Annotated in this window: 104 protein-coding genes and 1 tRNA gene (2 of these 105 cut by a window edge); 55 read left to right on the top strand and 50 right to left on the bottom strand. The window is 41.8% G+C overall.

Features of this window, described 5'->3' with window-relative positions; translation table 11 throughout:
* Together N480_RS24230 and gloA are read left to right on the top strand one after the other, a co-directional pair.
* A protein-coding gene (locus N480_RS24230; protein WP_063375008.1) for a pre-peptidase C-terminal domain-containing protein crosses the window boundary here: on the top strand, positions 1-776 show its 3' end. It extends 1,174 nt beyond the left edge of the window; only the last 776 of its 1,950 coding nucleotides appear in the window; its start codon lies off the left edge, out of view; the stop codon is at positions 774-776.
* 69 nt (positions 777-845) lie between these two features.
* Positions 846-1,286, top strand: a complete 441-nt coding sequence (gene gloA / locus N480_RS24225) for a lactoylglutathione lyase (protein ID WP_063375007.1) — start codon at positions 846-848, stop codon at positions 1,284-1,286.
* Positions 1,287-1,325: 39 nt separating this feature from the next.
* On the opposite strand, the gene N480_RS24220 is transcribed toward gloA, so the two are convergent.
* From N480_RS24220 to N480_RS24205, 4 genes are all read right to left on the bottom strand, one after another.
* Positions 1,326-2,078, bottom strand: a complete 753-nt coding sequence (locus N480_RS24220; protein ID WP_081231988.1) for a transporter substrate-binding domain-containing protein — start codon at positions 2,076-2,078, stop codon at positions 1,326-1,328.
* An 81-nt stretch (positions 2,079-2,159) separates the two neighbouring features.
* Positions 2,160-4,946 (bottom strand): collagenase, encoded by a 2,787-nt coding sequence (locus N480_RS24215; RefSeq protein ID WP_063375006.1) that lies wholly within the window; start codon positions 4,944-4,946, stop codon positions 2,160-2,162.
* A 326-nt stretch (positions 4,947-5,272) separates the two neighbouring features.
* Positions 5,273-5,581, bottom strand: a complete 309-nt coding sequence (locus tag N480_RS24210; RefSeq protein WP_063375005.1) for a hypothetical protein — start codon at positions 5,579-5,581, stop codon at positions 5,273-5,275.
* Between the two features lie 163 nt (positions 5,582-5,744).
* Positions 5,745-7,238 (bottom strand): hypothetical protein, encoded by a 1,494-nt coding sequence (locus N480_RS24205; RefSeq protein WP_155732956.1) that lies wholly within the window; start codon positions 7,236-7,238, stop codon positions 5,745-5,747.
* A 319-nt stretch (positions 7,239-7,557) separates the two neighbouring features.
* Here N480_RS24205 and N480_RS24200 point away from each other — a divergent pair, with 319 nt between their 5' ends.
* From N480_RS24200 to N480_RS24145, 13 genes are all read left to right on the top strand, one after another.
* The gene (locus N480_RS24200) at positions 7,558-8,280 is read left to right on the top strand and encodes a metal-dependent hydrolase (protein WP_063375003.1); all 723 of its coding nucleotides are present in this window, start codon (positions 7,558-7,560) and stop codon (positions 8,278-8,280) included.
* A 169-nt stretch (positions 8,281-8,449) separates the two neighbouring features.
* Positions 8,450-9,868, top strand: coding sequence for an alanine/glycine:cation symporter family protein (locus tag N480_RS24195; protein ID WP_063375002.1), 1,419 nt, complete (start codon positions 8,450-8,452; stop codon positions 9,866-9,868).
* Positions 9,869-10,120: 252 nt separating this feature from the next.
* The gene (locus N480_RS24190) at positions 10,121-11,122 is read left to right on the top strand and encodes a CobW family GTP-binding protein (RefSeq protein WP_063375001.1); all 1,002 of its coding nucleotides are present in this window, start codon (positions 10,121-10,123) and stop codon (positions 11,120-11,122) included.
* A gap of 152 nt (positions 11,123-11,274) precedes the next feature.
* Positions 11,275-13,731: a M1 family metallopeptidase gene (locus tag N480_RS24185; RefSeq protein WP_063375000.1), complete on the top strand. Its 2,457-nt coding sequence runs from the start codon at positions 11,275-11,277 to the stop codon at positions 13,729-13,731.
* Between the two features lie 11 nt (positions 13,732-13,742).
* Positions 13,743-14,228 (top strand): DUF6702 family protein, encoded by a 486-nt coding sequence (locus N480_RS24180; RefSeq protein WP_419554968.1) that lies wholly within the window; start codon positions 13,743-13,745, stop codon positions 14,226-14,228.
* Between the two features lie 375 nt (positions 14,229-14,603).
* A tRNA-Pro gene (locus tag N480_RS24175) sits at positions 14,604-14,680 on the top strand.
* Between the two features lie 211 nt (positions 14,681-14,891).
* Positions 14,892-15,305 carry a LexA family protein gene (locus tag N480_RS24170; protein WP_063374998.1) on the top strand — a complete coding sequence of 138 codons (414 nt, stop codon included), beginning with the start codon at positions 14,892-14,894 and terminating at the stop codon, positions 15,303-15,305.
* Positions 15,293-16,549, top strand: coding sequence for a Y-family DNA polymerase (locus N480_RS24165; protein WP_063374997.1), 1,257 nt, complete (start codon positions 15,293-15,295; stop codon positions 16,547-16,549). Before N480_RS24170 ends, N480_RS24165 begins: the two co-directional genes overlap by 13 nt.
* Positions 16,550-16,730: 181 nt before the next feature.
* Positions 16,731-16,925 carry a hypothetical protein gene (locus tag N480_RS24160; RefSeq protein ID WP_063374996.1) on the top strand — a complete coding sequence of 65 codons (195 nt, stop codon included), beginning with the start codon at positions 16,731-16,733 and terminating at the stop codon, positions 16,923-16,925.
* 151 nt (positions 16,926-17,076) lie between these two features.
* Positions 17,077-17,703, top strand: coding sequence for a hypothetical protein (locus N480_RS24155; RefSeq protein WP_063374995.1), 627 nt, complete (start codon positions 17,077-17,079; stop codon positions 17,701-17,703).
* A 40-nt stretch (positions 17,704-17,743) separates the two neighbouring features.
* A complete protein-coding gene (locus tag N480_RS24150; RefSeq protein WP_155732955.1) occupies positions 17,744-18,496 on the top strand; it encodes a hypothetical protein in 753 nt (250 codons plus the stop codon).
* A gap of 996 nt (positions 18,497-19,492) precedes the next feature.
* On the top strand, positions 19,493-19,639 hold the full coding sequence (locus tag N480_RS25555) for a hypothetical protein (RefSeq protein WP_155732954.1): 147 nt from the start codon (positions 19,493-19,495) through the stop codon (positions 19,637-19,639).
* A gap of 144 nt (positions 19,640-19,783) precedes the next feature.
* A complete protein-coding gene (locus tag N480_RS24145) occupies positions 19,784-20,167 on the top strand; it encodes a hypothetical protein (protein ID WP_155732953.1) in 384 nt (127 codons plus the stop codon).
* A gap of 329 nt (positions 20,168-20,496) precedes the next feature.
* Here N480_RS24145 and N480_RS24140 read toward each other — a convergent pair whose 3' ends face one another.
* Together N480_RS24140 and N480_RS24135 are read right to left on the bottom strand one after the other, a co-directional pair.
* Positions 20,497-21,381, bottom strand: coding sequence for a DUF2971 domain-containing protein (locus N480_RS24140; protein ID WP_063374992.1), 885 nt, complete (start codon positions 21,379-21,381; stop codon positions 20,497-20,499).
* A gap of 39 nt (positions 21,382-21,420) precedes the next feature.
* The gene (locus N480_RS24135; protein WP_155732952.1) at positions 21,421-21,663 is read right to left on the bottom strand and encodes a hypothetical protein; all 243 of its coding nucleotides are present in this window, start codon (positions 21,661-21,663) and stop codon (positions 21,421-21,423) included.
* Between the two features lie 117 nt (positions 21,664-21,780).
* On the opposite strand from N480_RS24135, the gene N480_RS25960 reads away from it, so the two are divergent.
* From N480_RS25960 to N480_RS24125, 3 genes are all read left to right on the top strand, one after another.
* Positions 21,781-21,909, top strand: coding sequence for a hypothetical protein (locus tag N480_RS25960; RefSeq protein WP_269201076.1), 129 nt, complete (start codon positions 21,781-21,783; stop codon positions 21,907-21,909).
* Positions 21,910-22,214: 305 nt separating this feature from the next.
* Positions 22,215-22,703 (top strand): GNAT family N-acetyltransferase, encoded by a 489-nt coding sequence (locus N480_RS24130; protein WP_063374990.1) that lies wholly within the window; start codon positions 22,215-22,217, stop codon positions 22,701-22,703.
* A gap of 133 nt (positions 22,704-22,836) precedes the next feature.
* Entirely contained in the window at positions 22,837-23,154 is a 318-nt protein-coding gene (locus tag N480_RS24125) for a hypothetical protein (protein ID WP_063374989.1), read from the top strand.
* 182 nt (positions 23,155-23,336) lie between these two features.
* Here N480_RS24125 and N480_RS24120 read toward each other — a convergent pair whose 3' ends face one another.
* The 6 genes from N480_RS24120 to N480_RS24100 form a co-directional block, all read right to left on the bottom strand.
* A complete protein-coding gene (locus N480_RS24120) occupies positions 23,337-24,089 on the bottom strand; it encodes a hypothetical protein (RefSeq protein WP_063374988.1) in 753 nt (250 codons plus the stop codon).
* A 690-nt stretch (positions 24,090-24,779) separates the two neighbouring features.
* Positions 24,780-24,917: a hypothetical protein gene (locus tag N480_RS25550; RefSeq protein WP_155732951.1), complete on the bottom strand. Its 138-nt coding sequence runs from the start codon at positions 24,915-24,917 to the stop codon at positions 24,780-24,782.
* Positions 24,918-25,007: 90 nt separating this feature from the next.
* On the bottom strand, positions 25,008-25,451 hold the full coding sequence (locus N480_RS24115; RefSeq protein ID WP_063374987.1) for a hypothetical protein: 444 nt from the start codon (positions 25,449-25,451) through the stop codon (positions 25,008-25,010).
* A gap of 606 nt (positions 25,452-26,057) precedes the next feature.
* Complete coding sequence (locus tag N480_RS24110) at positions 26,058-26,579, bottom strand: hypothetical protein (RefSeq protein WP_063374986.1); 522 nt, start codon at positions 26,577-26,579, stop codon at positions 26,058-26,060.
* Complete coding sequence (locus N480_RS24105) at positions 26,576-28,036, bottom strand: YHYH protein (RefSeq protein WP_063374985.1); 1,461 nt, start codon at positions 28,034-28,036, stop codon at positions 26,576-26,578. The genes N480_RS24110 and N480_RS24105 overlap by 4 nt, the downstream gene beginning before the upstream one ends.
* A 231-nt stretch (positions 28,037-28,267) precedes the next feature.
* Positions 28,268-28,660: a hypothetical protein gene (locus N480_RS24100; RefSeq protein ID WP_063374984.1), complete on the bottom strand. Its 393-nt coding sequence runs from the start codon at positions 28,658-28,660 to the stop codon at positions 28,268-28,270.
* 317 nt (positions 28,661-28,977) lie between these two features.
* On the opposite strand from N480_RS24100, the gene N480_RS24095 reads away from it, so the two are divergent.
* Positions 28,978-31,182 (top strand): serine protease, encoded by a 2,205-nt coding sequence (locus tag N480_RS24095; RefSeq protein ID WP_063374983.1) that lies wholly within the window; start codon positions 28,978-28,980, stop codon positions 31,180-31,182.
* 87 nt (positions 31,183-31,269) lie between these two features.
* Here N480_RS24095 and N480_RS24090 read toward each other — a convergent pair whose 3' ends face one another.
* From N480_RS24090 to rimK, 5 genes are read right to left on the bottom strand one after another with little or no spacing between them, the layout of a single operon-like run.
* Positions 31,270-31,863 (bottom strand): mechanosensitive ion channel domain-containing protein, encoded by a 594-nt coding sequence (locus tag N480_RS24090; RefSeq protein ID WP_231102314.1) that lies wholly within the window; start codon positions 31,861-31,863, stop codon positions 31,270-31,272.
* Entirely contained in the window at positions 31,860-32,357 is a 498-nt protein-coding gene (locus N480_RS24085) for a DUF1003 domain-containing protein (protein ID WP_063374982.1), read from the bottom strand. Before N480_RS24085 ends, N480_RS24090 begins: the two co-directional genes overlap by 4 nt.
* Positions 32,358-32,360: 3 nt before the next feature.
* Positions 32,361-32,798, bottom strand: a complete 438-nt coding sequence (locus N480_RS24080; protein ID WP_063374981.1) for an ATP-dependent zinc protease — start codon at positions 32,796-32,798, stop codon at positions 32,361-32,363.
* Positions 32,795-33,829 (bottom strand): succinylglutamate desuccinylase/aspartoacylase family protein, encoded by a 1,035-nt coding sequence (locus N480_RS24075; protein WP_063374980.1) that lies wholly within the window; start codon positions 33,827-33,829, stop codon positions 32,795-32,797. Before N480_RS24075 ends, N480_RS24080 begins: the two co-directional genes overlap by 4 nt.
* Positions 33,830-33,863: 34 nt before the next feature.
* Complete coding sequence (rimK, locus tag N480_RS24070) at positions 33,864-34,769, bottom strand: 30S ribosomal protein S6--L-glutamate ligase (protein WP_063374979.1); 906 nt, start codon at positions 34,767-34,769, stop codon at positions 33,864-33,866.
* A gap of 142 nt (positions 34,770-34,911) precedes the next feature.
* Here rimK and N480_RS24065 point away from each other — a divergent pair, with 142 nt between their 5' ends.
* From N480_RS24065 to N480_RS24045, 5 genes are all read left to right on the top strand, one after another.
* Entirely contained in the window at positions 34,912-35,754 is an 843-nt protein-coding gene (locus tag N480_RS24065; protein ID WP_063374978.1) for a LysR family transcriptional regulator, read from the top strand.
* Positions 35,755-36,107: 353 nt separating this feature from the next.
* Entirely contained in the window at positions 36,108-38,174 is a 2,067-nt protein-coding gene (locus N480_RS24060) for an LruC domain-containing protein (RefSeq protein WP_063374977.1), read from the top strand.
* 9 nt (positions 38,175-38,183) lie between these two features.
* On the top strand, positions 38,184-38,696 hold the full coding sequence (locus N480_RS24055; protein WP_063374976.1) for a hypothetical protein: 513 nt from the start codon (positions 38,184-38,186) through the stop codon (positions 38,694-38,696).
* A 296-nt stretch (positions 38,697-38,992) separates the two neighbouring features.
* Complete coding sequence (locus N480_RS24050; protein ID WP_063374975.1) at positions 38,993-40,015, top strand: fibrinogen-like YCDxxxxGGGW domain-containing protein; 1,023 nt, start codon at positions 38,993-38,995, stop codon at positions 40,013-40,015.
* 293 nt (positions 40,016-40,308) lie between these two features.
* On the top strand, positions 40,309-40,494 hold the full coding sequence (locus N480_RS24045; protein WP_155732949.1) for a hypothetical protein: 186 nt from the start codon (positions 40,309-40,311) through the stop codon (positions 40,492-40,494).
* Between the two features lie 58 nt (positions 40,495-40,552).
* Here N480_RS24045 and N480_RS24040 read toward each other — a convergent pair whose 3' ends face one another.
* From N480_RS24040 to N480_RS24020, 5 genes are read right to left on the bottom strand one after another with little or no spacing between them, the layout of a single operon-like run.
* Positions 40,553-41,584, bottom strand: a complete 1,032-nt coding sequence (locus tag N480_RS24040; protein WP_063374973.1) for a sugar phosphate isomerase/epimerase family protein — start codon at positions 41,582-41,584, stop codon at positions 40,553-40,555.
* 22 nt (positions 41,585-41,606) lie between these two features.
* Positions 41,607-42,524, bottom strand: a complete 918-nt coding sequence (gene iolE, locus N480_RS24035) for a myo-inosose-2 dehydratase (RefSeq protein ID WP_063374972.1) — start codon at positions 42,522-42,524, stop codon at positions 41,607-41,609.
* A 52-nt stretch (positions 42,525-42,576) separates the two neighbouring features.
* Positions 42,577-43,092 (bottom strand): hypothetical protein, encoded by a 516-nt coding sequence (locus N480_RS24030; protein ID WP_063374971.1) that lies wholly within the window; start codon positions 43,090-43,092, stop codon positions 42,577-42,579.
* Complete coding sequence (locus N480_RS24025; protein ID WP_063374970.1) at positions 43,092-44,222, bottom strand: ferritin-like domain-containing protein; 1,131 nt, start codon at positions 44,220-44,222, stop codon at positions 43,092-43,094. The genes N480_RS24030 and N480_RS24025 overlap by 1 nt, the downstream gene beginning before the upstream one ends.
* Positions 44,215-46,140: a GMC oxidoreductase gene (locus tag N480_RS24020; RefSeq protein ID WP_081231986.1), complete on the bottom strand. Its 1,926-nt coding sequence runs from the start codon at positions 46,138-46,140 to the stop codon at positions 44,215-44,217. Before N480_RS24020 ends, N480_RS24025 begins: the two co-directional genes overlap by 8 nt.
* A gap of 446 nt (positions 46,141-46,586) precedes the next feature.
* Here N480_RS24020 and N480_RS24015 point away from each other — a divergent pair, with 446 nt between their 5' ends.
* The 3 genes from N480_RS24015 to N480_RS24005 all read left to right on the top strand — a co-directional run bounded on the left by N480_RS24015 (position 46,587) and on the right by N480_RS24005 (position 50,878).
* On the top strand, positions 46,587-48,023 hold the full coding sequence (locus N480_RS24015; protein WP_063374969.1) for a glycoside hydrolase family 15 protein: 1,437 nt from the start codon (positions 46,587-46,589) through the stop codon (positions 48,021-48,023).
* Between the two features lie 337 nt (positions 48,024-48,360).
* A complete protein-coding gene (locus tag N480_RS24010) occupies positions 48,361-49,191 on the top strand; it encodes a hypothetical protein (protein ID WP_063374968.1) in 831 nt (276 codons plus the stop codon).
* Between the two features lie 31 nt (positions 49,192-49,222).
* Complete coding sequence (locus N480_RS24005; protein WP_063374967.1) at positions 49,223-50,878, top strand: alpha-keto acid decarboxylase family protein; 1,656 nt, start codon at positions 49,223-49,225, stop codon at positions 50,876-50,878.
* A 67-nt stretch (positions 50,879-50,945) separates the two neighbouring features.
* Here the strand turns inward: N480_RS24005 and N480_RS24000 are convergent, their stop codons facing one another.
* Positions 50,946-51,929 (bottom strand): hypothetical protein, encoded by a 984-nt coding sequence (locus N480_RS24000; RefSeq protein WP_063374966.1) that lies wholly within the window; start codon positions 51,927-51,929, stop codon positions 50,946-50,948.
* Positions 51,930-52,059: 130 nt separating this feature from the next.
* Between N480_RS24000 and N480_RS25545 the strand changes: the two genes are divergently transcribed.
* The gene (locus tag N480_RS25545) at positions 52,060-52,233 is read left to right on the top strand and encodes a hypothetical protein (protein WP_155732948.1); all 174 of its coding nucleotides are present in this window, start codon (positions 52,060-52,062) and stop codon (positions 52,231-52,233) included.
* On the opposite strand, the gene N480_RS23995 is transcribed toward N480_RS25545, so the two are convergent.
* Both N480_RS23995 and N480_RS23990 read right to left on the bottom strand, forming a co-directional pair.
* Positions 52,219-52,995 carry a hypothetical protein gene (locus N480_RS23995; RefSeq protein WP_063374965.1) on the bottom strand — a complete coding sequence of 259 codons (777 nt, stop codon included), beginning with the start codon at positions 52,993-52,995 and terminating at the stop codon, positions 52,219-52,221. The genes N480_RS25545 and N480_RS23995 overlap by 15 nt on opposite strands.
* A gap of 291 nt (positions 52,996-53,286) precedes the next feature.
* The gene (locus N480_RS23990) at positions 53,287-53,850 is read right to left on the bottom strand and encodes a DUF6817 domain-containing protein (RefSeq protein WP_063374964.1); all 564 of its coding nucleotides are present in this window, start codon (positions 53,848-53,850) and stop codon (positions 53,287-53,289) included.
* Between the two features lie 243 nt (positions 53,851-54,093).
* Here N480_RS23990 and N480_RS23985 point away from each other — a divergent pair, with 243 nt between their 5' ends.
* The gene (locus N480_RS23985) at positions 54,094-54,567 is read left to right on the top strand and encodes a hypothetical protein (RefSeq protein WP_063374963.1); all 474 of its coding nucleotides are present in this window, start codon (positions 54,094-54,096) and stop codon (positions 54,565-54,567) included.
* A gap of 107 nt (positions 54,568-54,674) precedes the next feature.
* On the opposite strand, the gene N480_RS23980 is transcribed toward N480_RS23985, so the two are convergent.
* A complete protein-coding gene (locus N480_RS23980; protein WP_063374962.1) occupies positions 54,675-55,904 on the bottom strand; it encodes a DEAD/DEAH box helicase in 1,230 nt (409 codons plus the stop codon).
* A 149-nt stretch (positions 55,905-56,053) separates the two neighbouring features.
* Between N480_RS23980 and codB the strand changes: the two genes are divergently transcribed.
* The 3 genes from codB to N480_RS23965 all read left to right on the top strand — a co-directional run bounded on the left by codB (position 56,054) and on the right by N480_RS23965 (position 61,140).
* Positions 56,054-57,262, top strand: coding sequence for a cytosine permease (gene codB, locus N480_RS23975; RefSeq protein WP_063374961.1), 1,209 nt, complete (start codon positions 56,054-56,056; stop codon positions 57,260-57,262).
* A 130-nt stretch (positions 57,263-57,392) separates the two neighbouring features.
* The gene (locus N480_RS23970) at positions 57,393-60,020 is read left to right on the top strand and encodes a TonB-dependent receptor domain-containing protein (RefSeq protein WP_063374960.1); all 2,628 of its coding nucleotides are present in this window, start codon (positions 57,393-57,395) and stop codon (positions 60,018-60,020) included.
* A gap of 238 nt (positions 60,021-60,258) precedes the next feature.
* Positions 60,259-61,140 carry a bile acid:sodium symporter family protein gene (locus N480_RS23965; RefSeq protein WP_063375130.1) on the top strand — a complete coding sequence of 294 codons (882 nt, stop codon included), beginning with the start codon at positions 60,259-60,261 and terminating at the stop codon, positions 61,138-61,140.
* A gap of 40 nt (positions 61,141-61,180) precedes the next feature.
* Here the strand turns inward: N480_RS23965 and N480_RS23960 are convergent, their stop codons facing one another.
* From N480_RS23960 to N480_RS23945, 4 genes are all read right to left on the bottom strand, one after another.
* Positions 61,181-64,279 (bottom strand): hypothetical protein, encoded by a 3,099-nt coding sequence (locus tag N480_RS23960; protein ID WP_063374959.1) that lies wholly within the window; start codon positions 64,277-64,279, stop codon positions 61,181-61,183.
* A 490-nt stretch (positions 64,280-64,769) separates the two neighbouring features.
* Positions 64,770-65,375, bottom strand: coding sequence for a porin family protein (locus N480_RS23955; protein WP_063374958.1), 606 nt, complete (start codon positions 65,373-65,375; stop codon positions 64,770-64,772).
* Positions 65,376-65,792: 417 nt separating this feature from the next.
* Positions 65,793-67,124, bottom strand: coding sequence for a dihydroorotase (locus N480_RS23950; protein ID WP_063374957.1), 1,332 nt, complete (start codon positions 67,122-67,124; stop codon positions 65,793-65,795).
* A 68-nt stretch (positions 67,125-67,192) separates the two neighbouring features.
* A complete protein-coding gene (locus N480_RS23945; RefSeq protein ID WP_063374956.1) occupies positions 67,193-67,678 on the bottom strand; it encodes a Fur family transcriptional regulator in 486 nt (161 codons plus the stop codon).
* 168 nt (positions 67,679-67,846) lie between these two features.
* Between N480_RS23945 and N480_RS23940 the strand changes: the two genes are divergently transcribed.
* Entirely contained in the window at positions 67,847-69,220 is a 1,374-nt protein-coding gene (locus N480_RS23940; protein WP_063374955.1) for an alkaline phosphatase PhoX, read from the top strand.
* Between the two features lie 24 nt (positions 69,221-69,244).
* Here N480_RS23940 and N480_RS23935 read toward each other — a convergent pair whose 3' ends face one another.
* From N480_RS23935 to N480_RS23925, 3 genes are all read right to left on the bottom strand, one after another.
* Positions 69,245-69,883 carry a class I SAM-dependent methyltransferase gene (locus N480_RS23935; protein WP_063374954.1) on the bottom strand — a complete coding sequence of 213 codons (639 nt, stop codon included), beginning with the start codon at positions 69,881-69,883 and terminating at the stop codon, positions 69,245-69,247.
* Positions 69,884-70,354: 471 nt separating this feature from the next.
* Entirely contained in the window at positions 70,355-71,359 is a 1,005-nt protein-coding gene (sohB, locus tag N480_RS23930) for a protease SohB (RefSeq protein WP_063374953.1), read from the bottom strand.
* Positions 71,360-71,449: 90 nt separating this feature from the next.
* Positions 71,450-73,903, bottom strand: coding sequence for a VolA/Pla-1 family phospholipase (locus tag N480_RS23925; RefSeq protein ID WP_063374952.1), 2,454 nt, complete (start codon positions 73,901-73,903; stop codon positions 71,450-71,452).
* 250 nt (positions 73,904-74,153) lie between these two features.
* Here N480_RS23925 and N480_RS23920 point away from each other — a divergent pair, with 250 nt between their 5' ends.
* A complete protein-coding gene (locus N480_RS23920; RefSeq protein WP_063374951.1) occupies positions 74,154-74,897 on the top strand; it encodes a YciK family oxidoreductase in 744 nt (247 codons plus the stop codon).
* Positions 74,898-74,957: 60 nt separating this feature from the next.
* On the opposite strand, the gene rluB is transcribed toward N480_RS23920, so the two are convergent.
* The 5 genes from rluB to rnm are packed head-to-tail and all read right to left on the bottom strand — an operon-like array spanning position 74,958 to position 78,729.
* Positions 74,958-75,818: a 23S rRNA pseudouridine(2605) synthase RluB gene (gene rluB / locus N480_RS23915; RefSeq protein ID WP_063374950.1), complete on the bottom strand. Its 861-nt coding sequence runs from the start codon at positions 75,816-75,818 to the stop codon at positions 74,958-74,960.
* A complete protein-coding gene (gene scpB / locus N480_RS23910; protein WP_063374949.1) occupies positions 75,815-76,402 on the bottom strand; it encodes an SMC-Scp complex subunit ScpB in 588 nt (195 codons plus the stop codon). The genes rluB and scpB overlap by 4 nt, the downstream gene beginning before the upstream one ends.
* A 56-nt stretch (positions 76,403-76,458) precedes the next feature.
* Positions 76,459-77,256: a segregation and condensation protein A gene (locus N480_RS23905; RefSeq protein WP_063374948.1), complete on the bottom strand. Its 798-nt coding sequence runs from the start codon at positions 77,254-77,256 to the stop codon at positions 76,459-76,461.
* A gap of 2 nt (positions 77,257-77,258) precedes the next feature.
* Entirely contained in the window at positions 77,259-77,879 is a 621-nt protein-coding gene (locus N480_RS23900; protein ID WP_063374947.1) for an L-threonylcarbamoyladenylate synthase, read from the bottom strand.
* Position 77,880: 1 nt separating this feature from the next.
* Positions 77,881-78,729: an RNase RNM gene (gene rnm / locus N480_RS23895; protein WP_063374946.1), complete on the bottom strand. Its 849-nt coding sequence runs from the start codon at positions 78,727-78,729 to the stop codon at positions 77,881-77,883.
* Positions 78,730-79,238: 509 nt separating this feature from the next.
* Here rnm and N480_RS23885 point away from each other — a divergent pair.
* From N480_RS23885 to trpA, 6 genes are read left to right on the top strand one after another with little or no spacing between them, the layout of a single operon-like run.
* Complete coding sequence (locus N480_RS23885) at positions 79,239-80,819, top strand: anthranilate synthase component 1 (RefSeq protein ID WP_063374944.1); 1,581 nt, start codon at positions 79,239-79,241, stop codon at positions 80,817-80,819.
* Entirely contained in the window at positions 80,809-81,393 is a 585-nt protein-coding gene (locus tag N480_RS23880) for an aminodeoxychorismate/anthranilate synthase component II (RefSeq protein ID WP_063374943.1), read from the top strand. The genes N480_RS23885 and N480_RS23880 overlap by 11 nt, the downstream gene beginning before the upstream one ends.
* 8 nt (positions 81,394-81,401) lie before the next feature.
* Positions 81,402-82,406, top strand: a complete 1,005-nt coding sequence (gene trpD / locus N480_RS23875; protein WP_063374942.1) for an anthranilate phosphoribosyltransferase — start codon at positions 81,402-81,404, stop codon at positions 82,404-82,406.
* Positions 82,399-83,763 carry a bifunctional indole-3-glycerol-phosphate synthase TrpC/phosphoribosylanthranilate isomerase TrpF gene (gene trpCF / locus N480_RS23870; RefSeq protein WP_063374941.1) on the top strand — a complete coding sequence of 455 codons (1,365 nt, stop codon included), beginning with the start codon at positions 82,399-82,401 and terminating at the stop codon, positions 83,761-83,763. The genes trpD and trpCF overlap by 8 nt, the downstream gene beginning before the upstream one ends.
* 7 nt (positions 83,764-83,770) lie before the next feature.
* Positions 83,771-84,955, top strand: coding sequence for a tryptophan synthase subunit beta (trpB, locus tag N480_RS23865; RefSeq protein WP_063358447.1), 1,185 nt, complete (start codon positions 83,771-83,773; stop codon positions 84,953-84,955).
* Positions 84,952-85,758 carry a tryptophan synthase subunit alpha gene (trpA, locus tag N480_RS23860; RefSeq protein WP_063374940.1) on the top strand — a complete coding sequence of 269 codons (807 nt, stop codon included), beginning with the start codon at positions 84,952-84,954 and terminating at the stop codon, positions 85,756-85,758. Before trpB ends, trpA begins: the two co-directional genes overlap by 4 nt.
* A gap of 7 nt (positions 85,759-85,765) precedes the next feature.
* Here the strand turns inward: trpA and N480_RS23855 are convergent, their stop codons facing one another.
* Positions 85,766-86,041, bottom strand: coding sequence for an HU family DNA-binding protein (locus N480_RS23855; protein ID WP_063374939.1), 276 nt, complete (start codon positions 86,039-86,041; stop codon positions 85,766-85,768).
* A gap of 121 nt (positions 86,042-86,162) precedes the next feature.
* On the opposite strand from N480_RS23855, the gene N480_RS23850 reads away from it, so the two are divergent.
* Together N480_RS23850 and N480_RS23845 are read left to right on the top strand one after the other, a co-directional pair.
* The gene (locus tag N480_RS23850; RefSeq protein WP_063374938.1) at positions 86,163-86,768 is read left to right on the top strand and encodes an inner membrane-spanning protein YciB; all 606 of its coding nucleotides are present in this window, start codon (positions 86,163-86,165) and stop codon (positions 86,766-86,768) included.
* A gap of 124 nt (positions 86,769-86,892) precedes the next feature.
* Complete coding sequence (locus tag N480_RS23845) at positions 86,893-87,537, top strand: CPBP family intramembrane glutamic endopeptidase (RefSeq protein ID WP_063374937.1); 645 nt, start codon at positions 86,893-86,895, stop codon at positions 87,535-87,537.
* A gap of 37 nt (positions 87,538-87,574) precedes the next feature.
* Here the strand turns inward: N480_RS23845 and N480_RS23840 are convergent, their stop codons facing one another.
* Positions 87,575-88,999 carry a sodium-dependent transporter gene (locus tag N480_RS23840; protein WP_063374936.1) on the bottom strand — a complete coding sequence of 475 codons (1,425 nt, stop codon included), beginning with the start codon at positions 88,997-88,999 and terminating at the stop codon, positions 87,575-87,577.
* 175 nt (positions 89,000-89,174) lie between these two features.
* Here N480_RS23840 and N480_RS23835 point away from each other — a divergent pair, with 175 nt between their 5' ends.
* The 5 genes from N480_RS23835 (at position 89,175) to N480_RS23815 (ending at position 92,217) form a co-directional block, all read left to right on the top strand.
* A complete protein-coding gene (locus N480_RS23835) occupies positions 89,175-89,474 on the top strand; it encodes a YciI family protein (RefSeq protein WP_063374935.1) in 300 nt (99 codons plus the stop codon).
* 80 nt (positions 89,475-89,554) lie between these two features.
* The gene (locus N480_RS23830; protein WP_063374934.1) at positions 89,555-89,806 is read left to right on the top strand and encodes a PepSY domain-containing protein; all 252 of its coding nucleotides are present in this window, start codon (positions 89,555-89,557) and stop codon (positions 89,804-89,806) included.
* Between the two features lie 2 nt (positions 89,807-89,808).
* Positions 89,809-90,483 carry a response regulator transcription factor gene (locus tag N480_RS23825; RefSeq protein ID WP_063374933.1) on the top strand — a complete coding sequence of 225 codons (675 nt, stop codon included), beginning with the start codon at positions 89,809-89,811 and terminating at the stop codon, positions 90,481-90,483.
* Entirely contained in the window at positions 90,477-91,820 is a 1,344-nt protein-coding gene (locus N480_RS23820; protein ID WP_063374932.1) for an ATP-binding protein, read from the top strand. The genes N480_RS23825 and N480_RS23820 overlap by 7 nt, the downstream gene beginning before the upstream one ends.
* Positions 91,804-92,217, top strand: a complete 414-nt coding sequence (locus tag N480_RS23815; RefSeq protein ID WP_063374931.1) for a hypothetical protein — start codon at positions 91,804-91,806, stop codon at positions 92,215-92,217. Before N480_RS23820 ends, N480_RS23815 begins: the two co-directional genes overlap by 17 nt.
* On the opposite strand, the gene N480_RS23810 is transcribed toward N480_RS23815, so the two are convergent.
* Positions 92,207-93,238, bottom strand: coding sequence for an AI-2E family transporter (locus N480_RS23810; protein ID WP_063374930.1), 1,032 nt, complete (start codon positions 93,236-93,238; stop codon positions 92,207-92,209). The genes N480_RS23815 and N480_RS23810 overlap by 11 nt on opposite strands.
* A 147-nt stretch (positions 93,239-93,385) precedes the next feature.
* Between N480_RS23810 and N480_RS23805 the strand changes: the two genes are divergently transcribed.
* Both N480_RS23805 and N480_RS23800 read left to right on the top strand, forming a co-directional pair.
* Positions 93,386-94,282 (top strand): TIGR01777 family oxidoreductase, encoded by an 897-nt coding sequence (locus N480_RS23805; RefSeq protein WP_063374929.1) that lies wholly within the window; start codon positions 93,386-93,388, stop codon positions 94,280-94,282.
* Positions 94,283-94,489: 207 nt separating this feature from the next.
* The gene (locus N480_RS23800) at positions 94,490-95,710 is read left to right on the top strand and encodes a phosphatidylserine decarboxylase (protein ID WP_063374928.1); all 1,221 of its coding nucleotides are present in this window, start codon (positions 94,490-94,492) and stop codon (positions 95,708-95,710) included.
* Positions 95,711-95,761: 51 nt separating this feature from the next.
* Here N480_RS23800 and N480_RS23795 read toward each other — a convergent pair whose 3' ends face one another.
* Complete coding sequence (locus N480_RS23795; RefSeq protein ID WP_063374927.1) at positions 95,762-96,805, bottom strand: fibrinogen-like YCDxxxxGGGW domain-containing protein; 1,044 nt, start codon at positions 96,803-96,805, stop codon at positions 95,762-95,764.
* A gap of 533 nt (positions 96,806-97,338) precedes the next feature.
* Here N480_RS23795 and N480_RS23785 point away from each other — a divergent pair.
* From N480_RS23785 to N480_RS23775, 3 genes are all read left to right on the top strand, one after another.
* Complete coding sequence (locus N480_RS23785; RefSeq protein WP_063374925.1) at positions 97,339-97,917, top strand: TetR/AcrR family transcriptional regulator; 579 nt, start codon at positions 97,339-97,341, stop codon at positions 97,915-97,917.
* An 89-nt stretch (positions 97,918-98,006) separates the two neighbouring features.
* Positions 98,007-98,609 carry a hypothetical protein gene (locus tag N480_RS23780; protein ID WP_063374924.1) on the top strand — a complete coding sequence of 201 codons (603 nt, stop codon included), beginning with the start codon at positions 98,007-98,009 and terminating at the stop codon, positions 98,607-98,609.
* Between the two features lies 1 nt (position 98,610).
* Positions 98,611-99,513: a sterol desaturase family protein gene (locus tag N480_RS23775; protein WP_063374923.1), complete on the top strand. Its 903-nt coding sequence runs from the start codon at positions 98,611-98,613 to the stop codon at positions 99,511-99,513.
* Positions 99,514-99,657: 144 nt separating this feature from the next.
* On the opposite strand, the gene N480_RS23770 is transcribed toward N480_RS23775, so the two are convergent.
* Complete coding sequence (locus tag N480_RS23770) at positions 99,658-100,806, bottom strand: hypothetical protein (RefSeq protein ID WP_063374922.1); 1,149 nt, start codon at positions 100,804-100,806, stop codon at positions 99,658-99,660.
* 159 nt (positions 100,807-100,965) lie between these two features.
* Here N480_RS23770 and N480_RS23765 point away from each other — a divergent pair, with 159 nt between their 5' ends.
* Positions 100,966-103,005, top strand: coding sequence for an EAL domain-containing protein (locus N480_RS23765; protein WP_063374921.1), 2,040 nt, complete (start codon positions 100,966-100,968; stop codon positions 103,003-103,005).
* Positions 103,006-103,354: 349 nt separating this feature from the next.
* Here the strand turns inward: N480_RS23765 and N480_RS25540 are convergent, their stop codons facing one another.
* Positions 103,355-103,525 (bottom strand): hypothetical protein, encoded by a 171-nt coding sequence (locus tag N480_RS25540; RefSeq protein ID WP_155732947.1) that lies wholly within the window; start codon positions 103,523-103,525, stop codon positions 103,355-103,357.
* Positions 103,526-104,271: 746 nt separating this feature from the next.
* On the opposite strand from N480_RS25540, the gene N480_RS23760 reads away from it, so the two are divergent.
* Positions 104,272-105,099, top strand: coding sequence for a hypothetical protein (locus N480_RS23760; RefSeq protein ID WP_063374920.1), 828 nt, complete (start codon positions 104,272-104,274; stop codon positions 105,097-105,099).
* A 614-nt stretch (positions 105,100-105,713) separates the two neighbouring features.
* Here the strand turns inward: N480_RS23760 and N480_RS23755 are convergent.
* On the bottom strand, positions 105,714-105,935 hold the full coding sequence (locus tag N480_RS23755) for a hypothetical protein (RefSeq protein WP_063374919.1): 222 nt from the start codon (positions 105,933-105,935) through the stop codon (positions 105,714-105,716).
* A gap of 426 nt (positions 105,936-106,361) precedes the next feature.
* On the opposite strand from N480_RS23755, the gene N480_RS23750 reads away from it, so the two are divergent.
* Positions 106,362-106,868: a hypothetical protein gene (locus N480_RS23750; RefSeq protein WP_063374918.1), complete on the top strand. Its 507-nt coding sequence runs from the start codon at positions 106,362-106,364 to the stop codon at positions 106,866-106,868.
* A gap of 113 nt (positions 106,869-106,981) precedes the next feature.
* On the opposite strand, the gene N480_RS23745 is transcribed toward N480_RS23750, so the two are convergent.
* The 5 genes from N480_RS23745 to N480_RS23725 form a co-directional block, all read right to left on the bottom strand.
* Complete coding sequence (locus N480_RS23745) at positions 106,982-108,646, bottom strand: hypothetical protein (RefSeq protein WP_063374917.1); 1,665 nt, start codon at positions 108,644-108,646, stop codon at positions 106,982-106,984.
* A 50-nt stretch (positions 108,647-108,696) separates the two neighbouring features.
* The gene (locus N480_RS23740; RefSeq protein ID WP_063374916.1) at positions 108,697-108,876 is read right to left on the bottom strand and encodes a hypothetical protein; all 180 of its coding nucleotides are present in this window, start codon (positions 108,874-108,876) and stop codon (positions 108,697-108,699) included.
* Positions 108,877-109,290: 414 nt separating this feature from the next.
* On the bottom strand, positions 109,291-112,101 hold the full coding sequence (locus N480_RS23735) for a bifunctional aconitate hydratase 2/2-methylisocitrate dehydratase (RefSeq protein WP_081231984.1): 2,811 nt from the start codon (positions 112,099-112,101) through the stop codon (positions 109,291-109,293).
* A gap of 253 nt (positions 112,102-112,354) precedes the next feature.
* The gene (locus tag N480_RS23730; RefSeq protein WP_063374915.1) at positions 112,355-112,948 is read right to left on the bottom strand and encodes a hypothetical protein; all 594 of its coding nucleotides are present in this window, start codon (positions 112,946-112,948) and stop codon (positions 112,355-112,357) included.
* 15 nt (positions 112,949-112,963) lie between these two features.
* Positions 112,964-115,343: the 3' end of a thrombospondin type 3 repeat-containing protein gene (locus tag N480_RS23725; RefSeq protein WP_063374914.1), read on the bottom strand. The gene runs 5,780 nt beyond the window's last position; 2,380 of the gene's 8,160 nt are visible here — the last part of the coding sequence; its start codon lies off the right edge, out of view; its stop codon occupies positions 112,964-112,966.

Here is a 115,343-nt window from a genome sequence, read left to right as displayed (position 1 = left end):
GTGCAAATACCCTCACGCGTGAACAACGTGCAGCAGACCCACTGGCACTGCCTGGTAACGTGAGTTGGTGGTATGCCAGCGGTTTGGGCGAAGTACTGCCTCTCGTTCGTAATACCAGCGGTCTTTCGGTAATAGAAACACCAATTGGGCCTGAGCCTAATGTACTTGAGAATGACGTACCAGTGACAGGCATCAGCGGTGCTAAAGGCGCAAAGTCTGTCTACACCATGGAAGTACCAGCCAATACGACCAGTCTTAAATTCTCGACCAGTGGCGGAACTGGTGATGTCGATATGTACGTAAAATTTGGCGCAGAGCCAAGCACATCAAACTACGACTGCCGCCCTTACAAAGATGGCAATAATGAGTCTTGTAATATCACACCAATTCAAACAGGCACTTATTATGTCATGCTAAACGGCTATTCAGCGTATAGTGGCGTATCTCTGCTTGGCTCGTACAGCGCCACAACAAACCCTGGCAACAGACAAGAATGGACTGGACTTAGTGCGAATAAGTCTAATTGGAACTTCAAAACTTTTGATGTCCCAGCGGGTACCACTAAATTGACCGTTACTATCAGTGGCGGAACTGGTGACGCTGACTTGTATGTGCGTTTAGGTAGCCAACCAACAACATCGAGCTATGAATGTCGTCCATATGAAAATGGTAACTCCGAAACCTGTACAATTACTAACCCAAGTGCAGGTACTTGGCACTTAGGAGTCAGAGCGTATGAAACATACAGTGGTGTAAAGTTGGTCGCTGAATACTAATTCGCGCCCTGCCCCTTGTGATGTAATAGTTAGCCCATATCTATAGGGCACTATCATGAGGGGCAAAATATGAATTTTCTACATACTATGGTGCGTGTAAAAGACTTAGACGCATCACTTAAATTTTATTGTGATCTGCTAGGACTTGTTGAAGTAAAACGAAAAGAAAGTGAAAAAGGCCGTTTTACCTTAGTATTTTTAGCAGCACCAGGGCAGCTTGAACAGGCCCAAGAGACCTTCTCTCCGACTATTGAATTGACTTACAACTGGGATCCTGAGGAGTACACTGGAGGCAGAAATTTTGGCCACTTGGCTTTCGCTGTAGACGATATTTATGCGCTATGCGAAAAGCTTCAAAAGGCTGGAGTCATCATTAACCGACCACCTCGATGCGGCCACATGGCTTTTGTTAAATCACCGGATGGCATTTCAATCGAGTTATTACAAAAAGATGAGCCAAAGCAACCCCAAGAACCATGGCTGTCTATGCCTAATACGGGCAGCTGGTGATCTAGCGAATAGAGTGAAGCCATGCTTCACTCTACTCAATTATTCAGAAATATGATACGAACTCACTAATTGCTTCATGTGTTTTCTGAACACAATTGAGTTAGTCGTATTAAGCAATGTACCAAGTTTATTTTTTTGCTTTTTTGGAACGAGTATTGCCCGGTAGTACTTTTGATGGGCTTGATGAGAAAGAGATAGGCTTGTCCACCAACCATGTTTTCTAGCATAGTAAAAATAGGTAGGACGGCTGACAACAGCAAAATCAACTTGTTGCTTAAGCACAAGCTCTAAAAGCGCTTTTTCACTGTTTGCATTAACACGTTGCAGCTTTTCCAGTTTCTCAGCGTCATGCAATTTAGGGTAAAAGTAGCCTTGTACACCCCCATAGCGCTTGCCATGTAATGATGTTGGGTTTTTATATTCAAATGGATTTTTAACGCTCGAGACAAACTCGTCAGTATCGTAGAAAAGCGGGTCACTCCACAGGTATTTGATTTGATCATTGTCCCCAAACCAAGCCGGATTCACACCCAAAACTGCGCCCTTGAGCTGCTTTTGTTCTAACTCACTACGAATACGAGTTTTTGGCCTAAAAACCAGCTGATATTGAACATCATCATGAAACTCATTCAATAGTCTCACAATATCAAAATAAAGCCCTGACTTTTCTTTTAAGCTCACAATATAGGGAGGCTTATCATGGTACGTATACAGCTTAATGCGCTCTGCTTGTTCACTCCATGCACACCAAGGTAACAACATCAAAATGCCAACAATTATTAGCTGTACCAACGTAACTCCTAAAAATGACTGAATGGCAATACATTAAATTTATATCTTCGCCATTCAGTCATCAAGTTTTATCCTCGGATGTTACTGACAACTGCCATCATTATATTTGACCAACAGCGTTGCACCTGATGGTGCCCCCGAAACTTTCAAGTAGCCCCAGTACTGACTTTGACCAGATAAATTAATACATTCGTTGTTGCCGTCACGTGCTGAGCGCGCGTCTACATTTGAGTCTGTAGGCCAGCCTTGGTTGCTGTACTCTAGGGTTAAATCGCCAGTGCCATGTGCTGTTTCAATGCTGATATTGCCTTGATCTCGCACATTTTCGAGGCTAAACCACATCGGCTCTTGACTCGCTAAACACACTGCAGTGCCCGCAATCAAGCGCCCATCAGACACGCCACCTTGTGTTTTACAAAGGTCCGGTAGTGTTGTTGGCGGCGCAGTAAAGTCAGCCGACAGCGATACGTTTTCGAATGAATTATACCCTCTTAACATGATAAAGTAGGTACCAGCAGTTGGCGCAGCAATATCGCAACGCTCCGCATTGCCCCCGACATAAGGTCGACAATCGTAACTCGTGAGTGTTGGTGATTGGCCATGTTTTACGTAAAGGTCGGCATCACCGCTTCCACCTGAAGTCACAATAGTCAAATTGGTCGCGCCAGCAGGCACTTGAACCTTAAAGTGCTTCATCTCATCTTGTTGCGCTGCAACAGTCACGGCTTGCCCTTTTTGCAGCTCTGTGATTCCATCATTATCTTGAGTAACGGTCGCAGTCGTAGATACAGTCGCGCGCGCGCCCTGTGGGTCGCTTACGGTCAATGACACGTTGTATTCACCTTTGGCGCTGTAACTATGCCTTGGATTTGCCTCTGTACTTTGATTACCGTCTCCAAACTGCCATAGGTACGTCAGTGCCTGCCCTTCAGGATCTGAGCTGCCTTGGCTGCTGAACATAATATCGTTACCTACGGCTCCGGAATATGGGCCATTAATTGCGGCTGTGGGGGCTTTATTGTCTCCACCACCGGCCAGATCCAGTGTCCACTGAGTGAATTCTTGAGAGTAACGCTGTGCCCAACCATCAATAGTCGCTTTATAACCACTCCAATTACCTTGTCTTGTTTGCGATAACATAACTTTCAGCTCTTCAAAGTGGCGCTCAAACATAAAGCGTACCGCTAGGTATCCCCATCGGTAAATTCGGTCTTGATCAAAACCGGCATAAGTCGTCGCAAAAATTTCGTTCAGTTGGTATGTACTGCCATCTTTTATGGTATCAATGGCGGCTTGGTTGTCATTCAGGTTAGCAACGTATTCTGCAACCCCTTCACTCCACCACACGATGGCTTCAGTCGGTGCATTAAAGTCGCCATATAAATCGAATCGCCCGTCCAAGTAATGCACATATTCATGCTCTAAATTCCAAACAAAGTGATCAGCCTTAGCATAACTTGCCTCGTAAGCGATGAAGTTTGCTTGGTTGCCAACTTTACTTGGGTCGCCCTCTAAATACATACCGCCATTATTGGTATCAATTTTAAAGATTGCTTTGGCATATTTAGCGTAATCGCTACTACTATCAAAAATATTGACTTGTAGCATGGTATTGTTGTCGTCAGCCACAGGCGTATTGTTTGTTTCTAGCATGTCATGAAAACGGGTTTCTTCTAACGCCATGGTTTGGCACGCCGAAAGGTGTTGCGCATTAGTCATGTTTTGCGAGCGAATACGGATGGTTGCACTACATTGATAGGTTTGAGAAAGTGCCTTACCTGTAAGCTCTTGCTCAAAGTTACATATTCCAAAGTCATTACAATCGGCATAATACGTTGCAACGTCTGCTGCTGCCAACCAAATACCATCACCATAACCAAAACTTTCATAGCGACTAAATAAGGCTTTTAGTGCAGTATCCACCGCTGGTTGAATCGCGGCATTTTTGTAGTTCTTCAAACGCGCCAATTCACTTGCTGAGTTGATGATCATATATTCCGCATCAGACCCAATCATCCAGCTTTGTTTGCTAAAATTGTCTAGTAAGCTGACCAATGTGCTGTCTGATTGCACTAGCGTAACAAAATTGTCGTTCCACTGGCCTCTGAATAAAATCGTGAACACCCCATTTACTGCGCTTCGCATATTCCATTTATCAGCGTAGCTTTGATTCCAACGCTGCAACCAAGATTTGACGACCGGTAAATACACGTCCTGCATCTCGGAAGAGTCCATTGTGGTAATAACTTCTTGAAGCACACGCCCATGCGCATCGCTGTTGTCATAAAAATGGCTGTTATTGACAAAACTATCGATTGCCCCTTTCACCACTGGCTTTAGATCTGCACCAAACGTTACAGAGTCATTGTAAAACTCCACGTAATAACCTGCACGAATGAACAAAAACAACGACTCTAGCGCGGCACTACCGTTGCCATCGTAGCTGGACGCCTGTGACCTTGCATATTCAGCGGCTGCTCGCATTTTGGCCGTTGTAAACACGGCAACTTGTGTTGCACTAGGTGCGCTAAATAACTGATTTACACATGTAGTCCCTTGGCTCACTACCAAGTTTGCGATAGTGCCTGCGCTAGCCTGCGCTAACTGATCTAAATTGCAATCCGCCGCTATTTCATTTGACGCCGACAACATAACATTTGCCGTCATCATGTTGGCCGCAACAAATCGCGATTCACTTTGAGCTGAGGGGGCTTTCTCACTGTGTTTAGTATGGTGTTCATCACCATGAGAAAGGTGAACTGGAGAAGATGTTGTCAATGGCTTAAATGCGCGCTCAGCTTGATGCTCATGCGCATGTAAACTGAATGCTAATACCGGCAATGACAAAACAATTGCTTTAAGTTTCATATTATTAACCTTTTAAAATGTGTATCCAAACCCGCTAACCGGGAACATATTTTTAACACAACAGCAATATTGCATACAATATATTTTATATAACTTTACGTAATAAACAGGCCAATAATTCAGCATTTAAATTATTTTTTGTTAACTATTTTATTCTTAAAAGATTGGAAAAGCGATGTATTAGCAGACAGGTTATTTTAAATAACTTAAATTATTACAGATAGTTACGCAGTGAATAAGCGAACTTATAACGAGGTAAGGGATTTGAAATATGACAGATTAATTTTAGAGATCTTTGATTTTTTTATAACACAAAAAGGCAGTGCCTATACGGTTTTATTCAAATATTGAATATGAATAACGCCTTGATTACGCATTGTGACCAGTAATGTTTGCTTTTCTAATCGAAGTGGGTAGTCACCATCAGGTAAATTTCTTTTGGTCAGGTTATTTAATCCTTCAACCAAACCCAATGTTTCAATCTGTTTAGTTTGCGCGCTAACGCGCTGATGACCTTGCTTTACATAATCTATGCCTTGATCAACGCATTTATCCACCACGGCTTTTGCTACGCGCTTGCCAGCTTCACTTTTTAATGTTTTAAAAAATAACGACTTAAAAATAGCGATAATCATGTTTTTACCCTGCTTTAATAATTTGCGACTATTTTGCCACGCGAAATTATTACACACCATTACACGGATAATTTAAGCAGGATAAAGCCCGTCTGTCAGCCTTTTTGGCCTTACAAATGGTTTCTAAATGTGTCTCTGCGCCCACCGACTTGATATCGGTAAGTCAAAGCATGCTCAGCCTTGCGGACTTTATTTTGATATCTCTCAGTCGCGTACCGCTGCACAAAGGGTCGCACCCTAAAATCATAAAATTTGCTTCACTACCAACACCATTGTAATTGCACATATTGATATGCTGAGCGGCTCCATGCGTCACCGCATTCAATGCTTGTACTAAAGTAATACGCTCTGATGGGTCTAGCGTGCGTTGTTCACAGGTATAGTGCGCTGGCATAGCCTCTATATCACGTTCACTTGCTATTTCAGCAAGCCTTAAGGGAGACAGTGGTTCACTAGGAAAGTTACTCTGCAAACATAAATTACAACCGTTACGAAGCACACTTTTGCACGGTACCAATAGTTCATTGAAATGATAGTCATTCACCCACTTAAATCCGCTGGTTGCAAGCCTGCCCATACTTAACCCCACTGAGGTTTGCTGGCTTAATCTGCTCAGCTGCGCAGATTTTAATACTTCACAATGATCTAATCGTGCCAACTCGTCCATATGACACTGATAGGTTTCATAGGTCGAAAATGAGCAGCGCTTCTGTGGCTCAGATGCAACTAAGCTATCGAACAAAAGCGCCACAAACTGGCTTTGTATCGCAGCTTCAAAATGACAAACACCTTGCATCTTCGCGTGCTCTATAATGCCGTTAAACGAGGCACTAAGCTCACTCAATTGCCAAATAAGTTCATGATCATTAAACGCCCAAGGCAAAATTGACATCGCTTCCGCTGTTACAAAACTGTGCTTACTCACCGATTGAATAAAACTTTTAAACGAGGGTGACTTTCCAAGTGCACTTGCTTTCACCCTGTCTATAAGCTGTGTGTTCACATACGCAGCAGAAAAGTCGCTACTTACAATACATACAGGTCTATCAATATTGAGGGCATCTAAAGCCTGTACGCTCAGTGACTCAAGCGGTTTTCCCCAGTTTAAAAGATAAGGCTCTAACCCAAAGCAAAACAAGCAGCTGCCTTTTGATAGGCTACTGTCTAGGTAGGTGAGTGAATTAGACACATAGTCGCAACTATAATCTTGACTGACTCTAGTCGCTGCGCCACTTAATCCATGTAGCCCTAAGTCCGCGTAGTGGCGACATAATGCTGACTCAACAAGATAGCAATGAACACTCATGCAACTGGGCATTATGGCTTCATTGGACTGTAATTGATGGATCCGTACAAAGCCTTCTGTTTGCTTGATCGTTTTGTATACTTCGTGAAAGTGCCCAACGCTAAGCAATCGTCCATTTTGCACTGCGATAGCCTCGGCCGTTTTAACTGTGTCTGAGAACTCTGTGTATATCACGCTACCATGGCGCGCATCAAAAATGTCGACTTGCTGTTCACTTTCGCTTGAACTTTGCGCACCCAGTGAAGGCGTAAAAAGATCTGGTGTATACTTGTCGGCCAATCGATTAAGCCAAGTTTGAATAAATGGACTCTCCATTGGGTGGCTTTGCAGCATTGGATTAAGAAAGTGCATCCCTTGTCACTCCCGAATAACTTAAAAAACTTGAATAGTGTGTTAGGTGCTTAATATATACGGCACAACTTCTTTAATAGGCTAGTAAACAGCACAAATAAAGAACATTACATATCATTACACTAGTCAGTAAACACAGATAATTACCAGAAACACTCCCTATTTTTTGCAAAAGTATGGCAACTAAAAGCATGTTTACGAAAATCACAGCGTATTTGACCAACGTTTTCAATAAACCTTTGCCTTGGAGCGTTTTAATGTACACTAAGCACTTTGTGACAATAATGACTGTTAAACGAATCAAACACTTGGAAGTGATATGGCAAACTTTTCTACCCACTTAAAGGCCTCTACCATTGTCAGTGCAACACTCAGCTCAGTGTTGCTAAGTACGTCTGAAGTGAGTGGGTTTCAAGCGTTAGGCTTATTTATTGTCGGTGCCTTAGCGGGGCTTCTGCCTGATTTAGACTCAGACAAATCAAAATCACTCAATAGCTTGTTTAGTATTTTTGCCATTTTGGCCGCAGGGGTTTTACTGCTCAATTTTAAGTTTAATTCTATTCTTGAAACTTGGATGTTAGGGCTCATTGTCTATTTGCTGTTTATGTTTGTCATAAAACCAATTTTTGAGCAGTTTACGGTACATCGCGCAACGCTACATTCGATCTCGGCTGTGTGCATGTTTGGCGTATTGGCGTTTCATAGCAGCTTACTTCTTGGTGTAACTCTGCACCTGTCTCTACTCTGTAGTCTTTTTGTTTTTATTGGGGCCTTAACACACCTAATTCTGGACGAGTGTTACAGCGTGGATATCGACAATAAAGAACTAAAAGCGTCATTTGGTACTGCGCTCAAACCCATCGATTTACGTTACCCCGTCACGTCTTTAGCACAAGTTGCTATTACCATAGGCTGCGTCTATTTTGCGATGCCCTATTTTTCGAGTATCAGTGACTTGCTATACACTTGGGCAGACAGGCTCCAATCGATCACGTTTTTACCAAACCTTTCAGACTATGAGTGGCCAATCGAGCTATCTTAATGATAGCTTGAACACCTTGCCCCCTAACTGCACCGGCGATACTGACGCAATGCGCCCAAATGACAACTTCATTGTACAGTTGTAATTACCGCAGGAATTTCATGAACCGCCCTATTTATGGTAAGTTACGCTCTCAAAATTTTTCGTTACCTTAATCAAAGGATATCCGATGGCTGAGTTTTTTAACCAAATCAGTGGCCTGTTGTGGGGACATATTCTTATATACCTATTAATAGCAGCCGGTGTTTTCTTTACTGTCAGACTGGGGTTCATTCAATTTGCCCAGTTCCCTCATATGATCAAAGTTATGGCCAATAGCCGCAATGGCGCAGGTGAAGGGATTTCGTCTTTTCAAGCGTTTTGTACATCACTTGCTGCCCGTGTAGGGACAGGTAACATGGCTGGTGTTGCAGTGGCACTTTACCTTGGGGGTGCAGGTGCAATCTTTTGGATGTGGTTAATTGCGCTCATTGGTATGGCAACCAGCTTTGCCGAAAGTGCCCTGGCACAATTGTATAAAGTCAAAGATGAAGAAGGGAATTACCGTGGCGGCCCTGCTTACTACATGCAATATGGGCTAAATAAGCGCTGGATGGGTGTGTTATTTTCACTGTGTTTAATTCTTGCGTTCGGACTTGTATTTAACGCCGTACAATCAAATTCCATTGCAGCAGCATTTGAAGTGGCATTTGATGTACCTAAATACATCATGGGCATCATCCTCGTTATTGGCTCAGCTATCATTATTTTTGGTGGTTTAAAAACTATTGCACGCTTTGCAGAGTTAGTGGTGCCATTTATGGCGCTCGCTTATTTGCTCGTCGCGTTGTATGTTTGTTTTAGCAACTTTTCTCAACTTCCTGCTGTATTTAAACAAATTATCGACAGTGCCTTTGGTCTCGAACAAGCCGCTGGTGGTGCGGTCGGTTACGCTGTCATGCAGGCGATGATCCAAGGTATAAAGCGGGGGTTATTCTCCAACGAAGCGGGAATGGGTAGTGCCGCAAACGCTGCAGCGAGTGCAACACCTAACCCTAACCACCCCGCCTCTCAAGGATATGTACAAATGCTTGGGGTGTTTGTCGATACGATTATTATTTGTAGTGCTACCGCTGCGCTAGTCTTACTTTCAAATCAGTTAGTTGCTGATTCTGGTGTAACTGGCATTGCGCTGACTCAAGCAGCACTGGTTGAACATGTGGGAGATTGGGGTGCCGTATTTATCGCCATTGCAATTCTATTTTTTGCGTTTACCTCAATTGTTGCCAATTACAGCTATGCAGAAACAAACCTGATTTTCTTACAAGAAAATAAAATGGCAATGATGGTATTTCGCGTGTGTGTTTTGGGCATGGTGATGTTTGGTGCTGTAGGTGAACTTGGTCTTATTTGGACACTAGCAGACATCTCGATGGGCTTGATGGCTATCGTTAACGTTGCCGCTCTGTTTATGCTTTCAGGTATCGTGATTTGGTTAGCAAAAGACTACCGTGCTCAGTTAAAAGAAGGTAAAACACCTAAGTTTGACCCAAGTAGCCGACCCGAAATTGCTAAAACACTCCCTGAAGGAATATGGCATAAAAAGTAGTTTTTAAATGCAAAAAGCGGCAGTCAACCTGCCGTTTTTTATTTCCATTGCGTAACAAGCTCTCTCTTTACAGCGCAGTTCTCAGCCAATATTAGTGGTATTTTGATATCGTCCCATTCCTCTTATCAGCCTAATTAATCCAATTCAGCTAAGCTTGTACAATTCGGGAGAATTCAACAATTGTTATATTATAACATTTCAAATATAATCCCTCCGAATCGTCACATCGCTTTGAATACTTTGGAGCAAGCAATGCAAAATACACGTGCGCCAATTTCGGCCATTCCAACTAACATCATTACAGGTTTTTTGGGGGTAGGTAAGACCTCTGCCATTCAACATCTTCTTTCGCAAAAACCCGAAAATGAACGTTGGGCAATTCTGGTCAATGAATTTGGCGAAATTGGCATTGATGGTAACCTATTGAATGGGCAAAAACATGATTCAGTATTCATTCGGGAAGTGCCTGGGGGCTGTATGTGTTGTGCATCAGGGTTGCCCATGCAAATCGCACTAAACCAGTTACTTAGCGAAGCCAAACCAAATAGGCTACTGATAGAACCGACTGGCCTTGGCCACCCGCTAGAAGTATTGCAATTGCTCTCGAATGACTATTATCAAAAGCTATTAAACTTACAACAAGTTATCACTTTGGTAGACGCCCGTAACACTGAGAACAAGCGCTATACCGATCATGCGACTTTCGTTCAACAAATTGCAATATCCGATGTTGTTATTGGCAATAAACAAGATTTATACGCCCCTCATCACAAAGAAACGCTTACCCGTTATTTATCTGAACGAGGCTTTGATGACAAACACCTGTACTTTTGTGAACACGGCCAAGTGAATAGCCAGTGGTTGTTTGGTCCGACTAAAGCAACGATAAAACCGTCTTGTCACCACCATCATCACCATGAAGCGGACCCAGCAAGAGATATAAATACTCAACCTATTCCAAAAAGCGGTTTCCTTGAGGCTCAAAACGAAGGTGAAGGCTTTATCAGTGTTGGCTGGCGTTTTTCTCCAGAACAGATCTTTGACCGCCAAAAGTTACATCAAGTTATCACTATGATTGACGCAGAGCGTCTTAAAGCTGTGTTTATCACTGCGCAGGGAATCTTTGGCTACAACAAAACAGCTGATGGTATCACTGAATTAGAGTTAGACGAATGTATGGAAAGTCGGATAGAGATCATCGCACAAAAACAGGACTCAAAGTGGCGAGAGAGCTTACTAAGCTGCTTGGTTTAGTGCGCTTGCCGACTAATTATAAAGTCTTTATTTAAATTGCCAGATATTGTTACAATGTAACAATATCTACTCTAGGAGGTAAACTACGATTCAATAACCAACGTCCGCTGTAACTCAGCTTTAAACCAAGTGACAACAAGAAAGAATATAAAATGAAAACAAACACATCATTAATCATTGCGCTACTCGCACCGCTGATATTGTTATCTTCAGCACATGCCTCAGCAATAAAACAAACAAAAGGCAACTTCGAAGACAAATTCCGTCAATTAGATGAAGTACTGCCTACCCCAAATGTCTACCGAAACGCGGCTGGCGAGCCTGGCCAACAATACTGGCAACAAAAAGTAGATTACAAAATAAAGGTATCACTCGACGAAGAAAAACGTCGCTTAACTGGCCATGAGAAGATCACTTATCACAATAATTCTCCCTATCGCCTAAAATACCTATGGGTACAACTGGACCAAAACATCTTTAAAGATGATTCAATTGCCAATATGGCAAATAACTTTGGTGGCGTTGGGCGCAGAGGTCCACTTACACAAGCTGGAGATACAAATAAGCCAGCAAAAATCAGCTTAGGTGAACTGAGACGTCAGCAATTTATGGCTGACAATGAACTTGGCTACGAAATCAGTGCCGTGACAGACAATCGTGGTAAAAAGCTGAGCTTTACCATTGTTGGTACACAAATGCGTATTGATTTACCCAAACCTTTAAAGTCAGGTGACTCTGTGAAGTTTGCGATCGACTTTGCGTTCAACATTGTTGAAGAAGATGCTGTGTCTGCGCGCTCTGGTTACGAGCACTTTGCTGATGATGCCAGACCAGGCGGTAATGACATATTCTTGCTCGCACAGTGGTTCCCAAGAATGCACGCCTATACCGATTATGAAGCTTGGACCAACAAAGAGTTTCTTGGTCGCGGTGAATTCACTCTAGAGTTTGGCGACTACGAAGTCGAAATTGAAGTACCCGCTGACCATATTGTTAGTGCAACAGGTGTACTGACCAACCCAAAAGATGTGCTGACTAAAACACAACGTGCACGCTTAAAAGAAGCAAAAACCGCCAAGCGCCCAGTTTTTATTGTGACTGAAGAAGAAGCGCTCGATAATGAAAAAGCAGGCACCAATAAGCGTAAAACTTGGAAGTTTAAAGCGGACAATGTACGCGATTTTGCGTGGGCTTCATCACGTAAATTCATGTGGGATGCACGTGGCTACCAGCAAGGCGGTGACGAGATGCCGCATGTTATGGCGATGTCTTTCTACCCCAAAGAAGGGGGGGAACTTTGGAAAAAGTACTCAACAGAATCTGTGATCCACACAATGGAAGTGTACTCTCGCTTTTCATTTGACTACCCCTACCCAACTGCTCAGTCGGTCAATGGCCCAGTGGGCGGTATGGAATATCCGATGATCACCTTCAACGGTCCGCGTACAGAGCTTCAAGACGATGGCACTCGTACCTACTCTCAAGCTGAAAAGCGTTTCTTGATTGGTGTTGTCATCCATGAAATTGGTCACATCTACTTCCCTATGATTGTGAACTCAGACGAGCGCCAGTGGACGTGGATGGATGAGGGCCTAAACAGCTTCCTTGATGGTGTAGCAGGACGTGAATGGGATCCAAATATTCCATGGGGTGTAGAACCCAGAGACATCGTCGGGTATATGAAATCTGAAAATCAGGTTCCTATTATGACCCAATCTGACAGCGTTTTAAATTTAGGTCCTAATGCCTATACTAAGCCAGCAGCTGCTTTAAATATCTTACGAGAAGTAATTTTAGGCCGTGAACTATTCGACTTTGCGTTTAAAGAGTTTTCTGAGCGCTGGCGTTTTAAACGCCCTACACCTTCTGACTTTTTCCGTACTATGGAAGAAGCCTCTGGTGTTGACCTAGATTGGTTCTGGCGAGGCTGGTTTTACTCGACCGATCACGTTGATATTTCCGTAGACAAAGTGTACCAAATGCGTCTAGATACGCACGACCCAGATATCGACTTTGCCCGCGAGCGCCAGTTTGAACAAAACAAACCTTCATCGCTTTTTGTTGAGCGTAATAAAGCTGAAGGCAAAAAGTTATGGATTGAATTGAACCCAGATATTAGTGACTTTTACGACGAAAATGATCGCTTTACGGTCACGAATAAAGAGCGAAATCAATATAGAGAGTTTATGGAGTCTCTTAAGCCATGGGAACGCAAAACGCTTACCCGCGCATTAGAAGAAGACAAAAACTATTATGTGCTAGAGTTCTCCAATCTTGGTGGATTGGTTATGCCTATCTTACTAGAGCTAAGTTATGAAGATGGCAGTACAGAAAATCAGTATATTCCTGCTGAAATTTGGCGCCGTTCACCAAAGCAAGTTCGTAAGTTAATCGTGACTGACAAAAACAAGGTGCTAAAGCAAGTTGTTGTCGATCCAGGTTGGGAAACGGCCGACGTGAATATTGAGAACAATCACTACCCTCGTCGTATTATTCCTTCTCGCGTTGAAGCGTATAAAAAGGCGAAAAGTAAGGACAAAGTGAAGCGCGATATCATGCAAGACATCAAAACTAAGATCAAAGCTGACAACCCGCAAGAGGATAAGTAATGGCTAAGCACATTCACCTTTTGGCAACCGTGTTAATGTTATTGATGAGTACCACGCTGATGGCTCACCAACAAAAGGCATCTGAAACAACGGCCTTGTTTAACAAAAATACGGGTCAGCTAGAGCTGATGCATCGCTTTTATCTTCATGATACTGAACATGCCGTGCAGTCACTATTTGATAAACATGCTGACATTCTGAGCTCAAAAAAGACGCAGCAACAGTTTGCCGACTATGTGGCCAAACAGTTTCAGCTTAAAACCCTAAACGGTGACGCCATCAAACTCACAGACGTTGGATTTGAAGTAGACGGTAAGTTTTTTTGGGTATACCAAGAAACGAAACTACCTGAAACGGCAGCTGGCATTAAAATGTTTAACGGCGCACTAAGAGACCTTTGGCCTACTCAGGTCAACATGGTCAATGTCGAAGGCAAAGGCAAAGTTCGCACTTTGTATTTTAGCCACGACAAAACTTGGCTAGTAACGCGTTTTTAGGCCTGTAAACGCCTTATAGAAAAGAGGGAGCCTCCTGCTGGGTCGCTCCCTTTTTTATTCTGTCTTTCAAAAACATAAAAGAAGCAAAACAATACTCAATAAAATCATATCATTAAACTAATCATATCAATTTAAAGGCCTAAGTAGTGCTTGTTACAAAAGTGCGCAATTTAGGCGAACAGAGGCAGTAAAATGCATTCAACACATGCCAAAATGTCCGCTAGCCGTGTGCACCAATAGCGATGAAAATCGCACCCGATAATACCTTGATAAAGCACTCAAACACATTAACCTCGCATTATGCGCAATTAATGTCCAAACAAACCAATTAGTTATTGCCTTTTAAAATAAAATCATTATAGTGACAAACCAAGTCGGCATATAGCGCAGCTTGGTAGCGCACTGTCATGGGGTGTCAGGGGTCGCAGGTTCAAATCCTGCTATGCCGACCAGCTTTTCCTATCCCTATTCAATCACTTACGTGAAAACTACTACTCCTTTTCAAAAATCCATTTGTATTATATTTGTATTTCATTTGTATTATTAATTTACAGATGTGCTTTGCTACGCCTGCTTTTCCATAAAATTAGCTAATCTTTTTCCTCGCTTGCGAAACTATATCCACTAGATTTATACTGTATATATAAACAGTATAGGTAACGTATGAAAGTAATACCCATAAAGGCACAAGCTGGGATCACAGGATTTGAGTCTCCCGCAGCCGAATACCGAGAACTAGGACTGTCTTTAGATCAATTATTAGTGCAACACCCAAATGCAACGTTCATTGGCTTGGCGTCCGGTGATTCGATGCAGGGCGTGGGAATATTCGACGGCGATTTACTTGTAGTAGATAGAGCCGTGCAACCGCAACAGAATGACGTGATAGTTGCGAATTTTAATAACGAGTTTGTTTGTAAATTATTAGACGTTGAGAATCGATTGTTGCGCTCTGCTTCGCCGATTTGTTCGTCAGTAAGAATTAGTGATTGCGATAACTTTCAACTTGAAGGTGTCGTCATTGGCTCTGTTCGTATGCATCGCAGCAATTCGGAATTAACTAAATGTATACACTAGTAGATGCCACTGCATTTTATGCATCTGCAGAGAAGGTGTTTGATCCGAGCATAAGAAAAAAGCCAGTTGTGGTCCTATCGAACAATGACGGCTGTATAGTTGCAGCCTCACCAGAAGCAAGGCGCTTAGGCATTCCCAAGTTCGAGCCATATTTCAAATTGAAGGACATTCTGCAAAAGAATGGTGTAGTTATTAAGTCGTCGAACTATGAGCTGTATGCTGATTTGTCAGATAAAATGATGAACGTCATTAATCAGTTTAGCGACAATCACTATATCTACTCTATCGATGAGTCATTTTTGAAATTCGACGGCTACGGCGATGTTGTTAGCTCTTGGTATGACTACGGCCACTTAATACGCCGTTCGGTTTGGCGAAAAACAAAACTACCTGTAGGCGTAGGCTTCGGCCCTACTCCAACATTGGCAAAAGCAGCAAACCATGCTGCCAAAAAGTTCCCTAACGCTACTGGCGTGGCTGTGATCGATAACGAACAAAGTCGCAGGCAAATACTGTCTAAAATGGGTGTTGGTGACGTTTGGGGAGTTGGGAGAAGACTAACTAAAAAGCTGCAACTATTCGGCGTCGAAACAGCGCTCGACTTAGCAAAGCAAAACCCGAGGCTCATGAGGCAACAATTTAGCATTGTGCTCGAGCGCACAATTACTGAATTAAATGGCAAAGAATGCTTGTCGTGGGATGAAGTAAAGCAGAGAAAGAAAGAAGTTTATAGCACAAGAAGCTTTGGTGAGCGGGTTACTGAGCCTTTCTCTCTCAAAGCATCACTCGCTTCGCACTGTTCTATCGTCACTAAAAAGCTAAGAAAGCAAAACTCATTGGCAAAACGCATCGTGATTTTTGCCCACAGTTCGCCACACGAGAATGACTATTTCAAAAAGTCTTTCATTAAAGAGCTTCCAGTTGCCTCAAATGATGCAACTGTGTTCGCTAATGCTGTAGAGAGTTTATTTAGCCAGCTATATAAAGCAGGCGTTAGGTACTATAAAGCTGGCGTAGGAGCTATCGAGTTGGAAGACGATGTGTTTCAACAGTCTGATATGTTCAATCAATCGCAAGATAAGCCAGAGCTCATGAAGTGCTTAGACGAGATAAACAGCAGATATGGCTCTACTGCTGCTTGTATTGGCTCAGAGCTACAAAGTAAAAACTGGGAAATGCGCAGAGAGTTTTTGTCTCCGCGCTATACAACAAGATGGCCGGATATTCCGGTTATAAAGTGCTGATATCTTCCACAGAAAAAGTGGATAAGGTGTAACCCTGTTTTGACAACGCGCAATATTCCAACATTGAAAGGTGTTGATTGGCTTTGATGAAAAAAAATACAAAATGTAGGTAAAATAATTTTACCTACAGTTAATTCCAACAGCAAACAACATTGCATTAAAAATCATCAAGGAGAACACCATGGAAATTCAAACTTACCTAAACGATGTATGCGCTTTCGATGCTACTCAATTCACATCAGAAAAAGAAGTGAAAGCGTATTTCACAGAAGAAAACTTTATTGCCATGTTTGGTGACGCTGAAACCGATTTCGCAATGGACCAGCTTGCAGATTCAGCTATTGGGCTTTGGGAGGACTTCCGCGCGGGAAAGTAGCGCAGTTCTCGGAGATGCTGACGCAAGTCGGGATTTCCCAGAACGAATTTTGCAGACGAGTTGAATACACCAAACAGCAAGTAATAAACTGGAAAAAAACAGGCCAATTCCCTGCGTGGGTTTGGTGGGCCCTTAAAGGAATGGAAGGCAAATGAATTTAGATAACCAATTAACTGAACTAAACGCTGAGTTGCCAAGCGAACATCAATTGCAGTCATTTACAACGGAGGAGCTGAAAAAGTCATTTCAAGCGTCCCTAGGGGTATCTGTTAAGCTATTTGAACATATGGCCAATGTTTGGAGGGAGTTAGACCGTCGCGGCGAAAACATGGACGAGTTTAGAAAAGGAGCCATGCTTTATATCGAGATGATAGCAAATAAGCGCTTAATGGCAGAGCTGGCTTTTAAATATGTTGGGCAAAGGGGCCTCTTAAATGCTCTGGCTAATTTACCGCTAAGGCTTCAGAGTAAACTAGCAAAAGATGACGTTGTTGATGTGGTTACTAACAACAATGGTGAAGCGCAAAGCGAAAAACTCAAGCTTTCTGAAATTCCCGCTCAGCAGCTTTCCAGAGTGTTCAGGGATGGCGCGATCAGAAGCGTATCTGAACAAAAAGAGCTAATAAAGCGATCTGTAAATATTAAAGCTAAGACTAGACCTAGAACTATTAAAAAAGTTGAGGTTCAAGATAATGCCTTGGTAGTGGGCAGGACCAGAATAGATATTGATTCGGCGCTCGCTGCATTAAGTGAGCATTACGGTGTAGATATTAAATAGCTGATCCAAAATGACGCTTGAAGGGAAAAAATTTGGTAAAATGACAGTGATTCAGCATGTTGGCTGCAAGCTCAATAGGAAGCGAGAAAAGCTCTGGCTTATCCGTTGTGATTGTGGGCGAGAGGAGGTGTATCCAAACAACTGGATCCCCTATTGCGAATCTCATGCAAAGTCTCATAGTGCAAAGTATGCTTGCATCCCTTGCATGAAGGGACCTTGCACTGTGTGCGGAGGGCCAATTACTGATCCAAACAAAACCAATATATGCTCACCAGAATGTAAAAAAATCGACGCAAAAAACCGCTCGTTGGCGATTTACCATAAGAAAAAGGCCGATGACCCCAATTTTTCACAAAAAAGGGCTCAGCAGCGGCTTGATTATCTTGAGCGAAACCCTGATGCAAAAAGAAAGAGCAAAGAGTACGCGCGAAAGCTAAGCGCGCAAAGAAGGTTGGATCCTGAGTACAGGGCGAAGCAAAAGCAAAACTGGTTAGATTGGTACGATAGAAATAAAGACCATGTGAAGGCGTACTACAAAGCATGGCATGAAGAAAACCGAGAGTGGGTGAATGAGTATTTGCGAGAATACAAAAGACAAATGCCCGAAGAGCAGAGAAAAAGGTATTACGAAAGAGACCGCGCTAAACTATTACAGAAGTTAAGAGATGATCCAGACTACTACAAAAGAGTTCTGGCTGGGCAAAGAGCAAGTAAGCAAAAAAGCGCTCAAGAGAAAGACATTGCCGAGTTGCTCTCTATGTTTCAAGTTATCGAAGAAAAGCTGAATGAATAATTGCGAAGCCTCACCAGAGGCTTTTAACTTACCTCTGCGCAGCATTCCAATATGACCAGCCGAATCAACACTTCCAGTTGATATTTATTCTTTGTGCTGTGTTGGAATGAAGATTAATTGAAATGGTAATTAGAACCTGATGTTCTGGTGTACTTCAAACGTTAGTATCATTTTGATAATATAAGGATAAGCCTGATTTGGCGGTTAGGATTAAAAATGTTTCTCCGTTGTGCATATTACAGCGGTTAAGTTAGCTGTACTAGCTCATACCTGAGCTTACAGTTTCAATGAATAGGTTTAGATTTCTTCTGACAGACAGCGATGATCGAATAACGGTCGCTGACAAAAGCAACGCCAATAAACATATAACATGACCAAGCCTGCACTTTTGCTGATGAGTATGGCACGTTATGTAAAATTTTATTTGGCTCGATTATCTCAATCCAATTATAAATTGCTAGGTCAAAAAACTACTGTTAATCTACTGAAAGTATTAAATAAGATTACTTATTGGTATGGAAGTTTTAGGTTGTGGATAACTTCCTTAAATCAAAATGCACACTAATAAGCTGTTAGTTGCCTTTACAAGGAGTAGTAAAAATGTCTGAGAATGGATTTGGCCATACTAAATCATCAACGGTGGACGTTGTAAGACATAAGTTATGAGGAGTTCATTCAGGTATGGGATGCTCCATTTAAAACTCCTGGCAGAAAGATTATCCTCACGTATGTTCGTAAAGGTGATGAAATTTCAAATATATCTAAATTTGAGTATCCTGAAAGTGGTGAATTCTCTCGTGTCGTAATCAGTGAGAACCAAGTTGAGAAACAGTATAGAGAATACAAACGTAAGTATCGGATAGAAACTTTACTTCCAAATGGAAACGTTTTAGTTAGTGATGAATTAAAGGGACTTTTCATAAACTCAATGTTTACGGAAAACTTTGATTTCGAAAGCTATCTCATACAGGAAAAAAGCTAGGCGATAAAGCTGTGATGAAAAAGCAAACACAAAATCAAAAATACCTCGTTGCAACATACCAAAGAATTGATGATAAAGAGCCTAAGCTTGTTAAAGTAGAAGAGTACTTGGGAAAAGACATAGTACAAACAAAGCTTATTAATAGCCCAATCGGCAACTAACAAGTTAATTAAACAAGGCGTTAGCGACTAAATATGACCCCTCCAATTAGATTAAAGCCAACTAAATCAACTATTAGGAATTTTATATTATTCTCGTCTATAGGTTGTTATCTATTTATCATTGTTTTTTTTCTATACAATGGAGTGGAAATATCTCAACTAGTTGACCATAAGGGAGTTGTTCTAAGTGTTTTTTTGTTGCCACCGCTACTCGGAGTTATATTCTCAATAGTTATAGTTCTTACTGCGCGTGTTGAAATACATAAAGAAGGCATCTTCCGTAGAGGGCTAAATAAGTATGGATTCAAAGATTTGATACCCTGGGTTAATATATTGGATGCCGAAATTATAAATTTTAATCAGGGACGGTTTTTAAAGTTACGTATTAGGTATAATAGAAATGTTTTATCAAGAAATGGCTCAAAAGCTATTGATACAACAAATATTATGCTTAGTGTTAAATTAGCTCCTTACCCAGATGACGAAATACTTAAACTCATGAAACTAGCAAGGTATGGTCGTCGCTAAGAATTGTATAATGTTTTTGTAAACTTACAGGGACATTTATACGAAAAGTTACCATTGTCTGCTTCTGGCACATATGCGGCTGTCAGATTTGATTGAGTTCTATTATTCGAATTTGACAGTTCATGTTAAAACTTATTCAAGTTAGCGCAGAGAATTGATAACCCTCTGCACCTTTCTTAAACCACACGAGGTGGATCTGGAATGCTACCAGGACCATGTTTTATGCTTAGGCCAAATCCCACCGCCACCACTTGCAGCACTTGCGGATGCTGCAAAAAAACAACATCAAATTTCATGGTTAATCCCTTCGGGTTTCTCCGTAATAAACCTTACTTTAACCGTTCAAGCCTTATAGCGTAATGACCGTATGTTATATGTACTCTAAAAATTTCAGTATGAGGATATTTCTGCTTGATTATCAATTTGATTAACTCAACCTGATCTTCTGGCATTTTCTCCCCAATGAATAACATCCTCAAGGCTTCAGGTGAGTATTTCTTTAAGCCATATTCATTTGTAAGAATTCTACGCTCAACTTCATTTAAAAAGGTTTCGTGCTTACTGCTAAGTGCTTGAAATACTGAATCACGCTCAATGATACTATTATCGGCATCTGATAATTGAAGCTTAGGAGGGCTAACATCATAAGCTACAGAGTTTGACGCAAAATACCCTTCATTCAGCTCTTTAAGACTATGTATTAGCATTCCTTCATCGAAACACATCAAAAAACCTCTGAGACCATCAGCGTAATGAGACCACATTGGTAAATTAGCGACATTCGAATCCTCAATCACAAATTGTTCCATTGGGATGTCCGAAGACATGGAAAGTACACCATTACTTCTTTTCATATCGTCAAGGAGAGTGTTGGCAAAGTCTTTTATAAGTTTCTTCGCCTGCTCCTTGAACCGTTCTTCTCCTAGTGACATATAAGTTCCAATAAATCGGGAATTAATGTCTGGAACAGACCCAGGTTTACGCTCATCAAAAATCTTTGCATACTTCTTTGTTTGCTTTATAAGCTCATTGATATCTGCCGAATCTAAAATAGTATCAATATCAAATGTAGCTTCGAATGGATCGTTTAAATCATCAAATTTTGAAAACCATAATGTAGCATTTGCTAAGCAAGTGATTGAGTTTGTGTTCATTTCCCTGAACTTATATAAATAAGCCTTCATTGGAGCTTCCTTTTCAGTGTCTTTATTCATATCTACCTTATTGGTTTTATAATCTTAACTATTAATTTATTAGCTGGATTTTAATGCGCTTAGCGCGACCTCTACCGCCTTATCTATCGCCTGCCCTTCATTTTTCACATCACTAAAGCAGGCCTTAATCTCTTTTAGCCCATCTTTAGTTGCTGGTTCTACATATGCATCAATGCGCTTCTTTTCTTTTTTCTGTGCTTCATGATGTGCTTTTCTAGCCGCAGCAATTGAGGCTTTTCGCTCATCTTTACTTTGCGCCATTAACTTTAACTCTTTATTCAAACTAACTTAATCCTATATCAATTTACCGTGTAAACAAAATAATAGATAAAAATGTTTACACGGTAAACTTGTTTTGCTAGATTTGTTTCCACGGTAAACATTCGAGGAAATGATTCAATGCTGATAAGTATCAATAGTTATTTTTGTGGTGCGGGGCTATTTGATAGCGGCTTATTAGATGCAGGTATTAATATCAATCAGGCATTTGAGTTAGACCAATCAAAAGGGTCAGAGTCGTTGATTTAGTCCAAACGCGATCAAACCTCGCCTCGACACATCACTAATATCAGTTCTGATGCATATAAACTGGTGTAACGAGCCAAAGAAGTCAGAGTTAATGGCGTCCTCAATTGAATTGCCACTTTCTTATTACAACTGTGATAGAACTTGACGTCTTTCCTTGTGACATTCAAAACATAAACTCAACTACATTGATCCTTTTGATTAATGGCTACTATTCACTTTGAATAGTCTTGCTTAGTTCACGTTTAGCATTTAACTTGAGTTAAAATTCAAACGATATAAAAGTAACGTACAAGGATGCAAAGTACATGAAGATTCAAGAAATAGAAGAAAAAAACTGGCTTGCTATTTTAAGCATTCAAAATGATGCTTACCATCAAGTTGGTCTAGAAGAATTAGATGTACTCAAATCTAAGTATGCCGCTTCACCAGATACTTGTTTTGCCTGTGTTTCAGACCAAAACGATGTATTGGGCTATTTGTTGGCGCACCCATGGAGTGGAACTCAACCACCAAAATTATTTGAGCCACTGCCAGATATTGGCAATAGTGATACCTTATTTCTACATGATATGGCAGTTAGCTCACACTCAAAGGGAGTAGGTATAGGCCGCCAAATGGTTAAAGAGCTTATAAAAGTCGCTTTACAGAAAAAGATTAAGAGAATAACTCTTGTTGCCGTTCAGGGCGCTGATAGCTTTTGGTCATTGCTAGACTTCAGAGAAATATCAAGGGCAACCATATGCCCAAGCTACGGCGAAAGCGCGGTTTTAATGGAAAGAGTATTAATCGCATAGTAAGGCCATTCAACTTAGTATTTAAGACAAATTTGGTAGACTAACCCATTACTCTGCCCCCTTTGATTTTGGTATTTTTACGAGGTATTTAACGTTGTTCAGATTCGCAATATTACTCCTATATGTTGGAATAATGGGTTGTAGCTCATATCAACCGATTGACGGTTCGCCTCATACTGGGGCTCGCGGATATTCTGAGGAAGTTCTAGCCGAAAAGACATTTCTTGTGCGTGTTGATGGTAGCAATAATGAACCGTATAAAAACTTAAGAATAAAATTAGCACGTAGAGCCGCTGAACTCTGCCCAGGTTCATTTGAAATATCAGACTACACTATGAGGCAAGGTTTTGTAATTCATGCAAAAACAACACACTGGCCATATGTAACCGCAAAATTGATTTGTACCAATCTTCCGATAGATAAATCCGTGTTAATTAAAAGCGATGTATAATTAATAAGTCAACAATGACGCCATATACGTGGTTAGCGCTAATACTAGGCGATACTTGCTAAATGCAAAGATATTTAATGAACTTTGAAGCACTGTACAGTGAGTATACTCAGTGACTCGACAGTTCATTGAGTACAAAGGCAATGTTATGCACTCTTCATTGCCTTTGTTATGAAAGTAAATTAGTTACACGGACTGAAAGACGCGCTACGTGAGTAAGATCTTTTCCAAAAACTGTCGTAGTAAGACCATTCTGCCGTGTCATTATTATGAAGCGGCACAAAATCATCTATACGGTCAAAGGAGTTTCCTCCAGTGCTGGATGACGTATTTCGTACCAACTCGGTAACACGCTCAACTGTCCCGCCTGAACGACAATTTGTATACCATGCGTATTCCGTTGTGTAATTGTTTATACGATTTGTATACAGCCAATACACTCTATTTTTAATGGAGATAAACTCTGACATAGAGTCATTTACGCCTAGTGGCCAAGGCTGATATGTCGCATACTGTGTAACACGCGTTCCATCACAATAATACGCACCTTTATTATTAGATACTTCATATTCACATTGATGTTCAACATGGAACCTAACTCTACCACGCGAAGACGTAAAGCAATTTTGACCATTCTGATCGCATACTTCAACTTCTATAGTTTGAGTACCGCTCATCGTATTTGGACCACGCACATCATTCATTGATGTCAGGCCACTACGATATTTATATTTAGGTTGACCGTTTGGCTTATATACATAGAGGTTATAGGTTTGATTTGGGAACCTATTTGGGTAGTATCTAGACCAATCAATCGTAACTGATTCATTTAGGTTTATATTCGATGGTGTCGCTTTGACATAAGAAGCAGATGCATTGGCGCTAACCACTGACAAAGCAAATGCGGCAGTTAAGAACTTCAATTTATTATACATATTTCAAATATTCCTTTTAATTATTGAAACTGCATTTTATACAAAATGTTAAAAATGTAAATATTCCGCTCTTTAAATGTAGTTTATCTTCTCGTTTACAGGGTAACTTTAGCATGTAGCAACATGGCAAAGACCGAATAGATAACAGCTGCACAGTAGCGCACTGCTGAAATAGCAAAAGTAGTAATGACTTGTCGCTTATTATTTCTTTTTCTTATCGCTTTTACGTTATTCCTTTTGTTCGTATTGCTTTTAAAGAGTAATAAACTGTGTGCACCTATGCATTCATTGCTTATAAGCCCTACGCCCTCCACATTCGAGAAATAACATATTGCTCTCATCATATCGGGCATTCAGATAATGGAGTGTAGAGATGTAAAATGACAAAAAGAATAAATTGTAGTTACCCGTCAGAGTTTCATGATCATGAAATAGGCTATAGCGTTTCAAAAGCGCAGCACCTACAAGGACCTTAAATAATCCATTATACAATTAATAAGCTCTGTGCTTATAAACGTTGGTATTACAATACAGTAAGCAATCTTATTGATGGTGAATATTAAATCTGCCTGATGCCAATAGCTCTGAAGTACCGTGCCACAGGTAAAACGAAAAACCTTATTTAAACATTGAAAAGCCACCAGCACGACACTGATAGCTTCCCTCGGCTGCTACGCTGTACTAGCCTCACTAGCTTACCTCACCTCTTGCATCAACGCATCGGCCAGCATTGACGTACTTTTCACTAAAGTGCAGTGCTAACTTAGGTTCGATTAGTTCCACTTCCATTAACTGTGGCCAAACTTGGAGGGTAATAAATCTATGCATGCGATTAATGGGCTATCGGGTAACACATCTAGCACGCTCAGGGCTAATCTCTGCTCGCCAGGTGCAGCACGTCTAGCAACTGCGAGTGTATTAAAATTTATATCCAATATTTAAAATTAATTTCGCTTCCTTTTCTTCTTCAACCACTTCAGAGCTGAAAAGAATAGAGGATTCGTCCGTTTCAAAATAACCAATGCCGGTTCCCAACTCCCAACCCGAATTGTGAAAGCCATTGACATGGTAGTTATAGTTTAACGCGACATAATCTGTATGTTCCCCAAGTACTTGAAACATTCTGCCCGTATTGAAACCTAACGCGTGGTGCATATCTTCTGACAGTACGTATTGCATTCCAGCAGACACACCGAAAAGACCTAAGCCAGCGAAATATTTGCTCTTTTCCTGTTTTATTGCAGCTTGAACCCCAATTAGGCCACCATATTGTGTGCCTATTCCAGACGAAAACTCAAAATTCGTCGCATGTGATGAAAATGACGCGAGTGCAACTGTTAACGGAAAAATGACTTTCAGCATTATTTAGCTCCTTATTAATGCCCATAAATTATCAACTAATTTATTTGACCATAAAAAAGGAACGAACTTTATACTTTTATGACATAAATTCAATCATATAACAAAAAAAATTAATCATTTAATTTAAATAATCAGGGTGGATTTTAAACAAAAACACTGCTAGGTAAACATACTATTGGCTAACACAGCTCAATAGACCGTCTACTTAGCCATAATCTCTCCTTTACTAAATAGCGCTACCTCCTTTCACTTTACACTTAATCAAATTAGGTAAGATGTTATAACAAGTATAAAAAAGATGATTTATGATGAGTAGGCGAGATCTGTTGATTGGAGCCGGCTATAGCCTGAGTATGTTAGGATTATCCTCATACTCAGCAATTCCCAAAGCCACACTAAATAAGCAAAGCCGATACGCGCATTACAAGTTACTCATATCGTCAATGGACAGGGTCACCCACATAGTTGTTGAGCTGCGGCCCTTTAGGCCTCAAGGGTATCGCCTAGAGTCGGAGCCGCTCGGAAATAAAACTCTTGTCCATATTACGAAGAAAAGCTAAGTAATAGCCATGCCATAACTCGCGGCATGACGCAAAGCAACTCAATTTAAAGCTTAAACACAGCTTTTTGGCCGGCTCCAATAACCTGTTGCTTTGGTTGCACTAAACTCACGTACACTCGACCTAAAGACTTGGGTAGCGAAAGGCTCACGGCTGTTACGTTGTTAATGGGTGATTTGCACCCAAGTCTGAAGTAAGCTCGCTTATGATGATCCTTTTGCAATTCGCCCAGTTTGCTTGGAAATTGACTCACTTTGCAGTTAAGCTTCGTGCCATTACTGCTCAAGTTTGTGTGCTGTAATATCAACTCCTTCAGCAAGGTAACTTTTTCCGAATCAGTCTGATTGGCCAGCAAAACCCGTTCCGTGTCACCCAGAAGCCACGCCTCGTTATTATGTAACAAAGCCAACCAATGAGAGAAGTTTGTATTTACTAAAACATCTAACTGGCCACTTCTTAGCGTGATTGTCGCAGTGGTCTCTTTCAACGCATGACTGCTGGCAACCATACTTGTACTCAGTAGCCATAACGTCATACAGCTGAAGATTATTTTTTTTGTTTTACTCATCGACAGTATGTCCCCGTTTGAATTGCACCATTATTTGAAATTGCTTTCATTTCAAAATCATAGCAGTTAGCCTGACTTTTGCTTGGCGTGTAGGTTACATAGTAGTTTTCACCTTGATAGTCGTAACTCATGGTTCTTTTACCATCACTGTCAATGGTATGGGTCAAGTTTTGTACATCACCTGCTGGTGGACGAAGATCACCCCGATCGCCGCCGCCAGATAAAGGCGCAACTCGCGGTAAAATAGCCGTGTTAACCTCACCGACCAAGCATTGAAAAACATAAGGTGGCGAATTTGATAGATGGTATCTATATCCAAAGTCTTCGTCAGGCAAACCATTACAAAGCTCCAAATCTCCATCTGAAATAGCACTACCATCGGGGTGGTTAAACCCATACAGCGGGTAGCCATCATATCCCCAACCAATAATTGTATCGTCACTGCGATTTTCCATAGCATCCATCATACAGGTAGGTGCTGCGTGATAATGGTAATCATCACCTCGCCCCGCATGCCCGCCACAATTATCTAACTGGCCAAGTTTCACCGTATCGATATTTGGATCGTAATTAAATAAATCTAATTCTCCAGCAGCTGAGTAGTCATAAATAGGCACACCGTTAACGGCCACTCCTAGCGCTGCGTCAATGGTTGTTGGGGTTGTAGCTGTATGCGGCTCAAGCTTAATCGGTGCAGCATAGCCAATCGCGGGCACTGGGATCTGCTCATTAGTCGCGGTTATCCCATTCATCAGATCATGATCTGGATAAGTATCAGACGTGATGTACGCATAGTCAGCATCACATGTCACAGTAACGTCACTCTCTGGCGACAAAGAGACCGATTGAGTAATACGTTCGCACCGTGTCAGCTCGACCTGTGCTTCATCATTAATTGTGTATTCAAATGTGAGTGTCGCATTCAGCTCTCCGTCGCTGTAAGTCACTTGTTGCTGATAATTGCCATTGGCTAAATTCGAAATGTCTATGCTCTGCGGCGTTAAAGTCACGGCATCTCCATTTGAATCGCTGCAAGACAAGTAACTGGCAATATTCAGACTTTCACTACTTGAGGGAATACTTGGCTGATTCGCTTGGCTACACTGTGGAGATTGGTTAGTAATTTGATATTGCAGCTGCACAGAGGTTTGCCCTCCTCTGCCATCCGACACCGAAATGCTAACTGAGTAATCACCAGTTGAAATATTGTCACTCTCTATAATCGAGGGCTCAAATGTCAAAGTGTCACCATCTGCATCAGTACATTGCAAAGAGCTGCTTACAGATACACTCCCACTGCCCCTTGGCGTGACCAACTGATTGGGTGAACACGACGGTACATTATTTTGTTCGCCAGTTACATTTGAGCCATCATCAGAGCTACTACTGCCACCACATCCAGCTATTAGCAGATACAAAATAGACATTGCACTTATTTGCACCACAGCTTTCGCCATATCACGCCCTCTTTATTTGTAGTTGTTTGGTAAAGATAGGATATTTTATTCAGGCTACATAAAATCTGCTGAAAACACTATTGTGAAATGTGCAAAAAATAAGGAAGTTTGATATGCATCTAAAGGTTAAGGTAAGAAAAGCGTTGAGTTATTGAGTAAATCTTAGTTAATAAACGAGGCCAAGCGCTATTGCATTGCGCCTGACCTTACGTTTTAAACCAATAAAGCGCGCTACAGCTCAGCCTCCAATATTGCTAATGCCTTTTCTTCCGCTTCGTCTACATTACCATCAGCCTCAATGACTTTGACTACCAGCTCTTTGGCAAATCGTCTCATTGGTTCATCTACAATATGATGTATGCGATGCCTGATAAAAGACTCTATGTCATTTTGCTGAACTGCAAGCACTGACTTACCTAAACTGTCTTCAAGGTAGTCTTCAATCGCTATGCTTGAATTCCACTGAAGGCTTTTCGCCCAGTCATAGACCACTTGCTTTTCACTTTCGTCTATCTCTCCGTCGACACCAATAAACAGTAAGGCGATGTCTAACAAGGACTCTTTTTGTAGTTGGTCAACACAGATACCCGTATCAAAGTGACTTAATAATTGCTCAAACTTCATTTTTTCTCCTTACTAATTGACCAAATAGTTAACGAAGGCAATCGTCAGTGACATTCGATTCCCTTGTTTAAGTTAATCTAGATCTCTACGTTTGTCATAGCGAAATGGCGCAGTTTAGACGACTGCCATTTTTATTGGGATGAATTCGCCTGTCAGATCACTTCAGTCCCAAAGTAAAGAACCACCTTATGTAGTACATTTTTGAGTTAAAAAATACATATGAATAATAAATACAGAAAGTTAGGGCTCTAACTAAATTGGACAAATCATTTTATTTTTATAGAATGAATGTTTCATTACATAAAACAGGAACAAATATGTATAACAAACTACAGGGAATGCTTCTTCTCGCAACAATTACCACACCACTTAGCGCTTACGCAAACAATAAAATAGAGCCACTACAGAGTCGAGGTATGGATTCACCTCGTATCGTTGGTGGGCAAGAAACTGCGGAGTTTGCTTATCCATTCATGGGTAGTCTTCAATTGGACAATGGCCACTTCTGTGGCTTGTCATTTATTGGCGATAATAAGGTACTCACGGCAAGCCATTGTATCGAGGGGATCCCCGCAGAACGCTTTACCGTTAAATTCGAAGGCCACGACCTGACAGACGAATCGCAATGGCAAACTTACAACGTAGTGTCCATGTCAATGCATGATCAGTATAACATGGGGCTGCAATACAATAACGACATCGCAGTATTAGAGCTCGACCGTCCAGTTGAAAACATCAAGCCAATCAAACTGGCTGATCAGGTGATTAGAAATAGTCTTGTCGCTGGCGATAATTTAAAAGTAATGGGATGGGGCCGACTCAGTTCAGGGGGTGTAGCACCTGATAAGCTGCAAGAAGTTGATGTGCCATACGTCACTAATGAAGTGTGTAATAGCGCTGAATATTATAATGGCGGCATATCTGACACAATGATATGTGCTGGTTTAACTGAAGGTGGCAAAGATTCATGTCAAGGTGACAGTGGCGGTCCACTTATCGTGCAAAAAAATGACGAATGGTTTCAAGTCGGTGTTGTTAGCTGGGGAGAAGGCTGTGCATTACCAAATAGACCAGGCGTCTATGCAGACGTAGAATCTCTATTCTATTGGGTACAATCAAAAACTTCAGATTTTGGCTTTGGTCAAAATGAGTCGCATGTTTACATTGAAGATCAGCCATCATTCTCTATTCAGAATACCTTCAAAAACACGTTAGATTACCCAGTGACAATTGCAGAATTCAGCTTGTCACAGCACGTTGAGGGTGTTCAATTATCTGAGCAAAACTGTGCTAATGCTGTGCTTGAACCAGGTGCTCAGTGTCAATTCACTGTATTAACACCGAACAACTCAAAGCATGATACATATACGGTCAACGCAAGCATCACATCACCATCTACCAGCCTGTACTCAGCAGTTTTTGGCTATACAAAATTGGCTCAGTTTGATGAAAATATCAATGAGTTAATGTCGACACCGTCTAGCGTCAAATGGTCAACCGGCGGTAACGAAAGCTGGTATGTAGGTGCAACACCTGAGCAAGAGCCTACCCTAGTAAGCGGCGACGTCACCGACCGTCAAGAAACCCCAGAGCTAACTGTGCCTTATCAAGAATCTACGTTAATGATTGATATCGATGATCTTCATATTAAAGATATTAGCTTTGACTATCTTGTTTCAAGTGAGCTCGGATACGATTTTGTTGGTATATTCCATAATGGTGAGCAAGTTCTAATCGATAGTGGAGACGAAAGAGAGTACAAGCCTTTTAACATCGAGTTAATTGAAGGTGCTAATAAGATTCGTGTTGAATATTTGAAAGATTATACTGTCACCGTTGGTGAAGATAACGTTGCACTCAAAAACTTCAGTACCACGTTCGTCAATACAGAACCAACTATTGAACTTGCACAAACCGAATTGGATGTGCGTAGTGAGCTTGAATTTACCTTAGATGCAAGCGCTACCACGGACAAAGAAAATGATACGATCACGTACTCTTGGGTTAAGCTTGCCGATGAAGAACAACAAGTTGGTGAACAGAGTGTTGTTACACTCAAAGCTGAAAAGACGACTGAAGACTTAACGGTTACATATCAACTAACCGCAACTGACGAGTATGAGGCGTCTTCAACTGCGCTTGTTAAAGTCAATATCATTAAAAATAATGCACCTACACTTTCTTTAACCAGCAGCAGTTCAAGCGTTCATGAAGGTGAAACACTAACTATTAATGTAGTTGGCGCAGAAGACCCAGATGGTGACAACGTTACAATTAGTTGGGAACAAACTTCAGGACCATCGGTAACTTTACCTGGTAACCAAAACCAATTTAACTTTACTGCACCAGATGTAAACGAAACAGGCCCGATTGTATTCACGGTTACTGCAACCGACGATTTTGGTCTATCTCAGTCTGAAACCGTGAGTGTTGAAGTTAAAAACATAGAAAGTGGTTCACTTGGCATATTTAGTTTATTCATGCTTGCTCTATTAACAAGCGTTAGACGTGTTAAAAAGTAAGTAGCGTTAACTGTTCTACTATTTAAATAGTCAAGCATGGCCCTAGTACTTAGGGCCATGCTTTTAAGCTTAAAGCCTATATTTTCTCTACTTCAAATCATCCTTTTTTTCATCTGGTTTCGGTATTTTTCCAACCGAATGGAAACGGTTTCTTGGGTTTATCTGAGTCGGCCTGCCAAGCAATAAATTATTTGGGTAAATTATAATATCTCTATCTTCGGTAATAAATTGGGTATTAAATACACCGATGTCTGAAATATATCCTTCAATATAGTTATCGCCATCCAATATTCTGACAAAATTACCTCTACGATATGCACTGTGAAAGAGCAGTACAAAGTAAGCTGTGATATTGCTCAATACGGACCAATTGGCAAAAAGTGCCACCCCCGTCACCGCTAAAATAGAGGTCGACATTAACAACATACCACTAATATCTACGCCCCAAACCACTAATAAAACCGCGGTAAACACAATACCGCTTAGCCACCTAACCGTAAGATAGGCTTTTTTTAGTGAGTCATTTTTAAATCCACCATCATCCACACTCTGGTCAATTTTAGGGAAAAGTCGACGCGTTAGCCCCCCGTAGCAAGCAAAAACAAAGCAAGTCCAAGCAATCGCAACAGCTTCTTGCTGTATCCAATTTATAAGCTGGTCAAATACCATCGTTGAAGTCACGTTTTCTCCTGTTTATCTACGTTCTTTAAGATTTCATCCACTTTTAAGTGCAATCTCATAATCTCTAACTCAGATTTTAAGTTCACTTCATAGCTTTTACTAAAAGCCAACCTATCTTTTGCTGTTTGACGGTTTTGCGACATCATAATAATAGGTGCTTGAATTGCAGCTAAGGTGGACAAAACCAAATTCAATAAAATAAATGGGTAAGGGTCAAAAACATTGCCGTTTGCCAGCCAAATTGTGTTAAACAGCACCCAACTAATCATCACCGTAGCAAAAGCAATAATAAACCGCCAAGAACCACCAAATTCCGCGACCTTATCTGCCATTTTCTGGCCAAAGGTCAACTCATCATGGAAGCTATGGTTAATATTAGCAACAATGACCTCTTGGTTTTGAATGCTTTCGATTACACTCTTTTCAGCATCATTGAGCGAGTCTAAATTGTCACATAGTGGGATTGGGTTAAAGTCTTTAGTTTCTTTGGTCATGAGCTATTCCGCCTTCATCGAAGAAATAAACGTCTGTGAAGCATCCACGTAAAAGTTGTCTGCAATGGCTTGCCTACCCAACAACATTAAGTAAGTCATGTCGGATCTATCAGTTAGTGTTATTTCAATTTGCCAAATGTAGCGCCCCAGTTGGGCTTTGGTTTTTATTACAAACCGCTGTTCACTCATGCCATTTGACGATTTCACTTTTCTAATATCGTAAACTGGCGCACAACATCGAATTACTTTTGCCACATTATGTATTTCTGGGTGAATATCAAACTCCACAGCAGGCTTGCCTTTGTGGTTGATTTGTTTAATGTTATCAACGTGCAAAGACGACGTCTGAGCACCCGTGTCAACACGAGCGGGTAATTGCTCAATACCTAACTCAGGCAGGTTTATCGTTTCAATGTGTCCAATTATCATTCTGTCTTTCATAACAACTCTTCACTTCTTACCGTATTTTCAACCAACTCAGCTTCAATTTGCTCAATATGTTCAGTAATTTGAGTGTCTTCTTCATCAAAAAACGCAATGTGATACATAGCCTCCCCCTCTTGGACAAGCGGGATGTTTTGTTTACCAATAATGACCCCGCCACGTATAGCAATGACCTGCCCCAGCTGTTCGCCATATGGCCCTCCAATATCGGCTAGCACATCCCCGGCTTTTACTGTGTCGCCCAAAGCAAAGTAATGGCAAGCGATACCACTTGCGCTGGCTCTCAACCAACCGCTATTCTTGGCGACAAAATGACACTGTTGCCTCTTCCGAGCTCTGGATTTTGGCATCATTTTTAAATGCCTGAGTATATTTACAATGCCTTTAATTCCTGCTCGTATTGAGAACTCATCGAAGCGCAATGCTTCTCCTGCTTCATACAGCAAAACCTTGGTGCCACTTTGCGCAGCGGCCTCTCGTAGCGATCCTTCCAAAATCTCTGAATTCAATATCACCGGCACGCCAAACTCTTTAGCAAGCTGTAATGTCTCCTCGTCCATTAAGTTCGCTCTAATTTGCGGCAAGTTTGAACGGTGTACAGCTCCGGTATGTAAATCAATACCGTAGTCGCAGTGAGCAACAATTTCCTTTAAAAAAATATTTGCGACACGGGCAGCCAAAGATCCTTTGGCTGAACCGGGAAAGCTGCGATTGAGATCCCGTCTGTCTGGCATGTAACGTGATTGGTTTACCACCCCATATACATTTACCATAGGCACCGAAATTAACGTCCCCGAAGACAATCTAAACTTTTTCATGTTGATAAGACGGCGAATAATCTCAATGCCATTCAACTCATCGCCATGGATTGCTGCACTCACAAATAACGTGGGCCCAGGCTTTTTAGCCCTAATAATGTATACGGGCAGCTTTACTGCCGCATCGGTGTAGAGCTTAGCTACGGGCAAATCGATTTTGCATTTTGTGCCCATTGCGATTTCATGTTCGCCAATTTTTAGTAAGGTCATTTCCACCTCTCAATGCTTCAAGTAAGCAGGCACCTCAGCCTTTGCCACGTGTTCTGTTTGCATTTGGCTTCGCATTTTTCTCAATAAACTCAACCAGTTTTCCAGCTACATCTAACCCCGTTGCCGATTCAATGCCTTCAAGGCCTGGCGAAGAGTTAACTTCCATCACCATCGGGCCATTGTTGGAGCGTAGTAAATCAACCCCACAAAAATTTAATCCCATGACCTTTGCCGCATTAACCGCCGTCTCTCGCTCTTCTTTACTTAGTTTCACAATCTCTGCGGTCCCACCGCGATGCAAATTTGAACGAAATTCGCCTTCTGCCCCTTGGCGCTTCATAGCTGCGACAACGCGACTACCAACAACCAAACAACGAATATCCGCGCCACCGGCTTCCTTCACAAACTCCTGCACTAGAATGTTTGCCTTGAGGCCCATAAATGCTTCAATTATGCTCTCGGCAGCTTTTGCCGTATCCGCTAATACCACGCCAATACCTTGCGTTCCCTCTAGCAGTTTGATCACCAATGGTGCCCCACCAACATTTTTAATAAGGTCTTTAATCTTGTCTGGTTTGCTTGCAAACCCCGTACGCGGTAAGCCCACGCCTTTTCGAGACAATAACTGTAACGAGCGCAGCTTATCCCTCGAGCGACTAATGGCAACCGATTCGTTTACGTTAAAAGTCCCCATCATTTCAAACTGGCGCGCGACTGCTGTACCGTAATATGTAATTGAAGCGCCAATTCTAGGGATGATAGCGTCGTATTTTGGTAACTCCTCACCGTGATATCTCACCGCAGGACGACTACTGGTAATGTCCATGTAGCAATGCAGCGTATCAATTACATCCACCTCGTGACCTCGAGCAATACACGCCTCTTTCAAACGTTGTGTTGAATATAAGTTTTCATTTCTTGATAAAATGGCGATTTTCATAATCTTGTCTACTAACCAGTTTTGTTGTTGCGGCCAATGTACTGCTCGATAGTTGAAAATAAAAACGAAATAAAATTGGTTGTTTGATAGATTTTTTTTATTAAACTAAAGGTGACATACAAGGAAAAAGCGCACGACAACTATGAAAATAGAATTGTTAACTACCTTTTTAGAAGTGAGCCAGACACTGCACTTTCGGGCTTCAGCTGAAAACTTATTTATTACCCAAGCAGCTGTGAGTAGTCGCATTAAATTGCTTGAAGAAGAGTTAGGGGTATTACTCTTTGATCGGACTCAAAAGCGCCTCAAGCTTACACCCGAGGGCCACAGGCTAGTCAAACATGCCAATGAAATGATGATCATGTGGCAAAAGCTTAAGCAAGACGTTGGCGTGTCGGACGCACACAATAGTCAACTATTCGTCGGCTCGATGATGTCTATTTGGGACATTGTGTTACAAGATTGGCTGCAAAAAATAGACCGGAACCTAGACGATGTACAGCTGCATATTCACAATCATTCCCCCATTGAATTACGTAAACAGCTGTTAAACCGTCTCATTGATATCGCCTTCATTTTTGAGCCACCCTATGTCGAAGATATTGTCACCGAAAAAGTAGGAAATGTTCCCCTTCAGCTTGTATCGACGGACCCTAATGCTTGCGTGAGTAACCTTAATAACATGATACAAGTGGACTATGGTGAGGCAGTCAATAGTCAATTCGATAGAGATTTCAGTGAGTCGAGCACCGTGAGGCATCGTATGAGCCAACCAAGGATTGCCCTGAACTTTATTTTAGAAGCCAGTGGTACCGCATACTTACCCAAACAAATGTGTTTTGAGCATCTTCGAAAAAATAAATTATTTCTCGTGGAGAATGCGCCTGTTTATACTCGAGAGATTTTCGCTATGTACTTAGCAAAAAGCCACAAGGCCCAACTCATTCAAGACTCGCTAATGCTCTTCCCATATACGCGAAGCTAACATGGCTTTTTCTTATTAAGCTGATAAATAAAAGTTATCAAACTCTGGGGCAATTAAAAAAATTTATCAAGCCTAAAGGTATTAATTGTCAAATAACCCAAGTTACTTGCTTACTCATACCCAATTTATTGTTACATGCACTATGTAACCTATTGTTGGATACTTCAAAGATAAAGAGTGAACCATTCGTGTCTTGATCTTCGCTTTGTAAATTGCATTTTTTATTTTGAAACTGCATTGCAATATGCAGTGCCAATAGACCTTAAAATTAAAACTTGTTTATTTTCAATAGATTAAAATTGGCCCTCCACTTGCAACGTCCAAGACAGCAAAATAAAACGTTGGAGAGTCACATGAAAAAATATTTACTTGGAGCCTGCGTCCTGTCAGCAGGCGTATCCGCCGCCCCATTCGATACTTGCCCTTCAAAAGCCTTTTTAGTCCAAGGTAATACAGCTACCATGTATGGCGTAAACTTGGTGTCTGGTGCGTATACAACCTTTGCCGAAAACGTGGGCACTGGAAACAAATTAAATGGTATTGGGTTTAGTGTACATGACCGCTACATTTACGGTTGGGATTACAGCAACAAGGACATTGGTCGTGTCGGTAAAGACTACGTCTTAGAGCCGATTATGACGTCAGGCTTTCCTGATACTAACTTCTATGTCGGTGATGTCGCGATACACGAAAATGCTTTTTATGTATACAAAAAAGGCAGCAGTTTAGGGTTATATAGAGTATCGCTGGACGAAAACAGCAGCGACTATTTGCAAGCCACACGTATCATTGATGGCAGTTCATTGAACCTGAACATTTTTGATATGGCATTTGCACCAGACGAGAACACTAGCCTTGCGTACAGCGTTGATAGTAACGGTAACTTACATAGAATTGATGTATCAAATGGTACAAGTTCTAACCTCGGAAACGTTGGCCAATCAGGCACTTTTGGTGCGGTGTACTTTGATGTAGAAAACAACTTTTACATCAGTAGAAACCAAGACGGCCATGTCTACAAAATTGACATTGATAACCCAGCTAATACACAACTGTTTGCCTACGGACCAATTTCAAGTACTAACGATGGCGCACGCTGTGCTACCGCTCCGATTATTGATGACAGTGAAGATCCAACTATAGATTATGGTGATGCACCAGATAGTTACGGCACCTCATTAGATGCCAATGGTGCGCGTCATAACGTTGGAGATTTATTTTTTGGTGAAAGTGTCAGTGCAGAGTATTTTCCGAAAGCCACAGATGATGACAACGGCGTTAGTTTTTTAACCAACCTAGAGACGGGATATGACAGCCTAGTGTCATTCACCCTTTCAAAAACCGGCTTTGTTAATGCTTGGGTTGACTGGAACAGAGACGGTGAATTTCAAGATTCTGAACGAGTGATCAGCCAATACCAAGGCAGTGCTGGAGAAAACCGTGTGCTTGTACCAGTGCCAGTTGACGCGGTTGAAGGCAGCACATGGGCAAGGTTCAGAGTTTCAAACAACAGCGATATTGCACCACAAGGCGGTATAGACAACGGAGAAGTTGAAGATTTAAATGTGTCTGTCGTTGCAAGTAGCGTAATCCAAAACGCAACCTCATGGAAAACAGCTGCTTTTGAGGACTTATGGCCTCAAAAAGGTGACTACGATTTCAATGATGTTGTTGTGAGATACCGCGTTGTTACCAGCCAAATTGGTAATCAAGTCATTCGTTACAAAGTTGAAGGTGCATTAACGGCTGTCGGAGCTGGCTATCATAATGCGTTTGCTATCCGCCTAAAAGACATAGCGCGTCAGCATGTTGATGAAGCTAGCATCGAACTCACGATAGACGGTACCACTCAACCAGACAGCCCACTTGAAGCTGGTCGTGATGAAGCCATTGCGGTTATATTTGCAGACACTAGAGAAATGGTCCCAGTTCAGCCAGGCTGTAAATTCTTTAGAACTGAAACTGGGTGCAGTGATATTCAAAGAGCGCCTATTCCGTTTAACATCACCATACCGTTATCAACAAGCTACAGTGCAAATGTTGCAACCACCAGCAAAGTAGACCCATTCATTTTTGCTGTAGACGGATACTATCATGGGCCTTTCGTCGACCAGAACAATGGTCGAGGCTGGGAAGTACACCTAAAAAACCATGAACCAACAGAAGCCTTTGACAATAGTTACCTAGACCAAGCTGATGACAGATCATCAACCAATGGTTATTTTCAAACCTCAACGGGCCTACCGTGGGCACTGATCATCAACTCTGAATGGGACCATCCAATCGAACGAGTTGATATGTCAGTCGCTTACCCACAATTTGTAGACTTCGCCCAATCAGCAGGTGCGCAATATACAACTTGGTTTGAGAATCCTGTACCAAATAACCAATTCACCATCAGCAACGCATCACAAAACTAGGAGATTATCATGAACAAATTAACTATAACCCTTATCACATTACTATTAACGGCTTGCGGTGGCGGATCTGGTGGCTCGGGCGAACAACCAACCAACTCTACAAACTCGACAAGTCAAAATGTACAAGCACAGAGCACGAGCGATACACAGTCGCAAACAGACTCAGCGCAAGAGCAACCAGCTGAAGAGCCAGCAGATGCAGAAGGAATGGAAGCAGTCGTTGTTGATGAATCCTTTAACTTCAGTACCGATGTGCCTGTTTCTGTGTCAGTTGGCCCAGATGTCGTAAGCAGCAGAGCGTTTATTAACATCTGCCAACAAGAAGCCACGCTGACAAATGACGAAAACTGCTTTTTACGCGCACCCATTGACAGCACTGGGTTAACGGTTGAGATACTGCTCCCACATTCTGAACAAAAATTGAAAGCCGAGATTTGGTATTACAGCACAAGCATTGAGCCAATGGTGTTCACCTGGGAATTTGACCAATCTTTAGAATCTCAGCAGTGGAAAATTAATTAATCGCCAAAAACTCTACAAGATTCGTGTAGACTCACGATAGTCCAACGCAAAGCATATCTTTTTTAAGATATGCTTTTTTCTTTTACTATTTAAAACAAAAAATTAAATATTACCAACCCAATATCATTAGAATAAAATCCAGGGAATAATAAAATTAAAATAAACTTGAAGGTATTAATATATTAATTAAAATAACCATAATCTCATTTATAAAATGAAATAAAACCTAAATTTCATTATAGTTTTATGAGATTTATAAAATATCCAATATATATTGTAGATACTCAAGGGAAGATATGAAAAAACTAGCGCTTACCATCAGCTCTCTACTGGCAGCAAATATAGCAACAGCTCAAGAGTTGCCAATTGCGGGTGACTACGTACTCACAACTGATGCGATCTTAAATGGTGTCGTTGAATCGGGCTCATCGCAGGACATTTCAATTACAGGCGACAAAGAACACTTTTATGCAGATACAGCCAATCAGTTTATGTCTGGCTCTACTGCGCAAAAAGGCAATGTTATAAACTTTAAACTGTCTGATAAAACACCTTCAAACACCCAATATTTTGTTGGTAACGTAGACGTACAAGGAACTTATAGCGGTACTTGGTTTGCTGCAAACGGCAATCAAGGTGACTGGACTTTAAGTCCTGCCCAGCCAACTGTGGCAACAAGTTGTAATGACATCCTTGCATCAGGACTGAGCCAAGGTGACGGTGTTTACGATTTATATGATGCATCAGGTGAAGTTGTCAGCATGTATTGTGATATGACAACCGATGGCGGCGGCTGGACTTTAGTGGGCAGCTACCCTAAAAACGAACCAGGCGGTAAAAGTTCAATTAATCAATATGGTGACATTCCAGAGACTGACCCTAATAACGTAACCAAACTGTGGTTATTTAAGGGCGATTTGGGTGTATTTTCTGATGTCAGAGAGCAAGTAAGCTGCGCCAGTGCGAATTGTGGCGGTGGCTACAATGTTTATGGCGTTAATTTTACAACCTCTGAACTAGAGCTTGTGCGCTACACTTGGGGGTACAATGAGCGCGTAGACTTTATGCACATGCGTACTGATAAGCCTGATTGTACAAAAAGCCTAGCACCGGGCGCAGAAGTTATCCCTGGCTGTGTGTCACCAAAATACGCTTCAATGGTAAACACGCATACCCTAGTTGGTTGGCAAAATGACGTACATGCCGATTATTGCTGGGTAGCGAGAGGCACTTACGCAACTGGTAGTAAGGGTTCAGGCCAATGTGTGAATCGTGTTGAGCCAAACGGTACACAGTGGGCACTACTGTGGATGCGCTAAGATAGTATTGATTTCTCTTCCTAGCGGAAGAAGTAGATATGGGCACAAAACAGTGTCCATATCTACTATCAACCGCACATTACCGCTGTCATTAAGAAATACCAGTACCTCTATCTCCAAACACGTTTGAGATAAGTACAAACTTCCTCACCGCCGGATTAGTAAACTCGACCCAAAGAATAAAGGTTAATTATTCAAACATTAAGCTAGATCAAGAATTAAAATTCTAATCAAATGTTCATTATGATAATTTCTAGTCTCAGCAATGTGGCTGATAATCGTAAAGGAGATATATGATGAACAGCGTTAAACTCACCAAGAAAAACCTAAAAAAATTGTCACTAGAGCATAAGGCATTAGACAATTTGAACACGCCTGCTGTGGCTGGCGGCATGTCTGCTGCTATGTGCCTAACTTATTCATTTGATAGTTGTTGCACTGTGCCCGAAACCACGCCAGCAAAAGCAACCATTGAGTAGAGTAGCAAAACGAAGTGGCATGTCAGATGCCACTTCTTTGAGCATATGTATGGCTCAGTTAGCGCGCATTCGATGATAATTCACAGCGAATTTTATTGAGCTTTGCCTGCGTAAAATCATAGGCGTTCCGTGCTATCTCATACGCATTTGGATAGCCATTGGGTGCATCTACTTCTGGTATCCAAAATTTTCGACGGCTTAGCCTTAGCCCATGATTAAAAGCACCGACAGCGTTAAATATTTCCACTGCGATCGGACCATTAAAACAACTCAGTATAGGTGTAAAAATCGCTTCCCAGGGTAGCCAACAATTCACCAGATCTCCCCTATCTGGTGGTGACGCCTGCGCGTAGTGCAGCCTCCCTTGACTGGCTATATAGTCAATTTGTGCCTTAAACACCTCTGGGCCATCGCCGTCCAGCACCTCTTGTGCACTATCTAGCACCACACCGACAGTGGGATCATCAATACCATCTAAAAAGGAAATTAGCTGTGCTAACTTATTCGGCCCTGGTGTTTCCCAATGGCTTATTGGTTCAATCGCTAATTTAACGCCTTTGGAATTCGCATATTCACCCAACAAAATAAAGCTCTGACGTGCAATGCTGTATCGCGTCGTCAGTTCATTTTGCAGCGCGTCACTCCATACTTGCTCGCCGTTTGGAGCATTGACGACAAACCCGCCATACGGGATAACCATTGGGCCCATCATAATGTCCCCGCCAAGTGCAGCGGTAATATCGATACGTGATTTTAAATAGGCAATGCCAGCGTCACGTATCGTGGCGCAAGATGAGCTCGGATCACACTCCGTGGTTGCTCCGACATTCGTCGCCACTTTTATATGAGCAAACCCTTCGTCATCCATCCGCTTACGAAATGCGATATAGGCATCAAGCTCTTGTTGATAGGTTGGAAAAGCGTACGCGGTCGTATCCTCTCTACCCGGGTGAAACTCAAATCCGGTATAGCCCATTTCTACCAAGCGACGAATATGTACCATCGCTTGGTTTAAAAAAACGGGATCCTCTATCGAAAAGTTTGAGCCAAACATAAAAAAGCTAAAGTACATGTCTGAGTTATTTTGCATAAAAACCACTCCTTGTTATGTCTTACAAGCCTGTTACTTCTTGTAAGTACTTACGCGCCATTTGCGCATACAATAAAGGGTTTGCATTCGCTGGGTTTTGCTCTGCTTCTACAATCAACCACCCAGCAAAGTTTTTGTCAGCTAACGCTTGTAAGATTTCTTTAAAATCAAGACAACCAGCAGGGTCCCCCGGCACGGTAAACACCCCACGTAATATTGCTTCTTTAAATGAGAGATCATTGGCCAAACTGTAGTCCATCACTTCTTTGCGGATATTTTTTAAATGTACGTGTTTGATACGCTCGCCGTATAAATTGATAAACTCTAAATTATCACCGCCAGCAAAAAACAAGTGGCCAGTATCTAAACAAAAATGGACGCATTTCGGGTCTGTAAGTTCCGCAAGTTTGGCAATTGCCTCCATGGTCATCACACCTGTGCCCATATGATGGTGATAGCACATTTTTATACCTTGGCAATTTGCTTTATGGCCAAGTTCATTCAGCCCTTCTGCAAGCCTGTGCCACTGCTCATCACTAAACTGAGGAGCATTTGGCACCAGTGCGATAGGCTGTTGATGAGATGACCCACCCAATTCTGCAAGCACCAAATCACCACTTTGCATTTGTTGTAAAAACCTAATTTCCTTGTCGAAACTTTCAAATGTCTGCTCTCGCATATTATTAATTGTAAAGTAAGTGCTCACCCACGGCTCAGATATTTTTAGACTCCGAAGTTCTAATTCTCGCTTTAACTCTTCCGGGTTAGATGGATATTTGTGCCCTCGACTACACCCTTCAAATCCTGCAAGTGCCATTTCACTGACAATTTGACCAAATGGAATACCCGTATCAATGTCTAAAAAATCATCGTTTACCCAGCCTGTTGGCGTGATCCCAAACTGAATTGCCCCCGCTGGAAACATGGTTGGTCTGCTCATCTTAAACTCCCTGTTGGTGATAATATATTTAGCTAGCTAAGTCGTCATGCGCCTACTTACTAGTATGAGTAAAGGGCTTAAACTGCCACCCATTGTCGAAGTGAATATTTGGTGGAGCGCTCCAAGAACCATAACCCGGTCCTTTTGCTCCCGAAGGATTGGCGTCAATTGCCTGCCACAAAAGCCCTTCTGCATATGACGCTGAATTGACGAAAAATGTCATATCCTCTTCGCTCATGCCATACGCATCTCGCCAAAAATGAGCCATTTGATACCAAGTGCCGGTATACCAAAGTTTGATAATGTTTCGTGCCACTGGACCAAACTTTTCGTCACCTAAAATGTGTTTTCGTAACGCCTCGTTGAATTGCTCATGGTTTGACGCAGACTCGTAAAGCGATACAAATGTTGAGAGTAGCTCTTCTACAATGGCATGCCCGACCAATCGAGTTAAAGTATCATAATAGCATTGAACCAATCCCGTCCCATTGAGAGCAAACGCATTAAAGTCTGTAAGTGCACCAGACAACTCTGTAAACTGTTGAACTAAGTATGTTTGATTGTCCATTACATGGTCTCCGTAATACAGCGATCGTCACCAATTTGCATCGCCTCTTGCCCAGTTATCTCAAATGTAGGGCCGCCATGGCGATGAGGTTCGTTTGGGATCGGATTTCTAATGAGTTGGCTGGCATGCTCTTTTAACCTGAACATGCCACACACCGCACCTAACAACAGATCTTGCTCGCCACGAAAAGCTTTATTGACCATTGATAAAAACTGTTGGTAATTGAGGTTAAAAGCCTTGGCCGCAGCAAAAATTTGTGAGTCTTGTGGGTAGTCCGCCATTTTGGGGTTACATTTAATGGGATAGACTTTTTTAAAGTCCACGGTAAACTTCTCACCAGAGGGCTTACCGGGTTCATCACCTAACTTGTAATACTGTCCAAGCTTTAATTGTTCAAAACGATAGTAGTGAGAAATCTCTCCCTCAGAGTCAAAAATCTCATGGCCATGACCTTCCCCTTGCTCAATGATTAATGACAAAGCTTGGATTGCAGTGGCTTTATCCGTCACTTCAATAACATGACCCCCCCCAGAGTAGTAGTACTTACTTGAAACTTGCAAACTTGGGTCTCCCGTAAAAATAGTGCTTCCACCTTGGTTTGCTTGAGCTTCTAAGTATTCAATCCCCTCAATAATGGCTTCGTAAAAATCACCAATGCTATAAAAGCTATACTCTTGTGCACGTTTAGGGCTTATGGCTTTTAGTTGAAAAGCGGCAGTATTATTTCGGACTATGCACCCTCGTGGCCCCACTGTATTGCATTCAGCTTGTGTTTTTGATGGCCGTTCAATTTTTAGAAAGGTCTCTAATGTTTCTGGAGAAAACTTGTCAATTGACACCATAAAGTCTGTTTCACCATCGGGTAACCTAGTTGGAAAATCAGGAACAAAGTCAGAAGCCGTTAAATCAGGATGTTTACCTACCGCATTTAACACATTGGCAGATAAAGTCATATGGAGCATTTCCTCAACAAGTACCGCGCGGATTGCCGCGCTCGCCTCGATATTGGTTTCTGGGTGAATACTATATAAAGCAGTGAGATAAGGCGGAATGGTCGCATGCTCCAATTGAATGGCTGCGTCCAACATATGATGCAAATCACCGATGTCATTGATTATGCGATCACTCATGGCTCGCTCCCTTGGCTATTTTGTAATCTGAATCTGACACAACCCCCACGGAATACTGGCTCAATGTTTCAATAATGTGCTTGCTGGTTTTATAACAAAGTGCAGCCAGTGTCAGGGTGGTATTTGAAGTGCCAATACTAGGCATGCTGCCAGAACCAACAAGATATAAATTATTGTGGTCCCATGACTTTTGATTTTCGTCTACAACCGAATTTGCCGCACAGGTTCCCATGATATGCGTTCCCGAAAAATGGTTTCCTCCCCGAAAGTAATAATCTTCACCCTCATACTGAAAATGACCATAATCCAATGGTGAGTAGCTCGAAAAATCTTTGGCGCCAAGGCGTTGAAAAAACACCTTAGAAGTATGTCTAGAATAAGCAATACCGGCTTTTGAGTAGTCAGATAATTGATAATGAATAACTGGCCGTTGGTTGCCTAGCGCATCGAGATACGCCTCATCAACCGTAACACAGTTACTTTCATCTGCTGTCTGTTCAACCATAAATGCAAACAGCAACTGGTTAGAAATTCTATTCACAACACTTTGACGCAGCGCACGACCAAACTTATTTTCAGCGTCCACCAGCGATTCAACATCCGAAAAAGGAGAACCAGTTGCCCACCCCCAGCCATCATTGTGAATATCCACCCCAAATGGTGCTTGAGACTTACGACCTTCACCATGTCTAAAATCGGCAATACCAGAAGTACACTTGGTTCCTCGCATAGTCCCAGCCGCTTCCGGTAGCAGCCCCCAGGCAAGCAAGTAGGTATGATCCATCAAATTTTTACCTACCAAGCCACTTGAGCTTGGCAGTTTTGATGCCAACATTAAACGTGCATTTTCTATGGCATTGGTTGCTAAAACAAATATTTTGCCATGTACTTGGTGGACCGTATGCTCAGTGGACGACGTTGAAGCGTAATGCTTGAATTCAATATGTTGAATATTGTTGTCGTGCTCATTGACCACCACCTTGCTAGCGACCGCTTGCGGTAGAAAGTCTAGTCGGCCCGTTTTCGCCGCTGCGACAAGTGTTTTTCTCGCATCATACTTGGCCTGTACAGGACAAATAGGCACGCAGTTATTATTGCCTTGGCAGCGCCCGCCTTGCTCTACTTGGTATGTGCTTAGCGCGCCGACAGGAGTAAAGCCCTGACCATTGTTATAGCGCTCGTTCGGTATGCCATTTCGCCCTTGCGGAAAAGGCCTTACCTTTACGGTGTGTGTTTCACCATTTAACACAAACTCAGCGCCATCAATACCTTTGGCGACAATCTTATCTAGATATGAAGGAGGCAATCCATGCATGGGATAAACATACCCCGGCTCGTATTTAATACCATAAAACCCCTGCTCCTCCACGTCAGCCGATACACCAATTTCTCGCTCAGCCATTTGGTAAAACGGCATTAAATCATCGTAGTTAATTGGCCAATCTAATCCCACACCATATTTGGTTTTTATTGAAAAATCATCGGGTAACATACGCAGAATTTTCGCTTCCCAATGCATTGTCGTGCCACCCGTCACGCGCGTATAGGTACTATCTAATGCCAATGGGCCATTTTGCACAAGGTACCCTTTGGCATCTGCAACACCAGGTTTAAGCTTACTAACATCTGTGGAGCGTGGCATGCGAGCATTTGGGTTGTTTGGGTAAGGTGAGTTGTTATCTTTTGATGCATTTTCGTAATAGTTGCTGAGGTATGATTTAAACCCCTTATACGACATGTCTTTGGCAGGCGCAGCTTCCAGCATCAAGACATTTAAACCTTTTGCAGTTAACTCTTTGGCAGTGATCGCCCCACTGATACCTGATCCAATGATTACGGCATCATATTTCCCATTGGCTGAATTTTGAACTGCTGAATCAGGTGTTACTTGTTTCATTGTTGAATTTGCTTCACTCATACAAGTCTTCCCGCTGTAATCCATTAACAATAGCATTAACATTCAAGCTAAAATTCAGTGTAGCAGATAATTTAAAACGCAAATAAAAAAGTAAATCTATAAGTTTTTATATTAGGTAAATCCTATAAACCGTCTCCAAATTCAATAAAATTGTTCTAAAAATGCTTAAAATAGAACAAAAATTCAACTTTAATAAAAAATCATTATTTCCCTTATACTCGAGATTCAGTAAAAAAATACTTTTCCTACTAAATTAATTACTTGTTAAAAAAACTTAAATATTGACATGAAGAGCCATATTTTGTGTATATACTTTCCGATGCGCCTTGACGCGATACAACGGATTGCCAATGTGAGACATTGAGTGCGTTTATAAAATGGTTGTATGTTTGGCTTCTCACACAGACATTCCGAGAATTTCAACCCGATTTACTCTTGGAAAACTTATGACAACTCAAACTAACGTAGTACTTAACACAGACAGTTCTTATGCGGCTTCAATTGCCGCAGATCCTTTAGACAAGTGGACCGTTACGGCAAGAAAACACGTGCTGGATAAAATGGTTGCCAACATCTCGCCAGAAGATGGAGAACGAGGAGCAGTGCTTGCATCTCCCTCTCGCTCAAACCCAAATTATTACTACCATTGGGTCAGAGATGCAGCGCGAACAATGAGCGAAATTGCCAAACTTAATGGTTTGGACCGTCGTAATTTTAAAGACAAGTACTACGATATGATGATCGATTATGTCGAGTTTTCTAAAATAAACCAAACAACACCCACGGTAAGCAATAGCCTAGGGGAGCCCAAGTTTTATGTAACTGGACAAGCCTTTAACGGCCCTTGGGGACGCCCTCAAAATGATGGCCCTGCGCAGCGCGCGCTCACCATTACTCGCTGGGCAAATATCTTGCTGGCAAATGGTGAGAAAGAATATGTAACGGGCACGCTCTATGATGGCAAAGAGCCCTCTTTCAGTATGATAAAAGCAGATTTAGATTTTGTTGCCAATCATTGGCAAGACCCATGCTTTGACCTTTGGGAAGAAGTCGACGGCACGCATTTTTACACGCGCATGTTGCAACGTACTGCACTACGTGAAGGCGCAGATCTCGCCGTTAAACTGAACGATAAAGGCGCAGCAGATTATTACAACGCCCAAGCCGCTAATATCGAACAAGCGATGGCTGACTTTTGGGATGAAGACAAAGGTTACTATGTGTCGACATTGAACCGTGTAGGAGGGCTAGATTACAAAGGCTCAAATTTAGATGTCGCAACTACGCTGGGTATTTGTCAGGCTTTATCTGATTCTCATCCATTTTTAAATCCCCATGAAGATAAAGTGCTAGCAACTGCGTACGCATTACATCAAGCATTTGACCCGCTATACCCAATTAATGCCATTGAGGAAACCACCACGGGCGACCCAGTCGCACCGGGAATTGGCCGCTATCCAGAAGACAAATATGCGGGCAGTGCTCCGCTCAGCCAAGGTAATCCATGGTTTTTATGTACAGCCTCTTTGAGTAGTGTTTGCTACAAAGCATCCACCTTGTTTACAGAACAAAAGAGCATTGAAATAAACCAGTACAATATCAATCAACTCAGCTTGGCACTCTCTTACGAAGACCCAAACATCACGCTTGAAATCGGGGAGTGTTTTAGCAGCCGGACTAAAACCTTCAAAGCCATTGTGCAAGGTCTTAAAACACTCGGCGATGCATATTTACGCCGTATACAGATTCATTGTGGCGAAAATACTTCTCTTGCAGAGCAATTTAGTCGTTATGACGGCTACATGACCAGTGCGAACGATTTAACTTGGAGTTATGTTTCAGTGGCCATTGCAATTGACCTGCGCAATGCCATAAAACAATAAGCAACGCGTGCCCCGCAGTGTGCGGGGCAAATACTCTTAGTAATTATCTAGCCAAAAGCTAATCGTTGTTAGACCTGACGTTTAGGTGATTTCCTTTCGAGCTAACAGTCGAGATGGATATATAAATGGATATTTCTTTACAAGGTAAGTTGGCTGTATGTAACACTTTTTTTCAAGCGCATAAGCACGTGTGCTTAACACCTACATTCATCTACGAGTTGGCCTCCAGTTTATTGCCATACTTCGAAGCATGCAATTACGCATGTTGGCCACAGCGCCTGAAATACCTTTGTATTATCGACACCCCCCTACCATAGACAAACCGTGAGTAATTGTTATGAATATACCGATCACCAACCCCATAAAGATAGTCGTAAAACATTGCGGCGATGTTCGTATACACACCTTCATCTCATCCTACGAAGGGGATAATATTGCCAATGCAACGCACATTATTGAGAGTAAAAATGTGCTGGTCCTGATTGATGGTCAGTTTTTAAAACCTTATGCGCAAAAATTTAGGGAGTATGCTGACAATCTAAAGAAACCCATAGCACGGCTATATCTGTCTCATAGACACCCTGATCACTGGTTTGGATTAGGTGATGCCTTTGCAGATGTTGAGATCTACACTTTGCCAGAAACCATTGATTTTCTGAAAGAGCATGGTGAGGCTTCTCGCGAAGACCATATGGGTAAACTTGGTGACCTAGCGCCTGATAAAGTTGTCATACCTCAAAACCCTGTCAGCCCAGGTGTCGAATATATCGACGGTGTGCAATACGTTATTGAACGCGTCATCGATACTGAAATTGACTACGGCATTACACTCAAGCTCCCTGAGCTGGGCGTGTTTATCGCCCAAGATCTTATCTATAGTGGAACACATTTGTATCTCACTAAATATCTAGACCACTGGATGGAACAGTATGAGGACATGCTGACATCAGATTACGAAGTATTCTTACCCGGTCACGGCGCGCCCGCGGATAAAAAAGAAGTCACAGAAAACCTGAAGTATTTAATTGCGGCAAAACAAGCGATTGATGATGGTTTAAAAAATCAGGAGTTTAAACAGTTTATGCTGCAAAAATTTCCGACTCGACAATGCCCTGCAATTTTCGATATTTACCTGCCCAGACTGTTTGATGGCGCGAGCGAATTTTAATTTCATTGACTAAATACATAGGTAGAACAGCATGGATACACAATATACTGTAGGACAATACCTCACCGAAAGACTTGAGCAACTTGGCCTGAGACACCTTTTCTCCATTGCCGGAGATTACACCATTGAGTGGATCAATAAACATATTGAGCCCAGTAGTATCGAGCTAGTAGAAGAAGTAAACGAGCTAAATGCGGGCTATGCAACCGACGGTTATGCAAGACTAAATGGCATTGGTGCCATGTGTTTCACATATTCTGCTGGCACACTCAGCGCAGTGAATGCGGTCGCAGCCTCTTATGCTGAAAGAGTACCCGTGGTGGTGATTAACGGCGCACCAAGCGTTCAAAAACGTCTGACAGCCCAACAGACCGGATTTACATATCACCATATGATCGACGGTGAGACAGACTTAAATATTTATAAAAACATCACCGCCGCAGCCATTAAAATCGATGCGCCAGAACTTGCGCCACAATTAATTGATTACGCTTTGACTCAGTGTATTTCTCAAAAGCGCCCAGCATACATCGAGCTGTTAGAAGACATGGTACAGCAACCGTGTTCAAAGCCTATGGGCCAATTGCAGCCATTAAAACCCATCCCCTCTGAACAGGGTGTAGAGCAATCTATCGCAAAAATTAAACAAGCGTTAGAAGCAGCTGAGCGTCCAATCGTCTGGTTAGGCGCAGAAGTCGACCGAATGGGGCTACATGACCAAGCCAATGCTTTAATCAGAAAATTAAATCTGCCTTATGTAACCGAGCTTATCAGTAAAGCCGTATTCTCAGAAAACGACCCACTATTTGCAGGAGTTTTTGATGGGCAGGCTTCATCGGACGTGACACAAGCTTTGGTCAAGGAATCTGATTTTATTCTTGGGTTGGGTGTCTGGCTATCGGATATTAACTCGCTAGGCCAAAGCGTAGACTATGATAAAACCGCTTTAATAGCCTGGGATACCGTTAAACTAGGCACTTATTTTGTTCCTCAAGTTCCATTAAATGACTTTATGGACGCGTTGACCAATCAAACCATTAACTGCGCATCACCTTGTGCTATTCCAGAGCCTTCGGCACAGCCCTGTCAGAACTTTTCGGGTGATATTTCTTATCAAGGCTTTTACGACTTCATTCAAAGCAAAGAGTACATTAGCGACAACGTCTTAATTGGTAGCGATGCAAGCCTTAACTTTTTTGGCAGCTTGCTACTAAAAGTCGGAACACCAAGGGGCTTTGTTGCGCAGCCTACTTATTCTTCCATCGGGTATATAGGCCCTGCTGCGACAGGAATGAGTTTAGCTAAGCAAGATCATCAACGCGTGTTTATATTTACCGGTGATGGAGGTTTTCAAATGACACCACAATGCTTGTCGACGCAGACACGGTTTGGCCTCAACCCAATTATTTTTGTAATGGACAATGGCGTATATGGTGTAGAGCAATGGTTATACAATGCAGAAATCTTCTCCAGTGACCAACCGTTTTTTGATTCTTGTATTTTACATCAATGGGATTACTGTAAACTTGCGGATGTATTTGGCTGTAAAGCTTGGCAGGTTAATACCTATGAAGACCTAAATGAGGCCATTTTAGGCGCGCTGGAAAATGCCAATACGCCTTCTCTTATTCAGGTGAAAGTACCCGCTAAATCTCTTCCTGATAATGCTAAATGGAAGAAAAAATAGTCTAATTGCTTCAATTGACAATATGTAAGCCAGCATAACTAAGCTGGCTTATTTTTTGATATCAAACTTACTGCTTATGCTTTATCGAAGTGATAAATTGCTGCGGATTGTCTACGCCTAAGTAAATTCTCTCAACCTGCCCTATCGGTTCTGCCAGTACAATTTCAACGTTTGGCGCACCCGAATAGTTATAGCGTTTTATTTTTTTGTCACGGGCAACGAACGTATCGTTACTGTTAACATGCTTGATATTCAATAGCGACACCCTCAATGGCTGAAACAAACCATAACGAATAATCAAATCGTGACCATCAATAGAAATAGGCCTTTTCCCACAGGCTCGGTACTCAGCTAAAAAGAATACCAAACTGAGTGCACTTAAAACTGTGACAATATTGGCAGCCATTGGTGACCAAACAAAATGCAGAAGAAGGTGCATTAACGGCATCTCTAAGGCAATTAAAAACACAAAACCAAGTAAATTGCTCTGAGCGCCATCTTTCTGATGATAGGTAAACTGCTTTGAGCCTTGATAATTCTCGGACTTAATGCGTTTGGCTAATAACGCAAATGTCCACATTCTTGTTTCAAAATTAAGGATCGCTGCGACAACGCCTTTACCTAAAACCCTTTCGATGGGCTGTGATATTGCCAAGTCAGGATCTACGTCGTCATACAGTGCCGTTTTAATCGCCAGAATTACTGTAATAATGGCAACCGTTTCAAATAATAAAATCAGTGCGGTAACAACATAGCGACCATTTTCTAAATAGGGCCAGATAAACTTGCTACTTTCTGGGATGATGTAACTTCCTACCCAAACCGCTAGACAACAGAGCGTGACAGCCTTGAGTAATGCTTCTTTTTTGTTTTTCACCGCCAAAAAGCAAATAATTGGTAAGACAATAAATGCGTCTAGTAGATACAAAAATTCGAAGTTTGCTTGTCCAAAGTCATTCAAGCTGCTGTTGCTTTGATAGTAAAACCCCCACCAAATTGAAATGGCAATAAAGAAAAGCAATGGAAATTTTGAAACGACAGAGCTCGACACAACCGTTCATCCTAGAATAAGTATTTAATAGCCTTAAAATAACAGAACTAAATTGGGTACACAATTACGCAACAATAATTCATGAATGATTACATAGTCACAGAACGCAACTAACGCAAGGTTTACGAGTTTGAGACTACTAAAAATCGGCTTTAAGAAGGACAAATCCCGAAGTAAACCCATTGTGCACTTGCTCGGCAGCAAACACACCATTTTAAAGGGGACTCTTTTAGTCGGTGAGTATGCTGACCCACCTAAGTGGCAAGTCAGCGACGTGTGTTTAACAGAGCTAGAAGTCTTTTAAGAAAATGAAATTATAGATTGCATGTTTGCTTTTCAATTCTTGCTTGGTCGATTCATTCAGCGGATTAGATTTAACATTAAGCAAAAGCAGTTTTCGGTTTTCTGAAATAGACAAACGGTTAATTTTATTTTTCCCCAATCGTAAGACTTTTAATTCAGGTAAATAATCAGTATTAATGCTTGATAAATTATTATTATTCAGAGATAACTCAGTAATCACACCACCACTTGGTAAGGATATCCAACTAATTTGGTTCCAGCCAAGCTCTACATAAGTCAGCTTGGTATTGTTAGTTAAATTAGCCGAGTAAAGCGCATTGTTCATCATCCCTAATATCTTTAATTCTCTATTATTACTTAGGTCAATTGATGTAATGTCGTTTCCTGACATAAAAAGCGTATCTAACTTAGTGTTATTTTTAAGGTTAATATTTTTAATCTTGTTTGCTGACAACTCCAATCTAGTCAATAGTTTATTTTCTGTAACATCAATATCTTCAATATAGTTTAAAGCCAAGTTTAACCTTTCAAGGGACGAAAAGTATTTTAGCTCATCAACTCGCTTTATCATCGACTGTTTACAGCTTAGCTCTGTGACTTGATCAGTATATGTCCAGCCATTGGCATCTGCTTGCGTTTGTACACAACTTCTAAAGTTGCCATCTGAAAATTGCATATCTGCAATTCGATCATTCGCAAAGCTAGATGCCGAGCATAACGTGAGTAAAGTGCCAAGTAACAATTTGTGGTTTAGTTTAATCATTTTTAAGTCCATTTTATTGTATGAGTAGTTCATGAAAATCAATTTATGCCACGAACAGTGAATTAAAAATGAACATTAAGTAAAATTTTAAATTGTTATGTGATTTTGTTTTTAACACTTAATAGAAAATGAATATTAATTCCAATCAGGAATATTTAAAAGCACTCCGCTCATTATTTAACAATATGATTATTTAAGCCATTAAATCAGGTAAAGCATGCTTTAGCGCTGTATATTTTCTCGTAAAAACACGCCAATATACAACGCTGCCAACTCACCCCATATAAGCAATTATACCTCTAGGCAGGGGGTGCTTTCTGGGGTATCAAGATCCGCTAATATTGTAGTGTATGCAGTATGTGCATTGTCACTCAAATAAGGGTCCATTCGCTTAAATAAATCTAAAAGACCAACACCGTGGCGAGCTTTAAACCCTGCGTATCGGCACACTAACTCCAACTCATTGGCCGCCGTTAACTCACATAAGAGTAATGTATCCGCTTCATTTAAAAGAAACTCTTGCTCTGTAAACCGGTTTCTAAACTGAATAGGCTTGTCACTACCAAATTGAGGAAATACAAAGTCTCTGTCACATGCACAATATAGATAAACCAGTGCTTCTTCCTCTTTGCCAATTAATTGGGCAATTCGGTTGCGCTGGGCCAAAGAGACCATACTTTGGTCAAAGCCATCGGTGCCATACGCTGCATGAAACAAGCCTGCGATCTGCAACAACTCACTACTTCCCCACTCTTTCAAAATACGTTCCGTACCCTGTAAATGAGATTGCAAAGTACCGTCGAGGTGCTGAAAATCCCCGGCTCCCAGTTCCTGTAACACTTTAAATTTATCCATAACTCATCACACCTATTATTATTTTCTCTCGATTGTACCTGAAAGTTCTAAATTGATAACAGGGCGTGCTCACTTTTTATTGATGCCACAGCTACAAGTTTAAGCTCTCCCCATAACGCTCTGTTTGGCATTCAATTACCTCTTTATCCTGTTTACTTTTAGGTTATAATTCTGCGGTAAATAACAACAATAAGCAGCAGTGCGTTTACATGTAATGCGTTACAGCTCTAAGGAGAATTTATAATGAAAAAGTGGATCCTCATATGCTCAGCGTTATTCAGCGCTACGTGTATGGCTAAAGAAGCAAATACGCTATTTACCGTGCATAGGGCAGAGCTGAACCAGCAAAACAAGCCCAAAATGAGAACGCTTTCAGAAAAAGGCGGCCGGTTTCAAATTGAAAATATGGCAGATAAGTCCGTTAGAACGATTCATATGAACAAGAAAGTGAAAGGAGTTTATCTTGAAGCCGGAAATTATTGCTACTCGTCAGTATTTATCTCCCAGTCTCAACGCGCACCGTTTCTCAATCCCATTTGTTTCACAATTTCAAATGAGCATGTAAATATCATTGGCACTTTTGTGATCGGCACCAGAATCACGACTAAAGGCGCCTACTCCTTAATCCTTGACATCAAGCAGAACTATGAGGAAATTGCCAAAGCTGCTAACCAACCAAATGCAAAGCCAGTCCCTTTGTTCAAGCCTAAAGATTAAAATAAACAGAATGGGGGCATACGACATGTATGCTTTCCCATCCCTATAGTCAATTGCAGCAACGGTTAGTGGATTGGCTCTTAAGCCTCTGCCCGCTTTTTTGCTCTTTATTTCTTTCTTCTTGTGCGCTGGCCAAGAATGCGTTTTTTATCACGCTGTTTGCGAGACTTTGATGAGTTTTTGCGATTGTCTTTAGGTTCACGAGTTAAATCTGGTTCGTATCCCTCTAGCCATTGTGGTGTTAGACGCGTATCCAGGAGTACTTCAATTTCCTCGAGTAACCACTGCTCATCAATACTGACTAATGATATTGAATGCCCAGCATTGCCAGCTCTGCCAGTTCGACCAATGCGATGTATGTAATCTTCGGCCACATAAGGCAGCTCAGCATTTATAACGTAGTTTAACGCCTTAATATCAATACCACGTGCTGCTACGTCGGTTGCGACCAAGACACGTGTTTTACCATTCTTAAATTGCTCAAGCGCACGTTCTCTGGCACCTTGCGATTTGTCACCATGAATAGCCAGCGTTGCCAAACCATCTTTGTTCAGCTCTTTTGCATAATCATCCGCACTTTTTTTAGTGCGAGTAAATACTAGCACTTGCTGCCAATTATTCTTGCCAATCAAGTGAGCGATTAACTCTCTTTTACGCTCTTCATCAACCGCATAGAATACCTGCCCTACCTTATCAGCAGTACTGTTTTGTTGCTCGACACCAACACGCTCAGGATTGTTCAACCAAGTATTTACTTGTGAGAGGACAACGTCATCCATGGTAGCCGAAAACAATAACGTTTGACGATTTTCAGGCATTTTGCGCATGATCCGCTTTATTTCACCCATAAACCCCATATCTAACATACGATCTGCTTCATCGAATACGAGTTGCTCAACCGCATTTAAAGACAAGGTGCCTTTGATCATATGATCTAAAAGCCGCCCAGGGGTCGCCACAACAATGTCTGCTCCCTCTTTTAGAATTTTTTCTTGCGGACCAATATTTGCCCCACCGTAAATACACGCTACTTTTATCTCGCTAAACTTTGCCAAGCGCCGCGCATCTTTAGCAACTTGTTGCGCAAGCTCTCGTGTTGGCGCAAGCACGAGGGCGCGCACAGCTTGATGAGCATGACTGGCACTAATCAATCTATTCAAAATAGGCAGCATAAAGGCCGCTGTTTTGCCTGTCCCCGTTTGAGCTGTGGCCAGTAAATCACTCCCTTGTAAGACAAGAGGAATACTTAAAGTTTGTATTTCTGTGGGCTCAACAAACTCAAGGTGGGTGAGTGCTTGATTCAATTCATCAACGAGATTTAAGGATTGAAAAGACATATGTGCCTATGGATACTGCTAAAGATGCGCGGAGTATAGCAAATACGCTTTCCTCTTGTGTACTTTATCCTTCGCGCAATATGACTTCTCCATATTTTATCTGCATTATCCCACTAAACTTAAGGGCATAATCACACCATGGAGATTTTATGGCAGACCGCGAATACGATTTAGCAGCTGTGCCAAACACAGCGAGACGCGCTTCTCTTTCAATGCTGATGTTGATGCTTGGTTTAACTTATTTTTCGGCCAGTATGTGGACAGGAGGTAAATTAGGTGTTGGTCTAGATTCAACCCAGTTTATGATAAGCATAGCTGTAGGTAATTGTATTTTGGCCATATATACTGCAACACTTGGATATATTGGTGCGTCAACAGGACTGTCTACTCACTTATTGGCACGTTACTCTTTTGGAGTCAAAGGCTCTTGGTTGCCTTCTTTGTTACTCGCGGGCACACAGGTAGGCTGGTTTGGTGTTGGCGTGGCCATGTTTGCTTTACCCGTGCAAAAGGTGACGGGAGTTGACCTCAATATCCTTATTTTAATCGCCGGTATGTTGATGACCGCCACAGCGTATATTGGTATTTCGGCGCTCATGTTCTTGTCGGCCATTGCCGTGCCAGCCATTACACTGTTGGGCGGTTTTTCTGTTTGGATGGCCTTAGAAAGTGCTGGCGGTTTGGAGCAACTCACCGCTCGGTCAATTGACAGCCCATTGAGTCAGGCCCAAGCAATTACTTTAGTTGTTGGCTCTTTTATTTCCGCGGGCACGCTCACAGCAGACTTTATGCGCTTTAGTAAGAATGCAAAAGTGGCTATTTACATCACGATTGTCGCGTTTTTTGTCGGTAATAGCTTAATGTTTATATTTGGCGGTGCGGGTGCCGCGGCGACGGGTAAAGCAGACATTTCAGAAGTACTGATGCTCCAAGGCCTCATATTACCCGCGATTATCGTCCTTGGCTTAAACATTTGGACGACCAATGATAATGCACTCTACGCTTCTAGCTTAGGGTTTGCCAACATTACAGGGCTACCCAGTAAATACCTCAGTATCGTCAATGGCGCAGTCGGTACTTTATGCGCTCTGTGGCTCTACAATCATTTTGTAGATTGGCTAGTGTTTCTATCTGCCGCGATTCCGCCTATTGGAGGCGTGATCATCGCCCATTACTTTAGTCACAGTGCAGCCTATGAAGATTTTGAACATAATGAATTTAAAGCCATTAATTGGCTGGCAATTATAAGTGTTGTATTAGGCATTGCCGCAGGACATTGGATGCCCGGTATTGTCCCAATCAATGCTGTGTTGGTCAGTTTAAGTAGTTTTTATTTGCTTCAAAAAGTTGTCCGGTAACATTCATTTCAACCACTGAAAAACTGCTAACTGTATAAAATAAAAAACTTTTGGAGTGCGACAATATGTCACATCTCAAGCTCTTATAAGTTCTTTATACTCGCCGCAGTTTTTTCAGTGAGTTGTCTTTATGTTTTCGTATTCAAAAATTTCTCTTGTATTTTTCGCTCTGGGTATTTCTCAAGTTGCTGTAGCCGAACAAACTAACCAAATAGAGCATTTTGAGGTGACCGGCTCTAAAATTAAAAACATTGATCTTGAGTCAGCCAGCCCAATTACCACGCTCACCGCTGATGATTTAGCACTGACTGGTGTCTCAAACTTAGAAGAAGTACTGCAAAGTTTAAGTGCATCCGCCGGTCCTGCTGGCAACGCCACTAACGCATACTGGACCAGCAATGGTTATGCTACCGCACAGGTCAACTTGCGTGGTATGGGTATCAAAAGAACCCTCGTTTTACTCAACGGCAAGCGGCTGGTCGCAGGGGGCACAGGCGCAAATGACAGTCCAGACCTTAATATGATCCCAATGGGGTTGGTTAAGCGCATTGATATTCTTAAAGATGGTGCGTCAGCCATCTACGGTGCAGATGCCGTGGCTGGCGTGGTAAACATCATTACAAAGTCCGATTTTAGTGGTGCGCATCTCAGCGCTAAATTTGGACAAAGCAGTAAAAAAGATGCCGAAAATACGGAGCTGAACATCACATTAGGCAGCGAGTTTGAGCGTGGGCATGTGACGGTCAATGTAAACTATGTCGACAATGGAAATGCACTGCAATCCACGCGAAACCCATGCCCGCTCAGTGAGTCAGGCGGTAAACTAAATTGTATTTACTCTGGCACTACGATTGGTGGTCGTGCAAGACTGTCGGACGGTCGAGAAGTACAATTCAATCAAAACCCTGATAGCGACGGCAACCAATTTGAAGACTACAACAACGCGTTGCATGGCTATAATTGGTTTGAGTCTCTAAACTCATACAACCCAATGGAGCGTCTCAACTTAGCAACTTTCATCGATTATGCGCTCTCTGACAGCCTGCAGCTTAACACCTCACTCCTTTATGCAAACCGTCGCTCAGACCAAATCGTCACTCCCAGAGGGTTTAAGTCTGTCGATGTAGCCTCTGATTTTGTCTATAACCCAACAGCTCAAGACCTGACGCTCAAGCGCCGCAGGAATATCGAAGCACCTAATCCAGAGTTCTATCAAGAAACGGATACATTTCAAGGTGCATTGAGTTTATCCGGTGAGTTAAATAACAACTGGATTTGGCAAGCGTCTTATAATTATGGAAGAAATACAGGCACTGACGGATGGAGTTATGACTTTGATGATGAGCGAGTCGCGCAAACCCTAAATGGTGATATATGTAGTACATCAAAAGATGCCGCCATCCCATGTGGAGATTATTTTGGTGTAGGGGAACTCTCTGAGCAAGTCATCAACTATGTTACTTACCAACGAGAAGGTACAGGCGGAAATCAACTCCAATCTCTAAGCTTTGATTTAAGTGGTGATATTGCTGAATTACCCGCTGGCACTTTGGCTTTTGCGACAGGGGCAGCGTACCGAAAAGAGAAAGGATGGCGAAACCCTGATGCGATTGCAATGCGAAACGGTGAAGAAGACCCAATCTCAGGGCACTCAAACGTCAAAGAGGCATTCTTAGAACTGTCAGTTCCCCTTATTAGTAACGCTGCATATGCAGATGCGATAAAAGCGGATATTGCAGCACGTTATTCTGATCATGAGCATGTCGACGCAAAAACAACCTACAAACTTGGCATAACCTGGCGAGTAAACGAGCAATTTTTATTGCGTACAGTGCGCTCCACTGCATTTAGAACCCCTACTATCACTGAACAGTTTGGTGGTACAAACGTTGAAAACCTCATCACTATGGATCCTTGTGATAGCGCCACTGGCGAAATTTTACGTAATTGTTTGTTGGCTGGTATACCAGAAGATTTTACTCAAGATGGTTCAACAATTCGTACCGGTGTTGGTGGTAACCCTGAAGTAGGCCCTGAAACTGCCGATACCATAACATTTGGCTTGGTGTATCAATCAGCGCATTTATCAGCAACGCTAGATTATTTCAATATCGAAGTTGATAACGCCATCAACACTGTGTCTGGGTCAAATATGTTGCGCCTGTGTTATAGCGACCCTGTTGCATATCAAGCATACTGTAACAGCTTTACAAGAGACCCAATTACCTTCCAAATTACGGCGCTTGAAAAGCGCCCAATGAATACGTCAAATGAGCAAGTAGCTGGCCTAGACCTTAACCTCAACTTTAGCTCGGCTGTTAATTCACTTGAGTACCGTGTTAACTGGGAAACAACCAGATTACTAGAACATAAAAATACCGCTTTTGCGGGCGCTGAAACAGAGCAATTATTAGGGGTAATAACATCTGACAGAGGCAGTTATACCAAATGGAAATCTAACTTATCTGCTACTTTGTCTTACACCCAGTGGCAAGGCACTTACAGCATTCAGTACATAGGTAAAGCGCAAGACGAAAACGGAGGTGGTCCAATAGGCAGCAGTGTACCAAGCATCATTTACCATGATGTTCAAGCAAGCTACTCGGTGAGCCAAGCACTGAAGCTGTCATTTGGAATCGATAATCTTTTTGATAAGCAGCCACCATTTTTAACTTCGTGGAACGACGCTAACACCGATGTATTCACCTACGATACTGTTGGTAGACGAGGTTATTTGAAGCTGGACTATACGTTTTAATTAGCCAATATGAACAACTGCTCGCTAGCCACTTATGAATGTAATAAGTGGCTAGTTTTACCTTGTCTTTTCCATGTTGCTTTTACATACTAGTCAACTGTAACTATCAAAGGCAGGTCAACGCCTTTAGCCCTTCTTCAGGTAAGGCAAAATCTAAATGTAATTCTAAAAGAGTAATATATAATCAACATTTGCCTTGCTAAGCTTAGCGTTAACCAAACAAGACGGATTATTAAACATGCCCCCCAACTTAATAGAAGTAGGTCTTCCGATAGCACTTATTTTAATCATGATCGGCGTGGGTCTTAGCCTTACTACACAAGACTTCTATCGGGTTTTAAAGCAGCCCAAGAGCTTTTTTGTTGGCGCTGCATGTCAACTATTACTTCTGCCGTTAATGGCCATTGCAGTCATTGCAGTGACCGGTCTAAGTGCAGAATTAGCAATCGGATTATTTATACTCGCCTTATGCCCTGGGGGAACCACATCAAACCTCTACACCTATCTTGCCAAAGGAGATGTTGGATTATCCGTTTCGTTAACGGCTGTCGTGGGGTTTATCACCCCCTTTATACTGCCGTTTATGGCAGCTTGGGCCATCGGGTTTTATGGCCAAGGTAGTGATAAGATAGATTTCCCTATTTTAAAAGCGTGGTTACAGCTCATGGTAGTAGGTGTTATCCCAGTCATCATCGGTATGGGCATTCGGGCTAAGTGGCCTACGTCTGCAAAAAAAGCAGGCCCCTATATTAATTGGTTCTCAGTGGCGGTGCTTCTTTTAGTGATACTCAGTATATGTATTCAGCTGGGTGATAAGCTTATTGACTATATTGTCATGGCAGGTCCCGCTGTAATTGTTCTTAACTTAATTACCATGCTTATGGGATATGCCGTGGCAACGCTTTACCTCCACAACCGTGCGCAAACTCGCACAGTTACTTTAGAGGTCGGCTTGCAAAATGGTACCTTGGCCCTATTAGTAACCACTGGTTTGCTAAAAGATGAGGTGATGTCAATTGCCCCCAGTATTTATGGTTTATTTATGTTTGTTAGTGCAGGGGTTTTTGTCGCTTGGGTTAGGCGCTCCGCGCCTCAGGTCGAATCCAGCGCTTCGGTCTAAAAAGCCCTTATGGGCTTTTTATCTTCCCGTAATTGGGCCGTTAAGAAACACAAATCACACTGCGATGGGAGTCATCGTTTTTCTGAAGTTCAATGGTGACCGCAAACAGGTTATCTTGTCGAAGTGTGCGTTGCAAAAGCACCATAAATAGAAGCAGCGTGGTGTTAATGCCACTTAAATTCACGCCAAAAGCCATGCCTAAATCTTTCAGCAAGGCTTGAAATACTCCGTCAACCTGAATCCATTCCTCCAGACAACGTTCAATTTTTTGATTGCTGATATTTATATTATGCATAAGCTGCTTAGCCAAAGCATGAGATACATATTCTGGCAAATCAGTGATATACCGCGCTATTTTTTGCAGCTCCACAAAAATGTCGCGCAATGCAGCAGCTTTACGAAATAACAGTGCTAAGCGTTTTGATATTGCCCGCCAATCTGTATCATCATAGTAACCAAAGTAATCTTGATAGTGACGGCTGGAAGCCAACTCTGATCGAATCAATTTATAGTCTAAAGAGTTGCTTTCTCCTAAATGACGATACAAGTTTGCTGTATCGTGAAAACGCGGCTTTAACCGTGTATATGCAGCAATAATATTTCGTAAACCTTGGCTATATTCACGCCAACCTCGGTTTCTATATCGACCCTTTTCAGAAAAGAGTAATGCCTTAAAAGCGGTATCAAACAACCGCGTATCATCAAGAGAAAGTAACTGGTTATAGATATAACGACCTGCACGCAGGGTGATTAATATGTTGCTATGACTATCACTCGAATGATATTGAATACCCTTTCCAGCTGAAGGGTGAGTGTACTGCTCAAACATATTCAACGCATTCTCTGCTTCAACTTGACTTACCAAAGGTAAAAAGCCAAATCCACTTTGTGATAATTGCGCATTAAAGTGCGATAGTGTCAAAGCCGTTAATACTGACCGCAACTCCGCTGCGCTATGCAAGTTGTGATCAAGATTAGAGTAGCTAAACGAGAGTGCCCCGTGACATTGTTGTTCGAGCGCAGCCTGTGCAAATCCATAACTAAAGTTAAAACAAGCTTTTCGTGCCTCGTCAAAACCACGCGCTTGCTTACTTAAGTTATGCGTGTGGACAAGCATAATTTTACCCATCGGGTCGATATGTAATTGAAGATCGCTGACAGCGTCTGATACATTATCAATGTCATACCCCAAAACATTTATGCCAAGAGAAATTTCGTTTTTCGTTACGTTTGTGAGCGACAATGAATCAGCTTGGTACTCAATTACGCCTACTTTACTCAAACTCATAATTAACGTTGATACCGCGTCGTCATTGCCAACTACCAAACTGCGATATAACCTCGAAACTGACTCTGAAGTTGAATCTTTGAGTACAATGGTGAAACTTTGGTCAAGCGAATTCACATGACTGCTTGTCGACTGGTAGTGCAAATTTAGCTGTATATCCGCTGCGCGAGACAACGCGACTTTTATTCTATTTTTAGTCTTTGTATATTCTTGGGCTAATTTCTCATACAACTCAACGGCCGTCACGCTTGTATCTTCAATAAGTGCCTGGGCATTTTTGCTGATTTTTTTGATAGGTTTAAGTGCTGCTTGTGAACCTGCTTGCACGTCCTGATGCAACTGACAAGCTGCATGTAAAAACTCGCCCTTGACCCTTTCAACTTCTTCCTTTATCAAGTTTTGAATGCCATAAAATACGCTCTCTTTTGCTGGGTTGCCGACTATCTCTTGTAGATCTATACCAAAGGTTCGCGTCAATTGCTCTGTCAATTCTCGTGTGAAATCGTCTGTTGCTGTAGATAGGCTAAAATTCAGCTTTTCAAATACCAATTTGATAGCATCGCCAACGGCTTCATTGAGTGATTGCCTTTTTTGATCGTGACTCAAAAACAATGTGTTCAAGTGCGAAGCCCATTCACTGTTTTTCGTCCTGGTACTTAAGTTATCAGCTAAGTATTGACCGACATTACTGTACACCTCTAGAGACTGTACAAGTCTATCGCCGTAACCAAGCAGCTTTTCTAGTTGATGACTTGCGAGTGCATCTAAACCCGTTATTCGCCCACCCACAGCCAAACTAGCTCGATTTTCATCGGCGTCCCGCACTGCTTTTTTCACCCGAATTGATAATTGATTGGTAGGACTTTTAAAAATTTGAAGCTCAATCTCACCAGCCACAGCAACATGCTTTGTTATTTTTAATCTTGCGCTCACATCAATATCAACTGGCTGACCTGCAGTTTTTGAAAATGTGCTGATCGACCTTCCAACTGCCAACTCTCCTTGTAGTGAGAGAGAAGCTTTGCGAATCACATTAAATGCTCGATACCCCTCCATTTCTCCAAGGTGGTTGGGACACTGTATGGCCTCGCTGACACAGCCAAGGCTCCAAGGAATAATTGGCGTTGCACTCATGGCATGTAATACAGTACAGGTTTTATTTCGAGCTGACGTTTGATAGAACGCGGTCATCTCAAGCGTTACATCACTTTTTGTGCTGCCGGCAACTTGTATAACGCTCGCATGGGCTTGCACTGATGCCTTCAAACCGATTGAGGCCTTTAAATAATGTGACACAATAGCCGCTTCACGGCATAAGGTAGATCCAAACAAGTCATGGGCATGAGATTGATGCAACACCTCCCATTTAAAACGGGCACCTGTATTGATAAACAAGCCAAAGCTGAGATCTGCAACACTCAATTGCTGCATAGGTCGCTTAAAGCCGAATTCTTCTGCATGACTAATCGACTCATTGATAACCAGTGATTGCTCCCCTATTGATTGCGTGATATCAACCCACGAGCACCTTAATTTAGACCAATTTTGATAAGCGCTCGTCTCTAACAGGGTTTTGTAACTCTCTTCATCACGTGATTTTAACCACAAAATGAGTTGGTCTACCATGTCAAACAGGTCAGTAAAGTCTTCCCACCACCGTGGCTGTTGGAACACTTCTTTGCATCGTTCTATCGCTAAGAGTGAATTAGTGAATTCATCCCACGCCCTATTCTCTGCCACCTTTTGAATCTTCTGTTCAAGCTCTTTCAGCTCTGCGTCTAGACCTTCCAGTACACCAGCAAAGTCTAAATAAGGTAAAATCATATGCGGAAGCGTATCTAATATGGGCATGTGCAATCCTTACTCGTAATTAAAGCCACAGCTTAAAATAACTGTACCTTAGACATTGAGCAACAATAAACGTTAAAGTGAAATAACGAGTTCTAGACTCTTTTTACGAGTATGAAGTGAGGAATTCTAACGGAGATATTTGCTAAAGAAACTCAAAATGTAAAACTGAATAAACCCATAAAAACACACTTAAAATACCAATATATTATAAAGTTTAGTTTTATATAAAACGAACAACACTTAACCACACCAGATTTAAAAAATAGAACACCACATAGTAAAAAAAACACCATTTAAAATTTATCACCATTAATTAACTTAAAGCACAAATGGGGAAGCTTCTTATCCCAATAAGTAAAATTAAAACAGAAAACTACCATAAAAATTATAACGAAAGAGAATGTGCCATCTTAAAACACGGCTTAATTCAACGAAACGAGAAATGGGATTACTCACTTAATATGTAACCCCACATAAGAATTGAAATTACTTAAAATGAGTAAGTAATACCCAATGTTGTGCTATCCCAACGGAAAGAATCTTCAGGTCGGCCAACGTCAAAATCAGGTAATCTTTGATGATCTAAAAATACAGCAAACTGCTCACTAAACGCATAACTAATACCAATGCCATAGCTAAGCCCACTCACATCTTCATATATTTTTGCCGCACGATGGCCTTGAAACACATCATCAATATAGATGCCTGCCACTGTAGAAATTTTGAGCTCTGTATCAGTGTACCCCAACATACCGTAAACCTTAAAGTCATCTGTAAAATAATAGGCTGCTTTGGCTGATAGTGAAAGTTGATAGTTTATATCTTCCTTATAATCATAGTTTTCAAGAAAAGTGGTATTGTCGTGGCCCGAAATCCCCTTGCCATAGCGCGATTCAACTGAGAAATTCTTATTGAATTGGTAGCCACCTACAAGCCCCGCCACCTTAAAATCGCGATCATCTGAGAATATTGAAATAGATTGAGTGTTATAGAAAGCACCTGTATAGAATCCGTTATCGCTTTCATCGCTGGCTTGAACACCAGAAGCAAAAAAAGTACTTAGGCTTAAGATAGATATTGGAAGTATTTTATTCATTTAAATTCCTTTTACCCTGCAATTTAAAATCTGTAGGTTTAATTTATTAAAATCGAAAAGGATTTAACCATAAAAACAAAAACACCTTTGTAAAAAAGTGTAAGGTAAAATTTAAATGAATAAAAAAACAACTAAAAAGAGCGGCATTTAATACAAATGGAACATCAATAAGATTAAAATATTAATTTTTTAAATAAAAAACACCATAAAGTTAATTATTTTTAATACCGCCAGTCAATTTTAATGAAAATCGATTACCTCGTCTGCGTAGAAAGTAAAACTATCATTCGAGTAAAGAGCGTGCGTTAGCTGTCTGATTACTTTAAACCCTAAAGCAAGGGAATATAGGAAGTTTTAAGAAACTGGCTAGTAAGGGCCTCAGTGGGTGGCAGCAATGACGCTACCACCTTTCGCAAGTTAAGGCCTGTCAAATACCAGTGGCATTGCATTGTCAGCCACGTCTATCACTTCTCCATCACGGTAGACACACTCACCATTTACAAACGTGTAGCGTATTTGATGTGAAAATTGGTGTCCTACGAATGGAGACCACTGACAATGGTAAAGCGTATTGTCGTGCCTCACGCGCTCACCAGCTTTAGCACTGATCACAGCCAAATCAGCAAAATACCCTTCTCTTACAAATCCTCGTTCTTTAACTTTGTAACGCTTTGCTGGATTATGCGCGGTTTTTTCCACCACTTGGGGCAAAGTCATATTGCCTTGCTGAACTTGGTCAAATAAAGTCAGCAGAGCGTGTTGTACCAAAGGCAAACCGGCTGGTGCTTTAGCAAAGGCCTGCTGCTTTTCTTCCCATGTGTGTGGAGCATGGTCAGTGGCAATAATATCTAGTCTGCCGCTAGTCAATGCTTCAATTAATGCCAGTCTATCTGACTCTGCTTTAATCGCAGGATTACACTTGATTAAATTACCTAAACGGTCGTAATCCGTTTGGTTAAACCACAAATGGTGTACACAAGCTTCTGCGGTAATTTGTTTGCCATCTATTGGGCCCGGCTCAAAAAGGTCCATTTCTTTAGCAGTCGTTATATGTAACACATGTAGCTGCGTACCATACTTTTTAGCAAGCTCTACTGCATATGAAGATGACTGATAGCATGCGTTAGCATCTCTAATCACGGGGTGATCTTGTATTGTTAGCTCCCTGTTGCCCAACTTCGCTAAATTACTTGCTATCACGTCCCCTTTTTCACAGTGAGTCGCGATAAGTACTGGGCATTCCCTGAAAATGGCCTCCAGTGCACTCGGGTGCTCGACCAGTAAATCTCCAGTAGATGCACCCATAAACACTTTCACACCGCAGACTAAACTAGGATCACAGGCTTTGATCTCATCTAAGTTGTCCGGAGTTGCCCCCAAGTAAAATGAGTAGTTTGCCGCAGAAGTGCGCGCTGCAATTTGATGTTTATTCATGACCGCGAGTTGATCTGTTGTTGCAGGGCTGACGTTTGGCATTTCCATGTAACTGGTAATGCCGCCTGCAATAGCTGCTCGAGACTCACTACCAATTGTGCCTTTCCAATCAAGGCCAGGCTCTCTGAAATGCACTTGATCATCGATCATGCCTGGCAATAAAAAGTCACCCTCCAAATCAATGATCTGCTCGATACCAGTGGCCATAATTTCTGGCGCTATTTTGTCAATCCTTTTCCCAACAATACGCACATCGCATTGTTCAACTTTACCTTCATTAATCAGTTGCGCATTTTTTAAAAGAATATTCGCCATAGATACTTCACCTTTAGAAAGTGTTAATAAAACAAATTTGTGACCGGGTATACGCTTAGCTTATGGCGCTATGCACTTAACCCATTTAAAGACTCATCAGCTTGCGCTTGGCAGTTTTTACAGATCCCCTGAAACTCAAATTGGGGTGAATTGAGCTGATAGCCACACTCTTGGATCTGCTGAGATAATTGCGTCATCAACTGGCTAGACATCTGCACTTCATCAACTCTTTGACACACAGAACAAATCAAAAATTGGCTGTGTGGATGCGGTTTATGGCAATCAATATGAGAACAACAGATATACTTATTAACTGTATTTAATTTGTGAACAAGATCCGCAGCTACTAACAAATCTAATACTCGGTAGATGGACACTGCCGGTAATGTAAGCTCTAAATGCTCTTTACAATATTGCGCCAATTCATAGGGTGATAAAGCTTGCTCTGCCATCATGAGCCCTTTAAAGATCGCCACCCTTTTATCTGTGGCTTTAATCCCCGCATGATTAAAAACTGTGATTAAATAATCCGTGCTAATACTTTTTTGACACATATTGCCCCAATGATGTCGCAATTAACTTTGTTATATTATAACATCTCACAAGTTATCTATCTATCGCAATAACTTTCCCGTCAAATTTAGCGCGTATAATTAAATCAAAAGCTGGTGAGCAACCAATTCATCGCACATCTACACCAGCATCTTTTAGGGGTATCTCATATGGTCTCAAGAAGACAATTCACAAAGGGCTCGGTGGCACTTGCATTTTTAGGGTTAAATAGCAGCCTACTTGGCTGCTCTCAAAAAAGGCCGTCAATTAATACACCAACAAGTACCGGATATGGACCGCTTATATCGGACCCAAAAGGTTTATTAGATTTACCTGCTGGTTTTAGTTATGAAGTGATTTCTTCTTTAAACGACTCAATGAATGACGGACTCGTTGTTCCAGACAATGCTGACGGTATGGGCTGTATCGGGCTAGATGAACATCGTGTAGCGTTAATTAGAAACCATGAGTTAAGCCCAAAACACCTCAAATCAGCCGCACCAGTTATCGCACAACATCAAAGTCAAAAAGCATTTGATACAAATAAGCAGGGAGTTGCACTACCTGGGGGCACAACTACGATTATTTATGACCTGCAAAAACAAGAAATAGAACAGCAATATTATAGCCTTGTCGGTACAATAAGAAATTGTGCTGGCGGCACAACTCCGTGGGGCACTTGGTTAACCTGCGAGGAAACGGTGCGTACTCCGGATGAAGAAATATCCAAAAGCCACGGTTACATTTTTGAAGTCGCAGCAGATCAAACGGGTTTAAGCGACCCCGTGCCTTTGGTAGATATGGGTCGATTTAACCACGAAGCCGCTGCGGTAGACCCAAGAACAGGTATTGTTTATCTGACTGAAGACAGGAATGACAGTCTATTTTATCGCTTTATACCAAAACACAAAGGTAATTTAGCAGCAGGCGGCACACTGCAAGCCCTATTGTTAAAGCATGCAAATAAATTTGATACTCGAAATTGGCATCATCAGACAATGCCTGTGTCGCAATGGTACGAAGCAAGCTGGATCACTTTAGATAACCCGCAAAGTCCAAACGATGACCTTCGCTTCAAGGGCCATGAAAAAGGCGCGGCATTATTTGCCAGAGGAGAAGGTATCCACTTCGGTAATAATGAGCTTTATTTCTGCTGTACTAACGGTGGTGCAAAAGAGCTTGGCCAAATCATGCGCTATCAACCCTCTGCTTTCGAGGGAACAAAAGATGAAATTCAACACCCAGGTCAGTTACAACTATTTTTAGAAAGCAGTGATAAGTCTCTATACAATTTTGGGGATAATTTAACGGTCACGCCACAAGGCCATTTGCTAGTGTGTGAAGACCAATATACAGCTGTCACTCAAAACCATTTACGCGGTGTGTCACCAAAAGGAGCTGTTTATCCATTTGCTAAACTCAACGCCCAAACGGAGCTTGCTGGTGCTTGCTTCTCACCTGATGGCTCAACTTTGTTTGTAAATATATATTCGCCAACCAAAACGCTCGCTATTCGCGGAAACTGGGATAGCTTCCGAGATTAGTTTTACACTTAGATTAGCCAGTGTTTAAAAACCATTGGCTTTTTCTGCAACTGCAAAAATGTGCTCACAACCAGCCTCCAGTGCTGGAGACTCTGTGCCTATGTAACATTCTTTTCTCACTAACCCATATGTTTCAAACAGGTTGCTCAGCTCTTTATCGTCGTGCGAGACCTCTTTCAGTTCACACACTTGCTTTGAGTGCGTAGGCTGGGTATTAGCTGAATCAGGATCCGATACCACAAGCAATAACCGCCCGCCTACTTTAAGTGAATTTGCGATCTCTTCAATGATTATAAGATTTACCGAACGGTCATGCATATCAAAGCCGGTAAGAGTACAGAAGACTCTGTCATATTTATCCTTACACCTTAAACAACGTCTGTCACCATAGATAAAGTTAACATCAAGACAGGCTTGCTCTGCCACCTGTTTTGCACGTTCAAAATACGAAGACTCGGGGGCTTCACATGCTTGTTTTGACGATAACGGCAGGTGAATGCCTGACTCATATTGGAGGTTTAGGACCTCCATCCCGCTTTCTAGCGATAAAAAAGCTAGAGTTTGCTTTGCTTGCTGCTGACTTAGCATCAACTCGAAAGACACGCTGGCTAAATGACCCGAAATTAATGGGTCAACACCATACTCTAAATCAGATCCGAGCAAATCTTTTGCTCCTCATATAACGAATATTCTGTACTCAACGCACACTTGCTATTTAAAACGTTTATTGGTTACGAGGACCAACGTGCGCCTTCTTATCTACAAGACAAAATATACACCCACAAAATATAGTGCTCTTTTTACGCTCCATGTTTCTTCTGGCGACTGAGTTGATTACTTTTGGCTTGTTCATTGTTTCTCCTGAGAAAGCTGTCAATGGTATTTATTGGTTGCACGACAATAATGATTAACAATATTGGCTAAGATGCTATGGCCGCCATTAAACCAATCGCGGCAGGTACCAACAACTGACACAAATGACAGTTAAAGAAAAAGGCCGGGTTTCTAGATACGAAAATGATAGGGTTATGGTTATTTGTAACTAGTTAGATGAAGTGGATACCTAATAAAAAACCCAGTAGTTATAACTACTGGGTTTTTTATTGAGTCTCGTTATGAGCTTAGATTAAGGCGTTAAAATATACTGTTTTGCATACGCGACAGTACTTTTATGCCAAGCTTTTCTACAACGACACTTAAGCCAACGCCCAAGCGCTCTGCTAAAGCCTTCTTCGCTTTATATTTCACCTTGTAAAGCTGCTGAGTGTTATTTAATTCCAGTAACATATCGTCACTGGTTTTAATTTCGTCAACAAGATCAAATTCCTGAGCATGCGTTGCAAACCAATGTTCACCAGTTGCAACTTTATCTATATCTAAACTTGGTCTATGTTGTGAAACAAACTGTTTGAATAACGCATGTGTGTGTTCGACTTCACTTTTGAACTTATCCCTACCTTGTTCCGTATTTTCACCAAACATGGTCAGAGTGCGTTTGTATTCACCTGCTGTAATTTGTTCGAAATCTACATCATTTTTTTTCAGGATTTTATTAAAGTTTGGTATCTGTGCAAGGACGCCGATAGAGCCAACAATAGCAAAAGGTGCCGCAATTATCTTGTCTGCCACACACGCCATCATGTAACCGCCACTTGCTGCAACCTTGTCTACAGAAACAGTTAATGGCAAACCTGCTTGTTTAATTCTAATCAATTGTGACGCAGCCAAACCATAGCCATGTACCACACCACCACCACTTTCTAAGTTAACCAGAACTTGATCTTTTTCTTTGTTAGCGATGGTCAATATTGCGGTGATTTCTTCACGCAAACTCGATACTTCATGTGCATCAAGACTACCAGAAAAGTCAATCACAAATGTTTGACCTTGAGGCTTTTCCTCTGAGGCTTTCTTACTTTCTTTTAGGTGCGCTTTTAGCTCTTTTTTATCCAATGTTTGGTGTAAAAATGATTCTTTTGCTTGCGCTAATTCTTCTGAAAGATCCTTGATTTCGATCTCTCCTGATTTACTCTTTGGCCTTTGGCTCGCCCCCACTATCAAAACGACAATAGCACCAATTGCCACAACAACCGTTACGGCCTTCGCTAGAAACAAACCATATTCAAACAAAAATGCCAATGTAATCTCCTGATGTCATTCTTTAAATCAAACTATATTACAAAAAAAAAGCCGCTCACTAGCGGCTTTTCAATCTTGTCTTAAATACGCTTACTTTGCAATAACCGTTGTATCAGTAATTGGTAAAGATAAACCTTTAGAAGCTAGGTACGTTGCGACTTGTTTTTGCATCTCAAGACTTGCTTGTGCGTGGCCCTGAGCTGTGCCGCCCGTATTCTCATCAAATGACGTTGTCAGAAGTGAGCTATGGTGGCCTTGCGAGAAGTTTACGACGTAACGTCCTGGTGTGCCATCAGTTGACAGTTTTGACTCTGTTACAGTTTCTAAGCCCATAAATGCAGCTAGCGGTGTGCTACCCCCCAGTGGGTTGCGCGCCGCTGTATTTGGCGGAATAACTTGGTCTGCTTTATTTTCGCCTTCACCACCTACAACCACACTCATGTAGATAGGCGTATTTACCGCCCTAACTAGGGGTGCATAGTTAAGCGGATCAGCACTGTCTAGCACGGTTTGAGATGCATAGGCGAATTGGTCAACTGTCGCAGCTATCGTTGCCAATGCAGCAGTATCTTCTTCAGCCTGTAGCGTCGCAGTGAATGTGCTATAGGCACAGTTTGTAAAACGACTCGGATCTTGTGCAAATGCACCACAATCTGTGATAGCACCTTCACCTAGGTAAGCTGTAAACTTCTTAGAAATGGCCAAATCTGAAGCACCAACAAGGACAGCTGACTTAACAACTGGACCAAAAGACGCAGACTCTACCAAGAAGTTTGCAATGCCTGCACCACCACTAGATAGCGCCGAAGCACCTACTTTAAATAGTGGTTCAGCTGGTTTTAAAATATCTTCTTCAAATGGCAAGTTAGCATGTGCAATAAAGCTCGGTGCAACAATTGAACCCAGCGACTGACCCACAAAGCTAACGTCATTAGTATTGAACAGTAACGGCACCTGCGAAGCTGCGTTGATAGCATGTAAACCTAAACGAAGTGCAAGCAAATCAGCCGTAGACTGACGAAGGTTGTCGCGCGCAACAAGCAACGACTGCAGGTTCATGTAATGTAATACGCTCTTGGTAGTTGCATTGAAATCGTCTTCACCATCACCGTCAACGTCAACGCCACGTTCACCATGCAGTGGGTGGTCAATTGCCACTGTTGCAAAACCAGCTTGAGTCAACGCGAGCGTTAGACCAAGCATATCTTCTTTTTTACTGGTAATACCATGTTGCATGATGACAACCGGCCAACCTGTCTCTGGGCGGTTTGTCTCAATCATTGGCATAGTGATCTGTACCGGCGCATTAGCAACACCGTACTGCTTTGGTATCGGGTTGTACTTGGTTAAGAACTTCTGCTTATCAAGTCCCAAATCACGCAATTGACCGTTTGATAACGCGCTGCATAGTGCGTCATTTGACTCTGGATCGGTTACTGGAGGAAGCTCTCCCGCAGCCGCTCTAACCGCAGCCAAAGCAACACCGTTATCACATTGCGCTTCCCAATATGTATCGGCTAGCGCTGAAGGATCCGCACTTTTTGGTGGTGACAAATACACAGGTAGCTGGACACTACCTTTTAGGTATCTTACACCTTGAGCCAAGGCAAGCACTTGGTCTGACACTGGAATTTGAAGCGCTGTAAATATGTCAGCAACAGACGTTACACCTTGCTCTGGCACAGTTACCATCGGCTGTCTTTCAGTACCAATAGTCGAAGCTAACATCTTTTTAATGGAGCCAACAACAACACCCGTAGATTGCGTCGTCATTGCTGCTGTGTACACGATATCTGATGCACCAATAGATTCACTTGCTACCAAAGCTTGTTCGTAACTGCGGATCACCGCTTGCAGTGATTTTTGAGCATCCGTTACTAGCGGCGCTTCTTGGCGTAGCAGTGTATATGTTGAAGAAGGAGATAAGCTGCGACCACCATCAACATTATCTTTAATACCGGTTGTTAAAACTGTGATATACGTCGTATTGGTTTTAAACGGTTTCACAGGAATAACGTTGATGTTTTTACCATCTGCGCTTAGCTGGGAAACGAAATCGCCTGTAGGACCAAAAGTAAGCTCACTCACAACTTTACATGCAAACGCTGCTGAGAAGCCCGCACAGGCTTCAGTTTCAGGGTCAGCACCCATCACTACTTCAAATATACGCACAGAGCCCGGAGTCGCAACAGAAGCCGCGTCTATTGCAACATTCGCAGGTGTGTCTAACGCAATCTGGTATGGCATTTGTGTAGACCAACCATCAAGACCACCAATCGCAAGAGATGGATCCGCATAGCCGGCTTTTGAGACCAAAGGCATCGACTCAGAGTCGAGTTCTCCTGGGATATTCAGTGTGCCATCTTGTGTGCCACTAAATAGGATGTCATTTGGTATGGAAATAACGCCGTTGGAAGGATCAAACTTAACCGATGCAACGGGTGTTACAGGTTTAGTATCTTGTTTTACATCTTCTAGCGTTTCACCGCCACCACAGCCCGCTAATGCGGCTGAAACAGCAAGTGGTAGTATCAGTTTCTTCATTATATTGGCTCCGACATAATTTTATTATTATTGTTTCTCGGTCGAGTCTTACTTCTACCTTAAGATGTAAGCACCCATAAGCCACCGAGAATAATTCGTTAAAACTATGTAATTTTGCTTTTAATAAGACATTAGACCAGTTTAACTTAACGCAAAGTGTAGCCTTTCGCCACTCCTATTTGCAATAAATTCGATAACTTGCGTCATGACTATGGTAAAATATAGCAAATGTATTTGTTAGAGGTCCAATATGCACACATATGATGCAGCTAGCAACGCGCTAGAAAATAAGGTGATTTTAGTCACTGGGGCGGGTGACGGGATTGGCCGTGTTGCCGCAATAAATTATGCGAAACATGGCGCAACAGTTATTCTTCTGGGTAAAACCACCAGTAAATTAGAAGCTGTTTACGACGAAATTGTGGCTGCTGGCTATCCACAACCTGCTATCGTTCCATTGGACCTCAAAGGTGCAACTAAACAGCATTATCGCGACCTAGCGGCTACTATAGAGCAGCAATTCGGTAAGTTAGACGGTTTGTTAAATAACGCGTCTATTTTAGGCACAATGGGGCCACTTGAGCATTTCTGTGTGTCGACTTTTGAAAACGTCATGAAAGTCAATGTAACCGGTCAAGCCATGATCACCCGCTTTTTGTTTCCTGTTATGCGTAAAGCTCCTAAAGCTTCCATTATATTTACTTCTTCAGGTGTTGGCAGACAGGGCCGTGAATTTTGGGGCGCGTACGCTATTTCAAAATTTGCGACAGAGGGCATGATGCAAACATGGGCAGCCGAAGTGGGTAAAACGAACATCCGTGTAAACTGTATCAACCCAGGTGCAACGCGCACAAGCATGCGCGCAACCGCATTTCCTGGCGAAGATGCCGACACACTAAAGACTGCACAGGACTTAATGCCAACATACTTATACTTGATGTCTGATGACTCTACAGATGTAAATGGCCAGTCAATAGACGCACAACCTAAGTAAACACCAATTATTTAGATCAAAAAGGGCGCCATAGCGCCCTTTTTATTGTGCTAACACAATCTAGCGACGTTTATTTTGCTTGAGTCTCTGGTTGTGTTTATGAACAGCTTTTCTGATGCGATTTACTTTGGCACGTTTATCTTTGCGCTTTTCTGGCATCACAGAGAGTTTTGTTTGTGTTTCAGGGCGTAGACTTACTGATTTGCGCAGATAGTTAACATCTTCGAGTTTCAGCTCCTCCCAGCCGCCTTGAGGAAGACATTTATTCAACTCCAATTTCCCATAACGAACACGGATCAGCCTTGATACTTCAACCTCTTGTGACTGCCATAAACGACGAACTTCTCGGTTACGCCCTTCAGTTAATGTCACGTTGAACCACTTATTGATCCCCTCTCCACCGCGAGGCTTGATTGACAAGAACTTGGCTGGACCATCTTCTAGCTCAACACCTTGAGTCAGCGTTTTAAGCGTTTGATTCGTTACTTCGCCAAATACGCGAGCCGAGTACTCTCTCTCAACTTCATATTTAGGGTGCATTAAACGATTCGCTAGCTCACCGTCATTCGTAAATAACAATAAACCCGAAGTATTGATGTCTAATCGACCAATCGCTATCCAGCGATCACCTTCTAAACGAGGTAACCTATCAAACACTGTGCGTCTGCCTTCTGGATCTTTACGTGTACACAGCTCCCCTTCTGGTTTGTGATACATCAATACGCGGCAAATGCGTTCTTCTTTTTGCTCAATTTTGACCACGTGTCCGTCAACGCGGATCACGGCATTTTCTTCAACACGGTCGCCTAATTTTGCCACCTTGCCGTCGACGCTAACTCGGTTAGAGTCAATATACTTTTCCATTTCACGACGCGAGCCTACGCCCGCACGTGCTAATACTTTTTGTAGCTTTTCACTCATTCTGATGGTTCTCTCACAGAAGGATCATTTAACATGTGATCTAGCTTCTCGCTTTGTAGTTCAGGTAGTTTTGGTAAACCATCTAAACTATTAAGCGAAAAGTAGTCTAAAAATAACTTGGTGGTCGCGTAAAGCGCTGGTTTTCCAGGTACTTCTTTGTGCCCAACCACTTTTATCCATTGGCGTTCTAATAAACTTTTCATTATATTAGAACTTACTGTAACCCCTCGCACCTGTTCAATCTCACCCCGGGTGATGGGCTGCCGATAGGCTATCAACGCCAATGTCTCGAGGGTTGCTCGAGAGTATTTCGGTGCCTTTTCTTGCCACAACATGTTAAGCCAAGGACTTAAACTTGGACAAGCTTGAAATCGATAACCTGTACCCACTTCAACTAATTTTATGCCCCGAGTTTGGTAATGTTCCGAAATGGTTTCAATTGCCTGCTGTAAACGCCGGTCAGACACACTGATATCTTGCAACACGGTTTCTTTCATGTGCTTTTTAGACAGTGGTTTGTCTGCCACAAATATGGCCGCTTCAACCAATTCGACCAATTGTTCGTCACTTACTCGGCGTGTCATGTCACAGTATTTTTCATAAGGCTAGTAGAAAGCGCGGTATTATGACAGAGAGCGCATTACTCTTGTAGTTTTAATGACAAATAAATTGCACTGCCGATATTTACCTGCACGATAGAGATCAGTTGCTCTTTTAATAGCTCCAACATGGCAATAAAGGTCACTACAACACCGCTTCTTCCCTCTTCTATGCTAAACAGCACACTAAACTCTACAGGGTTTGGGTTTTCGCTCAAGTATTGCAGTATCATAGACATCCGCTCTCTAGTCGATAAAGCCTCTGCGCTAATTTGGTGATGTTCAAATTTTTTCGCACGGGCCATGACTTCACTCATCGCCAACAATAGTTCCCTGAGTTCAACGTCTGGCAAAGCGTCCGCATTATCGTTCGCGTCTTCAATTAATGCGCGGGCAATAAAGATATCTCTATCAACACGCGGGATCTTATCTAAATTTTCAGCGGCTTGTTTAAACTGCTCATACTCTTGCAAGCGTCTAACCAGCTCGGCGCGCGGGTCTTCCTCTTCTTCCAATTCTTCATGCTTAGGTAGTAGTAAGCGTGATTTTATTTGTGCCAGTAACGCCGCCATCACTAAATACTCACCGGCAAGCTCTAGCTGCATCTCTTGCATCATTTCAACATAGCTCACATATTGCTGCGTAATACTAAGTATTGGTAGCTCTAATATGTCGAGCTTGTGTCTTTTGATAAGATACAAAAGCAAATCAAGCGGGCCTTCGAAGCTCTCAAGAATAACCTGTAGGGCATCGGGTGGGATATAAAGATCTTCTGGCTTTTCTAAAACGGCCTCACCTTTCAAAAAAGCCAGCGGTGTTTGCTGTTGTTGCTCAGTCATGCTTATTCAAATGGCGAAACATCACCACAGCCATGACGTAAAATCTCAATGCCGTCATCAGACATATCGATCACTGTGGTAGCCTGCTCAACCAAATAACCGCCATGTACAATGAGGTCTACATGCTTTTCAAGTTGCATACGGATATCATCTGGGTCTGACTCTGTAAATTGTTCACCCGGCAAAATCAAAGAACACGACATTAGTGGCTCATTTAACTCTTCTAAGATTGCGCAGGTTATTGGGTGCTCAGTAACTCGGATCCCGATGGTTTTCTTCTTGTCATTTAACAGGCGACGAGGCACCTCTTTCGTGCCCTTAAGAATAAAGGTATACGGTCCTGGGGTGTTGTTCTTGATCATTCTAAACATTTGATTATCTACCCTAGCGTAGGTAGACAATTCAGATAGATCTCTGCACATCAAAGTGAAATTATGATGTTTTTCGATACCCCTGATACGCTCAATTCTTTCTTTGGCTTGCTTATTACCAAGGCTACAGCCAATTGCATAGCCAGAGTCAGTAGGATAAACCACCACCCCACCCTTTTGAATTATTTCGACGGTTTGTCGGACTAAACGTGCTTGTGGATTATCTGGGTGAATATGAAAAAATTGACTCATGCTAACATTCCTCTGCGGCTCCCCAAAATTGCCATACACCTTGGCAATCTTTTGGTAAGTATAGGTTTCTTCCTAGATCCAACCAACTAGTTGGGTAATGAAAATCAGAGCCTTGACTAGCAAGAAGGTTATACTCGCGAGACAATTGCCCTAAAAACTGTCTTTCACTGGGCGCTTGTTGTGGTTGTGCTACTTCCATTGCTTTACCCCCAGATGTACTAAATTCATCTAGTAGTTTGCGCAGCCACTTGTTTGACATTTGGTAACGCCCCGGATGCGCAAGCACTGCGATACCACCAGCGCTATGAATTGCCTCAATTGCTTCTGCCATTGTGCACCAACTGCTGGGCACATAACCCGTTTTATTGCGTGCTAGAAACTTTTTAAACACACCCTGGATATTTTTTGCAATGCCACGTTCAACTAGGGCTTTAGCGAAGTGCGCGCGGGTAATTTCAGCCCCCTTTGCCAACTCTAATGCTTGTGCGTAAATCCCTTCATATCCGCGCTTTTCGAGCCGAGCTCCAATTTCTTTGGCGCGCTCACGTCGTTTATTTTGCTGTGTTTTTAACAGCGTAAGAAGTGATGTAGACTCAATATCGATGTTTAAGCCAACAATATGTATCTCGAAGCTTTCCCATTTAGTTGAAATTTCAACACCGTTGATCAATTCAAGGTCAAGACTTCGCTCGGCAATATATTGCTGTGCTACCGGAATACCAGCCACGGTGTCGTGATCAGTTAAAGCAAGTACATCAACGCCTTTTTCTGTTGCGCGCTCCAATAGTTCAGCAACGGCTAAACGCCCATCAGAAAAAGTACTATGACTGTGTAAGTCATATTTAATCAAAATTTAATCCTCTAAAAACATACGCTCGCAGTATATCACGAGGAGATTTATGCGTACGTTTTAATTTACTTCGAAAGTTGCAGTTAGCGAGGTAGATATGAACTTTGCACTAGGTCAATATTCGTATAGTTTCACATTATTTAATGCTATTGGTTATTTTTTGATGTTTGCACTTGACAGTTTGTGCCAGAGTAAGGTTTACTGTACCTACTTAAATCGGAATAACGAAAACTTTACAAATGAATCTAACACAAAAAACAAAAATCGTTTGGTGGTGGCACTCGTAACTGCGGGTGTGATTCGTTATGTCTGACGACTTATAAACCCGCGCTGAGCTCGCGGGTTTTTTTATGGAATTTTTATAATGATTAACAATTTTTGCAACAATTCATCTACAAAATCTTGGTGGTGGTGCCTGAATTAGCGGGAAGGCATTGTTGTAACTAAATACACACCCCCCGCAAGTAAAAATACTTCGGGGGGTTTTTTGTACTAAAGAGGAATGAGGTTTGATTTTTAGTCATATAACTACAACACCGGGTGAGGTGACAAGTATAAGGCAGCGGCGCGATTATATCGCAAGCCCTCTGTCTTTATACGCGGCCCTCAATAAGCCCAATTCGCTGTTACTGGAGTCAGCTGAAATTGATTCCAAGGACAATGTAAAAAGCATTATTTTGGCGGATGCTGCATTGAGAATTGAGTGTAACGGACTGGAAGTAAAAGTACGTGCACTTTCTAACAATGGAGAACAGTTACTAAATTATCTCGCAGATAAAGTAGAAAACTGTACTGTTGTTAAAGAATATGCAGTTCTTACGCTAACTTATAATGCGCAGGATCTAAGTTTAGATGAGTACAGCAAATTAAAAGCAGATAATGCTTTTAGTGCTCTGAGAACTTGTGTTGATTCTATAAAACGTAACTCAGACACGCCGTTTTCGGTATTTTTAGGTGGCGTATTTGCCTACGATATGGTGGCAAATTTCGAATCTTTACCGGAAGTGCCTGATGGCAAAAATGACTGTCCTGATTATGTCTTTTATCTCGCTGAAACAATGGTATTGATTGATCATCAAGCAAAAACCACCGAGCTTATCGGTAATGTTTTTAACGGCCCAGATGTTCATGCCAATTGTTTTGAGGTAGGCAGACAACTTGAAGAGCTAAATCGTCAGTGCGACGAATATGTCTCTTACAAAGAAGGGCCCGAAGATTCCGAACATGAAGTGAATGTGGATATCTCGGATGATGTGTTTAAAGCGCAAGTGACGCAACTAAAGAAAAACATTGTCGATGGCGATATTTTTCAAGTTGTCCCCTCTCGCACTTTCTCACTACCGTGCCCTAGACCCCTTGCAGCATACAAACATCTAAAGAAACAAAACCCAAGTCCATATATGTTTTATATGCGCGATGAAAAGTTTGTTCTATTTGGTGCATCGCCAGAGTCGGCATTGAAGTACTGTGAAGAAAGTAACCAAGTGGAAGTTTACCCCATAGCGGGTACTCGCCCTCGTGGCAAGTTTGCCGATGGCACTATTAACCCAGACTTAGATAGCCGCATTGAGCTTGAATTACGTGATGACAAGAAAGAGCGCGCTGAGCACTTGATGCTTGTAGATTTAGCACGTAATGACGTAGCACGAATAAGCGTGCCAGGTACGCGCCACGCTAAGGAGCTTTTAAAAGTAGACCGTTACTCACAAGTCATGCACTTAGTGTCCCGTGTAGTTGGTCAACTTAAGCCCGACCTTGATGCATTGCATGCTTATCAAGCATGTATGAATATGGGTACATTGGTTGGTGCACCTAAGGTAAAGGCTGCACAGTTAGTTCGCGATACAGAAAAACAACGTCGTGGCAGCTACGGGGGTGCCGTTGGCTACCTAACTGGAGACGGTGCGATGGATACCTGTATTGTGATCCGTTCTGCCTTTGTGAAAAACGATACTGCTTATGTACAAGCGGGTGCTGGCGTTGTATTCGATTCAGACCCTCAAGCTGAAGCAGACGAAACAAAAGCAAAAGCACGCGCAGTGATCAAAGCCATTCAGTCAAGCTATCAAGGAGTGGGTCATGACGCCTAAAGTATATTTTTTAGATAACTTTGACTCATTCAGCTACAACCTTGTTGATGAATTGTCTCAGCTGGGCAGTGAACTCGTCGTTTACCGGAACCACATCGATGCTCGCACCATCTACGACAAAATGTGTAATGAAACTGCGCCTATTGTCTTGGTATTATCGCCCGGTCCAGGTAAGCCAAGCGAAGCTGGTTGCTTGCTAGAGCTGATAGATCTCTGTAAAGGAAAATTTCCCATGCTTGGCATATGTTTAGGTCAGCAGGCGCTTACACAAAGCTATGGCGGCACCATTGGCCATGCTGGCGAAACTGTACATGGTAAATCTTCATATATTGATGTTGAAGAACACCCTGTTTTTGCTGGCCTAGGTAAGCGTTTCCCAGTTGCAAGATATCACTCATTGATGGCAACCAGCGTACCTGACACACTCAAAGTGATTGCGAAATACCAAGATATCCCAATGGCTGTATACCATACAACAGACAAGGTTATCGGGTATCAATTCCACCCTGAGTCTATTTTAACACCAGATGGTGCCAAGCTACTTAAGCAAAGCATCGACTATTTGACCTGCTAGGAGGCAACATGGAAAGTTTAAATCAATTGATTGACCAACAGTCGCTAAGCTTTGAACAAACAACCGAGTTATTTAGCCAAGTAATGCAAGGCCAGCTTTCTGAAGTGGAGCTCACTGCAGCGCTGATTGCTTTGAAAATTAAAGGTGAAACAGCCGCTGAGATTGCAGGTGCAGCAAAGGCGATGCGCGACCACGCTGTTGCTTTTGACAATAAAGGCTTAGATTGTGCAGATAGCTGCGGTACAGGTGGCGATGGTACCAATACCATCAACGTCAGTACTACAGCTGCCATCGTAGCAGCGGCTTGCGGTATCCCGATGGTTAAACATGGCAATCGCAGTGTTTCCAGTAAGTCTGGTTCGGCTGATTTGCTTCGTACATTAGGTATCAATTTAGAGATGACACCAGAGCAAGGCGCCAACTGCCTTGAAAAAACCAACTTTGCCTTTTTGTTTGCCCCGCTCTATCACAGTGGCGTAAAGCATGCGATGCCAGTACGTACCAAGCTTAAAACACGTACCCTATTCAATATTCTGGGCCCACTGGCAAACCCAGCTAAGCCTGATATTCAATTACTTGGCGTTTATGACCCAGCACTTTGCCGCCCTATGGCTGAAACGCTGCAAATGCTGGGTACCAAGCGTGCAATGGTTGTTCATGGCGCTGGCTGTGATGAAATTGCATTACACGGTACAACACAGGTTACTGAACTTAAAGACGGTGAAATTACAGAGTATACGTTAACGCCAGCAGATTTCGGTTTAGACAACTACTCGTTGGAGGACATTGCAGGTGATACACCTGAGTATAATGCACAGGCAACTCGAGACATTTTAAGTGGTAACGGTAAACCTGCACATAACGCTGCAATCGCTGCAAATGTCAGTGCTTTACTTGTTATGTCTGGCAAAGCAACCGACCTAAAATCAGCCACTCAGCAAGTGCTTGATGTACTGGCGTCAGGTCGCTGTGAAGAAACATTAGCAGCCATTGCGGAGGTAAGTCATGGCTAACGTGTTAGAAAAAATTGTCGCAGACAAGCGTGTTGAGCTTGAAGCGCGCAAAAAGACGCTGCCACTGAGCGAATTTAAAGATCGAGTAACACCCACTGAGCGTGATTTTTACGCCGAAATGTCAAAGTCTGGCACACAGTTTATTCTGGAGTGTAAAAAGGCCTCACCTTCAAAGGGCTTGATCAGAGAAACTTTCGATCTCGATGAGATCACAAGCGTCTATGGACAATATGCCACCTGCATTAGCGTATTGACTGACGAGAAGTACTTTCAAGGAAGTTATGAATACCTGAGTTACGTTCGTACAAAGGTCAATCAGCCACTCATTTGTAAAGACTTCTTCATTGATGAATACCAAGTGTATTTAGCGCGTTTGAAAGGTGGCGATGCCATCTTGCTCATGCTGTCTGTATTAGACGATGCCACTTACTGTGAACTTGCTGATTTGGCGCATTCGCTAAATATGGCCGTACTCACTGAGGTTAGCAACGAAGAAGAAGTCCATCGTGCACTCCAGTTAAACGCTAAGCTGATCGGTATCAATAACCGCAACCTAAGAGATTTGAGTACAGATCTTGCGACAACGGAGCATCTGCGCACCTTGATCCCAGAAGAAAAAACGGTTATCTCTGAGTCTGGCATTTATACGCATAATGATGTTAAACGCCTCACGCCACACTGTAATGGTTTTTTGGTCGGCAGTTCTTTGATGGCAGAAGAGGACTTAGAAGGTGCATGCCGCAAGCTTATCTTAGGTGAAAATAAAGTTTGTGGATTAACGCGTGTAGATGATGCTTTGTCAGCCTATGACGCAGGTGCCGTTTACGGTGGATTAATTTTCTACCCTAAATCACCGAGATACGTTGACTTTGATTGTGCTCGTGCAGTCGTGGATAGCGCGCCCTTGAAATATGTGGGTGTCTTTGTCGATGCACCCGCTGAGCAAATCGTTGAATATGCACAAAGCCTGCGCCTGAGTGTAGTGCAATTGCATGGTCACGAAACACAAGAATTTATCACCAACCTTCGCAAGCAATTACCAGTAAATTGTCAGATATGGAAAGCACAGGGCATTGTCGATGAGTTCCCTGCGCCTTTTGATGAAGTAGACAAACATCTTTACGACACCAAAACAGCAAACGCATTTGGTGGCACAGGTAAAGTATTTAATTGGCAACTACTTAAAAGTGCGAAAAAGCCGTTTATGCTCGCAGGCGGGCTAAATGCAGACAATGTCAGCGACGCATCCTACTTGGGTGCTGCTGGATTTGACCTTAACTCAGGGGTAGAAACGAGCCCCGGCAAAAAGTGTCCAGAAAAACTACGCGATGCTTTCAACAATATTCGAAAATACTGAGGTGGATATGACTAATACAGGATATTTTGGTGACTTTGGCGGCATGTACGTCCCTGAGTTACTAGTACCAGCGCTTAAACAACTTGAGCAAGAGTTCAACAAAGCACAGCAAGACGAAAGCTTTAAAGAAGAGTTTTATGCACTGCTAAACGAGTATGCAGGTCGCCCTACTCCTTTAACGCTGTCTCGCAATCTAATCAAAAACCCTAAGGTAAAACTTTACCTTAAACGTGAAGACTTGCTTCACGGTGGTGCGCACAAAACAAACCAAGTATTAGGTCAAGCCCTACTGACTAAACGCATGGGTAAAAAAGAAGTTATTGCCGAGACTGGTGCAGGGCAACATGGTGTTGCGACCGCATTGGCGTGTGCATTATTAGGCTTAAAGTGTCGCGTATACATGGGTGCAAAAGACGTCGAACGCCAGCAGCCTAACGTTTTTAGAATGCGCTTAATGGGTGCAGAAGTTATCCCAGTAACAGCAGGTTCAGGCACACTAAAGGATGCCGTGAATGAAGCAATGCGTGATTGGTCTGCAAACTACAAAACCGCACACTACCTGCTTGGCACAGCGGCTGGTCCTCATCCATTCCCAACTTTGGTTAGAGATTTCCAACGCATGATTGGTGAAGAAGCTAAACAGCAGGTTCTTGACGCTGAAGGCCGTTTACCAGACGTTGTTATGGCGTGTGTAGGCGGTGGCTCAAATGCGATTGGCATGTTTGCTGATTTCATCGATGAAAAAGATGTCAAACTTGTCGGTATTGAGCCTGCGGGTAAAGGCCTTGATACTGAAGAGCATGGCGCTGCACTTTGTAAAGGTAGCCAAGGTATCCTTCATGGTGCGTATACCTACATCATGCAAGACAATGATGGTCAAATCGAAGAGTCGTACTCAGTCTCTGCGGGTCTTGATTACCCTGCGGTAGGCCCGCAACATGCCTACCTACATCAAACTGGTCGTGCTCAGTACGTCGGCATTACGGACACTGAAGCGCTAGATGCATTCCAGGCTCTGGCAAAAAATGAAGGTATTATTCCGGCGCTTGAATCAAGCCATGCCCTTGCTTATGCACTTAAATATGCTGAACAGCAAACTGAAGAAACCATTATTGTCGTTAACTTAAGTGGCCGTGGTGACAAAGATCTTGCCCATGTACACAACGTATTGAATGAGCGAGGTGAACTATGAGCCGATATAGCAACCTATTTACACGTCTAAACGATGCCAGACAAGGCGCTTTTGTACCGTTTGTAACCTTAGGGGATCCAACGAAAGAAATCAGCCTGGATATCGTAAAGAGCCTGATTGATGGCGGTGCAGACGCACTTGAGCTGGGTATTCCATTTTCAGACCCAATTGCGGATGGTCCCGTTATTCAAGCGGCTAATATTCGCGCACTTGAGAGCAAAATTAACACCCAAGACTGCTTTGATATTATTCGCCAAATCCGCGAATACAATGCAGATATTCCAATCGGCTTGTTGCTATACTCAAACCTTATTTTTGCGCAAGGTATTGAAAACTTCTACCAGCAAGCCAAAGATGCGGGTGTTGATTCTATCCTTGTAGCAGATGTACCACTGCATGAGTCTAAGATGTTCAGGCAAGCTGCACAACAGGCTGAAATTGAGCCTATTTTCATCGCAACGCCTAATGCCAGCGACGACACATTGCGTCAGTGTGCAAGCTATGGTCGAGGGTATACCTACCTACTTTCTCGCTCAGGTGTAACAGGCACTGAGACAAAAGCAGAAATGCCAGCGGATACCATGATCAATAAGTTAGTGGAGTATAATGCCGCCCCAGCATTGTTGGGCTTTGGTATTTCAGCGCCAGAGCATGTGAAAGCTGCTATCGATTCGGGCGCAGCCGGTGCAATCTCTGGTTCTGCGGTCGTGAAAATTATTGAAGAAAACTTAACTGAGCCTGCGCTCATGTGCGAGCGATTACGTGAGTTTGTTGCAACCATGAAAGCTGCAACACAAAAATAATTTTATATTACTTGGCTAAAGCGTCTTTGAGCGCTTTAGCCGCTTTAAACAACACTTTATTTTGCCCTTCAATCATGATTTCTTCTCCCGTTCTCGGGTTGCGACCAGGCTTAGCTGGATGATAGCTCAGAGACAATGTGCCGAACCCAGCCAAAGATACAGGGTCACCTTCGGATAAACGCTTTGAAACTGCATTCAGAATGCTATCTAGCGCTGCTTTTGAGTCCTTTTTGGTCAGTTCACTGTTTGCGGACATTGCGGATACTAGTTCGCTCTTATTCATAGAGTTCTCAATTTATTTTTAAATTGTGCGGAGGCTAGAAGCTTCGCCTTCAAAAGTCAATCTTGAACTTGTGACAATATCTTGATACAACGCAATAAAGGCTTAATCATCGAGGAAGTGAATGACTTTTATACTAGAGTATTTTCCCCTAATCCTGTTTTTTGCAGTTTACAAATTTATGGATATATTTTGGGCCACTGGGGTATTAATTGTGGCGTCAGTCATTCAAATGATTTACCAATACTTCACCGACGGCAAAGTATCGCAGCGACATTGGGTGTTTTTCGCAATCGCTTTATTACTCGGGGGAATGACAATCCTATTCCAAGATGAGCAATTCATCATGTGGAAAGCAACCATCATCTACGCGATACTCGGGGCCAGTTTGTTGGTGTCTCACTATATTTTTAAGAAGAATCTTGCCAAAAAGGCACTGTTAAGCGTGTTGAATAGTGCGATGCTACAAGAGCAAAAAACCAATAAACAAGAAGCACAGTCTGATAACCCAGCTGCGAAATTAGAGATTCCTGAAGCACTTTTTGAAAGGCTGAATCTTGCTTGGTCTGCACTGTTTTTCTTTATTGCACTGCTCAACTTATACGTCGCTTATAACTTTTCTTTGAATTTCTGGGTTAATTTTAAAGTATTCGGGCTGATGGCCATTACCTTTGTGGCTATCCTCATAACCATCATGAAAGTCTCGAAATACCTGCCTGAAGACGACTAGTTAGCATCCAATCTATTTTAGTTTTTGTATACCTTATCCATTGCGTAATCTTTTTCTAGATTACGCGAAATCCTCCCGACACTTGCTATATTTTATTGATACAGCAACACTTGGGGTCACTTCTTTGAACGCACATCAGTTTCGTTGGTTTGAGCTATTCTCAGTCTTTTTTCTGCTTCCATTTATTGCCTACTTTTTTCGCCATGAACTGGCCAATTGGCTATTCCCCGCTCTGATCATTATTATGACAGTGTGTACTTATTTACTGCTTTCTGATCCGCACTTTAAACGTTTCAGATTGACTAGCTTGGGGCAATTCTCTGCCATTAAAAAACGATTGTTTTCTATCTTTTTTATCGGTGCATTGTTTTCTGGCATGCTGTACGGATTAATTAGCCAAGAAACATGGTTTGATTTACCCATCAATTCCACCACTGATTGGTTAGTTTTACTTATCGCTTACCCAGTTTTATCCGTCTTGCCTCAAGAGCTTATATTTAGAAGTTACTTTTTCCACCGTTACAAGCGTATCTTACCGAGTAAAACTGTGAGGATATTACTCAGTGCCAGTGTTTTTGCACTCGCTCATTGTGTGTATGACAACTGGATGGCCATTATCATGTCTTTCTTTGGTGGACTGCTATTTTCTTATACCTATGCGCACAGTCGCTCTTTAGCTGTGTGTGTGCTGGAACATAGTTTGTGGGGGTTGTGGTTATTTACGATAGGAGCAGGGAAATACTTAGATGCAGGCATTACATTTACATGATATGTGGGGCACTCACCCCACATATCATACGCTTTACTTAAAAACCAAATAAGCTAACTGCAAAGTATTTGGTTGCTACCGTATTTACAAATATCAGCAGCAAAATTACAGGAATAAATGTCGACAGTGAGAAGTTAACATATTTTTCCATAAAACTGCCTTTGTAGCTTTCATTGCCATGCGCAAGCTCTTCTGACAAGTTCGCTTTGCGCCAACGATACGTTACAAACAGGCACAGTAATAAACCGTTAAATGGTAAAATCGTGTCATAAAAAACGTCAGATACAATGTCAAAGAAGCTCTTATTTACGCCACCATACTGGGTAAACTGAGTTAAACTATCTACCATGCCAAATGACATTGTACATAACACAGTCAAAATACCCGTTGTTACAGCTAACACAGTTAACGACTTTTTACGGCTGTAACCTTTTGCTTCCATTAAGCTGGCAGTGGGTACTTCAACAATTGACACCAAAGACGTAATCGCAGCAAAAAACACTAACAAAAAGAATATACCGGCAACTATTGATGCACCCAAGTAACCAATATCCGCTTGCATTGTCAGCAATAATTGTGGCAGATAGACAAAGATCATTGAGACCGAAGAGTCAGATAATTCTTCTGGATTGACGTCAGGATTAAAGCTGAAGATAGCTGGAATGACCATAAGGCCTGCAATAAACGCCACTAATGAGTCCGTCACTGCAACCATTTTGGAACTACCAACGATGTCTTCTTTTTTAGAGATGTAAGACGCGTAGGTGATTAAGATACCCATACCTAACGATAACGAGAAAAACGCTTGTGATAGCGCACCGTTTAATACACTGGCATCCATTTTAGAAAAGTCTGGCACAATATAATAACGCACACCGTCCATCGCATTATCTAATGTCAACACATATGCAACCAAGCCAATAAGCAGCACAAACAAGGCCGGCATCATCAATTTAGCGGCCTTTTCGATGCCTTCTTTCACACCACCGACTAAAATTAAATTCACCAGCAATGCCACCCCTGCCATATAGGCAAATACAGTGTATTCATTAATAAACGTGCCGAAATTATCAGGGTTTGCAAGTTGATCAAGGTTACCAATAAGGGTCTGAATTAAGTAGCCAAAAATCCAAACGGTAATCACCATATAAAAGACAGCAATCATAAATGGCGTTAAAACAGCAAGTGCACCGGCAAAGGACCACTTCTTGTCTCCCCCAGTAAGCGAGTGATATGCGCCATACGGGTCTTTTTGAGCCTTGCGACCAAGTGCCATTTCGGCGATCATGACTGGCAAACAGATGAACGCAACAAACAGTGCATAAATAATCAGAAACGCTCCACCGCCATTTTTGGCAGCAGATACAGGGAAACCGACCAAGTTTCCGATCCCCACAGCGGAGCCAGCCGCTGCTAAAATGAAACCCAATCGGGAGCTGAATTGCTCGCGGTTTGCACTCATTAAAACAACCTTATTATTATTTTTCACGATAGTCGAAGGACTGTAACAGCCAAGGCCTGCGGATTTCAAGTCCCAAACAAGATTCTCTTAAGATAACGCCTATTCATTTACATTTGGGGACAATCCAGTCTATGATACGAAACACAAAATTAATTACGCATTATTTCTTACTATTATGCTTTACATGATTTACTCAACGGATGTGGAAAATTCACTAGAGAAACGTTTAGGCGCTCGCCCTGCTCATTTGGCACGTTTAAATGCGCTTAAGGACGAGGGAAGGCTATTTGTGGCAGGCCCACTCCCTGCGATTGATGACGAAAACCCAGGTGAAGCCGGCTTTACCGGCTCTCTCGTAATTGCTGAGTTTGATTCATTAGAGTTAGCTCAAGCTTGGGCAAATGCAGACCCTTATATTGAAGCTGGTGTATACGCTCACAGCGTAGTCAAACCATATAAGAAAGTTTTACCTTAACGTAAAGTTCAGCAGTGGTTAAGACAGTAAATCTTAACCTCCTGATCAAGATGTTAAGCAACCCTACTGTGGAGCTTAGAATGCAGTTGCCAAACTGTCTTGTTGTTATGTTTTTAGCCTGTGCCATGGCTGTTTGCCCTGTACAAGCAAAAGATACTCAAGACACCATTAGCAAAAAAGAAGCCGTACAATTAGCAACGACCAAACAGCCAGGAAAGACCTTAAAAATCTCCCTTGAAGGTGATTTCTATGTGGTACGAATTCTTCAAAGCGACGGCAGAATCATTGATGTTAAAGTTCACAAAGTAACGGGTGAAGTGAAGAAGGATTGACAATGCGAATTTTAGTAATAGAAGATGACGTTCAATTAGCTGAAAACTTACGTAACGTTTTAGAAAAAGAGAAATATAGCGTAGACCTTTGTCACGATGGAGAAAATGGCCTTTTTCACTTAACTGAATACCCTTTAGATTTAGCGGTAGTCGATTTAGGTCTACCAAAGATTGATGGGATTGAGTTAATTAGACGCGCTAGAGCACAAGATATCAAAATTCCAATTTTGATTTTAACAGCGCGCGATCGCTGGCAAGAAAAGGTTGAAGGGCTTGATGCGGGTGCAGATGACTACCTCACCAAGCCATTCCATGTTGAGGAACTTATAGCACGCTGTAACGCCTTGATAAGGCGCAGTGCTGGGCAAGCTAACCCAGAAATAACCATTGGTCCTATCACATTGCATACGCGCTCTCAGCAAGTTTTTGTAGGCGACAGAGAGCTCTCTCTTACCGCCTACGAGTACAAAGTGCTTGAATACTTAATGGTCAACCCTCACAAGGTGATCTCTAAATCTGAACTCACCGAGCACATTTATGATCAGGACTTTGACCTAGATTCAAACGTGATTGAAGTGTTTGTACTTCGTTTGAGGAAAAAACTTGACCCGGATGGTACTTTAAACCCAGTTGAAACCCTGCGTGGTAGAGGCTACAGGTTTAAAACCCAGTGGTAAGTAGCGCACAGATCTCGCTTAAAATAAGGCAAGGATTTATCCTTGTCTTTGTTTTAATTATAGCCCTTCCCGCGTTGTTCTTTTCAATCGGACGCGCCTATCACGCGACGCTGATTGATGCTACCGAAAAAACGCTAGAAGCACACCTTTACTCTCTGATCTCAGAAGTTGAATTTGTATCTGATGGTATTTCGATGCCCAGAACCATTCTTGCGCCTGAGCTAAATAGATTAAACTCCGATACGTATGCGCTTGTATACCAGCAAAACACTTTGGTTTGGTATTCTGAGTCTGCTGTTAGCTTAACCGTCACGCCCGATGTATCTCAGACACAAGCTGGTGCCTCTGAGTTTAAGAAAGTCGAATACAGTGGGGAAGAATTTTGGCAGCTCAGCCTGACTGTCATACTCGGTAATGCAGAGCAATCCCAGCAAGCCAAATTTATTTTGCTAAAAAAGAACTCAGCCTTGGTCGCTTTAATGTCTGAGTTTAGAAATACGTTGGTTAATTGGATGCTCATTATGGGCGTTGTGATCGCTGCTTTAATGGCATTTGGTTTTGTATGGAATGCGAGACCACTACAACGCCTTGATAAAGAGATAAAAGAAGTTGAGGCTGGTGAACGCGACAAGATTTCTGGCCTTTACCCCGTTGAGCTCAATACAATTAAAGCTGATTTGAACCTATTGCTTGACTCTCAACGTCGCCAAAAAGAGCGCTATAGGGCGTCACTCAGTGATCTCGCACATGCGCTCAAAACTCCCCTCGCTGTTTTAAAATCTAGCTCTTTGGCCAATGATGCTGAAGCGCAAGAACAACTTGACCGTATCAATGCTATGATTGAGCATCAGCTGAAGCGCGCCGCGACAGGCGCATCTGATACTTGGAAGAAGCAAACTAAGGTTAAGCCTGTTTTAGACTCGATTCTCAACGCGATGAGTAAGGTCTATCATGATAAAGCGATTCAATTTTCAGCCTTTTGTGCTGATGATGCCGCTTTCCTTGGCGATAAAACCGATTTAATGGAAATATTGGGTAATATCATCGATAATGCATGTAAAGCATGCGCACATAAAATTGATATACAAGTAAAAACAACTCCAAGCAACGGCACTATCTTTGTTATAGGTGATGATGGTCCAGGTATACCTGAAGACAAGCGTCACGAGCTACTGCAACGTGGAACGCGTCTGGATACATATGAAGCTGGGCATGGTGTAGGAATGGCTATCGTTTCAGACTTGGTAGCGTCTTATCATGGCAATATCATCATTGATTACAGTGAACTTGGTGGGGCGCAATTTACAATAGAATTTGGTTATGAGCAAAATCACTAATCTAGTTTTAATTACCGTCGCGGCACTCAGTATAGATGCAAGTGCTCGCACCAGTACTCTGGTAGATTGCACGCATCTTGACTCGGATCACCCTCAAAAAGCCAAGCGTTATCTGATGTGTTTGGATGGTAATATTGAACTGCTTGAGCGTGACCGACAGGCGTGGATTAATAAGCTTATAATGGACACTGAGGAGCTAGAAAAAGACACTGGCAACACACAGTTAATGCCCATCATTAAGCGCAGCTTATTGAGTCAAAGCCGCTACATGGAAGACTCGTGTAAATGGCGTTATTTGAAAGAACTGCCAAATTCTACCAGCGCCGCAAAGGTGTACAAGCGCTGTAAAATAGCTTTTTTACAGCACCATACTAAAGAGCTAAAGGCTAACTTTTAGACTCTTCGAAACTGCCTAACATGGTCGCTAGCCAGCGGCCATCTTCACTGTTTTCGAGACCAATTTTAACTACCATTGTTAGAGGCACGGATAACAGCATACCAACGGTACCCAATAACCATCCCCAAAATATTAACGAGACGAACACCACTAACGTCGATAATCCTAAGCCCTTTCCCATATATTTAGGCTCAACAATGTTGCCCATGACAGTATTAATTGATAAATATCCTACCGCAACAAGGCCGCTTACAACCGGTCCATGCGTCACTAATGCAAGGAGTACGGGCGGTACCGCCGCAATGATAGAACCAATATTTGGAATATAATTCAGTAAGAATGCCAATACACCCCAAAGGACAAAATAGTCCACATCTAAAATCCACAGTATTAAACTTGCCAATGCGCCCGTCGCTAAAGAAACTAATGTTTTAATGGCTAGATAGCTGTTGATAGAGTTTAAGAAACGGTCTATTTGCTGCATTTTCATTTGCGGATCATCGAGTGCCAGATGTACTTTTTTGCTTAGCATGGGCGCTTCGAACAACATAAATACCACGGTCAATAAAATCAAAAAGATGTTTGCCATTACACCACCAAAACCAGCTAACATGTTCGTGGCGACATCAATCATTTTTCCGGGATCGAAAAGAGATATGAGCTGCTGTTTATCAATTAAAATATTGTAGTTTGCTGCAATGTTTACCAACCAAATGAACTTATCTTGCAGTGCCTCTCTATAGCTCGGTAATTGTTGAGAGAAATCATTTAAAGACTGGCCAACTAAGCCAGCTAAGCTCATGCCCAGTAGTCCAACAAAGGCGATAATAATCAGTATCGCCGCCCCTTTTGGAATACGGTAGCTGGCAAAAAACTTTAATAACGGATTACAAATAATCGCGATAAAGGCAGCCAAAATAAACGGTACCAATATATCGTTTGCAAGTTTTATCCCTGCCAATACAATGAATAAGGAAGCTAAAACGACTAAGCTTTTGTTTATTCCTGTTAATGATGACACTTTTGATCCTTATGCGAGGTCGCAACGTTGAAGGAATGATCACACATAATTTTTATATGTATCTGCTACTATTGTAATGGAAAATGTTTTCAAAACACTAGGGTAAAACTAAAAACATATGTAAACCAATCACTATTCGGGCGTGGAATGAATATACTGATCACTGGAGCTACAGGACTTATTGGCCAAGAACTTTGTAAGTTTTTAGTCAACAAACACAACCTAACCATCTTAACCAGAAGCGAAGTTAGAGCGCGGCAGGTTTTGCCTCAAAATGGACATTTTGTTTCGCAGCTTAGCGAGGTCGATTTTAATGAAATGGACATCATAATTAATCTCGCGGGTGAGCCTATTGCCGACAAACGCTGGAGTGATAAACAAAAAGAGGCGATTATCTCTAGCCGTGTTGGGCTGACAGAACAAATTTCACGCCACATAAATGCAGTTCAAAATCCGCCACACACATTCATTTCAGGCAGTGCCATAGGCGTTTATGGCAGGCAGTCAGCAGATATTACGGTAGATGAAAGCTTCAACAAACCTTTCGATGAATTCAGCCACCAGCTTTGTAGAGACTGGGAGGATGCCGCTTTAGCCGCTAAAAGTGAACAAACTCGAGTTTGCCTTTTACGTACAGGTGTTGTGTTATCTCGCCATGGCGGCGCACTAAAAAAAATGTTACCAGCTTTCTCTTGGGGAATGGGCGGCCCGATGGGTTCGGGAGAACAAATGATGTCTTGGATCCACATTGATGACATGATCCAACTGATCCTATTTTTGATTAAGCACACTGAATTAGAAGGCGCCTTCAATGCGACAGCACCTAACCCCGTTTCCAACAAAGAGTTCTCATACTGCTTAGCTAACGTGCTTAATCGGCCTGCCTTTTTTTGGTTGCCTGAGAGTTTTTTGAAATGGGCTTTTGGTGAAATGTCAGACCTGCTTATTTACGGCCAAAAAGTCATACCGCAAAAAGCACTGGATGCCAATTATCGATTTCGATATACCTCTTTAGAAGAGGCACTGAAGCAAATAATGCACTGAGAATTACCTATATCCCGCGATTCAAAAAGTGTATCCCTAAAGCACTTTTTGAGTCAGTTTATATTTGCCATTAAACAATATTTCACCGCTATATTTTCTACTACACTGACCTATAACCACCATTCTTAAAACAATTTCAGCGCCATTCAAAGTGTTTTTGTAGTGACCGTGGGCTATTAAATTTGACTTATATAAGGATGCATTAACATGTCACAAATTACGCCAATCCCCCTTCCCACTCCATGCAATTGGTCTGATCATGCAAGCGCTTGCGAGGCACATATAAACCAGCTAGCAGTTATTTTTGAGCAAAACCCAAACTATAAATACTTATACCTAGGTGCTCTGTCTGAGCTATGTGTTGAGACAACCATTGCTCGCAGACAAGAAATTGCCAATTACTGGTTGCCTTACCTTTATCAGCAACCTAGTTATACACTTAGCCAATTTTTCACTCAATGGCTGACATACACGCCTGCACCCAGTAACCCAGGTGAGTATATTGAGTACTGGGATTATTTGGTCAATACAGAAACAGGCCTGCAGCTTGCGAACGACTCTAGCTTTAGGAATTGGTTTAAAACCTTTTTAGATTGCCATGGCATTTGGATAAACAGCACCGACTCCACTGCCACATTGCAAGAATGGATGCATTATACAGGTACCAAAGCGCACCCTTTTGATATCAACGAATACGACAGGCCAAAGCCTAATAGCCCATCAGGCGGATTTGAATCATTTAATCAATTCTTTTTGCGCAACCTAAAACCCGACGAGCGTCCAGAATCAGACAGCATTGTTGTCGCCCCATGTGACGGTGGGATTTTTTATTTGGCACATGAAGGCAAAAAGTCCAACCAACAAACTCGCTATTTGCTACCTAACAAATCGGGCGATGAATTTAACTTAATTGAGGCAATCCCAGGCTATGGCAGAGTATTTATTGGCGGACCATTGCTTGACGCCCTACTCTGGTTTACTGACTACCATCACTTTCATGCTCCTGTTACTGGCGAGGTTATTGAGCAAGGGCTGTATGCGGGATCTTATAATTATGACTTTGATGACTTTGACCCCAGTAATCCTTACGGACCTTTAGCGCCAGCGACCAGTGATAAGGCAGGCTGGTATCAAAAACTCGGCAAACATCAACGTTATGTTTGGGTTATCAAAACTGAAAGCCTAGGCTTAGTAGCCATGATAGCGATCGGCTTTTGGGGTGTCGGTAGCATTACCAATGCAATTAGTACAGGTGAAAAAGTCGAGAAAGGTCAATACATGGGTCATTTTGGCTACGGAGGCTCTTCAATTGTACTCGCGTTTGAACCGGGCAAACGCCTTGAGTTTAAAGTTGCCGACAAATCGGTTAAAGGGCCGGATAAGCCAAGATTAATGAAAGTTAGACAATCGCTAGGTCATCAAAAGTAGCGTTTTATCTCAAAGTGCGTAATTAAGCACTTTGAGATACCATCACATTTTTTACTTAACGAAGTAAAGTAGCTCATTTTGTTGATGTCGCGAGCTTTCATCATTGCCATAAGGCCAAACATCAAAGCGCGTTTTAGAGTTAGGTGCTTGAATGACTGATGCACCTTGGTAGGTGTACGACTCAACGCGCGTAGAGTCTTTATCACCAAGTATGACCCCGGCAAAGTCCCACGATACATCGCAGTTAGTATCTTCATGGTGCCATATCAAACCATATTCTCCCCAAGTGGACAATGCAGCTAAATTATCATCTGTATAAATATTACGGCAATTTGCATTGTTCATTTTAGCCTGATACACCTGCGTAATGCGGCCATGCTCATCTTTAAACATCATGCCGCCAGTGACAGTTTGCCTCAGTGCCTGCCATCTTTGCGCTTTCATTACTGAGAAATCAGCTGGTGAAATGACCTCACCTTCCTGAATATTCACGATATTGTCTTTGTGGTTGGCAAAAAGCGTCCAACCGCCGCCTTGATAATCCATATCACACCAGACTTTAAAAGCACTTACCCCCATGTTTTCACCGTCAGGGTCAATAAGATAAAAGCCGGTAGCGGCAACCGGCAACTGTGTTTTTATATCTAAACAATTGCGGCCTGTCGGCGAAAGCGTATCTTCAATCTCATCCAAACGCGCAATCATCTGAGTGTAGTCATTGCGTATCATTTGGTACTGACCTTCTAATTCAGCCACGCGATCTTGCAATGATTTAATTTGCTGCTGTTGAGCTGCTGATTGAGACGTAATATTTTGAATTTGTGCATCTAAATAGCGCTTAGTGACCAAGTGGGATGGTTGCAAGGGATCGTCGGCAATCGCATTTCCGATGACATGTAACGCATCGCTTGGGGTAGATGTACCCACGCCTACCTGCTTGAGAGTAGTAACACTTGTCGCTGATTCTTGCCAATCTGTATCAGTTACCACTTGAGGCTGCTGCTCAGTGCCTGTTTGGGCAAACGCTTGGTTTAATAAACCCAGGCTCGATGTTAATGCGACAGAGATTAAACTAAATTTAACTGTGTTATTCATAAATATGCTCTATTAATCAGGTACAAATAAATCTTCATAGCTGTGAACAGTACACAATTATGGAATAAATTTCTTAATAAGGTACAAACACATTTTTCAGAACATCAGCTATACATTTATTTAATAGGAAAATGACCAATAGGGGTAAATAAAACAAGACGCCGCAATCAAAGACCAAACCAACATAGTAAGCCAGTACATTCCAGGCTGTGCCTTTCGACTATACGGATGCCACAGATATGCTTCACCCCTGAACAAATCAAATAACAACCAAAGCACCAGTGCAAAGCCTAACCAATAACTCCAAGGAAAACCGAACAACATATTACCTCCAACATTTATCGAAAATCTCGCTGTTAAAAATATGAAGTGATGGCGCCAGCGCAGCTTCCACTCAACTCCAAGATTCTTTTAACTTAGATTTATTGTCAATCTGACAATTTAAACTATACTCTTAACGGCGGTTAATTGTCAACATGACAATTAAAACGCAGGTTGTTATAGTATGCAAAATCACGAAAAAGGTAATAATCATGCCTAGACCTAGTATGGCCGCTCAGCGTCAAGAAGAGATCTTAGATGCACTTGAAGCGTGTATCTTAAAGTATGGTATCCAAGCCACTTCACTCGAAAATATTGCCGAAACAGCAGGTGTCAAACGCACCATTTTACGTCATTACATTGGTAACCGAGACGATATTATTTGCGCCCTGAGCAGCAGGCTTAGAGCCAAATACACTCAGCAATGGCAGCAGTTACTTCCTTGGTTACCAAGCAAAAGTAAAGCCGAATCTATGATAGACGCACTATTTACAGTAGGTTCAAAGGAACAAGTCAATGCCACAATTGTTGGCGAAGCTATTTTCTCTGAAGCTAAACGACTCCCCTCAATTAAAGCTGACCAAGAGCAAATAATGTCAGAGTTTATTGAGAACGTGAGTACTATTTTAAAATCCCAATATACCGAAGCTTGCGATGAGAGAATTGAGCTTGTAGCCCATGGCATTTATGCTAACTACTTATTATCTGAGTCATTTCTGCCACTCACATTCGTGGACCAAGTACATAAACTTAAATCTAGCACCAAACTTTTATGCACCACCTTAGAGTAAAATCAACTTAAAAAGTAAATTTTCAATTTGACAATTTAAAGAGCAAAATTTAAGCTAGAATTAAATCATTGCCATATTTAGGACAAGATATGAAACTAGCAGGCTCAATATTATTATCTAGCGCCATTGTATTTACAGTTTGGGGAGTTGCTTTGTTGCAGCCAACTCCTGCACGCGCTATCAGTGTTACTACGCCCGCAAAAGCCAGCGAGCAACCGAAATCAACCACTGACAAAGTCAGGGCTAAGCCACAGAGTAAAACCAATCAAAATGATACTAAGCAATTAGAAACGCTTATGATTGAAGGCAATACAGCTACGCTAGCTACTGCCCAAGTGGAACAACTTTGGCGCGAGTTAAGCAACAATAAACGCCTTAATCAAAAGTTGCTTCGAAACCCTTCTGCCATCTACGTCTATTATCGGGATTTTTCGGCCAACTATGACAGCGCCACAATCACGGTTGGATACTCTAGCACTGACTTGTCACAGGCCAAGACCGCTACAACAATTGCTTCCGCGACATATGACAGCTTATTGGAAAAGAAAAAATATACCCCTTCACAACTCTCGAGCGCTTGGCAAGAGATAGATTATCGACGCAACCTAGAGCGCGTAATCGAGATCCATTACTTATCAGAAAACAGCGAAGTGCTCGCAACTGAAGTATTAGTGAAGTATAAGGAGCTGTAACATGGACATTCTTATCATGCCCTTTTCTGTAGATGATATCTGGTGGCTCGAAGCTTTTATCGATGATTGGTTCTTTGTCATTGCACTTGCCCTGTTTTTTATCGAGTTACTAAGATATGCCTTTAAAAAACAGATCACTAAAAACCTATTAGGTGATAGCATCACAAACTTTGTGACTCTGGGGTTGTTTATGCTGTTGGTAAGTTTCGTCGCACTTGCCTACATCGCCGTCTTCTTTTTTGTCTACGACAACTTTAAGTTAGTTGAACTTCCACCGACGCTTTGGACAATCGGGTGTTGCATAATTTTGGCAGATCTTGCCTATTATTGGGAGCATCGCTTTTTACACAAAAATGGCTTTGCGTGGGCAACACATACGGTGCACCATAGCTCACCGCATTTTAATATTTCAGTCGCGTATCGCCACGGCCCATTAGACTGGCTCTTCCCTCTGTTTTTTTACTTACCATTAGCGCTGTTAGGGTTTCATCCATTTATTATTCTGCTAGCCGAAGTGATAGTGCAGGTTTACCAAACACTTTTACATACCGAGACTGTTAAAAAGCTACCTCGACCAATCGAAGCGATTTTTAACACACCATCACATCATAGAGTGCATCATGCGAGAAATACCCAGTACCTAGATAAAAACTACGCGGGCATTTTTATCATTTGGGACAGGCTTTTCGGCACCTTTGCCAAAGAAGACGAAAAAGTTAAGTATGGTGTCTACCCACAATTAAACAGTGTTAACCCAATAAAGGTTTTCTTTAGTGGCTACGTAAAGTTAGCACAACAAATTGGCATGATTTCTAATTGGTCAGATAAATTTAGGCTGCTTTACAAGCCGCCAATATGGGCTTGGCAACAAACTCAACAGAAGAAAAACACCAAATCTGGTTAGGCCATTATCACCAACAAGCCAGTATCGTCTCGATTGGTTCTGGCTTTTATTGACTAATAAACTTACTGGCACTATTTAAATTGTAATCATCAGCAAGCACTGATTAATAGCCCTAAAATAGGTACTCACAATAAGTGTCCATTCTTATTGCATGTAATCTGCTGCGACATCCTTTAATTTATCAACAATCAACTTTTGATTGCGATTATCTACAAAAGCGGTTTGATTGGACACGAACACATTGTGCTTCGTATCCATGGCGTAGAGTCGAACCCGTCCGGTGCTCCCCCAAAATGTATTGATAAGGCCTTGGTCTTCATGAGGAAAGGTATTCAATTCACTTGAGCGATAGCGCAAAATATTTGTCGACGACGGTGAAAGCTCAGCTTGCTCGGTATAATCTAGAAGCTGTAGACGGATATCTACGTAGTTATTTCGGCTTATCTGTACACGCATGAGCGCTAGAGGCCTTAATGATGTACTTGCTCGACCCGCATTCGAAGCGACAATTTCTACTTCAAAGTAAGTGTACAACTCCAGTTGTTGAGACTTGAGCTTTTGAAGTTGTGTTTCAATGTTTCGTATATCATCACGCAGGCGCTCATGTCTGATGCTCGATTCTAAGATAACATCGTGAATGTCCTCTTTCACATCATTTAGTAAGAACTTAAGTGCGGCGATATTAATTTCTGGGTCTTCATTTTGGTCAAAAACCATTTGAGAATAATTTCGTGTAATTGCCAATACCTGTTCTTCAAAATAACGGGCTTCAGAATCATCGATGTAATTACTCAAATCCCACTCTTTAAGTTCACTGACTCTAAATTCAATCAATGGATATTGATGATTATTTGGGTCCAAGTACGCTTCAATTCTCTCAATACTTTTTTGCAAATTCGCCTTCGTCACGGCCATATTTTTTAGATCTTGCTTGGCCTTTTCGTAGGCACTAAATACGGTCTTTAGTGTAAACTCTGGGTAATCAATTTTGTCTCCTTGTTGCCCTAATTTATTATATTCATATAGTAATTCTTCAGGGACGTACGGTTCCAATAACGCTAGCTCGTCAGTATCAAGTGGTACCCTGAAACGAGAAGAGTCATTGCGGTTAATAGATGCTATTTCGATTACAACTTCAGGAGTCTCAACAAAATAAATTTGCCACACGGGGATCACAGCAGCAGAAAGAACCCCAGCGATGCCAAGTAAGATACTGCGAACGTTCTGTTTGACTTTCTGAATCAATGAAATGGATTGGCTTTTCTGCAAAGTAGATTCATTATTGTCGCTCATATTGTCACTCCAGCCACGATATAAACAAGTAAGTTAGCGAACCCGATGTGACTCTACTCATCTGTACTTCTGTGATTTTCGGCTAAATAAAGTAAAGTATCGTGCAGAATTACCGGAGGCGATTATACTTAGCGTTACAAGAATTAAAGAGCTAATTGATTGTCGTATCTTCGCTTAAAGTCAGTATTAAAAGCCATTCTAAACAGCAAGTTTTTGCTCTCGTTGAGAGAAGCATTCATCGCCTTAATACCTTATTTTGTTTGCAGTGCATTGGCGATTTTTATTTTAAATAGCGCACTCGCTTTTAATATCATCACCGTAAAGCACCCCCTGTACGAAAATGTATTCAATGCGGCCTCTTTAATATTGGCGCTCTTCCCAGTGATTGTGGCGATCTCAATCGGTTTTTTTATTTGTAAAAATTATGGCCTGAGCGGCATTGTTGGCGCAATGTTAGCCTTGCTATGTTTTTCAGTGCATGGTCAATACATCGTTATCGACCAAGGCGCTTTTTCATTAAACCCCAGTGGAGCCACACCGTACGCGCTTATTATCCCGAGTATCAGCAGCTTACTATTAATTTTTTTGGTAAAGATACAGCCCAATCTCGCTAGTTACTTTCACCAAGTTAGCCGATTTCTAAGTGAAAAATTGCTCATTATCCTGCCCTTCTTTATCGCTTTTTTCAGCTTTTATGCATTCATGCCCCTACTCAACTTAATTGGCAATGAAATCGCCGTATTACTGACACCAAATCCTGATGAGCTATCCATCGCTCAATTAACTTTTCAGAGAATGGTTGCCATTCATGCTTTATGGTTTGTCGGTATCCATGGAGACAACACCTATAACATGCTGTTTGATGTGCAGTATTTAACTCAACCAATATTGGCTGATCTACCAGCTAAAACTTTTTATGATACATTCGTTTTGATGGGCGGCACAGGCTGTTTCGCGGGGCTTATAATTGCGGCATTTTTCTTAAAGCGCGGTAGCCATGAACAAAACATCGTCAAGTTGTCCTTGCCATTCACTGTCTTCAATTTTTGCGAAATCATCCTATTTGCGTTACCAATATTTTTGAACCCCGTCATGCTACTTCCTTTTTTGCTTGCTCCTATGGTGAATTTTATTATTTCATACATCGTTATTAGCGCAGACTGGGTTGCTGTGTCTGATGTACATATAAGCTGGATGCTCCCTACGCTTTTTAGTGGTTATCAAGTATCGAATGGCTTTTCAGGTGTTATATTGCAATGTTGCTTAATATTGCTAAACGCACTTATCTATTACCCTTTTTTGAAAAAGCAAAGTGAGCAGTTTCAGTTTATCAATGCGGTCAGTAAACTCAGCGATTCATTAAACATTGCAGAGCAACTAAGGCAATCTAGCGAAAAAGACTTTTTATCTCATAGACAGGATATCGAAAAATCCAACAAAGCGTTACAACATGCATTGTTAGAGATCAGTAGTGGTAAACTACTGCTCTTTTATCAGCCACAAATATGCCAGAAGACAAATGAAATTCGTGGCTTTGAGGCTTTATTGAGATTGCAAAAACCCGACAGCACGATTACAGGCCCTCACTTCCTAGACACCTTAATAAAACATGATAGGACAGATATCATTGATACATGGGTAATAGAACAAGTGCAAAGAGATCTGAATTACTTTGCTAAAAGAAGCTACAGGCCCATTATCAGCATCAATGTAAACCCCAAAGTGCTGTGCGACAATATTCTTATCACCCACATGTGTGAAAACTTTAAGCTCTTTCCTAATCAACTAAAAATTGAAGTGGTCGAGTCTGCTTACCTCAAAGACAAACTTACCGTTATCAGTAATATCGAGAAGTTAAAAAACAACAATATTAAAACCGTAATCGATGACTTTGGCACGGGTTACTCCAGTTTATCCATGTTGGCTGATTTACCCATAGACATTATAAAACTAGATAAGTCCATGCTGGACAAGGCTCAAACCCAAGCTGGCGAAGATTTCTATACTTATGTAGTGGCACTGCTACACAAGATGAACAAACAGTTAGTTGCTGAAGGCGTTGAGACAGAAAAACAACTAAAGTTTGTTCGCGCTCTACAAGTAGAAACAGTACAAGGATGGTATTACCAAAAAGCGCTGCCCAAAGATAAAGTCCTTAGATATGTAAAGGACTTCAATGCCAAGGGCTCACTTTCCTAAAATAGTACATGTGAGAGCTGTGAACAATCACCGTCAGATTCTAAGCTGGCTGATTTAGGCATTTTTATCCATGGTGATTGTGAAAGCACACTATGTTGAGTCTCATAGTACACAAATTCTTAAAGGTGCACAGCCGCAAGACTAAAGCGCAATATTCTTTCGTACTATCGGCGAATAGAATCAATAAAAATAACTGCACTTCATAACGCGAACGTGATCATCACCTGTATCTTGGTAATAAAAATCCTGAGTGTAAGTTTCTCCTCGTACATTAAAACCGTTCGACAATTTTGTTTCCTTCATCGTAAAAGTACATGCCTGTCACCACATAACCTCCAGCACACTCATATCAATCGTTACCATTGCCATTCATAAACACATCGTAAATTTGTGAAGAAGATAACGTCATACTAGGGATATCTTTAGCTTGAAACCCATGTAGACTTCTGTCTTCGTAAGCGTTTAACACGCTCAGAATATGCACTGTCAACCTTCGATTCTGATAAGCACGAACTTCCATCCATTCCCTGTACCGAGCAGAGTATAAAATTGAAAAGCTTGAGTGTTCACCGCACTACTAGGTATGGAAGGCACTATGTATTCTATTGACGTATGTGGTAAAGGCTACGCCAGTGATGAATGGCACCAAATTGCCAGCCATATAATTACCAAGCTTTGCACTTTCATTTTTCTTCCTTAATAAGCTATGTGAAGTTAAAACACAATGCAGCTCAAAGCAGTGAAGAGGTTTATTACAGACTATTACCGTTGCACCAATTAGGCGGATGAGAGTTGTAGATTTATCTTTTTAGCTACCTGGGAGAGTTAGCACTCATCCATGCTTTAATATAAAAATAACAGCCAACATAAAATTTATAATTAAATTTATTAATTTAAAAATCAAGAAAACAAAATACTGACTAAAATTTGTTAAACAAAAGAAAATACAAAATTAAAAGCGCAATTTCGTTCCCACAAATAAAACAGCATTTCCCAAATCAGGGAATATAAACCATAAATAAAAGAAAAGCCACAGAACATCAACCCAAATCAAAATAGAAAAACAAGAAAAAACAAGAAAAAACAAAGCCCAAACTAGAATTGCAAAAAACAAACTAAAAACCAAAGAAAATTATAAATCAATTTATAAACACCAACCACAACCATTGATAAAACAAAAAAACACAAATAATTTAAAAACATAACTTGGCAACTAAAAATAAAAACAAGTTATATAAAACAAAAATTAAATAAGGAAATAATAAAATGAAGAAAACAATGCTTGCTTTGACTACACTTCTTGTCAGTAATTCGGCACTCGCGGCATCAAATAGCTTACCAGCTAATTGTGAATATGGTCGTCACGCTCCATATGATTTAGAGGCTCATCAAGTGCAGGGGGCTGTGAAAAGCGGACTAGAAGTATTCGGCAATCCTTACAACCCTGTAGCATGGGTAGAATTTTTAGAAAACATGTCTGACCTATTGGACAGCTTCGACTATTTGCGAGTTGAAACCCCAAAACACGTTTTGCGAGGCTCAAGCTTTAGAGCAAAAGGGAATTTATTTGATAGGTACGCTTATGTCAACTTCCATAATTCGGAGAAAGGCTATACGGGGCGGGACAAATCTAATTTAGATGCAAATTCATACCACTATATGTCTTTTAATAAGACACATGGTTACGGTCTAGTCTGGATCACACGCGGTGATTTATGCTCCGCAGAGGGGGTATGGGTTCAAAACAAACCAACGGTATCAGACCGTGGCTTAACTGCATCAGGGGGGTTGATCACCGCTAAGGTTAACTACTCTGTAGATAAATATTCAAAAGCAGCTAAAGACTCCAAAACCCCAGTCAAACTAACAATTACCGCTCGCAGCGACGGTTACAACACTCGTAGTTCAAAGACATTTACGACAACACGTACATCAGGTCACTACACACTGCCAATCCCTGCCCACGCGGGTGGTGGCATTTACGATATAAAAGTCACTGTGCATGATGGCAACTATCATCAAACCCTAGATATGGGAAGTACTTGGGTTAAAGGCCCCAGTGTTCCCCCATGTGAAGGCTGTCTCGAATTATAAAAATCCTATTTTGGTATAAATAAAAAATATCATTTCCGCAATCCAAAAGCTCTGTCATATATAAAAGACAGAGCTTTTTTAAAAAACCTTAATATAAATTTATTTAATATTAAAAACATTAAACCAAGGCAAACCACTTAACCTTCATAAAAACCAACCTCGCAACACCTTAATATTATTAACTGAAAAAACCCACAGTTTTATATAATATAGAAACCTTAATTTGCGAGCATCTATTAAAAACATTATTGCAACGTGTGGTTATAGGCACTATAGACCATAAGATTTATCGCTTAGTTAAAACCTTTTATTACCTTAACCTTAAAGGACAGCCTAAATGAACAAGATGTCACAAATCTCCCTACCTTGGGGCAGGTGAATACAAAAAATATAGGTAAGTTGCACATGCCTTTCTAAAGCATAGGTCGTCTAACACAATATGCTTGGCTGACGACCTGAGAATGCTGGCAAGCTTAGGCATTACAGCTAAGCCTAAAACATGTATAGGGACTAGGCTTAAGGATTTAGCAATACTGATCACATCTTAGCTAGCACAGTTTTTTGCATCAATACTGGCCAAGGCTACAGTCATCGGAGCCTGTTAAACTAAAACTTTAGCTTTCTTGCTCAGCGCGCGTGAACCAGTCAATGACCTGCTGCAAGTAAGCATCACCATACTTAGCTGCAAACTCCTTAGTGTGGCGCTCGTTTTCGTCACGTAATGACGCAATCCGAGCGCGAGCATACTCAGGGGTCAGATTGATATTACATTTCACAGTAATAGCGTGCCGCCACTGCTCATAACTTTGAAAATAAAAATTGTTGGTATCTAGCATTATCACCACCTCACTAATGACATGTTAAATTTAATGAAATCTATTTCTCCTTCACCATAGAACGAGTGTTTTTAGAATTAAGCATCGTGCATTTTTTCTAAACAACTATAGAACGAATCTAAGATAAGAAAGTTTAGACACAGTGCAAATAATGGGGTCTCTTCAATTTACTAAGCTAATGTATTTTTGTCTAAAAACCATCTGGGGCTCAATAGTTCTGGTAAGCCTGAACACAACTTCACTTGTCTTGCGTGTAATAAAGTGTAATAGCTCTCATTCCATATTTGGATAAATCTATTGATGTAACGATTTGTTATTTGATCACAATGACAGATAGCAACACAAATTAGGGAGTAGGGAAGAGGTTTACATACTTGATTCTTGAACCCTGAATTCAATGTAAAATTAACTAAAAGGACAATTCCAATGGACAAAAATACACAATTGCTAGTACCTGGTGATTCACCTACCTCATTCAAGCTTAGCCATTTGGACCAACTGGAACAAGGTGATAAGTTTAAAATCAGTGTCTTTGATGAAAACAATAAGCACATTGGTTATGTCAAATTTAACGACAATTCCGAATATAACCATTACGCAACAATTGAAGCAACGGGCGACCAGTTTTCGATCCTCAAAGACCAACGCAGAGAATATTGGAAAGTCGAAAGCGGGGTTTCAAGAGGCTATTGGCTGTCTGCAACACCAAATGCTTGGCTAGTGACCAGTGAATTCTGGTTGGCTAGAGCTTTCTACTTCGAATCTAACGCAATTTGGGAAGACAAAACAGGCAGACCTCTGAGCTGTAAAGGAGAGCCTGCCTTAGGTAAAGATGTTGCAGTATGGAATGCTGGCGGTTTTCGCGCTCTGAATATTCAGTTAGAACCAGTCAAAGAGACACAGCAACAAGCTACAGCAGAGATCGAAGCTTAATTGAAACTATCGCACAGTATGCCTTGGTTAACTCAGTTCCTGATCGTTAACCAAGGTTTTAATCCTAACTCAGTTCAGTCAAAGATAGTCCAGCTGACAACTTTGATTCCAATCTAAACAAATTGCATTGTACGATGTAACCCTAGTGCATCTCCGCTGCCATCAAATACCAATTTATTAAGTAATGCTGTAATCGCAAGGAGGTAATCGTCTTCTGTCTCCGTCAACTTTTGCTTATTTTGTTTTAACTTCTCCCAAATTTTCCCCCGACCTGTGACCTCGTCACCCTTGACGAGAATATAACCAACACTGGCTATCGTATACTTCCATTCTGTTAAGAGCTCGTCTATCGATTTAGGTTTCTTTTCGTCCAGTATAGATTTAGGTTTCTCTTCGTCCAGTATAGATTTTGCAAAGGTGTTATTTGCTTCAATCACTTTAAACATTTCCTCTGCGGCGGAATTTACATTGACGCCTTGTACTGCTTTATTAGTACTTTTATCTACATTGCTACTTAAAATCTTTTTGTAGGCAATTTTTACACCTTCTGCGCCATCTATTATTAGGTTTAAGCTTTGGCTAATGTCTTTTTTGTCCACTTCTTCCTTTTTTAAATACCCAGCTAGTTGGCTCATTCCCATCAATGAAACTATCATATGCTCAAGAGACTTTGACCACCTTTGTAGAGAAGCTTGTGCGTTACTGTTTGTTACCATAGCGGCTTTGATATTCTGCTTCAATTCTCTCTGAGAAACATACGGTAGGCGTTTTAATTGTGAATAGTTATCAACCGAGCTTTTCACATTTTCTAAGATTTCAGACTTAGTATTAATATCAGCCAAAGCATGAACCTTGACGCTCTTAAACTCATCACTCAAAGATAGCTTCAATATTTCAGCTGCATAAAAACCCATAATAGAACGGTTATTTTCTAATAGTCTACTTTCTAGCTTACCAATAGCGGTTTCAAGTCTATACATTACTTTCAGAGGGTCGGCTTTATCCACTTCTATCTTGATATCCAGTAACTCTTTGATCAAAGTAGTAAACAGCCCAGTCCCTTTATAATCATGCTCTTTAGCACTATCAGCACCCTTGTCTACTAAACTATCAGCAATATTTTTCTTATCTTCTGGCGACAACTCCTTTAATTTTTTTGCTGCCTCTTGAGCTAAACTATTAGGGTCAACACCTTCCTTATCAAGCTCTTGAATCATGAAACGAGTAACATCTTCTAACCCCTTAGTGATCACTTTACCAAGTATAATTTTTAGAGCAGATAATAATATATAATGAAGGAAAAACTTACGAAATGTTAGGCTATTTACTTGCTTTTCTGATATTTCAGCGCAATGATTATATCTTTGGTAGCTTTGTACTATTATCGTTCTCAATGCTTGCATAGCATCCTTGCATTGTTGGTTATACAAGGGAATAACATTCAACGCCCCCCAGGTATAATGATTTTTTGCTAGCCACCATCTACACCAAAATACTTTTTCTGCATTATCTAACGATTTCCTCCATTCATCTTCACTACATGCTTTATTCATTCTAAATTTAAACCCATCATTAAATTTATTTATTTCTATTACTTTCATATCAGCATTATCGAATTTAAAAACCTCTTCTAAAACAGGCTTTGCCCTATCCTGAGTTAATTCATTCAAGGCGTGATACACCCACTTAACTTGAAAAACAAAGTCCTCTGGTTTTTTTTTGCACCATACATCACTTTTGCCTATTCTAAGTGATAAATAAAACGTGTCCTTTTCCATAATTGAGCTCCTATTAAAGTTAGATTAATCAATCCATTTCTAATTTCGGTTCATTCCTCTAGAAGCTCAGCGAGCGCTAGGTATTGTTTGAATGTGCCATTAGAACTGTCGCTAACTTTCTCATTCACCATAGCATCACGCTTTGCAGTGCTTTTTTGAACATAGCGACTAGTATCCTTATGCGACGAAATTTCGGACTTGGTAGATACAGTAAGTGGGTTTTGGTTCATGCTGACCTCTATATTTAAAATTTAAATAACAAGCACCTGTTTTTAACTGTTTTTAATTATAGAAAAATACTTTATACCTTTTATCCTTATTAAAAGTCCTCGCCCATTCTTTAATTCCATTTAGGAAAAACTAAAATAAAGTGAGCTTATAAATTAAAAAGATAAGCGCTATAAATCCTTCGCATTAAAAAGAAATAACCAGTTAAAAATAGAGTTCGAATCTTGACAAGAAGTATAATCTGGATTTCTCATTTAATTTAATAGAAGAAAGTGGCTACTTACTCATTGAATATTACTAAAAACCAAAGTAAATATAGGAAAGAAAATTAGTTAGTTGGGAATTAATTTTGTGGACAATAAAAAAGCGCGTATAAAACGCGCTTTTTCTGGTGTTTATTTGTTTATCTTCGCAGATTAAACAACTTTTACCGGTACAGCTTGCTCAGAACCAAACTTAGTCGTTAGCTCTTCTTCAAGCGGAGTGAATGCTGTTAGGTCAATGCCTTCAACCGCAGCTTTATACTCGTCCATAGTTGGGAAACGGCCAAGTACAGTTGAAAGTACAACTAACGGCGTTGAACCAAGTAGAGACTCACCTTTCTTCTCTGATGTATCAGCTACAACACGGCCTTGGAATAGACGCGTTGAAGTTGCGATTACAGTGTCACCAGGCTCTGCCTTTTCTTGGTTACCCATACATAGGTTACACCCAGGGCGCTCTAGATATAGGATGTTTTCGTACTTAGTACGCGCAGCTGTTTTCGGCTTTTCATCGTCAAACTCAAAACCAGCGTACTTAGCTAGAATTTCCCAATCGCCTTCAGCTTTTAGCTCATCAACAATGTTGTATGTTGGTGGCGCAACGACTAGAGGCGCATTAAATTCGATTGAACCGTTTTGCTTTTCAAGGTTGCGAAGCATTTGCGCGATGATCTGCATGTCACCTTTATGAACCATACAAGAACCAACGAAACCTAAATCAACCGGCTTGTCGTTATAGTATGAAACAGGACGAATTACATCGTGCGTGTAACGCTTAGATACATCTTCGTTGTTTACATCAGGGTCCGCAATCATCGGCTCAACGATTTCGTCAAGGTCAACAACCACTTCAGCGTAGTATTTAGCATTGTCATCTGGTGCTAGAGCTGGTTGCTCTCCAGATTTAACGCCTGCAATACGCTCATCAGCAAGGTCGATAAGGCCTTGAAGCGTCTTCGCTTCGTTTTCCATGCCCTTGTTGATCATGATTTGGATGCGGCTCTTAGCCAGTTCAATTGACTTGATAAGCGTTTCGTCGTTTGAAATACAGATTGATGCTTTCGCCTTCATTTCTGCAGTCCAGTCAGTGAAAGTGAACGCTTGGTCAGCCATTAGAGTACCAATGTGAACTTCAATGATACGACCTTGGAACACGTTCTCGCCGCCAAATTGCTTAAGCATTTGTGCTTGAGTTGCGTGTACAACGTCACGGAAGTCCATATGCTCTGCCATTTTACCTTTAAAGGTCACTTTTACAGAGTCAGGGATTGGCATAGCCGATTCACCCGTTGCAAGTGCAAGTGCAACAGTACCTGAGTCAGCACCGAACGCCACGCCTTTAGACATACGAGTATGTGAGTCACCACCGATGATAATAGCACGGTCATCCACAGTAATGTCATTCAGTACCTTGTGGATAACGTCAGTCATTGAGTGGTAAATGCCCTTAGGGTCACGTGCAGTGATAAGGCCAAACTTGTTCATAAATGCCATTAGCTTTGGAATGTTAGCTTGCGCTTTCTTATCCCAAACAGATGCAGTGTGACAACCAGATTGGTATGCGCCATCAACAAGTGGAGAAATCGTTGAAGCAGCCATTGCTTCAAGCTCCTGCGACGTCATAGGACCTGTTGTATCTTGTGAACCTACAATGTTAACTTTAACGCGAACGTTAGAGCCTGCATGTAATGGCGTGTCAGAAGCAACACCAACTGCGTTACGGTTGAAGATTTTCTCAACAGCCGTCAGGCCTTGGCCTTCGTGTGAGATTTCTTTCGAAGGTGCATAAACCGTTGGTGCTTCAACACCTAGTGTTTCTGCCGCTAGCGTTTGAAGCTTCTTACCGAATACGACCGCGTAAGAACCGCCCGCCTTCATGAACTCAACTTTTTGTGGCGTGAATGCAGAAGAAATATCAGCAAGCTCTTCTTCGCCGTTGAATAATTTTTTCGCTTTAGTATCGATAGTAAGCACAGTCCCAGTCGCTACTGAGTATGCTTCTTCTAATACTGGGTCACCATTTTCATCAGTCACTGTATTGCCGTCAGCGTCTACTTTCTTAACCCAGTTTTTAAGGTCAAGACCAATACCACCCGTTACATCAACTGTAGTAAGGAAGATTGGCGCAATACCATTTGTACCTGCAACAACAGGTGCGATGTTGATGAATGGAACGTAAGGGCTTGCTTGAGTACCGGCCCATAATGCTACGTTGTTCACACCAGACATACGTGAAGAACCTACACCCATAGTACCTTTTTCTGCGATAAGCATCACTTTCGCGTTAGGGTGCTTTTCTTTAAGCGCAACGATTTCTTGTTGTGCTTCAGGTGTGATCATACATTGACCGTGAAGTTCACGGTCAGCACGTGAGTGTGCTTGGTGACCTGGAGACAGTAAGTCAGTAGAAATATCACCTTCACCCGCGATGAACGTAACCACTTCGATTTTTTCTGCAACATCAGGAAGCTTCGTGAAGAATTCAGCATTCGCGTAGCTTTCTAGGATATCTTTAGCAACTGCATTACCTGCTTTGAATGCGTCTTGTAGACGAGCAGTATCAGCATCGTATAAGAATACCTGCGTTTTAAGTACATCAGCAGCTTGCTTCGCAACCGCTTCGTCATTGCCAAGTGCAAGATCTAGAAGCACAGCGATTGAAGGACCGCCCTTCATGTGAGAAAGAAGCTCAAATGCGAAGTCAGCAGTGATTTCAGCAACGGTCTCTTCACCTAGGATAATTTCTTTTAGGAATTGTGCTTTAACACCAGCAGCGCTCGTTGTGCCTGGAAGTGTGTTGTAGATGAAGAATTTAAGAGAATCTTCGCGGTGCTCGTGCCCAGAGTCTTTAATTTGGGCAATAATTTCAGATAATAGCTCTGCGCTATCAATTGGTTTTGGATTTAGTCCTTGTTCCGTTTTACGGGTCTGGATTTCATCCAAGTACTCATTATACAAACTCATATAAACCTCGTCAGGCAGTAATACGCATAGAAAAAACAGGGTTATTTTACCCTATTTTAAAGCGCTCGTAATCATTTAACTAAAAAGCACTTTTTAGTTTTTATTTGGGCCGCAAAATACACTAGATTCACTACGTTACGCTAATTTATAAAGTTAATGCGCGGTATAAATAGCATTTATATGATAATAATTCCCATTTACCAAACTAATATTAGTCTCGTCATATAAAACAATATGCCATTTAGTTCATTAGTCAATTTATGTACAATTGCGCAATAATTTCCCCTATCTCTGCTCGCATCTTTCTTGCCTCAACCTTTGAAAGGCGACGCGCATTCCCTTCCCTTGCACTGGCTACTGCCGTCATCATGTAGAGTGCTTTGCTATGTCCTTCGACAGACTTAGTACGTATAGCAACATCAACAATGGGAATATAGTCAGTTTTCAATGTGGCAAAATGTGCATAGACAACCAATAAGTCTTGTTGAACAGGGTATGTTTTGTCTGCGCACCAGCAGCTAAGGTTTAGATTATTCATGCCTTTAAGTAGTATGCTTGGCGTCAATACAATGGTTTTCGCTCGCACTAATGGGTGGACCACATTTAATGTTGTGCCTTCAATCATCCAACGTAATACTCGGTGAGATTTTAACTCCAGTGTTGAGTCTACAACATATGACTCTATCGTATTCCCACCTTTATCCACTACTTGAACCAAATACCCTTGATAATCTTGCGATGAGGTAAGCTTGAAGGTTACCGGTCGTAATAAGGCGAACCCGATTACCACCAGTAACGTTGCGAGGACCAAGCCGACAAGACACTGTTTTTTGATAAAACTAAGCAATGTTAATCTCCAACACTAAGGGTTAATCCTCAAAGTCACAGGATGCACAAACACATCACTTTGTGCTGAATCACGCAGAATAATGTTGAAGTCGACGTCTGCTCTTGAAATCACTTTAGAAGCCGAGATCTCGTAGTTCACACGTAATGTATGTTGATCGACAAAGCTGGCATTGCTGGTTTGTATACTCAAGCCCGCAGGCATTTGAGAGAATTGACTGAATAAATTGCGCACTTGTGACATAACTTGGCTATCAGCGCTCACATCAATGGCGATCGTTTGGCTCTGTCCTATTGTTAGGTTGACAACTTCAACGGAAGCATTTGAATCAACCTCTATGGGTACTTCAACCGCTTCGCGCTGCGTATCATATGTCGCTTCTACAATGACCGAATGCACACCATTGGCCAAAGTGAGCTCAGTCGTAAATGAGCCATCTGCACTTACACTCACAACATTGCCATTTACCGCAACGGATGCAGCGGCCTTATCAACCTGACCCGTGACGATGACACGCTCTGAGTTGAATACTTCATTCGGTTTAGGCGTCAACACCACCAACCCAATAGACTCTTCAACCACCTTGATTGTCATTGGCGTAACAAGCGTTGAAATAACTTGATTAGCGCCATCTTTCATCACGATAGACAGATCGGTTGCATAGCTATCAGCCGTCACATCCTCAGCGACCTCAAACTTAAAATCAAAACCACCACCGTTGCCCGAGCAGTAAACATTGACCATTTTGAAGTCGATGCCCGCATACTCGTTAGACAATGCGTAAGTATATGATTTCAATGCCGACATTTGAGCTTCATTCATGTCGATATGGAGGCTTCTCACCACGCTTTCACCGCCTTTTAGTACCTCTACTACATTTTCAGATGTGGCTGAACTCACATGCACTAAACGAGACTCCTTCACGCTTTGCTCCCCATAGGTCGCACTTATTTGCAAAGAATGCTCGCCAGCAAACAGATTAATCCTCTTCGAAAAATGCCCCGAATCATCCACGCTAACTCCAAGGCCATTGACTTTGACTTTTGCTGTCGGGTGAGAAACTTGACCCGCTACCATGACACGCCCATCGTCATTTGAGCTATCATCTTGAGGGCTTGATACCGTTAAAGTTAAGGGCTGTGGTAAAACTTCAAAGCTGATCACTTGCGATTGAACCTGATAGCCATTATCGGCTCGAACCGTCGCTTGATGTTGGCCTTCAAAGAAGTTCAACTGCTTTGAAAATTGCCCTTGCGCAGAGACTTGCGCCGCTAAACCATTAATTGTGACGTTTGCAAGAGGGTCATTTACCGTCCCGCTAAATGTGACAGTGTTGTTCGACAGAGTCTCCCCCTGCTCAGGGCTTGTTACGGATAACCTCAATTCTGAAACCAAAACGTTGACTTGGTACTTTTGCGAAATCTCTTGATGCTGTGTTGTCGCTATGACCTCAATTTGGTTATACCCTTCATTTAATTGTAACTCATGCTCAAACCGACCTTGGCTATCTAGCGCGACCAAGGAACCATCGAACCACAGAGTTGCGCCAGAGTCACTCACTGAGCCCGTGACAGTATATCGAACTGTAGGAATTTGTTGATTTTGCGCTAGATTATCCAGCTCTAAGATTAATCGGGGCACTTCAACATACACCACAATATCTACTCGGCCAGTGTAGATCACTTCCCCGCTAGAATTGAGCAATTCTACAATCATAGGCACGGTGTAAACACCCGGTTGCACCGAGTCACGCACCCACACATTGTACATAAATACAATCGTATCTCTGGGCGTCCCTTTCATTGTTTTGTATCTGAAATCGACTTCCACGCCCCAAGGCGCCTCTTGTGCTTCTCTAAATCTAAACCTTGATGTTTGCGAAATTGCTTCAGCGGTGGCGACCAGATCAAACTCGCTATCAACTGATTCATCTCGAGCAACAGAAATATGAGACTTAGTCGCTACAACACGATTCACATTGAGGGTTTTTTGACTTTTCCCAAAGTCATTTTCAGCAACGATTTCGATGACATTCATGCCTTCATTGAGCGCATATTCCAATCTAAAATTGCCATACTCAGGGTCAACTTGAACAGAGGAGCCATTGACTGTCACCGACGCAGTTAAGTCTTCCACAGAACCCATGATAAAGACATAATCATTGGTGGTGGTTTGATTTAGAGACTCTGGCATCTCAATCGTCAGGTTAGGGCTTCCATACTCAATTGAGAACCGTATAACTTTTTCTGTTTTACCAGCATCATTACGAGCACTTATTACGATTTGATGCTCCCCTTGCGAGTAATCAGCATGATGGAAAAACTGGCCACTACTCATTTGAGATACAGGTTTACCATCTATGGTTAACTCATTCACGGGAATACTTTGATCAATC

Origin of the sequence: Pseudoalteromonas luteoviolacea S2607 (genome assembly GCF_001625575.1) — a bacterium.
In the GTDB taxonomy this organism is placed as follows: Bacteria; Pseudomonadota; Gammaproteobacteria; order Enterobacterales; family Alteromonadaceae; genus Pseudoalteromonas; species Pseudoalteromonas luteoviolacea_E.
The sequence above is the reverse complement of the archived record's forward strand: the minus strand, read 5'-3'. Positions and strand labels throughout refer to the sequence as shown.

Coding starts and splice junctions, on each gene's coding strand:
- gloA (WP_063375007.1), top strand. CDS start 846: ATGAATTTTCTACATACTATGGTGCGTGTAAAAGACTTAGACGCATCA.
- N480_RS24215 (WP_063375006.1), bottom strand. CDS start 4,946: ATGAAACTTAAAGCAATTGTTTTGTCATTGCCGGTATTAGCATTCAGT.
- N480_RS24210 (WP_063375005.1), bottom strand. CDS start 5,581: ATGATTATCGCTATTTTTAAGTCGTTATTTTTTAAAACATTAAAAAGT.
- N480_RS24205 (WP_155732956.1), bottom strand. CDS start 7,238: ATGCACTTTCTTAATCCAATGCTGCAAAGCCACCCAATGGAGAGTCCA.
- N480_RS24200 (WP_063375003.1), top strand. CDS start 7,558: ATGGCAAACTTTTCTACCCACTTAAAGGCCTCTACCATTGTCAGTGCA.
- N480_RS24195 (WP_063375002.1), top strand. CDS start 8,450: ATGGCTGAGTTTTTTAACCAAATCAGTGGCCTGTTGTGGGGACATATT.
- N480_RS24190 (WP_063375001.1), top strand. CDS start 10,121: ATGCAAAATACACGTGCGCCAATTTCGGCCATTCCAACTAACATCATT.
- N480_RS24185 (WP_063375000.1), top strand. CDS start 11,275: ATGAAAACAAACACATCATTAATCATTGCGCTACTCGCACCGCTGATA.
- N480_RS24170 (WP_063374998.1), top strand. CDS start 14,892: ATGAAAGTAATACCCATAAAGGCACAAGCTGGGATCACAGGATTTGAG.
- N480_RS24165 (WP_063374997.1), top strand. CDS start 15,293: ATGTATACACTAGTAGATGCCACTGCATTTTATGCATCTGCAGAGAAG.
- N480_RS24160 (WP_063374996.1), top strand. CDS start 16,731: ATGGAAATTCAAACTTACCTAAACGATGTATGCGCTTTCGATGCTACT.
- N480_RS24155 (WP_063374995.1), top strand. CDS start 17,077: ATGAATTTAGATAACCAATTAACTGAACTAAACGCTGAGTTGCCAAGC.
- N480_RS24150 (WP_155732955.1), top strand. CDS start 17,744: ATGACAGTGATTCAGCATGTTGGCTGCAAGCTCAATAGGAAGCGAGAA.
- N480_RS25555 (WP_155732954.1), top strand. CDS start 19,493: ATGAAAAAGCAAACACAAAATCAAAAATACCTCGTTGCAACATACCAA.
- N480_RS24140 (WP_063374992.1), bottom strand. CDS start 21,381: ATGAATAAAGACACTGAAAAGGAAGCTCCAATGAAGGCTTATTTATAT.
- N480_RS25960 (WP_269201076.1), top strand. CDS start 21,781: ATGCTGATAAGTATCAATAGTTATTTTTGTGGTGCGGGGCTATTTGAT.
- N480_RS24130 (WP_063374990.1), top strand. CDS start 22,215: ATGAAGATTCAAGAAATAGAAGAAAAAAACTGGCTTGCTATTTTAAGC.
- N480_RS24125 (WP_063374989.1), top strand. CDS start 22,837: ATGGGTTGTAGCTCATATCAACCGATTGACGGTTCGCCTCATACTGGG.
- N480_RS24120 (WP_063374988.1), bottom strand. CDS start 24,089: ATGTATAATAAATTGAAGTTCTTAACTGCCGCATTTGCTTTGTCAGTG.
- N480_RS25550 (WP_155732951.1), bottom strand. CDS start 24,917: ATGCATAGATTTATTACCCTCCAAGTTTGGCCACAGTTAATGGAAGTG.
- N480_RS24115 (WP_063374987.1), bottom strand. CDS start 25,451: ATGCTGAAAGTCATTTTTCCGTTAACAGTTGCACTCGCGTCATTTTCA.
- N480_RS24110 (WP_063374986.1), bottom strand. CDS start 26,579: ATGAGTAAAACAAAAAAAATAATCTTCAGCTGTATGACGTTATGGCTA.
- N480_RS24105 (WP_063374985.1), bottom strand. CDS start 28,036: ATGGCGAAAGCTGTGGTGCAAATAAGTGCAATGTCTATTTTGTATCTG.
- N480_RS24100 (WP_063374984.1), bottom strand. CDS start 28,660: ATGAAGTTTGAGCAATTATTAAGTCACTTTGATACGGGTATCTGTGTT.
- N480_RS24095 (WP_063374983.1), top strand. CDS start 28,978: ATGTATAACAAACTACAGGGAATGCTTCTTCTCGCAACAATTACCACA.
- N480_RS24085 (WP_063374982.1), bottom strand. CDS start 32,357: ATGACCAAAGAAACTAAAGACTTTAACCCAATCCCACTATGTGACAAT.
- N480_RS24080 (WP_063374981.1), bottom strand. CDS start 32,798: ATGAAAGACAGAATGATAATTGGACACATTGAAACGATAAACCTGCCT.
- N480_RS24075 (WP_063374980.1), bottom strand. CDS start 33,829: ATGACCTTACTAAAAATTGGCGAACATGAAATCGCAATGGGCACAAAA.
- rimK (WP_063374979.1), bottom strand. CDS start 34,769: ATGAAAATCGCCATTTTATCAAGAAATGAAAACTTATATTCAACACAA.
- N480_RS24065 (WP_063374978.1), top strand. CDS start 34,912: ATGAAAATAGAATTGTTAACTACCTTTTTAGAAGTGAGCCAGACACTG.
- N480_RS24060 (WP_063374977.1), top strand. CDS start 36,108: ATGAAAAAATATTTACTTGGAGCCTGCGTCCTGTCAGCAGGCGTATCC.
- N480_RS24055 (WP_063374976.1), top strand. CDS start 38,184: ATGAACAAATTAACTATAACCCTTATCACATTACTATTAACGGCTTGC.
- N480_RS24050 (WP_063374975.1), top strand. CDS start 38,993: ATGAAAAAACTAGCGCTTACCATCAGCTCTCTACTGGCAGCAAATATA.
- N480_RS24045 (WP_155732949.1), top strand. CDS start 40,309: ATGATGAACAGCGTTAAACTCACCAAGAAAAACCTAAAAAAATTGTCA.
- N480_RS24040 (WP_063374973.1), bottom strand. CDS start 41,584: ATGCAAAATAACTCAGACATGTACTTTAGCTTTTTTATGTTTGGCTCA.
- iolE (WP_063374972.1), bottom strand. CDS start 42,524: ATGAGCAGACCAACCATGTTTCCAGCGGGGGCAATTCAGTTTGGGATC.
- N480_RS24030 (WP_063374971.1), bottom strand. CDS start 43,092: ATGGACAATCAAACATACTTAGTTCAACAGTTTACAGAGTTGTCTGGT.
- N480_RS24025 (WP_063374970.1), bottom strand. CDS start 44,222: ATGAGTGATCGCATAATCAATGACATCGGTGATTTGCATCATATGTTG.
- N480_RS24020 (WP_081231986.1), bottom strand. CDS start 46,140: ATGAGTGAAGCAAATTCAACAATGAAACAAGTAACACCTGATTCAGCA.
- N480_RS24015 (WP_063374969.1), top strand. CDS start 46,587: ATGACAACTCAAACTAACGTAGTACTTAACACAGACAGTTCTTATGCG.
- N480_RS24010 (WP_063374968.1), top strand. CDS start 48,361: ATGAATATACCGATCACCAACCCCATAAAGATAGTCGTAAAACATTGC.
- N480_RS24005 (WP_063374967.1), top strand. CDS start 49,223: ATGGATACACAATATACTGTAGGACAATACCTCACCGAAAGACTTGAG.
- N480_RS23995 (WP_063374965.1), bottom strand. CDS start 52,995: ATGATTAAACTAAACCACAAATTGTTACTTGGCACTTTACTCACGTTA.
- N480_RS23990 (WP_063374964.1), bottom strand. CDS start 53,850: ATGGATAAATTTAAAGTGTTACAGGAACTGGGAGCCGGGGATTTTCAG.
- N480_RS23985 (WP_063374963.1), top strand. CDS start 54,094: ATGAAAAAGTGGATCCTCATATGCTCAGCGTTATTCAGCGCTACGTGT.
- N480_RS23980 (WP_063374962.1), bottom strand. CDS start 55,904: ATGTCTTTTCAATCCTTAAATCTCGTTGATGAATTGAATCAAGCACTC.
- codB (WP_063374961.1), top strand. CDS start 56,054: ATGGCAGACCGCGAATACGATTTAGCAGCTGTGCCAAACACAGCGAGA.
- N480_RS23970 (WP_063374960.1), top strand. CDS start 57,393: ATGTTTTCGTATTCAAAAATTTCTCTTGTATTTTTCGCTCTGGGTATT.
- N480_RS23965 (WP_063375130.1), top strand. CDS start 60,259: ATGCCCCCCAACTTAATAGAAGTAGGTCTTCCGATAGCACTTATTTTA.
- N480_RS23960 (WP_063374959.1), bottom strand. CDS start 64,279: ATGCCCATATTAGATACGCTTCCGCATATGATTTTACCTTATTTAGAC.
- N480_RS23955 (WP_063374958.1), bottom strand. CDS start 65,375: ATGAATAAAATACTTCCAATATCTATCTTAAGCCTAAGTACTTTTTTT.
- N480_RS23950 (WP_063374957.1), bottom strand. CDS start 67,124: ATGGCGAATATTCTTTTAAAAAATGCGCAACTGATTAATGAAGGTAAA.
- N480_RS23945 (WP_063374956.1), bottom strand. CDS start 67,678: ATGTGTCAAAAAAGTATTAGCACGGATTATTTAATCACAGTTTTTAAT.
- N480_RS23940 (WP_063374955.1), top strand. CDS start 67,847: ATGGTCTCAAGAAGACAATTCACAAAGGGCTCGGTGGCACTTGCATTT.
- N480_RS23925 (WP_063374952.1), bottom strand. CDS start 73,903: ATGAAGAAACTGATACTACCACTTGCTGTTTCAGCCGCATTAGCGGGC.
- N480_RS23920 (WP_063374951.1), top strand. CDS start 74,154: ATGCACACATATGATGCAGCTAGCAACGCGCTAGAAAATAAGGTGATT.
- rluB (WP_063374950.1), bottom strand. CDS start 75,818: ATGAGTGAAAAGCTACAAAAAGTATTAGCACGTGCGGGCGTAGGCTCG.
- scpB (WP_063374949.1), bottom strand. CDS start 76,402: ATGACACGCCGAGTAAGTGACGAACAATTGGTCGAATTGGTTGAAGCG.
- N480_RS23905 (WP_063374948.1), bottom strand. CDS start 77,256: ATGACTGAGCAACAACAGCAAACACCGCTGGCTTTTTTGAAAGGTGAG.
- N480_RS23900 (WP_063374947.1), bottom strand. CDS start 77,879: ATGAGTCAATTTTTTCATATTCACCCAGATAATCCACAAGCACGTTTA.
- N480_RS23880 (WP_063374943.1), top strand. CDS start 80,809: ATGACGCCTAAAGTATATTTTTTAGATAACTTTGACTCATTCAGCTAC.
- trpD (WP_063374942.1), top strand. CDS start 81,402: ATGGAAAGTTTAAATCAATTGATTGACCAACAGTCGCTAAGCTTTGAA.
- trpCF (WP_063374941.1), top strand. CDS start 82,399: ATGGCTAACGTGTTAGAAAAAATTGTCGCAGACAAGCGTGTTGAGCTT.
- trpB (WP_063358447.1), top strand. CDS start 83,771: ATGACTAATACAGGATATTTTGGTGACTTTGGCGGCATGTACGTCCCT.
- trpA (WP_063374940.1), top strand. CDS start 84,952: ATGAGCCGATATAGCAACCTATTTACACGTCTAAACGATGCCAGACAA.
- N480_RS23855 (WP_063374939.1), bottom strand. CDS start 86,041: ATGAATAAGAGCGAACTAGTATCCGCAATGTCCGCAAACAGTGAACTG.
- N480_RS23850 (WP_063374938.1), top strand. CDS start 86,163: ATGACTTTTATACTAGAGTATTTTCCCCTAATCCTGTTTTTTGCAGTT.
- N480_RS23840 (WP_063374936.1), bottom strand. CDS start 88,999: ATGAGTGCAAACCGCGAGCAATTCAGCTCCCGATTGGGTTTCATTTTA.
- N480_RS23835 (WP_063374935.1), top strand. CDS start 89,175: ATGCTTTACATGATTTACTCAACGGATGTGGAAAATTCACTAGAGAAA.
- N480_RS23830 (WP_063374934.1), top strand. CDS start 89,555: ATGCAGTTGCCAAACTGTCTTGTTGTTATGTTTTTAGCCTGTGCCATG.
- N480_RS23825 (WP_063374933.1), top strand. CDS start 89,809: ATGCGAATTTTAGTAATAGAAGATGACGTTCAATTAGCTGAAAACTTA.
- N480_RS23815 (WP_063374931.1), top strand. CDS start 91,804: ATGAGCAAAATCACTAATCTAGTTTTAATTACCGTCGCGGCACTCAGT.
- N480_RS23805 (WP_063374929.1), top strand. CDS start 93,386: ATGAATATACTGATCACTGGAGCTACAGGACTTATTGGCCAAGAACTT.
- N480_RS23800 (WP_063374928.1), top strand. CDS start 94,490: ATGTCACAAATTACGCCAATCCCCCTTCCCACTCCATGCAATTGGTCT.
- N480_RS23795 (WP_063374927.1), bottom strand. CDS start 96,805: ATGAATAACACAGTTAAATTTAGTTTAATCTCTGTCGCATTAACATCG.
- N480_RS23785 (WP_063374925.1), top strand. CDS start 97,339: ATGCCTAGACCTAGTATGGCCGCTCAGCGTCAAGAAGAGATCTTAGAT.
- N480_RS23780 (WP_063374924.1), top strand. CDS start 98,007: ATGAAACTAGCAGGCTCAATATTATTATCTAGCGCCATTGTATTTACA.
- N480_RS23775 (WP_063374923.1), top strand. CDS start 98,611: ATGGACATTCTTATCATGCCCTTTTCTGTAGATGATATCTGGTGGCTC.
- N480_RS23770 (WP_063374922.1), bottom strand. CDS start 100,806: ATGAGCGACAATAATGAATCTACTTTGCAGAAAAGCCAATCCATTTCA.
- N480_RS25540 (WP_155732947.1), bottom strand. CDS start 103,525: ATGGAAGTTCGTGCTTATCAGAATCGAAGGTTGACAGTGCATATTCTG.
- N480_RS23760 (WP_063374920.1), top strand. CDS start 104,272: ATGAAGAAAACAATGCTTGCTTTGACTACACTTCTTGTCAGTAATTCG.
- N480_RS23755 (WP_063374919.1), bottom strand. CDS start 105,935: ATGCTAGATACCAACAATTTTTATTTTCAAAGTTATGAGCAGTGGCGG.
- N480_RS23750 (WP_063374918.1), top strand. CDS start 106,362: ATGGACAAAAATACACAATTGCTAGTACCTGGTGATTCACCTACCTCA.
- N480_RS23745 (WP_063374917.1), bottom strand. CDS start 108,646: ATGGAAAAGGACACGTTTTATTTATCACTTAGAATAGGCAAAAGTGAT.
- N480_RS23740 (WP_063374916.1), bottom strand. CDS start 108,876: ATGAACCAAAACCCACTTACTGTATCTACCAAGTCCGAAATTTCGTCG.
- N480_RS23735 (WP_081231984.1), bottom strand. CDS start 112,101: ATGAGTTTGTATAATGAGTACTTGGATGAAATCCAGACCCGTAAAACG.